The organism is Pseudomonas sp. Root71 (assembly GCF_001429045.1).
Lineage (GTDB): Bacteria > Pseudomonadota > Gammaproteobacteria > Pseudomonadales > Pseudomonadaceae > Aquipseudomonas > Aquipseudomonas monachiensis.
This window is the reverse complement of record NZ_LMHY01000029.1, coordinates 171093-286435: the sequence shown is the minus strand read 5'-3', so window position 1 is coordinate 286435 and position 115343 is coordinate 171093. Positions and strand designations below refer to the sequence as shown.

The window sequence follows — 115343 nt, the reverse complement described above, 5'->3', positions numbered from 1 at the left end:
TCACGCCCGGGCCGAAGCAGCGGGTGGTTTCTGTTATGTGAACAACGCGGCGGTGGCGGCGCAGGTCTTGCGTGCCGGGTTCTCGCGGGTAGCGGTGCTGGATACCGACATGCACCACGGCCAGGGGATTCAGGAGATTTTCTACGATCGCGAAGACGTGCTCTACGTCTCGGTGCATGGCGATCCGACCAACTTCTATCCGGGCGTCGCAGGTTTTGCCGATGAGCGTGGTGTCGGGGCGGGCGAGGGTTTCAACCTCAACCTGCCGATGGCCCATGGCGCCAGCGAGGCGGATTTTCTCGGGCAATTGGAGGTGGCGCTGAAGGCGGTGACGGACTTTGGCGCCGAGGTACTGGTGCTGTCCCTGGGCTTCGATATTTTCGAACTGGACCCGCAGAGCAAGGTGGCGGTGACCCGCGAAGGGTTCGGCGTGCTCGGTGAGCGAATTCGCAGCCTGGGGTTGCCGTGCCTGATCGTGCAGGAGGGCGGGTATCACCTGGAGAGTCTGGAGGATAATGCCAAGGCGTTTTTTGTCGGGCCTGAGGTTTGGCAGCTCTGAGTTTGACAGCGTCTGGAGGATTGCTATCGCGAGCAAGCTCGCTCCCACACTGGTCGGTGTTGAACGCAAATATGCGGTTCACCTCGGTCAACTGTGGGAGCGAGCTTGCTCGCGATGAACGATAACGCGGTCCATAAGCGCCCTACGGCACTTGCCATAGCCCTGACGTTAACGTAAAGATTGCTCCAGGGCGCCGACGCATGAAGGCGCAGGGTGGATGACCCGGAGCGCTTGATGACGCCAATAAAAACAAACTCCCCCAAACTGCATCGCGAAGCCCGGCTGGCCCGGGAAAAGCTGCACCTGGAAGGCGAAGTGCCGGATGGCGTCCTGCGTGCGGAAATCGATGCCTCGTGGCGGCGCAGCCTGAGCCATGGCGTGCATTTCAATGCCAAGCATGAGCTGGCGCTGGAATCGAGTGCCAGCCTCGACGTGCTGCTGGCCAGCAACCGCTTGCTGATCGACGCCGCGCTGCCGGCCATCGATTACCTGGCCGAGCGTCAGGGCAAGGAAGGGCTGATCATCCTCGCCAACTCCGACGCCACCATCCTCGCCGTCGAAGGCCGTGCCGACCGTCTCAAGGGCAGTGGCCTGCAGGACATCACCCTCGGCGCCTGCTGGAGCGAAGCGGTGCGCGGCACCAACGCCCTGGGCACGGCACTGGTCGAAGCCCGGCCGACCCTGATCGATTGCGGCGAACATTATCTGGACCGCCTCAGTGATTTTTCCTGCACGTCGGTGCCGATCCATTGCCCCCAGGGCGACATTCTTGGCGTCCTCGACCTGACCCGCGAAGGCCCGCTCGGCCGAGCCCACGACAGCACTGCACTGCTGGCCATGGCGGTCAGCCAGATCGAAAGCCGCATCTTCAACTCAAGCTATCCGGACGAAATCGTCCTCGCTTTCCACAGCCGCAGGCAATACCTGGAATCCCCGTGGCAAGGCCTGCTGGCCGTGAGCCTCGGCGGGCAGATCCTCGCGGTCAGCGCCCAGGCCTGCCAGTTGCTTCACGCCGAGCGCTCGGCCCTGATCGGTCGGCGCTGCGAGGAGTTTCTCGGCGTCGATGGCCTGCAGTTATTGGCGCGTCTGCATCAGGGCGGGGCCGGCAGTCTGCAGACCGCCAAGGGTGAGTTCTTCTACAAGACCCTGCGCGCGCCGCAACGCTCGATCAACGTCAGCAGCCCGCCGCGCACCGCGGCGAAAACACCCAAGGCGCCACCGGATCTGGAGGCGCTGGCCGGCAGCAATACCCGCTACGCCCGTGCCTTGCGCATGGCCCGTCAAGGTCTGGCCAATGAGTTGCCGGTCTTGTTGCTGGGCGAAACCGGCACCGGTAAAGAGGTCATTGCCCGCGCCCTGCACATGGCCGGAGCGCGCTGCGACAAACCTTTCGTGGCGGTGAACTGCGCGGCAATTCCCGAAGGCCTGATCGAGTCGGAACTGTTCGGCTACCGCGAAGGCGCGTTCACCGGTTCACGCCGGGGCGGCATGGTCGGGCGCTTGCAGCAGGCCCATGGCGGCACCTTGTTCCTCGATGAAATCGGCGACATGCCATTGGCCTTGCAGGCCCGGTTGTTGCGGGTGTTGCAGGATCGCAAGGTCGCGCCCCTGGGCGCTGGCGAAGAGCAGGACATCGACGTCGCGCTGATCTGCGCCACCCACCGCGACCTCAAGCGTCTGGTGGAAGAAAAACACTTTCGCGAGGACCTGTTCTACCGGGTCAACGGCATCAGCGTGATGCTCCCGGCCCTGCGCGAACGCGAGGATTTCGGCGCGCTGGTCACTCGCATGCTGACGACACTGGGCGCACCCGCCGTGGTCCTGCACGATGATCTCGATCGCTTGCTCAGCGGCTATCACTGGCCGGGCAACATCCGCCAACTGGAGATGGTCCTGCGCACCGCGCTGGCCATGCGCGAACCGGGTGACACCGTGCTGACCCTCGACCACTTGCCCGACAGCATGCTCGACGAGTTGACCGCCAGCGAACGGCCCCAGGCCGGCAGCATCCGGGAAAACGAACTGGAGCTGATTCGTCAGTCCCTGGACACGCACCAAGGCAACGTCTCGGCCGCCGCCGACGCCCTGGGCATCAGCCGCGCGACCCTGTATCGCAAGCTCAAACAGTTGCGTTCGTGATGCAGCGCCTGATCGTTCGGCTGATCGACAGCCAGAACCCCGAGGCGCTGCAAGCGTCACTGCGCTGGCTGTACAGCTTTGTGCGACCCCATCGCCTGGCGATTGCCGGGCTGCTGGGTTTGTCGGTCTGCGCCTCGGCGCTGGTGCTGGTGCAACCGTGGCTGACCAAATTGCTGATCGACGATGGGCTGTTGGCGCGCAACTTCCCGATGCTGGTGTTGATCGCCGGGCTGATGATCGTTGCCGGCTTGTTGGGCACGGCGCTTTCGGGCATCAACCGCTACCTGCACACGCGCCTGTCCGGGCGCATGCTATTTGCCCTGCGCGATGACCTGTACCGACACTTGCAAACCCTGTCGCCGAGCTTTTACGGCCAGCGGCGCATTGGTGACCTGATGTCGCGCCTTGATGGTGACGTCGCGGAAATCCAGCGCTTTGCCGTGGACTCGCTGTTCTCGGCCGTGTCCAGCGTGATCGGCCTGGTGGTGGCCGTGGCGATGCTGCTGACCTTGTCCTGGAAACTCTCGCTGCTGGCCCTGGTGCTGATTCCCCTTGATGTCCTTTGGCTGCGCTGGATGCGGCGCAAGGTCGAGCGCGATGTACGGCAGTTGCGCGAGCGTTCGGCGGACATGTCGTCGTTCATGGTCGAGACCCTGCCGGTGATGAAGTTCATCCAGTCCGCCGGTCAACAGCAACGCGAAGCACGGCGCCTCGAGACGCTGGGGCAAGGCTACATGAGTCAGTTGCTGCGCCTGCAAGTCACCGAGTTTTTCACCCAGGCCGTGCCCGGTACCCTGACCTCGCTGTCCCGGGCCTGCGCATTCTTGATCGGCGGTTACTGGGTGGTGCAGGGCACCTGGCAACTCGGCGCCCTGATTGCGTTTTCCACCTACCTGGGCATGGCCGTGGGGCCGGTGCAGAGTCTGCTCGGGCTTTACGTCGCGATCCAGCGGATGACCGTCAGCCTCGGCCGGGTCATGGAGTTGCGCGGCGAACAACCGACCGTGCTGACACCCGCCATGCCACGGGCGATGCCCACTGGCGGCGATCTGTGGTTCGACAGCGTGCACTTCGCCCATCCCGGCCGCCAATTGACCCTGCGTGGCATCGAAGCGCGGATTCCCTACGGTTTGAAAGTGGCCCTCAGCGGCGGCTCGGGCGTGGGTAAATCCACCCTGATCGATCTGCTGCAACGTCATCACGATCCGCAATCGGGCCGGGTACTGCTGGGCGACGTCGATCTGCGCGAACTGGACCTGTTCCAGTTGCGTCGGCGCATCGCCATCGTCAGCCAGGACATCGTGCTGTTTCGCGGCAGCCTCGCCGACAACCTGGCCTACGCGGTGCCGGATGCCAGCCGCGAGGCGATTGCCGACGTAGCGCGACTGGCGCAACTCGACAGCCTTATCGAGTCCTTGCCCGAAGGTCTCGACAGCCCCTTGGGCGAGCGGGGCCAGCAGTTGTCCGGTGGGCAGAAGCAACGCATCGCGATTGCCCGGGCGCTGTTGCAAGACCCTTTGATCCTGGTGCTCGATGAAGCCACGTCCGCGGTGGATGAGGCCACCGAGCGCGAAGTCATCGACGCCATCGACCGCTTGTTTGCCGGGCGTACGCGCATCCTGATCAGCCATCGCCCCTCAACCCTGGCCGATGCCGATCTGCGCTTCGAATTGCTCGACGGCGTGCTGACCTCGAAAACGGTGCTGCATGAAACCTGAGTTGCGCATTGGCGTGGTGGACAGCGGCCACTCGGCGGCACAACGGGTGCAAGTGATCGCCGGCCGGCGCTTTTCATTGCTTGAAGACGGCCTGGCCGAGGGCGACTTGCGCGAAGATCCGCTGGGGCATGGCAGCGCGGTGATCGAGGCGATCGGCCGGCGAGCACCCTCGGCACTGTTTTGCGTGGCGCAGGTGTTCGACCAGCGCGGTGTCACCAGCGCCTTGCAGATCGCCACGGCGATTGACTGGCTGCTGACGCAGAACGTGCGCCTGATCAATCTGAGCCTTGGCCTGCGCCAGGATCGCAGCCTGTTGCGCGCGGCCTGCGCGGCGGCGGTGGCGCGGGGCGTGTTGCTGTGTGCGTCGAGCCCGGCCCAGGGCGAAGGCGTGTTTCCGGCAAACTATCCGCAGGTGGTGCGGGTGACCGGCGATGCGCGGTGCGCCGAGCAGGAATGGTCGTGGCTCAACAGCGCCCAGGCGGATTTCGCCGCCTGTGTGCATGGCACCTACCCGGGGCAGTCCGGGGCGAGTCTCGGTTGTGCCGCCTTGAGCGGGCACATCGCCGGGTTCCTCGCCGAACAGCCTGACGCCAGCAACGCGCAAGTCATCGAGTGGTTGCGCGACCATGCCCGCTACCGTGGCCCTGAACGGCGTTTCGGACCATGACCGACATCGTCATTCTGGGCGCCGGGCCAGCCGGCGCCGCTGTCGCGCTGGGACTCCGGCGACTGGGCCATGGCGTCACGCTGATCAGCGAATGGCGCCGGTTTGCGGCGCTCGAAGGCGTGTCCGTGCGGGTGCTGGAGGCTTTGCGCGGCGCGGGCCTGCATCAGGCGTTGGCGCAGGCGACGCTGCCTTCTCAACGCCAGGTGAGCTGGAATGGCCAACACCACGCGCAGAACATCGAATACTTGCTCGACCGTCCGGTTTTTGATCGAGGCCTGCGTGAGGATTTGCACCTGGCGGGGGTCGAGCTGATCGAAGGCCGGGTGCTGACGGTTCAGTCATCGGCCAATGGTCATCGAATCGAAATCGACGGCCGCGAATCGTTGCTCGCGCCGTTTCTCGTGGAAGCCCGAGGACGTCAGGCCCCCGCTATCGGCAAGGGCATGCGTGGGCCCGAGACGGTCAGCCTGCTCAATCGCTGGCAGGGCTCGCCGGGCAGCACCGCCAGCGCCGTGGAAAGCCTAAAGGACGGCTGGGCATGGATGGCGCGGCGCGCCGACGGCCAGTGTTACTGGCAATGGACGGTGGACGTGGCCAGCGCCGGGTTGCCGGGTAAGGCCATGTTGCTCGAATACTGCCAGCAGCGGCGCCAGGGTTCGAAGCTTGCCACGGCATTTTTTGCCGGCGAAACGGAAGCTGATCTACAGCTGCACGCCCGCAGCAGCACAGCGATTCTGAGCCCGCAGGTGTGTGGCGAAAACTGGATTCGGGTCGGCGATGCGGCCATGGCGGTGGACCCGTTGTCGGGCAACGGGATCTTTCAGTCCCTGTCTTCGGCGTTGCAGGCACCGGCGGTGATCAACACGCTGCTGTGCAAACCCGAACGGGCGGCTCTGGCCCAGCGTTTTCACCAGCAGCGGGTGGAACAGTTGTTTTTGCGGTTTGCCCGGATCGGCCGGGATTTTTATGCCGATGAGCAGCGCTGGCCGGATCAGCCGTTCTGGCAGGCGCGACGGAACTGGCCGGACGCCGAGGTGGCCCATGCCGAGGCGGATTTCAATGGGTTGAGGATTGAGCGGGCGCCGGTGTTGCGTGATGGGCTGGTCGATGAGGTCGAGGTGGTGATCACCGCGGACCAGCCGTTGGGCATCTGGCATGTGCATGGGGTTGAGGTGGCGGCGTTGGTGCGGCGGTTGCGCAGTGAATCGGCTGAGCAGGTGTTGGCCGGGTTGACGGCTGAACAGGGAAGGATGGTCAGGAGTTGGTTGATGGGGCAGGGATTCAAACCGTAGGAGCTGGCGAAGCCTGCGATCTTTTGGCTGCCTCAAACGTACCGAGGATCAAAAGATCGCAGGCTTCGCCAGCTCCTACAAAAACTGTTTCACAGTTTGATCAACACCGACTTCAACTCGGTGTAATGCTCGATCGCCGCATACCCCATCTCACGCCCGACCCCGGACATCTTGTAGCCGCCGAACGGCAGCGCCGGGTCCAGGGCGCTGTGGCAGTTGACCCACACCGACCCGGACTTGATCCGTGGAATCATCCGGTGCACCGCCGCCAGGTCGTTGGACCAGATGCTCGCGCCCAATCCATACGGACTGTCGTTGGCCATGCGCAGGGCATCGGCCTCGTCATCGAACGGGATGGCCACCAGCACCGGCCCGAAGATTTCTTCCTGCACCAGTGAGTGCTTCTGATCGACGTCGACAATCACCGTCGGCTTGACGAAGAACCCCGGGCCGAACTGCTCACCACCGCAGGCGATGGTCGCGCCGCTTTCCCGGCCCTTTTCGATGTAGCCGTAGACGCGCTCCTGCTGGCGCGCCGAGATCAACGGCCCCATGTCGACGCTCGGGTCCAGGCCGTTGCCGAGTTTCATGGCGTTGGCGATGCCAGCGATGTCCGCCACCACATTGTCGAAATGCTTGCGCTGCACATACAGCCTGGAACCTGCGCAGCAGACCTGGCCCTGGTTGAAGAAGATCGCGCTGGCGGCCCCGGCCGCGGCGGTTTTCAGGTCGGCGTCGGCCATGACGATGGTCGGCGATTTGCCGCCCAGCTCCAGGGTGACCCGGGTCATGGAATCCATGGCGATCTTGCCGATCTGCTTGCCCACGGCGGTGGAGCCGGTGAAGGTCAGCTTGTCCACCAGCGGGTTGTGGGTCAGGGCCGAACCTGCGGTGATGCCGGTACCGGTGACCACGTTGAACACGCCTTCGGGATAACCGGCCTCCAGCACCAGCTCGGCGAGTTTCAGCGCGGTCAGCGGGGTTTCGTCGGCGGGCTTGAGCACCACGGTACAACCGGTGGCCAGGGCCGGACCGAGTTTCCAGCAGGCCAGCAACAGCGGGAAGTTCCAGGCGACGATGGCGCCGACCACACCCACCGCTTCGCGTCGGATAAAACTGTGGAACTGGTCGTTGGGCATCAGCGGTGCCGACACGTCAACCGTAGAACCTTCGATCTTAGTCGCCCAACCGGCCATGTAGCGCAGGAAGTCGATGGCCAGTTGCACGTCCATCACCTGGGCCACCGCCGCGCTTTTACCGTTGTTCAGGCATTCCAGTTGCGCCAGCAGCTCGGCGTCGCGCTGCATCAGGTCGGCGAGTTTCCATAACAGATTCTGCCGCTCCCGGGGGCGGGTGCGGGTCCAGGCCGAATCGTCGAACGCCTGGCGGGCGGCGAGGACCGCACGGTCGACATCTTCCGGCGTTGCCCGTGGCACCACGCACAACACCTCACCGGTGGCCGGGTTGTGCAGGGGCATGGTCTGGCCATCGGCGGCCTCGACCCAGTCACCGCCGATGAGCATGCTCGGGGCACGCTGGATGAATGCCGAAGTGGCGGGAAGCAGGTTTGGGAGCGACATGATGAAACCTCGTCTTGTTCGTGTGGCGAGGTCATTCGCAACGGTTGTGCCAGTTATGTTTATTGGGAGGCAAGAGCCGGTTTAGCGGGGCTTGCGGGTTATGGACCCAAGGTAAAAAGGGGGAGCATGCGTCGCAAATTGCGACGCAGTGAGACGCCGGTGACGCATGGTGAAGTTCAAAAGATCGCAGCCTGCGGCAGCTCCTACAGAAGGAGCAACGTTCACCTGTAGGAGCTGCCGCAGGCTGCGATCCTTTGATCTTGATCCTATGCTTGTCTCAGGTTGAAACAGTTGTCGCGAAATTGAACGTGGAACGCAGACGACACGATTGGCAAAACACCGGCTTTTATCGGCAAGTCATTGATTCATTGAAATATTCATAAGCTGGCACGCTCCGTGTATTGCTCATCGCAGACGTTTCTCTTGCCTCCGTCAGCGGTTCACCGCCGACGGCAGAAACCATAAAAACGATAAGCCACAACAATAAGAACGCACCGTGCGAGGTTCGACGTTGATGAAGAGAAAACTCCGATCAGGCATGAGCGCCAGCCTGCTGGCCGTAGCCGCTTGTGTAGCGCTGCATTCGCCTCATAGCCTGGCAGCCCGCGACGCCCAGACCATCCTCAAGGAAACCTGTCAGGGCTGTCACACCCCCGAAGCCGATAACGCCCTGAGCCGTATCAGCCACCAGCGCAAAACGCCGGAAGGCTGGTTGATGAGCATCGCCCGGATGCAGACCATGCACGGTTTGCAGATCAGCGATGAAGACCGCCGAACGCTGGTCAAATACCTGGCCGATACCCAGGGCCTTGCGCCGAGCGAAACCGACGGCGTGCGCTATGCGCTGGAGCGGCGACTCAACACCGTCGAACACTTCGACGACCAAACCAGCCAGATGTGCGGCCGCTGCCACTCCGGTGCGCGGGTCGCCCTGCAACGGCGTCCGGCCCAGGAGTGGGAACGCCTGGTGAACTTCCACCTCGGCCAATGGCCGTCGCTGGAGTACCAGGCGCTGTCCCGTGACCGCGACTGGTTCGATCTGGCCCGTAAAGAGATGGTGCCGTTGCTGGCCAAGCGTTATCCGCTGGATAACCCGGCCTGGAAAAAATGGCAGGGCGCGGCGCCGAAAAGCGAGGCGCTGGTGGGCGACTGGAGCTTCAGCGGGCACTTGCCCGGCAAGGGCGAACTGGCCGGTGTGATGAGCGTGACCGCCGACGGCAGCGACACTTTCAAGGTCAGCGTCAAAGGCCAATACGCCGACGGCACGCCGTTCAATGGCGACGGCAGCGCGATTCTCTACACCGGCTATGAATGGCGCGGCAACGTGACGATCGACGGCGTGATCATGCGCCAGGTGTTCGCCGCCCAAGGCAATGCGATGCAGGGCCGGATGTTCGAGGCCGAGCACGATGAGCGCGGTCTGGACTTCGTCGCCGCCAAACAGGGCTCCCAGCGGTTGCTGGCGGTGCAGCCGGGCTATGTGAAGGCCGGCAGCGAAACCGAAGTCACCCTGATCGGCAGCGGCCTGACCGGCAAGCCGGACTTCGGCAAAGGCGTGGAAGTGCTCGAAGTGGTCGAGCAAAGCCCCGAGCGGATCAAGGTCAAGCTCAAGGCGACGGCCAATGCCCAGCCGGGCGTGCGCGCGGTCAGTGTCGGCACGCTGAAAGGCCCGAGCCTGTCGGTGTACAGCAAGATCGCCTCGGTCAAGGTGGTGCCGGAATTCTCGGTGGCACGGATCGGCGAGGGCGGTGGTTCGACGCCGAAAGTCCAGGGCCGTTTTGACGCCGAAGCCTGGGGCAAGGGCTCCGACGGCAAGCCATATCGCATCGGCGTGTTCCCGGCGCAGTGGAAGGTCGAAGCCTTCGACGACCGCGCCAAGGAAGACGAAGACGTCAAGTTTGCCGGCACCATGCAGGCCGACACCGGCGTGTTCACCCCGGGCGATGCCGGGCCGAACCCGGCGCGCAAGATGTCCACCAACAATGCCGGCAACCTCAAGGTGATCGCCGCCGTCGACGACGCAGGGCAATCCCTGACCGGCGAAGGCCACATGATCGTCACCGTGCAACGCTGGAACAATCCACCGATTCCATGAGTTGGCTGTCCTTGGCTTAACACAGCTTCAAGGCTACAGACACTTTTTGGAATGACCGCAAGCCCCGCCAAGCGGGGCCTGCACAGGAGGTTGGTTATGGGCGCCATATTGAATCTGGTCGAACGCAACCTGCACGAAGTGCAGGTCGATGCCGACCGCATGCTGTTTCACATCCCCAGCAGTTCGCTGTTCGCCAGCGATGAACTGACGGGCACCATCATCGACACCTTGCGTGGGCCCGGTTGTTCCTCGGACGACCTGATCCAGCGCCTGGCCGCGCGTTTCAGCGGCGAGGAAATCACCGAGACCCTGCGCGAGCTGATGGCCCTGGAACTGGTCAGCGACGGTTCGCCGCTGACTCCGGACATCGCCACCAAGCGCGTCGAGCGCACGGCGATCAATACCGTGGTGCTCAACGTCAACACCGGCTGCAACCTGAGCTGCACCTACTGCTACAAGGAAGACCTCGACAAGCCGTCGGCGGGCAAGAAGATGGACGTCGAAACGGCGATCGCCTCGGTGGAAATGCTGCTGCGCGAATCCCCGGACGAAGAGCGTTTCACCGTGGTGTTCTTCGGCGGCGAACCGCTGAGCAACCGCAAGCTGATTGAGTACATGGTCGACTACTGTGAGAAGCGTTTTCGCGAGGCGGGCAAGTTCGTCGAATTCGTCATGACCACCAACGCCACGCTGCTCACCGAAGAAACCGTGGACTACCTCAACGCCCACCGTTTCGGGCTGTCGGTGAGCATCGACGGGCCGAAAACCGTGCACGACCGCAACCGCATCACCGTAGGCGGGCAGGGCACGTACGACGTGGTGCGGCGCAAGGCCGAGATGCTGCTGTCGCGCTACAACAGCCGTCCGGTCGGTGCGCGGGTGACCCTGACCACCGGCGTGACCGATGTTGAAACCATCTGGGATCACCTGTTCAACGAACTGGGTTTTGCCGAAGTCGGCTTTGCCCCGGTGACCTCCGGCGACATCAGCAGCTTCAACCTCACCAGCGATGAACTGGTGCAGGTGTTCGCCAACATGAAGGCCCTCGGTCGACGCTATCTGGAAGCGGCGCTGGAGCACCGCAACATCGGTTTCTCCAACCTGCACCAGCTCATCACCGACATCCACGAAGGCCACAAGAAAGCCCTGCCGTGCGGCGCGGGCCTGAAGATGCTGGCGGTGGATCACAAGGGCGAGCTGAACCTGTGCCACCGCTTTACCGGTTCGAGCCTGCCGACCTTCGGCAACGTCCACAGCGGTGTGAAGCAGGTGGAGTTGAACGACTTCCTGTCCCAGCGCCTGGACCGCACCAACACCGGCTGCGAGGACTGCCAGATCCGCAACCTGTGTTCCGGCGGCTGCTACCACGAGAGCTACGCCCGCTACGGCGATCCGACCCACCCGACCTATCACTACTGCGAACTGATGCGTGACTGGGTCGACTTCGGCATCGAGGTCTACACCCGGATCATGGCCAATAACCCTGCGTTCATCAGCAGTTACATCACTCCGCGCAAGGCTCACTGATATGAAACATCTCAAGGCAATCAATAACAAAGCGTTGAAGCTGGATCAGGCCGCGGACGAGAACCGCATTGAAGAAGTGGTGGCCATGAGCTCCGTGGCGGGCTGTGCCTCAACCACCGATCCGGGCTGGGAAATCGATGCGTTTGGCGGCGTGTCGTCGCTGTGCCAGCCGATGGAAGCCGACCTCTACGGTTGCTCCGACCCCTGCTGGTGGCCGGCCCAGGTGCCCGACATGATGAGCACCTACCCGGACTGGAACAAGGATGCCCAGGCGTCCAACGACAACTGGCGCAACCTCGGCACTGTCTTCCCCAAAGACAAGTGATCACAGAAGAAGGATTCCAGCATGCGTAATATCAAAGCCTGCGGCCTGGCCGCGTTCGCCGTTCTGAGCAGCTGTTCGGTCAGTGTTCTGGCCGATGAAAACACCGCACTGCAATATGGTCACGAGTACATGTTGACCACGAACTACCCGAACAACCTGCACGTGATCGACCTGGCCACCGACACCCTGTTCAAGACCTGCAAGATGCCCGATGCCTTCGGCCCCGGCACCGTGCAATTGTCGCCGGACCGCAAGACCGCCTACGTGCTGAACAATCACTATGCGGACGTCTACGGTGTCGAACTGGACAACTGCAAGCAGGTGTTCCACGCCAGCATCGCCCAGAAGCCGGGGGAAAAAGCGCGCTCGATGTTCGCCTTCACCCTCAGCCACGACGGCAAGGAGCTGTACACCGTCGCCAACCCGACGCTGATGATGAACGATCGCTACGAAGTGCAGCAGCCGCGGCTCGACGTGTACAAGACCGACGCCGGCATGGACGCCAAGCCTGTGCGCAGTTTCCCGGCGCCGCGCCAGCTGACCATCATGCAGAGCGGTGACGACGGCACGCTGTACGTGGCCGGGGCGGACGTCTACAAGGTCAATGTACAGACCGGCAAGTTCGACGTGCTGATCCCCAGCCGCCACTGGAAGCGCCCGAATTACAGCGCGCCGGACGTGCTCTACGTGTGGAACCAGCAAACGTACCGGCATGACTTCTCGCTGCTGTACACCGCGGCGAAGTTCAAGGACAAGAAACAGGACCCGGCCACCGCCGAATACCTGTACGGCCTGTTCAGTGTCGACCTGAAGACCGGCAAGACCGAAACCACCGACTTCGGGCCCTTGACCGAAATCTACTTCAGCGGCATGCGCTCGCCCAAGGACCCGAACCTGATGTTCGGCGTGCTCAACCGCCTGGCCAAGTACGACATCAAACAGAAGAAGATGCTCCAGTCCGCCACGCTCGATCACTCGTACTACTGCATTTCCTTCAACAAGGACGGCAGCAAGATCTACCTGGCGGGAACCTTCAACGACGTGGCGATCTTTGATGCCGACAGCCTCAAGCAAACGGGCAGCATCAAGCTGCCGGGCGGGGACATGGCGATTACCACGGCGCAGATTTTTGTCCGGTAATTGCCGCGCCTGAACTGACGCCTTCGCGGGCAAGCCCGCTCCCACAGTGGATATGCAGTGTGATCACTATCGTGTGAACACCCCTGAACCCTGTGGGAGCGGGCTTGCCCGCGAAGAGGCCCTCAAAAACACCGCAAAAACAGCAAAAATCAAACCCCCGGCACCGGACAACTCAAATCCCCCTCCTGACACTTCAAGTACTGCTTGAACGTCTGAACCCGTGCCTTGGTCAGCTCCGTGGTGCAGTTGCCGTAGATCAGCGGATACACACTCCCGCCTTCCACCCCGGACGCCGAGAACCTGCACTCGGCATCGCGGAACGCCACCCACGCCCGCTGCGCACCCACCAACTGCTTCTTGCCGTCCGGGTTGCTCTTGAGCCGCGAAGTGATCTGCTGGTACAGCGCATTCAATTCCTTGTCGGCGGCCGCATGCTGCTGCGCCGCGCACTGGTTCATCGTCGCCTGGTCGCTGGCGTTTTCGCAGTCCACGGCGAACGCCATGGAGGTGAACAACAGGGGCGTCAGTGCCAAGAGTAAGCGTGGGTTCATGCTGGAGTGCTCGTTGTGACCGAAAGAGAGGTGCAGTGTAGCGCCGAGAGACACAGGCAACTGCCGCGCAGGTTGTTCATGTCGCTATCCTTTTCGATGCTGTTTCGAGACGGAACGTTAGCCGTTTCGCCCTCTGACTTTGCGATTGCCCCAGAACTTATCCGCGCAAATGCGACCGAATATCTCAGGCGTGGTTGATTGCATATTCCCATTGGTACAACTTTAAAGTTGGTCTTGTGGTCTTACTGACCTACTGTTCAAGTACAGGAGGTGACTTATGAACCCAGCATCTGATCGCATCGAAAGGAAAGTCCTGCTCAAGGCCAAGCGTTCGCAGGTCTGGCGTGTGCTGGCCAATGCCGAAATGTTCGGACAGTGGTTTGGCGTGGCGCTGGAGGGCAAGCGCTTTGTGGCAGGCGAGTGGACCCAGGGGCAGATTACCTATCCCGGTTATGAGCATTTGCGCTGGAATGTACTGGTAGAGCGGGTCGAGCCGGAGCGACTGTTTTCGTTTCGCTGGCACCCGTATGCCGTGAACCCTGAAGTCGATTACTCCCAGGAACCCACCACCCTGGTGAAATTCGAACTCGAAGACATGGACGAAGGCACGTTGCTCAAGGTCTCCGAGTCCGGTTTCGATCACGTTCCCCAGACCCGTCGCGAAAAGGCTTTCCGCATGGACAGTCGCGGTTGGGAAGAGCAAATGAACAATATCGAGCAGTTTTTGATCGACAATGCCAAGTCCCACGAACAACTGAGTGGCTGAAGCTGGCTCGAAACCTGAGGCGTCCAGGGGGTTTCGGAAGGTGGTTTATAGCGAATGTCTTACACGCGATGGTAGTGATATCGCCTGTTACAAATTGGATCCGAAGCGTAATCTGGCCTTACCCACTGAAGCACAGGATGTGCTCAGGATCATGGATGATCGACCATATGCAAGGAACGCTACGACAAGGAGTCGTCATGGTCTTGGAAAAACCCGCTTCGGCGGGTTTTTTTGTGGGTGCGTGAAAACATCGTGGCGGCAGGCACCGGGTTCCCGCCGCCATTTTTTCACTGTCGGTCGAGTTTCGCCGCCGCGCGCTCGGTGATCTGCGCCCGCAGTTTCAACGAGCCGGCAGCCCGCTGGCGAGCCTCCTCCAGCACGCTGGCCGGGGCCGTCTCCGGGCTGCCCGCGGTAAATGGCGGGGCTGGGGCGTATTCCAGTTGCAATTGCACCAGCTCGGCGGTGGCCTGGTCGAACAGCTCGGCGGCCAGGGTCAGGGCGAAGTCGATACCGGCGGTGATGCCACCACCGGTCAGCAGATTGCCGTCGCGAACTACCCGGTCTTGCACCGCAATTGCACCCAGTGGCTTGAGCAGTTCGTGATACGCCCAGTGAGTGGTGGCGCGTTTGCCCTTGAGCAATCCCGCCGCGCCCAGCACCAGCGAGCCGGTGCACACCGACGTGACGTACCGGGCGTTGGCGGCCTGGGCCTTGAGAAAGTCCAGGGTCTGGTCATCTTCCATCAAGGGGCCGACGCCGCTGCCACCGGGCACGCAGATCACGTCCAGTGCCGGGCAATCGTCGAAAGTGGTGGTCGGTTTCAACAGCAGGCCGGTGCTGGCGGTGACCGGCATCAGGTCTTTCCAGATCAGATGCACTTTCACATCCGGCAGCGAGGCCAGTACGTCGTAAGGGCCGGTCAGGTCCAGTTGCTGCACCTGAGGAAACAACAGAAAACCGATCTGCAACGTCATGGTGTTTTTCTCGTGAAGTGGGTGGACGGTTTGACTTTAGGCTCGTAGGCTTTGGCGTATACGCCAATATCCCAACGAATTACGCCAAATGTCGAAAACCATCCATGTGCTCGCTTTCGCCAACGTGCAATTGCTCGACGTCACCGGGCCGTTGCAGGTCTTCGCTTCGGCCAACGACATTGCCCGCCAGCAAGGCCTGCCGCCACCCTATGCACCGACAGTAATTGTCAGCGGCGGCGGGGCGGTGATGTCGTCGGCGGGGTTGGCCCTGTTGGCCGAACCATTACCGGAAGAGGGCACCGATACCCTGATCATCGCCGGTGGCTGGGGTGTCTACGCAGCGGCCGAAGATGCGCCGTTGGTCGCCTGGGTGCGCGAACATGCCCATGGCTGCCGGCGGGTTGCCTCGGTGTGCACCGGTGCGTTCCTGCTGGCGGCCAGCGGCTGGCTCGACGGCCGGCGCGTGGTCACCCACTGGACCCGTTGCGAGCAATTGGCGCAGCAGCACCCGCAACTGCACGTCGAGCCCAACCCGATCTTCATTAACGACGGCCCGGTCTGGACCTCGGCCGGGGTGACCGCCGGCATCGACCTGGCGTTGGCCATGGTCGAACAAGATCTGGGGCGCACCATGGCCCTGGAAGTCGCCCGGCAACTGGTGGTGTTTCTCAAGCGTCCGGGTGGCCAGTCGCAATTCAGCGTGACCCTGTCACTGCAACAGGAAGGCAACCGTTTCGACGAACTTCACGCCTGGATCAGCGAAAACCTGACCCACGACCTGGGCATCCCGACCCTGGCCTTGCAGGCCGGCATGAGCGAACGCAGCTTCGTGCGCCACTACCGCGCCGACACCGGCCAGACCCCGGCCCGGGCCATCGAACTGATCCGCGTCGAAACCGCGCGGCGTTTGCTCAGCGATACCGGCGTGCCGATCAAACGGGTGGCGGTGCAATGCGGCTTCGGCAGCGAAGAAACCCTGCGCCGCAGCTTCCTGCGGGCCATGGGCGTGACGCCACAGGCTTATCGGGAGCGGTTTTCGGTTAGTGTTGGAGCAGATCCAGTAGTGCCTTGAGTGTGGCGTCTGGTGCTTCTTCGGGAATGTTGTGGCCAACGCCCGGCAAGATCCGGCGCTCATAGGGGCCGGTGAAATGCCCGATATCTTCGTCGACGTCTTGCGCTGGCCCGACACCGTCATCGGCACCGCACAGGGAAATCGTCGGTACGCTGATGCCCGGTTGTTTGCTCAGGGCCTGCTCCATCCATTCCAGCGTTGGATCGCCAAGGGCATACATATAACGGTGGCGGTAGGAGTGAATCACAACGTCGACGAAATCCGGGTTGTCGAAGGCCGGGGCGCTCAACGGATAGCGTGCAGCGCTGTCGGCCCAGGTGGGTGACCACAGTTTCCAGAGTAATTCGCACAAAGCGCGGCGATTTTCAGTCAGGCCCGCGACGCCACGAGGTGTGTGGAAATAGTACTGATACCAGTAGCGATGCTCGGACTCAGGAGCCAGAGGCAGTGTCGAATGGGGGATGTCCTGAAGGTTATAGCCATCGCCCGTAACCAGGCAGCGCACCCGTTCCGGCCACAGTGCCGCCACAATGCACGCCGCCCGACCGCCCCAATCGTAGCCACAGAGAGACGCCTGTTTAATGGAAAGGGCATCCATCAGCTCAAGCAAATCCTGGGCAAGGGCGGATTGCTGACCGGAACGCAGCGTATCAGCGTTGATGAAGCGTGTTGGGCCGTAACCCCGTAGATACGGAACGATCACGCGGTAACCGGTAGCGGCGAGAGCGGGGGCGATTGCGTCGTAGGCACGTGGCGAATAGGGAAAGCCATGAAGCAGGATGATCGGGTAGCCAGTGGCGGGGCCGTGTTCTTCGTAGGTAATGTCGAGTTGTGTCGTGCGGACGGTCTTTAGTGGATGCTCAATCATCGTACCTCCCTTGGCGCCCAAAGTTGTGTCACCCGAACAGCACCCTTTGCCAGTGTTCTTCACTGATGATCGCGATAGGAACACCGCTCTCTCTCAGTTCAACGGCTTTTTTGATCTTGGTGCCATAAGTGCTATTAAGCCATTGATCGTTTCCGATGCTGCCGACCACCAGATAGTTGATTTTTTTGCTGACCGAACCACCAATCAGACCGCCGCGTTCGACTATCAGCGATTCGCATTCTTTGCGCGGACCGTAAGCCATAACGCCGGTGAACAGGAAAACCCGATCAATCCAGTTCAGTGCGGGTGCAGGGATATCGAGTGGAAGACTGCAAGGTGTTGTGAAGATCTGGTCAGAGCCAACCGGGATACCTGAAAACTGGTGCAGCATGTCCAGTAGCTCAGCCGACTCTTCAGAGTCCAGCACGCCATCACTCAGCATGTTGGAGAGGCGTTTATAGAGGATGTTCACGACCGGATCACCCAGATGACACAAATGAACCTCGATCCAACTCTTGAGAAACTCGGCTTCCTGTTGGTTGATCCTGCCATCGGCAGCGAGTCCAGCCGCGATGCCTACCAGTGCGTCGGCTGAACGTCTATCAATGCGCGCTTCGTGGAAGAATCCACTGTTTTGAAATTCCTGATGCAAATCGACCATTGTCCATGCTCCTAGGATTCAACTTCCGCTATTTGATTGAAATACTTCGCCCGATCCGGCGTGAACGTCACCACCATCCCGGTTCGCGAGCAAGTCAGCGCCCGCTCTTCGCTCAAATCAACATCCAGATCTTCCCCACGCAACCCTTGCCACTGTGCGAGGTATTTAAGGGAGCCATATTTTTCGAGTTTCTTCAGGCTGCGGCTGACGCCGCCTTTCCAGCCCAGTACGGGCAGCTCGCCGGCGAGGCACTGTCGGGCGAGGTCGGGGAATCGGGCGGCGCGCTGGCGGCCGACTTCCCAGCATTTGATCAGGCCCTTGTCACCGGCCTCCCAGAGCTCTTCGCGGTTCAAACCGGTTCGGAGCGGGGAGTCGATGCTGCGTTGGATGCGTTGGGTCATTCTGGTTCCTTGAATTCGGGGTGTATTGGACAGCTCCGCTGTTCCCGTTCAGTAAGGATGTTAGGTGGGGAGGTAACGATACGCAACAAGGTATTTCAAAGTGTAAGAAAGTTACGAAATGGGCAGTGAGAGTGATTTTGCTAACAAGTTTCAAAGGTATGTAAGTGTTTTTGCAAGCAATGAGATATCAGAGATGGTTGCATTTATTATTTTTTCCACAGGGCTTCTAGTAGGTGCTCGCTTTTTAGGTGTGGGGTTAATTTATCTAGTAGATGAAATGTTTGGTGTTGTGCGTATTCAAGTATTTCTTTGTTAATGATTATGTTGTTGTGTAAGAAGATAAGGCTTCTTAGTTGGTTGGTTTTTATTAGTGTTGGTGTGCTGTTGTTGATTAGTTGTTTTATAGACTCACCATATCCATTGATGAATTTTTTCCATGATTTGAGTTTTTCTAACTCCGTGTGTTCGCTCCCCGTGAGCCACCAGATGAACGTAGCGACATCAAATGCCGGGTCAGAGATTCTGGTGTGCTCAAAGTCAATCAGGGTGCACGCATTAGAAGAATAAAGTGCGTTTCCTGGCCAGGCATCTCCGTGGCTAATACAACGCATCATACACTCGGTATGGGATAGGGTAGTTAGATTTATATCGTTGTGTAAGGTTTGTATGATTTCCTTTAATTGAATGGTTTTTTGGGAACGGTTGGGGCTTCCAAGCTTTGATATTAGATGCTTAACGTTACTGGTATCGTGTTTTGGGTTTCTGAATGGGGGTGGTGGAATGTGATGCAATGTGAATAGTGCTTGGCCAAACAGATAGTCGTCTGACAGAGCTCCGGCATTTTTAAGGTACGGGTTGCCAGTGCACTCACGAGTGAGAATGCCATAGTAAAACTGGTTCTCGTATAGGTAGGTTTTTTCTATCTGGGCTTTCGCAAGGATTGGATTGATGCTGTTGGGTTGGTGGGATGATATATAAGATGTGATTTTTCTTTCGAAAGAGATTCTTTGTTTTGAATGGTCTCTTTTATTGAAGATCTTGAAAATCAACGAATCGTTGTCGTTGGTTATTCTGAATATTTTGTTGACTGCGTCGTAAATGAGTTCCATGTGTTTTATGTGTAGATCGTATGCCTCGGAGATTGAACGCATTAGGCTGTCCAGGCTATTCATGTACAGGCTCCTGAAAAAAACGATAGATTACGAGGGCGTTTTGTTTTTGTGTGACTTTAGTCGGCACTATTGGCTAGATATCAAGAAGGCTTGGCGTGTGTAGTGGGAACAAAAAACATATCAGAATGTGACGGCGGTTTTAAAATAGTACCCCCAGAAAAAATCTTTTTACGCCGATCTACTTAGATCTGATATTGCTGACAGTATTCTCGGAACAGTCCTACATCGGCTTATGTGCAGCAAAAATACAAAGTGCTGCCGGCTAACGCGGTTATTGGGGGGACAATCAAATCTCACGGCTGCCAAACAACCTTCTCCCCACTCAACCTCCTATCCAGAAAGCACGCCGCACTGATCAGCGCCAGATGGGTCAATGCCTGCGGTGTGTTGCCCATGTGCCGCCCATGGCTGTCGAATTCTTCGGCATACAGCCCCAGCGGGTTGGCGTACCTGAGCAGTTGTTCGAACTCCAGGTGGGCCTTGTCGAGCTGGCCGGCGCGGGCCAGGCATTCGACGTACCAGAACGAGCACGCGGCGAAGGCGCCTTCGCTGCCGGGCAGGCCGTCGATCTGGCTGTCGTCGTTGCGGTAGCGGTAGACCATGCCGTCGCGCACCAGGCTCTTTTCGATGGCTTCCAGGGTCGCCAGCCAGCGCGGGTCGCGGGCGCTGACGAAACGCACCAGCGGCATCAGCAGCATCGAACCGTCCAGGCCGGTGCCGCCGATGTGCTGGACGAAATGCCCGCGCTCTTGATTCCAGAAGTTCTCCCAGATGTCGGCGTAGATCGCCTGGCGGGTCTGGTCCCAACGCGCGAAGGGGGCCGGCAGCGAGCGTTTTGAAGCAAGGCGGATGGCGCGGTCCAGGGCGACCCAGCACATCAGCCGTGAATGCAGGAAATGATATTGCGCGCCGCGCATCTCCCAGATGCCGACATCCTTCTGCTCCCAGGTTTCACAGACCTGATCGACCACCTCCACCGTGTGTTTCCAGCCTTCATGGGAGATGGCTTCGCCGTATTTGTTGACCAGGTAAATCGCGTCCATCAGCTCGCCAAAGATATCGAGCTGGACTTGTTCGTAAGCCTGATTGCCGATGCGCACCGGTTGTGCGCCACCATGCCCAGACAGGTGCGCCAGCTCGATCTCCGGCAGCTCCTGGCGACCGTCGATGGCGTACAGGATATTGAGTTTCATCGGCTTGCCCTGGCAGTCGCTGACCCGACCGCGCAACCAGCGCATATAGGCGTTGGCCTCTTCGACGAAGCCCAGGCGCATGAACGCATAGACGGTGAACGAGGCGTCGCGGATCCAGGTGAAGCGATAGTCCCAGTTACGTGTGCCACCCGGGCTTTCCGGCAGGCCGAAGGTGGCGGCGGCGAGAATGGCGCCGTGTTTGCGCGAGGTCAGCAGCTTCATCGCCAGGGCCGAGCGGTTGACCATTTCGCGCCAGCGGCCGCGGTAGTTGGACTGGCCGATCCAGTCGCGCCAGAACTTCAGGGTGCGCTCCAGGCACAGTTGCGCGGCACCTTCCTTGAAGCGCGGATCGTCGAGGGCGCCTAGCAGGAATTGACCAGTCTGGTCTTGTTCGAGGGTGAAATCGGCGATCGCCACGTTGGCGTCGATGCGTAATGCCTGATCCGAAGAGAGCCGCAGAGTCGGTTGGTCGGCAGCTTCAAACACCACATCCTGTTTGTTCTGGCGTGCGCGAGTGTAGGCGCGGGCGTAGTCATGGCGCACGGCGCAGCGCATGTGGAAGGTGGCGCGGCCGCTGACCACACGGATCCGCCGCATCAGCAGCGGCAGGTCATCCTCGGTGTCACCGACCGGTAGCAGGTCGGTGACTTCGACCACGGCGCGATCACTGAGCCAGCGGGTCAGCAACACATTGGTGTCGGGCAGGTAGATTTGTTCGCGGCGGGCGTCGGGCAAGTCCGGCGCCAACTGGAAAATTCCGGCTTCGGGGGTGTCCAGCAGCGAGCAGAAGATCGACGGGCTGTCGAACTCCGGCCAGCAGAAAAAATCCACGCTGCCCTTGTCGTTGACCAGCGCCGCGCTGCGCATGTCGCCGATGATGCCGTGGGCGTCGATGGGGCGTTGGCGTTCGGGGGGATCAACCATTGTCGCGAAACTCCGGGAACCGGGGGCCTAAATAGCTGACTGGTTTGGGTGGGCGAGAGTTCATTTGGCGAAGGGTGTGAGTTGTCTGTTCTGACCCCATCGCGAGCAAGCTCGCTCCCACAGTTGACTGGTGTACGCCGGCCATTGTGGGAGCGAGCTTGCTCGCGATGGGGCCTTCACATTCAACCAACAAATTGCTGCTTCCCCGGCAATCAGCCGTTATGGCAACGTGCAGTCCCCTGATGAGACCCGTCCCATGGCCAACCCCTATCGCGAGTTGTTCAAAGCCCCTGGCAGTGGCGCCTTCGTGCTGGCCGCAATGATCGCGCGCATGCCGATTTCCATGACCGGCATCGGCCTGATCACCATGCTTTCGCAGGTGCAGGGTGGCTACGCAATGGCCGGCGCGGTGGCGAGCATCGTGCTGTCGGTGTATGCCATCGGCTCGTGCCTGGCCGGGTTGGCGTTCGGCGCCGCCGGCTCCGGCTGGTTGGTGGACGCCTTCGGCGCACGCAGCGGGTTCTGGCTGGCGATTGCGGCGGGGGCGGTGGTGCTCGGTTCGGCGATTCCGAGTTATCGCCATCTGAAATGAACATCCAATGCTGGAAACAGCCCCCCTGTGGGAGCGAGCTTGCTCGCGATAGCGGAGTATCAGTCGAAATCATCAGTGCCTGACACACCGTCATCGCGAGCAAGCTCGCTCCCACAGGGTTACTCACATGGCTAATTCTTTGGGCTCCTCGTCCGTTCTCCAAACAGACAACTTTCGAGGAAAGCCCGGTGACCCCGCTGACATTGCTGTGCCTGCCCTATTCGGGCGCGAGTGCCATGGTCTATAGCCGTTGGCGGCGCAAACTGCCGCAGTGGCTCACGCTGCAACCGGTGGAACTGCCGGGGCGTGGCGCGCGGTACGGCGAGCCCTTGCACACCGACATGTGCCGCCTGGCGCTGCAATTGGCCCAGGAACAAAAAACCACGCTCAAGGCGCCATACGCATTGTTCGGCCACAGCATGGGCGCGTTGCTGGCCTGCGAGATGGCCCATGCGTTTCGCTCGCTGGGCTGCCCGGAGCCGGTAGCGCTGTTCGCCTCGGGCACCGCCGCACCGACCCTGCGCGCCGACTACGACCGGGGCTTCGCCCAGCCCAAGACCGACGCCGAACTGATCGAGCAACTGCGCACCCTCAACGGCACCAGCGAAGAGATCCTGGCCAACGAAGAGTTGATGAGCCTGACCCTGCCGGTGCTGCGTGCGGACTTCCTGCTCTGTGGGCGTTTCGCGCCAATTCAACGCCCCTTGCTCAAGTGCCCGGTGCATGTTCTCGGTGGCAAGAGCGATCGCGCCAGCGCCGAACAGTTGATCGGCTGGAGCCAGGAAACCCGTGGCAGTTTTTCGGTGGACATGCTGGCGGGCGGGCACTTCTTCATCCATGAGCAGGAAGCCAAGGTCCTGCGGGTGATCAAGGATCAGCTTGAGGTGCATCATCGGCGGCTTTCCATGGCTGCCGTGGGTTAACACCACTCTCAAATTTCACCCGATCCCTGTGGGAGCGGGCCTGCTCGCGATGACGGCGGCACATTCAGCATGGATGTGACTGACACTCCGCCATCGCGAGCAAGCTCGCTCCCACAGGTTTTTCATTGTTCTGTATTGCGCGTTTCACCTTCCGCCTGATCCGCTAATTTTTCCCGCCTGCATTCGTTTTATAGGCACGACGCGCCTTTGCGCCTGCTGCCTACTGATGCGGATGCCGATAGATGAATGCTGAAGACTCCTTGAAACTTGCTCGCCGGTTTATCGGGTTGCCCCTGGAAAAGCGTCAGATGTTCCTTGCGGCCTTGCACAAGGAGGGCGTGGATTTCGCCCGTTTCCCGATTCCCGCCGGCATCGAGGCCGAGGATCGCCAGGCGCTGTCGTACGCCCAGCAACGCATGTGGTTTCTCTGGCAACTGGATCCCCACAGCGGCGCCTACAACCTGCCGGGCGCGGTGCGGCTGAGCGGTCGCCTGAACCTGTCGGCGCTGGAACAGGCGTTCGCCAGTCTGGTGGCGCGGCATGAAACCCTGCGCACGGTGTTCGCCCGTCAGGCCGATGACAGCTTGCTGCAAGTGCCGGCCGCTGCGCCGCTGGTCATCGAGCAGGTGGATTTCAGCGAATTACCTGCCAATGAGCGCGAACGTGCCGTGGCTGAAACCGCCGAGCAGCAATCGGTACTGCCGTTCGATCTGTCGACCGGTCCGCTGCTGCGGGTGACCTTGCTCAAGCTCGCCGAACAACAGCACGTGCTGTTGCTGACCCTGCACCACATCGTCTCTGACGGCTGGTCGATGAACGTGCTGATCGACGAATTCATCCGCTGCTACGACGCCTTCGATGCGGGCGCGCAACCGCAGCTGGCAGCGTTGCCGATCCAGTACAGCGACTACGCCCTATGGCAGCGCCGCTGGCTGGAGGCGGGCGAGCAGGCGCGGCAACTGGCGTATTGGCAGGCGCAGTTGGGTGACGAACACCCGGTGCTGGAGTTGCCCCTAAACCATTCGCGCCCGGCGATGCCGAGCTATCGCGGCACCCGCTACGAATTCGCGGTCGAGGCACAACTGGCGGAGCGCCTGCGCAGCACCGCACAGAAGCACAACATCACCCTGTTCATGCTGTTGCTCGGCGCCTTCAACGCTTTGCTCCATCGCTACACCGGGCAAACCGACATCCGCGTCGGCGTGCCCATCGCCAACCGCAACCGCGCGGAAATCGAAGGCCTGATCGGCTTCTTCATCAACACCCAGGTGCTGCGCACGCAACTGGACGGCCAGACCCGGGTCGATGACCTGCTGCGCGCCATCAAGGAAACCGCCCTCGGCGCCCAGGCCCATCAGGACCTGCCATTCGAGCGTCTGGTCGAGGCGCTGAAACTGCAACGCAGCCTCAGCCACACGCCGCTGTTCCAGGTGATGTACAACCACCAGCCGCACGTGGCCGACATGGCCTCGGTCAGCACCGCGTCCGGTCTGGAGCTGGGCAGCATTGACTGGCAAAGCCGCACCACCCAGTTCGACCTGACCCTGGACACCTGGGAGAAGGGCGGCAAGCTGCACGCCGCGCTGACCTACGCCAGCGACCTGTTCGAGGCCGATACCATTGCGCGCATGGCCGGGCACTGGACGCGCCTGTTGCAGGCGATAGTCGACGACTCGACGCAAAGAGTCGGCGAGTTGCCGATGCTGACCGCGGATGAGCAGCAAGTGCTGGTGCAGGACTGGAACCGCACCGCCGAGACCTATCCGGTCGAGCAGTGCCTGCACCCGTTGATTCAGGCCCAGGCCCGACGCACCCCCGACGCGCCGGCGCTGGTGTTTGGCGAGCGTCAGCTCAGCTACGGGCAACTCGACGCTCGCAGCAATCAACTGGCGCACTGCTTGCGCGAGCAGGGTGTCGGCCCGGATGTGCTGGTGGGGATCTGCGTCGAGCGTTCGCTGGAAATGGTCATCGGCCTGCTGGCGATTCACAAGGCCGGTGGTGCCTACGTACCGCTGGACCCGGAGTACCCGGCCGAGCGCCTGGCCTACATGATCGAAGACAGTGCGATTGGTTTGCTGCTCAGCCAAAGCACCTTGATCGGCGCACTGCCCACCGAGGGCGTCAAGGTCATCGCCCTGGATCAGGAGCACAACTGGCTCGACGGATACAGCGAAACCTGTCCGCAGGTCGACGTGCATCCGTTGAACCTGGCCTACGTGATCTACACCTCCGGTTCCACCGGCAAGCCCAAAGGCGCCGGCAACAGTCACGGAGCTCTGGTCAACCGCTTGTGCTGGATGCAACAGGCTTACGGGCTGGATGGCAGCGACTCGGTGTTGCAGAAAACCCCGTTCAGTTTCGACGTGTCGGTGTGGGAGTTCTTCTGGCCGCTGATGACCGGTGCGCGGCTGGTGGTGGCGCCGCCGGGGGCACATCGCGAACCGGCGCAGTTGATCCGCCTGATCGAAGACCAGGGCATCAGTACACTGCACTTTGTGCCGTCAATGCTTCAGGCGTTCATCCACGAACCGGGCGTCGAGGCTTGCACCGGCCTCAAGCGCATCGTCTGCAGCGGTGAGGCCTTGCCGCTGGATGCGCAATTGCAGGTGTTCAAAAAGCTGCCGGGCGCCGGGTTGTACAACCTGTACGGCCCGACCGAGGCGGCCATCGACGTCACCCACTGGACCTGCATCGACGAAGGCGCCGACAGCGTGCCCATCGGCCGGCCCATCGCCAACCTGCGCACCCATGTGCTGGATGCGCAATTGCTCCCGGTTCCGGCCGGCGTGGCGGGGGAGTTGTACCTCGGCGGCGCCGGGCTGGCGCGCAGTTATCACCGGCGTCCGGCGCTCAGCGCCGAGCGTTTCGTGCCGTGCCCCTTCGATGATGGCGCGCGCTTGTACCGCACCGGCGACCGCGTGCGCCAGCGCGCCGACGGTGTGATCGAATACCTCGGACGCCTCGACCATCAAGTCAAATTGCGCGGCCTGCGCATCGAGCTGGGGGAAATCGAGACTCGCCTGATGCAGCATGCGCTGGTGCGCGAGGCCGTGGTGCTGGTGCAGGGCGGCAAGCAGCTGGTGGCGTATCTGGTGCTGGAAAATACCGACACCGACCCGCAGTGGCCGCAAACCCTCAAGGCCTGGCTGCTCGGCAGCCTGCCGGAATACATGGTGCCGACCTACCTGATGCCGCTGCATGCCTTGCCGGTGACCGCCAATGGCAAGCTCGACCGCAAGGCCTTGCCGCCACCCGACGCCGTGCCGCAACAGGCATTCGTTGCGCCGCTGGATGCGATGCAGATCGCGCTGGCGCAGATCTGGCAGGACGTATTGGGCGCAGAACCCGTGGGCCTCGAAGACAACTTCTTCGAACTTGGCGGCGACTCGATCATTTCCATCCAGGTGGTCAGCCGCGCCCGCCAGGCTGGCATTCGCCTCAGCCCGCGGGACCTGTTCCAGTACCAGACCGTGCGCAGCCTGGCATTGGTCGCGACGTTCGACAGCCGCAGCAACATCGATCAAGGCCCGGTCAGTGGCGAAGTGATCCTGACCCCGGCGCAGCATTACTTCTTCGAACAGGCCATCGCCCAGCGCCGGCACTGGAATCAGTCGCTGCTGCTGACGCCCCGGGAAGCGCTGAATCCGCAAGTGTTGGAACAGGCGTTGGTTACCGTCATCAACCACCACGACGCCTTGCGCCTGCGCTTCATCGCCGGTGACGAAGGCTGGCAGCAGCGCCATGCAGCGCCAGTCGAGTCAGGTGGGTTGTGGCAGCGTCGGGCGTCTTCGGCCGAAGCCTTGACCGCCCTATGCGATGAGGCGCAACGCAGCCTCGATCTGGCAGAAGGGCCGCTGCTGCGTGCCTTGCTGGTCAGTCTCGACGACGGAAGCCAGCGCCTGCTGCTGGTGGTTCATCACCTGGTCGTGGACGGGGTGTCGTGGCGGGTGTTGCTCGAAGACCTGCAACAGGCTTACCGGCAAGTGGCGCTGCCCGAGAAAACCAGCGCCTACCAAACCTGGGCCGCGCACCTGCAACAGCACGCCCAAGCACTCAGTGAGCAGTTGCCGTACTGGCAGGCGCAACTGGCCGATGCCAGGGACGTGCCGTGTGACAACCCCCGGGGCAGCATGCAGCAGCGCCACGGACACAAGATCGAATCGAAACTTGACGCCGAGTTAACCCAACGTCTGCTGCAACAAGCCCCGGCGGCCTATCGCACCCAGGTCAATGATCTGTTGCTCACGGCGCTGGCGCGGGTCATCTGCCGCTGGAGCGGGCAGCGCTCGACGCTGATCCAGCTGGAAGGCCACGGCCGCGAAGACCTGTCCGACGACCTCGACCTGAGCCGCACCGTCGGCTGGTTCACCAGCCTGTTTCCAGTGCGCCTGCAACCCGAGGCCGAAGTAGAAAGTTCGATCAAGTCGATCAAGGAGCAACTGCGCGCCATTCCCGGCAAAGGCCTGGGCTACGGCTTGCTGCGCTACCTCGGCGAACCGGTGCAGCGTCAGGCCCTGCAAGACTTGCCGGCGCCACGGATCACCTTCAACTACTTGGGGCAGTTCGACCGTCAGTTCGACAACGCCGCGCTGTTCGTCCCGGCCCCGGAAAGCGGCGGCCAGGCCCAGGGCGACGATGCGCCGCTGGCCAACTGGCTGACCGTGGAAGGCCAGGTCTATGGCGGGCAGCTCTCGCTGCAATGGGGCTTCAGCCGTGACCTGTTTGCCGATTCCACCGTGCAACGACTGGCCGATGCCTACACCGAAGAACTCAAGACGCTGATCGAGCATTGCTGCGCGACAACGGCAGGCCAGGTCACGCCATCGGACTTCCCGCTGGCGCGCATCACCCAGGCACAACTCGATGCCTTGCCTGTTGCGGCGCCGGTCATCGAGGACGTTTACCCGCTGACGCCAATGCAGCAGGGCATGCTGTTCCACACCCTGTACGAACCCCAGGCCGAGGCCTACATCAATCAACTGCGCCTGGATATTCAGGGCCTTGAAATCGTGGCGTTCGGCCGGGCCTGGCAGGCGGCGATCAATCGCCACGACATCCTGCGCAGCAGCTTCCACTGGTTGGGGCTCGAGTGCGCGCATCAGGTGATTCATCGCCAGATCGACCTGCAACTGCAAGTGGTCGAAGCGGCCGACATCGACCTCGATGCACTGGCCGCCGAGGAGCGCAGCCGTGGCTTCGAACTCGGCGCCGCGCCGTTGTTCCGCCTGCTGCTGGTACGTCGGGGCAGTGAAGACTGGCACCTGATATACACCAGCCATCACATCCTCATGGACGGCTGGAGCAACGCCCAGTTGCTTGGCGAAGTGATCCAGCACTATGCCGGCCAGACGTTGGCCAGGCCGTTGGGGCAATACCGCGACTACCTGCGCTGGATTCAACAGCAGCCGCTGCTGGCCGCCGAACAGTTCTGGAAACAGGCGCTGGCGCCGCTGGAAACACCGACGCTGCTGGCGCAAGCCTTGCCGGCGCCCGCCGAAGGGCGCGGCATGGACGAACATCAATTGACCCTTGAAAGCGCCACGCTACAGCACCTGAGCGATTTCGCCCGCCAGCAGAAAATCACCCTCAACACCTTGCTGCAAGGTGCCTGGGGCCTGCTGTTGCAGCGCTACACCGGCCAGTCCTGTGTGGCCTTCGGCGCGACGATTGCCGGACGCTCCGCGCCGTTGCCGGGCATCGAGCAGCAGTTGGGGCTGTTCATCAATACCCTGCCGATCATCGCCGCGCCCCAGGCCGGGCAGTCGGTGGCCCAGTGGCTCAACGACCTGCAAGCCCTGAACCTGAGCCTGCGCGAGTTCGAACACGTGCCGCTGTACGATATTCAGGGCTGGGCCGGGCAACAGGGGGCGCTGTTCGACAGCCTGCTGGTGTTCGAGAACTTCCCGGTGGCCGCAGCCCTCAAGCAAGGAGCGCCGGCGGGCCTGGCCTTCGGCGCGCTGCACAATCACGAAATCACCAGCTACCCACTGACCCTCGGCATCGAAGTCGGTGCCACGTTGCGACTGGATTTCAGTTTCGACCGCTCCCGGTTCAGTGCTGCGCAGATCAGCCAGTTGGGCGCCAGCCTGCTGCATGTGCTGGCGCAATTTGTTGCCCAGCCACAACAGGCGCTCGATGCCGTCAGCCTGCTGGATGATCAGGTCCAAGCCCGGGTAATACGCGGCTCGCGTCCACCGGTGCCACAACTGGACAGTCCGTTGCTGGCCCATCAGCGCTTCGAGCAACAAGCGGCCCGCACCCCCGATGCGCTGGCGGTGATGCTCGGTGACGAACGCCTGACCTACGCCCAACTCAATGCCCAGGCCAACCAGCTCGCCCATCGCCTGCGCGCCCAGGGTGTGGCGCCGGGGCAGCGGGTGGGGCTGTCGGTGCGGCGCAATGCGCAGATGATCGTCAGCCTGATGGCGATCCTCAAGTCCGGCGCCGGTTATGTGCCGCTGGACCCGGATTACCCGGCCGAGCGCCTGGCCTACATGATCGAAGACAGCGGCATGGACCTGCTGCTGGCGCAACCGGGTCTGCTGGCCGATGTAGCACTGCCGCAAGGGTTGCCGCGCCTGGCGCTGGAGCCGGGCGCAGCCGCCGGGTATTGCACCGACAACCCGGTCAACCTCGCCAGCGCCGAAGACCTCGCCTATCTGATCTACACCTCCGGCTCCACCGGACGGCCGAAAGGCGTGTGCCTGGCCCATGCCGCGCTGCGCGAGTTTTGCGTGATCGCGGCGGACTATTCACAACTCACCGCGCAAGACCGCGTGCTGCAATTCGCCACGTTCAGCTTCGACGGCTTTGTCGAGCAGTGCTACCCGTCATTGTGCGTGGGCGCGGCGCTGGTGATGCGCGGCGATGAGTTGTGGGACACCGACACCCTCTACCGCCAGATCATCGAACAGGGCGTGACCCTGGCGGATTTGCCGGCGGCGTACTGGTTTCTGTTGGCTCAGGAGTGGGCCGCGCAACCGCAGCGGGACAAGGGGCGCTTGCGCCAGATCCACGTCGGCGGCGAAGCCATGTCGCTGGAAGGCCTGAAGCTGTGGCACGCCGCCGGTTTGGGCGATGTGCGCCTGCTCAACACCTACGGGCCGACCGAAGCCACGGTGGTGTCCAGCACCCATGAGTGCACGCTGGTCGATACCCGCAATCTGATTGGCGTGCCCATCGGCAAGGCCCTGCCCGGTCGCGCACTGTATGTGCTGGACAGCGAAGGCCACCTGCTGCCGACCGGTTGCGTCGGCGAATTGTGCATCGGCGGCGACGACGGCCTTGCCCAGCGCTATCACCAGCGACCGGGCTTGAGCGCCGAACGTTTCATTGCCGATCCGTTTTCCACCACGCCGGGGGCGCGGCTGTATCGCAGCGGCGACCTGGCGCGCTATCGCGAGGATGGTGCGCTGGAGTACCTGGGGCGCATCGACCATCAGGTGAAAATCCGTGGTTTCCGGGTCGAACTGGGTGAGCTGGAAGCGCATCTGCAAGGCCTGCCGATGATCAGCGAAGCCGCGGTGCTGGTGCATGAAGGCGTCGGCGGCAAGCAATTGATCGGCTACGTGGTGCCGGCCGATGCCGGGCTGCTGGCGGCGGATGCGCGTCAGCTCACCGACACCGTACGCCGCGCCTTGGGCGAGCGCCTGCCGGACTACATGCTGCCGGCGCAACTGGTGTTGCTGGCTGCATTGCCGCTCAACCGCAACGGCAAACTCGATCGCGCCGCGTTGCCGGCCCCGCAGGTCTGGGAGGCCGAAGTCGGTAGTGCGCCGCAAGGCGAGCTGGAAATCGAACTGGCACAGATCTGGCGGCAGGTGTTGCAGGTCAGTCGTGTCGACCGGGAAAACAGCTTCTTCGAACTGGGCGGGCACTCGTTGCTGGCGACGCAGATCGTCTCGCAGATCCGCCAGCGCCTGGGCTTGTCGGTGAGCTTGCGCAGCCTGTTCGAGCATCCGCGCCTCGAGGGCTTCGCCGCTCAGGTGCAGGCGCTGCAACACAGCTGTGAACGCCCGGCGCTGGTGGCGGACACCAGCGGCGAACGCCGGCCGTTGTCCTTTGCCCAGCAGCGCCTGTGGTTCCTCTGGAACCTGGAGCCGGACAGTTCGATGTACAACATGCCCGGTGCCTTGCGCCTGCGGGGCGAGTTGAACCTTGACGCCCTGCGCCAGACCTTCGAAACCCTGGTGCAGCGTCACGGCGTGTTGCGCACCACGTTCTATGAAGAAGACGGCCAGACCTGGCAACGGGTGCATGCGCAACTGCCGTTGAGTTTTGTCGACAGCGACCTGCGGCATCGGCCGGCGCCGGACGTCGAAGCGCAGCAACTGGCCCGCGAGGAAGTCTCCCGGCCATTCGACCTGCGCCACGGTCCGTTGCTGCGGGTGCGGGTGCTGCGGGTCGCGGATGACGAGCATGTGCTGTTGCTGACGGTGCATCACATCGTCGCCGATGACTGGTCGTTCCGCGTGCTGATCAATGAATTCGTCACGCTCTATCCAACCCTCAACCGTGGCCAGACCCCGCAACTGCCAGCGCACAGCGTGCAGTACGCCGACTTCGCCAAATGGCAGCGCCAGTGGCTGGAGCAGGGCGGCGAATTACAGCGCCAGCTCGACTACTGGCAGCAGCGCCTTGCCGAGCCCCAGGCGATGCTGGAGTTGCCTGCCGATGGCGACCGGCGCACGACACAAGAAGGTGCCAGCGCCCATTTCACTTTCAGCGGCGAACTCAGCCAGCAGCTGCGCGACTTTGCCCAGCAGCGCGATCTGTCGCTGTTCATGCTGCTGCTGGCCGGTTTCACCCTGGTCCTGCGCCAGCGTACCGAGGTCGGTCGGGTGCGCATCGGCACCGATATCGCCAACCGAAATCAAGCCGAGCTTGAAGAAATGGTCGGCTTCTTCGTTAACCAATTAGTACTGCAAGTGGAGGTCGATGCCGAGCAGTCGGCGGCGCAGTTGCTGGAGGCCTGTCGTCGGGCGGTGCTGGAGGCTTCGGACCATCAGGACCTGCCGTTCGAGCGCCTGGTGGAAGCCATGCGCCTGCCGCGCCGGGCCGGCCGTTCGCCGCTGTTCGACATCAAGCTGATCTACCAGGAAGGCGTCGCTCGCCTGCCGTCGATGGAAGGCCTGCAGATCGAGGACTTCCCGTCCGGGCGCCAGACCGCCGAGATCGGCATGGTCGCCGCGTTCTACAACGATGCCGAACACATTCACCTGAGTTTCGAAACGCCGGTGGGCCAGTACCTGCCGAGCACGCTGGAGTCCTTGTTCGAGCAGATCCGGGCGGTACTCGAAGCGCTGATACGCGCTGACGGAGTGCAGGTCGGTGAGTTGCTGGATCTGGCCGCCGAGGTGCAACGCCGTGCCGATGCGCGCTTGAACGAGCAACGCAAGGCCTTGCTCGGCGGCGCCATGGCGATCAAGCGTCGCTCGGCGAACCGTGGCGCAGCGGCAGCGAAAACAGCGGCGGACTGATTCAGTCGGCGGCGCCCTTGAGCGCCGCCGTCAACATTTTCTGGAGGGGTTTATGACCGTTTCAACGACCAAGTCCATGCCCAGGATGGGCCGTGGTGCCCGTAAAAGCCTGTCCACCGATCCGACGCGGCTGGTGAGTTTTGCGCCGCTGTTCGAAGGCCTGAGCATGCCGCTGGTGTGCCGTCCGGCCGTGTCCGGCGTGAGCCTGGTGGAATGGGCGACCCAGAATCGCGGGCTGATCGAAAGCAAGCTGCTGGAACACGCGGTGATCCTGTTCCGTGGCTTCCAGGTGGCCGATATCGGCGAGTTCAACCGCTGCGTCGACGGGATTTCCGGCGGCGCCCTGGAGTACCTGTTCCGCGCTTCGCCACGGACCCAGATCAGCGGCCAGTTCAAGATCTACAGCTCCACCGACTACCCGGCGCCGGAAAAAATCTTCCCGCACAACGAACACTCGTACTCGCCGGTGTTCCCGCGTCACCTGTATTTCTACTGCGACACGCCGTCGACCACCGGCGGTGAAACCCCCTTTGGCGATACCCGCCGGATCCTCGCGCGGATCGACCCGGCGGTGCGCGAGGAGTTTGCCCGCAAACGCATCATGTACGTGCGCAACTACGGCGACGGCATGGGCCTGCCATGGCAAACCGTGTTCCAGAGCGAGGATCGCGGCGAAGTCGAGGCCTACTGCGCGAAAATCGGCATCCAGGCCGAGTGGAAACCGGGCAACCGCCTGCGCACCCGGCAGAACGGCCCGGCCATCGTGCGCCATCCACTGAGCGGCGAGCGCATCTGGTTCAACCACGGCACCTTCTTCAACGCACTGACACTGCCGGACAGCATCCGCGACAACCTGCTGCGTGAATTCGGCCCGCAGGACCTGCCGCAAAACACCTTCTTCGGCGACGGCTCGCCGATTCCCGACGATGTGATTCGCCACCTGCAAGGCATCTACCGCGAGGTGATGGTCGAGTTCGCCTGGGAGAAGGGCGACGTGGTCCTGCTCGACAACATCCTCAGCGTACATGCGCGCAACGAATTCACCGGCTACAGAAAAATCCTCACGGCCATGGCCATCGCGCAGAAAAGCGCCGACCTGGATCAGGAATAAGGACACCCGACATGAACACCACCGCCCTCGAACCTTCGGTAGACGTATTCCAGACTTCGGCCCAGCAGGCCTTTTATTTGCGTGCCCAGGAGCTGGGCGCACGGCCGCTGTTCGCCACCTTGACGCTGCCGGTCACCAGGCCAGTGGACGCCCAGGCGTTGCGCAGGGCACTGGAAACCCTCGGTCAGCGCCATGAAATCCTGCGCACGCTGTACCGCCGCCTGCCGGGCATGAAGTGGCCGGTGCAAAGCCTGTGCGATGGCTTGCCGCTCACACTGCTGGGCAACCAGCCTTCGGTGACCGAGGCCTTGAGCCGCAGCCGTGAAGTCATGGTTGAAGATTCGAATCAGGCGCTGGTGGTGGCGCAAGTTGAAGGTGGAGCAGGGCAGCCGTTCATCACTCTGCTGGCCCCGGCATGCAGCTTCGACGAGGCATCGCTGCGGGTGCTGGCCAGTGAACTGGGCAGCCTGTTGCGCGGTGAAACCCTGGGCGACGACGAGGACGCGCTGCAATACCTGGACTACAGCGCATGGCAGGAGGAACTGCGCGAGGAAGACATCGGTCACCAGGGCGCGGCGTTCTGGCGCAACCTGCAGCAGCAGGTCGCCGTGGCCCATCGCTTGCCGTTCGAAAAAGCCGTCGATGTCACGCTGGTTCGTCATCAGGCAACGTTGATTGACGGCCCATGGTTGGCTGGCGTGCAACGAGCCGCTGTCGAAACGGGCGTTGAGGCAGAGCAATTGGCACTGTTGCTGTGGACCGCCTTCGTTGCGCGCATCGGCCAACAGGAAAAACTGCTGATGGGCTGGCAGGTGGAGGGTCGCAACGAACAAACCATCGCCACCCTCGGACGCTTCGCCCGGCGTTTGCCCGTGGCTTTCGAGCACCGCAGCCAGCAGACCCTGGCGCAAGCGCTGGTGGCGTTTGCCGCCAGCGTCGAACAGTCGCTGTCGTGGCTCGATTGCCTCAATGAATTCGAACTGAGCGCCGAAGGTTCCGCGCCGCTGCGTTACGGCTTCGTCTATCAGGCTGCCATTGAGAGCGCTATCGAGGTGGATGACGGTAACCCTGAAGTCCTGCGCCTGCGTGTGCAGGGCGATCAATTGCAGTTGTCGTGTCTTGACGGTGCGCTGCCCGAATCGATGCTGGTCGAATGGCTGGAGCAGTTTGTCGAGTTCAGCCACCAATTGCTGGCATCGCCCGAGCTGACCCTGGCTCAGGCAAGCCTGGTCAACGACGCACAACTGAGCCGCCTGATCGAAGGCTTCAACCCGAACGCCTCCGAACAGGCATTGCCGTGCCGCTTCCTGCAAGAACTGTTCAGCGAGCAGGCGCGCCTGCATCCGCAGCGCATTGCGGTGAGCGTCAACGGTGAGCGCCTGAGCTATGCCGAGCTGGATGCGCGCTCCAACCAGGTGGCCAATACCCTGCGCACCCAAGGCGTGGCGCCGGACCAGATAGTGGCAGTCTACGGCCAACGTTCGCTGGAAATGGTCATCGCCCTGTTGGGCACGCTCAAGGCCGGCGCTGCGTACTTGCCGCTGGACCCGAACTACCCGATCGAGCGGCTGGCGTTCATGCTCGCCGATACCGGCGCGCGCCAGGTGCTGGCCTGCCAGCCATTGCCCGAAGCGTTGCGCAGCGAGCGGACAATCTCCCTGATGCCGGGGGCCGAAGTCTGGTCCGTTGCGTCAACCCGGCCTGAGCCACAGGGCGACAGCGCCAACCTGGCCTACGTCATCTACACCTCCGGTTCCACCGGCAAACCCAAGGGCGTGATGATCAGCCATGCCAACGCCGTGGCCTCGACCCTGGCGCGCAACGCTTTCTACCGCCAGCCGCTGCGGGCATTCCTGATGCTCTCGTCGTTCTCCTTCGACAGCTCGGTGGCCGGGGTTTTCTGGGCGCTGGGGCAGGGTGCGACCCTGTGCCTGCCGGACGAAGACAGCTACAAGGATCCGGCGCAATTGGCCGAGTTGATCCAGCGCGAAGAGATTTCCCACTACCTGACCCTGCCGTCCTACCACGCGCAAATTCTCGAACACCTCGACCACCAGGCGCTGGCCTGTGTGATCGTCGCCGGCGAAGCCTGCGGCAACGCACTGGTGCAGCGACATCGCGAGGCATTGCCGGGGGTGGCGCTGGTCAACGAATACGGCCCGACCGAAGGCACTGTGTGGTGTTCGGCCTGGGAACTGCCCCTTGACCAGGACGATGACAGCATCCCTATCGGCCAGCCGATTGCCGGCATGCGCCTCCACGTGCTCGGCCCGGACCTGCAACCGGTGGCCGTGGGCGTCGAAGGCGAGTTGTATGTCGGCGGGGCCGGCATTGCCCGGGGTTATCTGCAACGGGCCACGCTGACGGCCGAGCGTTTTGTCCCCGACCTGTTCACGAAGGCGGCGGGCCAGCGCCTGTATCGCACCGGCGACCTGGTGCGCTATCGCGCCGATGGCGTGCTGGAGTATCTGGGCCGAGCCGATCACCAAGTGAAAATCCGCGGCTTCCGCATAGAACTGGGGGAAATCGAGTCGGCCATGCGCAACGCGCCGGGCATCGAAGACGCCGCCGTGATTGCCCGGGAAACCCCGACCGGCCCGCAACTGCTGGGCTTCGTGGTGTCCCCGGCCGACACCGCCGACATTCGCCTCAACGAATTGCGCAGCCATCTGGCCGAAGTGCTGCCCGGGCACCTGCAACCGGCGCGCTTGCAGGTGCTGGAGCGTTTCCCGCTGATGCCCAACGGCAAACTCAATCGCCAGGCCTTGCTCGATCTCGATGTGCGCCGCAGCGTCTTCGTCGCGCCGCGCAACGACCTCGAAATAACCCTGGCGGCGATCTGGGCCGAAGCGTTGCACGTCGAGCGCGTCGGCGTGCACGACAACTTCTTCGAGCTCGGCGGGCACTCGCTGCTGGCCACGCGCATTCGTGCGCGGATTCAAGAAGAGCTGAACCTGGCGATCCCGCTCAAGCTGTTTTTCGACGGTGACACCCTGGAACGACTGGCGACGCAGATCGAGCAGTTCCGTGAGCACAGTGAACATAAAGAAAACGATGTAGACGCCCTTGAAGCGTTGTTCGACGAAGTGGACGAGGAACACGCGCGATGAGTGCTGCACCGGACAGAATGATGACCCTGGCCCAGCGTTTCTGCGGCTTGAGCGCGGACGCCCGGCGTGCGTTGCAACAGAAGATGCACGCCCAGGGGCTGACCCTGGAACTGTTGCCGATCCCGCCACGGGACCGCGGCGTCGACACGTTGCCGGCGTCCTACGCGCAGCAGCGCTTGTGGTTCCTCTGGCAGATGCAGCCCCAGGCTACGGCCTACAACCTGACCGGTGCCTTCCGCCTGAGCGGCGAGCTCAACCCTGAGGCGCTGGCACAGACCCTGAGCGCGCTGGTACAGCGTCACGAAGTGCTGCGCACCACCTTCGTCTTCGATGATCAGCAAGTGCTGCAAAAGATTCACCCACGGATGGATGCGCCGCTGGTTGAAGTCAGCGCTGGCGACGAGGTCGAACTGCAACGGCAGATCGCCCTGAACGCCGAGCAGCCGTTCGACCTGCAGCACGGCCCGTTGATGCGCTGCCGCTTGATCCGCCTCTATGCGCAGCAACATGTGCTGGTGCTGACCTTCCACCACATCGTCACCGACGGCGGCTCTCTGCCGATCCTGTTGCAGGAGTTCACCCAACTTTATGCGCAACTGAGTGCCGGGCAGCCTGCGCAGCTGCCGGAGCTGGGCATCCAGTACGCCGACTTCGCCCGCTGGCAGCGCCTGTGGCTGGAGGCCGGCGAGGCCGAGCGCCAACTCGATTACTGGCGTGGGCAGTTGGGCCGTGAACATCCGCCACTGAACCTGCCGACCGACCGTCGTCGCCCGGCGATCCCGAACCAGCAGGGCGCGAGCGTCGAGCTGGACATCTCCACTGCGTTGACCACTCAACTGCGTGATCTTGCCCGCCGCGAAGGCTGCACCCTGTTCATGCTGCTGATGGCGGCATTGCAGACGTTGCTGCATCGCTACAACGGCGAGCAGGACATCCGTGTCGGCGTGCCGATTGCCAACCGCACCCGCCAGGACGTGGAAAACCTGCTGGGCTTTTTCGTCAACACCCAGGTGCTGCGCAGCCAGCCACGGGCCGACCAGCCGTTTGGGCAATTGCTGGCGGAGATCAAGGCTGCGGCCCTCGGCGCCCAGGCCCATCAGGACCTGCCGTTCGAGCAATTGGTCGATGGCCTGGGGGTGGAGCGCAGCTTGAGCCATACGCCGCTGTTCCAGGTGATGTTCAACCACCAGCGCGACAGTGGTGGCCCGCAACGCTGGGTTCTACCGGGGCTGAGGGTCGAACCGCTGATCTGGGATGAAGAGACCACCAAGTTCGACCTGATGCTCGACACCGTCGAGGGCGACGAGGGTATCCACGCGTCGTTCGTCTACGCCACCGAACTGTTCGACGCCTCGACCATCGAGCGTCTCGGCCGGCACTGGCTGAACCTGTTGCAGGCGATTTGCACTGACAGCACGGTTGCCCTGGCGGACCTGCGAATGCTCGACGCCGCCGAGCAGCAGGCCACCTTGCTCGACTGGAATCGCAGTTCGGTGTTGAACGGCGATCAGGCGAACCTGTTGTGCGCCCATCAACTTATCGAAGCCCAGGCCGCCGCGCACCCGAACAACATCGCCGTGACCTGCGACGGCGTCACCCTCACATACGCCGAACTGAACCGCCGCGCCAACCGCATCGCCCATCGCCTGCGCGAGCGCGGCGTCGGCCCGGACGTGTTGGTGGGCATCGCCCTGGAGCGTTCGCTGGAGATGATCGTCAGCCTGCTGGCGATCCTCAAGGCCGGTGGCGCCTATGTGCCGCTGGACCCGCAATACCCGCAGGATCGCCTGGCCTATATGCTCGCCGACAGCGGCACGCGCCTGTTGCTGACCGATTCCGCACTGTTGCCGCGCCTGCCATTGAACGAACAGATCGAAGTGATCTGCATCGATCACGCCAGCGACTGGCTGTCCGAGGCCAGTGCCGACAACCTGCCGAACCTGACTGCGCCAGCGAATCTGGCCTACGTCATCTACACCTCCGGCTCCACCGGCAAACCGAAAGGCACACTGCTGCCCCACAGCAACCTGACGCGCCTGTTCAGTGCCACCGAACATTGGTTCGGTTTCAACGCCGACGATGTCTGGAGCCTGTTCCACTCCTATGCGTTCGACTTTTCCGTGTGGGAAATATTTGGCGCGCTGTTCTACGGCGGCAAGCTGGTGGTGGTGCCCCATGCGGTCAGCCGCTCCCCGGAGGACTTCGCCCGCTTACTGCGTGACGAGCGCGTCACCGTGCTCAACCAGACGCCTTCGGCATTCTGGCAGTTGCTGCCGTTCGCCTGCGCCAATTCACAAGCCATGGCCCTGCGGTATGTGGTGTTCGGCGGCGAGGCGCTGGACGTGGCCAGCCTGCGTCCGTGGTACGACGCCTTCGACGACCGGCAGCCGTTGCTGATCAATATGTACGGCATCACCGAAACCACGGTGCACGTGAGCTACCGGCCGCTGTCCCGCGCCGACCTCGATGGCGCCAACAGCTCGCCGCTGGGGGAGCCGATCGCCGATCTGCGTTGGTACGTGCTCGACCCGCGCCTGAACCCGGTGGCCAAGGGTTGCGTGGGAGAGTTGTACGTCGGCGGTGCCGGCCTTGCTCGCGGCTATCACCAGCGTGCCGACCTGACCGCCACGCGGTTTGTCCCGGACCTGTTCGCCGCCGAATCGGGCGCGCGTCTGTATCGCACCGGCGATCTGGCGCGGTACTGCGCCGATGGCAGCATCGAATACGCCGGGCGTATCGACCATCAAGTGAAGATCCGTGGCTTCCGCATCGAACTGGGGGAAATCCAGGATCGCCTGCAAAACCATCCGGCCATCGAACAGGCGCTGGTGCTGGCGCCCGAGGTCAATGGCAGCCCGCAACTGGTGGCGTGGTTCACCACGATCGGCGACGACAGCGATTTGCGCCAGTCCCTGCGCGAACATTTGCAGGCCGGCTTGCCGGATTACATGGTGCCGGCGCACCTGATCAAACTCGATCAGTGGCCGCTGACCAGCAACGGCAAGCTTGATCGCAACGCGCTACCCAAGCCCGACGCCGCGCTGGCGCAACAGGCCTACACGGCACCGCTGGACGAGATGCAGGCTGCATTGGCAGCAATTTGGCAAGACGTGCTCAAACTCGAGCGCGTAGGCATCGACGACAACTTCTTCGAACTGGGCGGCGACTCGATCATCTCGATCCAGGTGGTCAGCCGCGCGCGTCAGGCCGGGATTCGCATCACCCCCCGGGACCTGTTCCAGCACCAGACCGTGCAGAGCCTGGCGAAGGTCGCGGTACGCAGCGCCGGGTTGCTCATCGACCAGGGGCCGGTGCATGGCGAGGTGCTGCTGACGCCGATCCAGCATTGGTTCTTCGAGCAGGACATCGAGGCCCGTCATCACTGGAACCAGTCGCTGCTGCTGGAACTGCGCGAGCCGCTGGACAGCGTCAGCCTGCAACAGGCCTTGGCCGCACTGGTAGAGCATCACGATGCATTGCGCCTGCGTTTGCGTAATGTCGACGGCACCTGGCAACAGGCCCAGGCCGAGCAGTGGAACAGCGCCGAGGTGCTATGGCAGCGCCAGGCAGCCGATGCCGATGAGTTGTTGGAACTGTGCAACGCCGCGCAAGCCAGCCTGAACCTGCAGGACGGCCCGCTGTTGCGCGCCTTGCTGGTGGACATGGGCGCGGCGGGGCAGCGCCTGTTGCTGGTGGTGCATCACCTGGCGGTGGACGGCGTGTCCTGGCGATTGCTGCTGGAAGATTTGCAAACCGCGTATCAACAAGCGCAGCAAGCTCAACCCGTGCGTCTGCCCACGAAAACCAGCGCCTATCAGGCCTGGGCCGCGCGCCTGCAATCCCATGCGCAAAGTGCCGGGTTGGCCAGCCAGGCCAGTTACTGGCAAGACCAGTTCCACGACGTGCAAGTTGAACTGCCCGCCGACAACCCCCAAGGCAGCCTGGCCAGCCAGCATGCCGTCAGCGTGGAAACCGTGCTCGACAGCACTTTGACCCGCCAACTGCTGCAGGACGCACCGGCGGCTTACCGCACCCAGGTCAACGACCTGTTGCTGACGGCGCTGGCGCGGGTGCTGGATCAATGGACCGGTCAAACTTCGACCCTGGTGAAGCTGGAAGGTCACGGTCGTGAAGACCTGTTCGACGACATCGACCTGACCCGCACCCTGGGCTGGTTTACCTCGATTTTCCCGGTGAAACTCACCCCGGCCACTGATCTGGCGGCCAGCATCAAAGCGGTCAAGGAACAACTGCGCGCCGTGCCCGACAAAGGCATCGGCTTCGGCATCCTGCGCTATCTGGCCGACGCCGGCCTTGAGGATCTGCCTTCGCCACAGGTTACCTTCAACTACATGGGCCAGTTCGACGCCAGCTTCGACCAACAGGCACCATGGCGCCCGGCCCGGGAAAGCGGTGGCGCCGAGCAGGGCGCATCGGCCGAGCTGGACCGGGGCCTGAGCATCAACGGTCAGGTCTACGCCGGGCAACTGCGCCTGAGCTGGACCTTCAGCGGTGAAGTGTTCAAACCACAGACCGTGCAGCGTCTGGCCGATGCCTACGCCCTGGAACTGCAACAGCTGATCGAACATTGCCTGAGCGGTACCGGCGGGTTGACCCCGAGCGACGTGCCGCTGGTGCGTGTCGATCAGGCGCAGCTGGATGCCTTGCCGCTGGCGGCCAGCCAGATCGAAGACATCCTGCCGCTGTCGCCGATGCAGCAAGGCATGTTGTTCCACAGCCTGTTCGCCCCGGATGCCGGGGCCTACGTCCCGCAGATGCGCGTGGATGTGCAGGGCCTTGACGTCGAGGCATTTCGCGATGCCTGGCAACAGACGCTGCAGCGCCATGAAGTGCTGCGCGCCGCGTTCTTCAGCGAAAGCAACGGCTCGCGGCCGCTGCAAGTGATCCTGGCCGACGCCACGCTGCCGCTGACTGTGCTCGATTGGCGCGATCAAACCACGGTGACCGAAGCGCTGGATCGCCTGGCCGAGGACGACCGTTTGCGCGGTTTCGACCTGACGGTGGCGCCGTTGCTGCGCCTGACGTTGGTGCAGACCGTCGATGACCGCCATCACCTGATCTTCACCAATCACCACATCCTGCTGGACGGCTGGAGCACTTCGCAGTTGTTCGGCGAAGTGCTGCAGCGGTATTCAGGAGTCATGCCCGCGCCAAGCGTCGGTCGTTACCGCGATTACATGACCTGGCTGGGGACTCGCGACCGCGCCGCGTGCGAAGCGTTCTGGCTGGAGCAATTGCAGTCGTTCACCGAGCCGACGCGACTGGCCGGCGCCTTACCGGGGCCGGTTGCAGGGCAGGGCGATGCTCATCGCACCCTGCACCTGAGCCTGGACCGTGCGGCCACCGAGCGCCTGAGCGGGTTCGCCCGTCAGGCCCGCGTCACGCCCAACACCCTGCTGCAAGCGGCGTGGCTGTTGCTGTTGCAGCGCTACACCGGGCAGCAGACCGTGGCGTTCGGCGCCACGGTGTCGGGGCGTCCGAGCGAGTTGCAGGGGATCGAGCAGCAGATCGGTCTGTTCATCAACACCTTGCCGGTGATCGCCACGCCGCACCCCGAACGCACGGTCAGCCAATGGATCGATGAAGTTCAGGCGCTCAACCTCAGGTTGCGCGAGGTCGAATACACGCCGCTGGCGGATGTGCAGCGTTGGGCCGGGCACTCTGGCGAAGCGTTGTTCGACACGCTGCTGGTGTTCGAAAACTACCCGGTGGCGCAAGCGCTGGAAGAGGGTAACGCCAGCACGTTGAAGTTCTCCGGTATCAGTAACCACGACCAGACCAGCTTCCCCCTGACCATCGCCGCCGAGCTGGGTGAATGCCTGGATTTGCGTTTCAACTACGACACGGCACTGTTCAGCGCCGAAGCCATCGAAGGCTTGAGCGCACGTCTGCTGGCGTTGCTCGATGCCATGGTGAGTACGCCGCAGCAGCCCTTGGGGCGCCTGAGCCTGCTCGATGCCGCACAAACGGCGCAGCAGGTCGAAGGTTTCAACCGCACCGCGCAGGCCTGGCCGGATGTGCGCCCGGTCTACCAGTGCTTCGAAGCCCAGGTACTGCAAACCCCCGAGGCCCCGGCCCTGGTGTTTGCCGGCCAGACCCTCAGCTATCGCGAACTCAACCAACAGGCCAACCGGCTGGCGCACTACCTGCGCAGCCAGGGCGTTGGCGCCGAAGTGTTGGTGGGCATTGCCGCCGAGCGTTCGCTGGAACTGGTGATCGGTCTGCTGGCGATCATGAAGGCCGGTGGCGCCTACGTGCCGCTGGACCCGGACTACCCGCGCGAACGCCTGGAACACATGTTCAACGACAGCGGCGTACACCTGCTGTTGACCCAGCGGCATCTGCTGCAGCAGTTGCCGATTCCGCCCGCCACCACGGCGATTTGTCTCGATGACATGGCCGGTTTGCTGGACGGCCTGAGCGACGAAAACCTGCCCTGCGTGGTCGAGCTGCAGTCGCTGGCCTACATGATCTACACCTCCGGCTCCACGGGCAAACCCAAGGGCGCGGCCAACCGTCACGATGCCTTGTACAACCGCCTGGCGTGGATGCAGGGCGCGTACCCATTGGACGGGCGCGACACCGTATTGCAGAAAACCCCGTTCAGTTTTGACGTATCGGTCTGGGAGTTCTTCTGGCCATTGATGACCGGTGCACGCCTGGCCATGGCCGAACCGGGCGCCCATCGCGATCCGGCGCAACTGGTCGACCTGATCGAGCAGTACCAGGTCAGCACCCTGCATTTCGTGCCGTCGATGTTGCAGGCGTTTGTCCAGGGCGAAGGCTTCGAGCGTTGCGCCAGCCTGCGGCAGATCCTGTGCAGCGGCGAAGCCTTGTCGGCGGACTTGCAGCACAACCTGTTCCGCGTGCTGCCCAACGTCGGCCTGTACAACCTCTACGGCCCGACCGAAGCGGCCATCGACGTGACCCACTGGACCTGTGTCGATGACGGCGGCTTCAGCGTGCCGATCGGTTATCCGATCGCCAACCTGGTGACCTACATCCTCGACGACAGCCTGCAACCGCAAGTGCAGGGTTGCGTCGGTGAGCTGTACCTGGGCGGCGTCGGCCTGGCTCGTGGTTACCACAACCGTCCCGACCTGACCGCCGAGCGCTTTGTCGCCAGCCCGTTCGGTGATCAGGGCGAGCGCCTGTACCGCACCGGCGACCTGGCGCGTTACCGCGAGGACGGCGTGATCGAATACGTCGGGCGCATCGACCATCAAGTGAAGATCCGTGGCTTGCGCATTGAGCTGGGGGAAATCGAAGCCTGCCTGCTGGAGCATCCATCGGTGCGCGAAGCGGTGGTGATCGCCCTCGACGTCGGCAAATCCAAACAACTGGTGGCTTACGTCGTGGGTGATGCCGCTGTCGATCCACTCAAGCAACACCTGCGCAACGCGCTGCCCGAACACATGCAGCCGAGCCACGTGCTGCTGCTCGATCAGTTGCCGGTAACACCCAACGGCAAGCTGGATCGCCGCGCATTGCCGCAGCCGGACCAGCAAGTGCGTGAATACATCGCGCCGCGCAATGCCGTGGAAACAACGCTGCAAACAGTGTGGCAGGCGTTGTTCGAAGTACCGCAGATCGGTATGCAGGACAACTTCTTCGAACTGGGCGGCGATTCCATCGTCTCGATCCAGGCCGTCAGCCGCGCACGCAAGGCCGGGTTGAGCATTTCCCCCAAGGACGTGTTCAGCCATCCGACCATCGCCGAACTGGCCATGGTCGCTCAACCGCTCACGGCGAATCAGGCCGTGCCGACGCAGGTTGCACCGGCAGCAAAAGTCGAACTGAGTGAAGCGCAATATCAGGCGCTGGAACTGACGGAGGACGAAGTCGAGGACGTCTATCCGCTGTCGCCGATGCAGCAGGGCATGCTGTTCCACTCGGTGCAGGACGGCGACTCGGGGCTGTACGTCAACCAGATCGAAGTGGGCGTGCGCGGGGTTGATGGCGCGCGCTTCCATGCAGCCTGGGCCGATGCCGCCCGGCGTCACGGGATTCTACGTACCGCATTCCTCTGGGAAGGCGACAAGGAACCGCTGCAAGTGGTGCGGCGTGACGCGCCGTCATTGCTCACTGAATTGGACTGGCGCGGGCTGGACAATCAGCCCGGGCGTGTGCGCCAACTGGCGCTTGAGGAACGCGAACGCGGCCTCTCGCTGAACCGTGCGCCGTTGTTGCGCCTGTTGCTGGTGCGTCTGGAAGACGACCGCTATCGCCTGATCTGGACCTACCACCACATCCTCATGGATGGCTGGAGCGTGTCGCGCCTGATCGGTGAAGTGCTGCGTCATTACAGCGGTGAGGAGCACGAGCCGGTGGCGGCCTATCGCGACTACATCGACTGGCTCGGCCAGCAAGTCGCCGAGGCCAGCGAAGCGTTCTGGAAAGACAAACTCAGTAATCTCGAAGGCGCCACCCACCTAGCCCGCGCCTTGCCGGTCAAAGCGCCGCAAGCCGGTTACCACGCGATCTATACGCACCTGAGCGCCGGGCAGACCGCACGTTTGCAGGCCTTTGCCCAGCAACAGCAAGTGACCCTCAACACCCTGGTGCAAGCCGCGTGGCTGCTGCTGTTGCAGCGCTACACCGGCCAGCGCACGGTGACCTTCGGCGCCACCGTGTCCGGCCGACCGGAAACCCTCAACGGCTCGGAGAACATGCTCGGACTGTTCATCAACACCTTGCCGGTGGTCAACACGGTGCCGACCGAAACCAGCGTCGGCGACTGGCTGCGCGAACTCCAGGCCTACAACCTCGACATCCGCGACTTCCAGCAAACCCCGCTCAGCGATATCCAGCGCTGGGCCGGGCAGGGTGGGCAGTCGTTGTTCGACAGCATCATCGTGTTCGAAAACCAGCCGGTGGACCGCACCCTGCGCGAGTGGAACGGCGATGCCCTGCGCTTCGACGACGTCTCCGATTTCGGCCTGACCAGCTTCGCCATGGACCTGATGGTCAGCCTCGACGAAGGGCTGCGCATCGAGTACATGCACCAGCGCGATCAGTTCGACCTGGCCACCGTCGAAGTCCTGCGCAGCCACATGGAAAGCCTGATGCAGCGCCTGTGCGACGACGCCGGGCGCGCGGTCGGTGAACTGGGCCTGCTGACCCTGGACGAAGGCCGGGCGCTGGACGGCGAACTGCCGGTGGTGGCCGAGGGGGACGAGACGCCGGTGCACGAACTGATCCGCCAGCGTGCGCGACTGCAACCGGAGCACACGGCGCTGGTACTCAGTTATGCCGAGCGCGACGCCGAGCACTTGAGCTACGCCGAACTGGACCGTCGCTCCGATGCCCTGGCGGTGCATCTGCTGGAACAGGGCGTGCAGGCCGAAGACGTGATCGGCGTGTTCATGGAGCGCTCGCTGGAGTTGGTGGTGTCGTTGCTGGCGGTGATGAAGTGCGGCGCCGCTTACGTGCCGCTTGACCCGCAATACCCGCAGGAACGCCTGCGCTACATGATGGCCGACAGCGACATGCGCCTGCTGCTGACCCAGGAGCGGCTGCGTGATAGCGCGCAACTCAATCCGGGCACGGCAATGGTCGCCGTGGATCGCCTGAACCTCGACGTCGAGGTGCCGGCACCGCAACGCGCGGTGCACGCCGAGCAACTGGCCTACCTGATCTACACCTCGGGTTCCACCGGCAAGCCGAAAAGTGTCGCTGTGGCCCACGGGCCGCTGAGCATGCACGTGCAAGCCATCGCCGAGCTGTACGAGATGGACCCGGACAATCGCGAACTGCATTTCATGTCGTTCGCCTTCGACGGTGCCCATGAACGCTGGATCACCGCGCTGATCAGCGGCTCGACCCTGGTGATCCGCGACAACACCTTGTGGACCGCCGAACAGACCCTGGCGGTGCTGCACCGCCAACGCATCAGCGTCGCCTGCTTCCCGCCGGCGTACCTGCTGCAACTGGCCGAACATGCCGAATTGCAGGGTGGCGATCCACCGTCGGTGCGCATCTATTGCTTCGGTGGCGATGCGGTGCCGGACGCCACATTTGAACGGGTCAAGCACACACTCAGGCCGCAATTCCTGGTCAACGGCTACGGCCCGACGGAGACCGTGGTCACGCCGCTGCTGTGGAAAATCGCCGCCGACGGCCACTGCCAGGCGATGTATGCGCCGATTGGCCAACGCGTCGGCGCCCGCAGCCTGCACGTGCTGGACATGGACCTCAACCCGCTGCCGGTGGGCATGGTCGGCGAGTTGTACATCGGCGGACGGGGCGTCGCGCGCGGCTACCATCGTCACCCGTGGCAGTCTGCCGAGCGCTTCGTCGCCGACCCGTTCAGCACCGAGGGCGGGCGCCTGTACCGCACCGGCGACCTGGTGCGCCGTCGCGAGGATGGCGTGTTCGATTACGTCGGGCGCATCGACCATCAGGTCAAGGTGCGCGGCTTCCGCATCGAACTGGGCGAAATCGAAGCCCGATTGCGCGAGCAGGCCGGGGTCAACGATGCGCTGGTGGTGGTGCGGGACAACAGCCAGGGGCCGCAATTGGTGGGTTATGTGGTGGCGGCGCAAGACGATGGCCTCGGCCCGCGTTGCCAGGCGGCATTGCGCGAGAGCCTGCCCGACTACATGGTGCCGACGCAGGTCGTGGTGCTGCCGCGCTTCCCGCTGACCCCCAACGGCAAGCTCGACCGCAAGGCCTTGCCGGACCCGGCCTTCAGCGGTCGCGACTACGTGGCGCCACGCACGCCGCTGGAATGGGCGCTGGCGGACATCTGGCAGCAGGTGCTGGGCATCGAGAAGGTCGGCATCACCGACAACTTCTTCGAACTGGGCGGCGATTCGCTGCGCACCCTCAAGGTGATCTCGAAAGTCCGCGCCCTGAATGAGCCTGGCTTCCAGCTCAAGCTACGGGACATGATGGCCAAGCCGACGATTGCCGGGTTGTCCGGTGTCGATGAACAGCCGCTGCGACAGCGTCCGCAACCGCTGTTGCTGCTCAACCGGGTGGTAGGCGATCAGCCGCCGCTGTTCTGCCTGCACGCCGGTTTCGGCACGGTGTTCGACTACGAGCCACTGGCCCGGCGCCTGGAGGGCGAGCGCACGGTGTACGGCGTGCAATGCCGGATGCTGCTGGACCGGCAGTGGCACGACACCTCGCTATCGCAGATGGCCGCCGACTACGTCGAGGCGATCCGCGCCCGGCAACCCCAGGGCCCGTACCACGTGCTGGGCTGGTCGCTGGGCGGGGCGCTGGCGTTGATGGTGAGTGACCTGTTCGAACAGCAGGGCCAGCGTGTGGCATTCATCGGTCTGGTGGACAGCTTTGTACCGACCCAGGCCAATACCGTCGCCAGCCCGGATGAGTGGCGCACGGATCTGGCCGAGTTCCTCGGTGCAACCTTGGGCATGGATGGCGAGGTGATCGCCCGGGCACTGAGTGTCGAGAGAGCGGGGGACCACGACGCCGTGGCGCGGATCATTCGCGCGGTGATCGACAGCGAAAGCGATCAGGCCAGCGGTTATGCGCTGCTTGGCGCCGACGAGTTGGCCCAGACGTTCATGGTCAGCACGCGCTTGAAGGCGCTGTCGCGGCAGGTCGAAACCTTGCCGATTCCTCAGGCCGAACTGCATTGCTGGTGGGCCGATGGCAACCCGACGGCCGAACGCGCGACCCTGGAGCGTCAGCAACCACGGCTGCGCAAGGTGCAAAGGGTAACGGCCGATCACTTCGATATCCTGCAGCAGGATGAGTGCCTGGACACCGTGGTGGCGGCGCTGAGTCGGGAGGTGGTACCGCAGTTCTAGGGCTTGCCCGCGACAAAAACAGGCTCGCCCTAATGAACGGTCCTCACGGTTCGTTTATTGGGCGAGCTTTTTATTTTTGGAGACTACCGCCCATGGCACTGCACCCGGACATCGAGGGATTTCTAGAGCTGGCCGAGTTCGGCCGCCTCAGCGGCAAAAGCCAACCCATGCATGAGCTGAGCCCCGGAGAAGCGCGGCAGCAGTTCGAACAGACTTCGCAATTGCTCGATGCGGCCCCGACGGGCACGTTGACGGTGACGGCGGTCAGCATAGCGGCGCGGGACGGGCATTTGCTCAACGCGCGGCTGTACGCCAAACCACAACCGGGCAGTGAGTCGCGCCCGGTGTTGTTGTACTTGCATGGCGGCGGCTACGTGGTGGGCAGCCTCGATTCCCACGACACCCTGTGCCGGCGCCTTGCGTTGGCGGGGGAGTTTGTCGTGTTGTCGGCGGACTATCGCCTGGCGCCGGAACACCGTTTTCCCACCGCTTACAACGATGCCGAAGACATCACCCGTTGGCTGGCCATCACCGGAGCCAAGGCGTTGGGGCTGGACGCGAGGCGCATTGCGCTGGCGGGGGACAGCGTCGGCGGCAGCCTGGTGGCGTCGCTGTGTATCGCCATTGCCCGGGACCCATTGGGCTGGCCGCTGGTGCCGCGCCTGCAAGTGTTGCTGTACCCGGTGATCGACGCGGTAAAAAAGCGCCCGTCTCTTACGCGGTTCGCCGAAGGCTATCTGCTGGAAGCCACCACGCTGGAATGGTTTTACCAGCAGTACCAACGCAGCGAGGCCGACCGCGCCGACTGGCGTTTTTCACCGCTGTACGCCGAGCGTTTGCAAAGGCTGACGCCGACGGTGCTGTGGCTGGCCGAGTACGACCCGTTGCTCGACGAAGGCCTGGCCTGGGCCGAGAAACTGCGTGCCGCGGGGCAACCCTTGGTGCTGGAGGTAAAGGCCGGCATGACCCACGACTTTGCGCGCATGGGCGAGATGGTCCAGGAAGTGCCGGGGATGCTGGCGCAACTGGCGGCGCAGATCAGCGAGAGCCTGGCCTGATTCACTGTGAGGGGAGTACGGATGCCGATCAGTTAAATGCAATCCCTGTGGGAGCGAGCTTGCTCGCGATAGCGGTGTATCTAACACATCAATGTTGAATTTGCCGCCGCCATCGCGAGCAAGCTCGCTCCCACAGGCCATCGGTGATCTGGAAATTGTGGTCAGGGCGGATCAAGCCGATCCAGCGCCCGATTCACCGCCAGTTCCCCCAACATGATCACCTGCGCAATCCCCAGCAGCGCATTGCGGCTTGTCCCCTCCAGATGATCCACCAGATCGTTGGCCATGACATTGGCCGACGCCAGCGATTCGCAGGCATGCACCAGCAGGGTTTCGGTACTGAGTTCGGGGTTCACGATGAACATGGTGCTGGGTGTGCGCGGGGTGGCCATGATGTTGGCGCCCGGCTCGGAGTCCGGCGGATTCGGAGTAACTTTGAACATGATTTGGGTCCTGTAAGTATGAGCTACCACCGCTTCTCTACTAATAAGAAGGGTGGTAGCTGTGCGCAGGTTAGTAGACCGGGGACCCAAGGAGCCGGCGCGCCCGAGGGCGCCCTGCACACAGCCACCATAAAGTGCAGGGATGGGATACCTGACTGTTTGATGGGCTATGCGCCTTGAGTAACCACGGGCTACTAAACCCGATCACTGACAATCAGTGACGGGCTCAAGTTACCGACGACCCCCAAGGCGCACAAGCCGGCGGATTCTGGCGTACCTGTAGGCAACGACGCAAGGCGTTGTGGCTTTCACGAAGTAACCTGTAGGCCGCTTAAACAGGCGCTATCGAGTGGTTTTTAACCTGCTGTCATGCCTTGTCAGAGAGCGTTGGAATCCTCGGAGTCGGCAGGAAGAATCCTACGAGAGTTTGCGGTTGGCCCTCGGAAGTACAGCCCTTACGATCTGACGCGACGCAATGGTCGGCTAACCCACATTCATCATTGCCAATGACGGCAGCGGCTCTGGAGGTCATTATGCGAGCCCTCATCGAGTCAAAACGCAATGTCAATGGACGAATGGGTGATATGTAAAATCTCTGGGCTCGCACCGCAAATCCGCGAGCTGGAAGCGCAGGCCGTTGCAGAAGGCTTCAGGTTCCTCACCCGATTGATTGCGGAATGGGAAAGCGGCGCCAATCGATTCGATGAGCAGGGTGAGTGCCTGTTGGGGGTGTTTTACAACGGGCGGCTGATAGCCGTTGGAGGTCTTTCATCCGATCCATTTTCCGAACCCGGCGTAGGGAGATTACGGCGGGTGTACGTCGCCCGTGCATCAAGGGGCCAGAACGTGGGTAAAGCGCTGGTGCAGCAGCTTCTGGATTTGGCGTCCGGGCATTTTCGCAGTGTGCGACTGTCCACGGACACCCCCGAGGGCGCTGCCTTTTACCTGCGCTGCGGGTTCCAGCCGATCCAGGATGATTATGCGACACATGTGAAGCCCACTTCATAACTCGGCAGTGGCTATGTATGATCGGCCTCGGCCCGATGCTGCCCGCCGCTCGCTCCCGTTGGGAAAGGTGAAAGCATCTCCTTCTTGTACGAACCCTGTCGCCTCTCTTGACGGTCGAGGTTTGGCAATGCGAGCACCAAGGCATCTCGGCTACAGGAGCAGTCATGTTTTCAATCGAGCAAGCCAAGCAAATGGCCAAACAGTTGCGCGCCTCGCTGGAGGAGCGCAATCAGGCGGTGACCCATTCCACCGCGCTGGAACTGGTCGCGCAACAACTGGGCTACAAGGACTGGAACACCGCGTCGGCGATGCTTTCCCAGGCAAGTACGCCGTCCACGCCTGCTGTGACTTTCGACAAACCCATTCCAATTCTGCGCAGTTTCGACGAAGCCAAGGCGCGCGAGTTCTATCTGGATTTCCTCGGGTTCAGCGTCGAGTTCGAGCATCGTTTCGAGGCTGATCTGCCGCTGTACCTGGGCATCAGTCGCGACGGCCTGCAACTGCACCTTTCCGAGCATCACGGTGATGCCAGCCCGGGCTCGACGGTGTTCGTGCCCATGCAAAACATCGAACTGCTCAGGGACGAATTGCAGGGCAAGCGCTACGGGTATGGACGCCCTGATATTGTCCAGCAGGGCTGGGGCAAAGAGCTGCAAGTCTACGACCCGTTCGGCAACCGGATTCGCTTCTGCCAATATTGATCAGGCGCTGCGGGCCGGGGTGACCCGGTCCGCTTTCAACCACCCGGTAATAAGGATGAACACGGTATGACCACGCAGGACACTTCGCTTCAAGACCTCGCCGCGCCTGAAGGCGTTTGTTATGGCTGCGGCAGCCAGAACCCGCACGGGCTGCACATCAAGAGCTTCTGGCATGAAGACGGGGTGCATGTCATGGCGCAGCATATGCCGGATGAAAAGTACTGCGGTTGGCCGGGGCTGGTTTACGGCGGTTTGATCGCGATGCTGGTCGATTGCCACTCCAACTGGGCGGCGATGGCTTATCACTACCGGGCAGAGCAACGCGAGGTGGGCAGCTTGCCCCACATCACTTGCGTCACCGGTAACCTGGGCATCAAGTACATAAAGCCCACCCCGATGGGTGTCCCCCTGACACTGCGTGCCAGAGTCGAGGGGGAGGTCGGGCGCAAAAGCCGGGTCATCTGCGAGATCTTCGCCGGGGATGTCCTGACCGCTGTCGGGGACTCCACGTTTGTCCGCGTCGATACCGAGCAACTCAGGACCGCCGCGCACGAGCGCAAGGTCGACTCCTGAAGCCGGCGCAACAAACACGCATTACCTTTGCGGTTCGTCAGCGAATCAGCACCGGGCCGCAAGCGGCCCGGGTGGGGTGTGGCTGTTGAGGCTGCCGGCAATCAATACTGCGCGCGCAAGCTCAGGGTCAGGGTGCGCGGGTCGCCGTAGAAGTTGGTGCCCCAGGAGGCGTCGACGCGGTCGTAGTACTTGCGGTCGAACAGGTTGTTGGCGGTCAGTGTCGACGACAGGTGTTCGTTGAACTTGTAGCCGACCTGGGCCGAGGTCACGGCATAGCCGCCTTGTTTGAACTTCACGTCACGCTGGTAGTAGGTGTCGCTGACCACACGCACGCCACCGGCGACGCTGAAGTCCTTGAGCGCACCGTCGGTGAACTCGTACTTGGTCCACAGGTTGTAGTTGTGCTTGGGTGTGATGGTGCTGAAGGTCTTGCCTTTGTTGGCCTGATCGCCGTCCAGGAACTTGGTGGAGGTGAAGGCGTAACCGGTGACGATGCTCCAGTTGTCGGTCAGGTTGCCGCTCAACTCGGTTTCCCAGCCCTGGCTGCGGGCCTTGCCTTCGGTCATGTAGGCACCGGAGTTGTTGTCGTATTCGGCGCGGTTTTCATCGTAGATGCGAAAGGCGGCGATGCTGGCGTTCAGGCGACCGTCGTAGAACTCGCGCTTGAGGCCGATTTCGTACTGCTTGCCTTCGCGCGGGCCGACCGGCTCGCCGTTTGTGCCGATTTCGCTCTGCGGTTTGAACACGCCGGTGTAGCTGAAGTAGGTCGACAGTTCAGGGGTGATCTTGCCGATGATGGCGCCGTACGGCACGACCTTGCGGTTGATGCTGGTGTGGGCTTCGCCGAAGTTGTTGAAGAAGGCGTTGGCGTTCTTCGCATCGCTTTCGTACCAGGTGACGCGGCTGCCGCCGATGACATCGAGCCAGTCGGTGACGTTGATCTTGGCGCGGGTGTAGACGCCGTACTGATCGGACTTGGACCAGTTGCCGTTGACGTGGGCATAGTCGTTGCGGGGAATGTCGATGCTGTCCGGATTGAACACGTTGATCGGGAAGTACTCGCCGCCGCCGTAGGTGAAGTCCTTGTCCAGGTGCTGGTATTCGGCGCCCACGGTGAACTCGTGGCGGCGATCGGCGAACTCGAACGGCGTGGTGACGAAGCTGTCGACGCCGACGGTCTTGATGTGGGTGTAGTAGTCGTAGGCCACGGCCCAGCTGTCACCGGTGGCCGGGTCGACCGCGCCGTCGGCCCAGGTGAAGTTACGCTCCGGGGTTTCGGCGTCGCGGTAGGTCAGGGTGGTCTTGAACTGACCGCCGTTGTCCAGTTCGTGGTCGAGTTCGGCGAAGGACTCCCAGACTTTTTCGTTGAGGGTGTTCCACTTGGCATCGACGAAGGTCGAGCGCGGCACGTCGAGCAATGAGCCGTCGGCGTAGGCCGGCAGGCCGAAGGCCGGGGTAGAGTTGTTCTTCTGGTAAGCGCCACCGACCGACAGGGTGGTGGCCGGGTCGAGGTCGAATTCCAGGCGACCGTAGACCATCGGGCGTTCGTTCTGCGCGTAGTCGACGAAGGACTGGTTGTTCTCGTAGGCGGTGATGAAACGACCGCGCACGGTGCCCTGTTCGTTCAACGGGCCGGTGACGTCCACCGAAGAACGGTAGCGATCGTAGGAGCCGGCGGCCAGTTCGCCACCGAGGGCGAATTTGCTCAGGGCGCGCTTGCGCACCACGTTGATCGTACCGCCGGGTTCGCCCGCGCCCTGGTACAGGCCCGACGGGCCGCGCAGCACTTCGATGCGGTCGTACATCGCCAGGTCGAAGCTGGTGGCCATGTCGCCCTGGCCGGTGGGCTGCGAGACGCCGTCGACCTGCACCTGGTCGACGAGGAAGCCCCGCATATAGACGTCGTTGAGGCTGGAGCCGGAGTTGTAGGTCTTGATGGTCACGCCGGTGACCTGGCGCATGGCGTCCTGCAAGCTGTTGAGGTTCTGGTCGTCCATGCGCTGGCGCGTGACGACGGACACCGACTGCGGGATGTCCTTGAGCTTGATGTTGCCTTTGCCGATGGTCACTTCATCGCTGGTGTAGGAGTGCGAGCCTTCGGTGGTCGGCCCCAGCGCCACGCCGGTGATGGACGTCGCACCCAGTTGCAGTGCACTGGAGTCACCGGCCGATGGCACCAGCGATACGGTGTTGCCATTCAACTGAAAATTGATGCCGCTCCCCAGCAGCAAGGTTTTCAGTGCCTGTTCCGGTTCCATGTTGCCGGACACCGCCGTGGACTTGATGCCGTTGACCATGTCCTGGCTGTAGAGAATCTGCAGATTGGTCTGCTGGCCCAGTTGGCGCAATGCGCTGGCCAGCGACTGAGCCGGTACATTGACGTTCACCGGGGCTGCCTCGACCTGGGACGTACCCAGCAGCAACAGGGTCAGCAACGCGCCCGGCACGACCGTTCGGAGTTTCTTTTGCCGTTCGATGGCTAAGGCCAAGGGGGCGCGGGACAGAGTAAGGCTTTGCATTGCTCGAATCGCTCCAGAAGGGTGTGTGCAGTTTTTTAGTTAATGATAATTATTATTAGACGGACCACGTTGCATAAACCGGAAAACAAACTCTAAAAAACAATGATTTGCGTGGGGCAACGGCACTCAGGCGGTTGCGCGCTCGGTGACGACCCGCCCCGATTCCATGCGCACCAGTTGATCGGCCATGTCGAAATAGCGGTCGTCGTGGGAGATGACGATGATGGTCTTGCCCAGGCGTTTGAGGTCGGGCAGCAGCTCGGTGTAGAAGATGCGGCGGAAGGTCGGGTCCTGGTCGGCGGCCCATTCGTCGAACACCAGCACCGGGCGTTCTTCCAGCCAGGCATTGACCAGCGCCAGGCGCTTGCGCTGGCCGGTGGACAGGTCGGTGGTGGTGAAGCTGCCGTCCCTGACGCTGACCTTGTGCGCGATCTCCAGCCGTTGCAGGTATTGGTTGGCATCTTCGGGGATGTGCTGGTCGCCCTGGACCACGTCATCGAACAGGTAGTAATCGGCAAAGATCGTGGTGAACAATTGGCGGTAGTCGTCGCGATTGTGCGCGTCGATGCCTTGGCCGTTGAGCAGGATCGAACCCTGTTGCGGCGCGTAGAGGCCCAGCAGCAACTTGATCAGGGTGGTCTTGCCGCAGCCGTTTTCACCGACGATGAAAATGATCTCGCCTTGCTCGATGGTCAGGTTCACCGGGCCCAGGCGAAACGCGTCACTGCCCGGTGCGGCGGGGAAGGCGTAGCTGACGTGGTCCAGTTGCAGGCGGTTGACCACGGTCGGCGGGGTGCCTTTGTCGTTGAGCAGCAGGTGCGGCTCGGGGGAGGAAAACTGGCTCGACAGTTCGGCAATGCGGCGAAAGGCAATGCGTGCCCGGCTGACGATCGGCAAGGTGCTGACCAGATGCTCGATCGGGCCTTTCATGTACAGCAGCACCAGCACGAAGCCGCTCATCACCGCCTGGTCGGCGCTGGGCCAGAACGATTGCAGGGCCAGTGCCAGGCCGATCACCACGAAGAACAGCATCGAGCCCAGGGTCTTGGCGATCACGAAGGTGTTGATCGAACGCACCTGGGTGTTACAGATGAAATCGGCGGTGCCCTGGATGCCCTTGACGAACATGCGCTGACGGCGCGGGCGGTGGATGCGCAACTCCTTGGCGCCGCCGGCAATGGCGTTGTAGTGCTTTTGCAGATCGTCCTCGGCGTCGCGGGCGGCCATGAAACCCTGGATGCCCTTGCCCTGGGCGAAGAACTGGATGCCGGTGCCGATGGCAATCGCCAGCACCATCATCAGGAACATCGGCCACGACAGCATCGCCAGGTAACCCATGCAGCCAAGGGTCACGGTCAGGGAAATCGCCAGCGGCGCGAAGGCGAAGGCGAAATCGCTGATGGTGTCGACGTCGTGGGTCAGCACCGGGATCAAGCGGTGGCTGCGGTAGCGCTCGATCTGCTCGATGGGCGCTGAAAGCACCTTTTCCCCAAGTTCTTTGCGCAGCCGGGCAATGATGTGCTGGCCGACGTAGTTGGTGCCGATGTCCGAACAGATCGAGCTGCCCAGGGCCAGCAGGCACAGGCCGCCGAACAGCGCGACCACGCCTTGGGTCAGGCCATCGGCCGAGTGCAGCGCGTTGTTGATCGTGGCCAGCAACACCGTGACGCTCAGGCCACCCACCATGCCCAGGAGGATCGACAGACTGACGACGAGCCGGAACGGTTTGAGGAGGGTGAACAATTCATGAATTGCACCGCGCGTTGGCTGGGTCATGAGCAGAGGGTTCCTTGGGTCTTGAGGCAGATACCCAGTAGAACGTCTGATGGAGGGCTTAATTTAAAGGGTGGACGATGCAAAACCTGTGGGAGCGAGCTTGCTCGCGAAAGCGGTGGATCAGAAAACTTGATGTTGACTGACACGACGCCTTCGCGAGCAAGTCGGATCGCCGCACCGCCGCTCCCACAAGGGTTGGTGGGGATTAGAGCGTGCGCACTACACGGAAACCGATCCAGTCGCCACGGGTTTGCGGGTCGATGTCATTGCGGTTGCCCGAGCGGGAAAACACAGGCGCCTCGCCCCAGTCGTTGCCACGGATGCGCAGGGTGTCGCAGTTCGGTTCGGTCCAGGCGCTGCCATCGGTGGGCGCACCGACATAGTCCGGGTGATAGCAATCGGCGATCCACTCGTAGACATTGCCGTGCATGTCGTACAGGCCGAAGGCATTCGCCGGATAGCTGCCCACGGGTGAGGAATAGCTGTAGCCATCGGTGGGGCCGTAGGTGTTGGCGTGTGTGGCGATGCTGTACTCGGTGCCGGGGTCGAACGGGAAGGGGAACGCTCCCTTTGACCCGGCACGGGCGGCGTACTCGCGCTGGGCCTCGCTGACGATGTGGTAGTGTTGGCCGGTCTTCATTGACAGCCAGGCGACGTAGGCACTGACCTCGGCGAAGTTCATGCACACCGCCGGCTGACGCGGGCCCTGTGGATAACGTGGCTTGCCGTTGATGCACTCGCGGCCGGGGCGGGTGTCGCCATCGGGCAGGGTGATCCCGGTTTCCTTCATGTATTGGGCCCATTCGCCGGCGGTGATCTGGTAGCGGCTCATGGCAAAGGGTTTGTCGAACGTCACCTCATGCATCGGGCCTTCATCAGGTTCGCGGCCGACTTCGTCGTCCGGGGTGCCCATGGTGAAGGTGCCGGCGGGCAACACCACCATTTCCGGGCAGTTACGGCAATCCTTGAAGACCTTGCCGGGCAAGGGCGCGGTGTAGGCCTGGGCGAGGCCGGGCAAGGCGCTGCCGAGCACGGCCAACAGCGTCAGGGTGCCGAGTTTTTTCAGGGTGCTTTTCATAATGGCTCTCGCTCAGTCAGACCTGGTTGGCCAGCAGTTCCATCAGGCGGTCGATGTGCGCTTGGGTATTGAGTAGCCCCGGTGACACACGAATGATCGGCCCGACATCACGGTCCACGGCATCGCACACCACACGCTGATCCATCAGGTAATTGGCAACTGCTTCGCAGTCCCGGTTCTTGATGCGGAAGAAGGTGAAACCGGCGGAATACTCCGGCGACAGTGGCGTGACCAGCTCCACCGACGGGTGTGCCTGCAAGCGTTTTTTCAGGTAGCTGTTGATGGCATGAATGCGCGTCGCGACCTCGGCCTTGCCCAGTTCCAGGTGCAATTTGAAGGCCTCGGTCAGCGCCCAGCGGTGTTCGAACGAGTGGTAGCCGCCGTAGGTCATCACCGTGGAGAACTGGGTGGCTTCGGAGAAGGTCGGGATGGTCGGGGTCACGTCCTTGAGCTCGTCGGAGCGGGCGCAGATGATCCCGGTGCCCCGTGGGCCGAACATCCATTTGTGGGTGCCGGCAATGAAGAAATCGCAGTGCATGTCCGGGAAATCGACGTTCTCTACGCCGAAGCCGTGGACGCCATCGATCACGTAGAGGATGCGGTCCTTGTCGGCGCGGCCACGGTTTTTCTCTTCAACCAGTTTGCCGATCTCGCCGATGGGCAATTTCACGCCGCTGCCGGAATGCACCCAGGTCATGCCCAGGACGCGGGTTTCGGGGCGGATGTTGCGTTCAATCGCGGCCAGCACTTCGGCGGTCGAGACCTTGTACGGGTCTTCGAACAACTTGATCTTGCGAACCTGGGTGCCGTCCTTCCGGGTGCGGTATTCGAACACGCTGTTGGCGGCGTAGTGCTCGTGTTCGCTGGTGAGGATCTCCTGGTCCGGGCGCACGTGGATGCCGGCATAGATCATCGCCAGGCCTTCGGTGGTGCTGCCGGTCAGGGCGATCTGTGACGGCTTGGCCTTCAGGTACCGGCCGGCCCACACGCGCACCTCTTCTTCGCGGCGTTCGGTTTCGCCGCGATGCCAATCCATGGCCAGGCCCGGGTTGCGATCGAGGTTGGCGCGGTGCATCTCGATGGCTTCACGCACAGGCAGCGGATGCGAGGTCACCAGGAAGTTGGCGAAGTGCAGGTAATTCGGGTCTTGGGTGAAGAGTTGGCGCAACTGGTCCCATTTGTCCTTGGGCAGTGGCGCGGAGCTGGCGGCCCGTGCCGGCAGGCTCACAGCGCAGGCCAAGGGAAGGCCGGCCGCGAGGATGCCGGCCTGCTTTAAGAATGAACGACGGTTGGTCATGGATTCGGTTCGCTTTGGCAATAGATGAAAATCAGTTCTGGACCACAGGCTGGGAGGACTTCTGCACCTGGTCCCAGACCCGCAGGAAGTTGCCGCCCCAAAGCTTGGCGATGTCGGCTTCGCTGTAGCCGCGGCTGATCAGTTCGGCGGTCACGTTGCGGGCCTCGCTGACGTCTTTCCAGCCATCGAGGCCGCCGCCGTCGTTGAAGTCGGAACTGATGCCGACGTGGTCGATGCCGATTTTTTTCACTGTGTAGTCGATCGCATCGCCGTAGTCCTTGAGGGTGGCCTTGGGTTCTTCGTCGAGGATTGAATAGAGCTGGCTGGCGTACTCGCCGAAGCGCTGCTCGGGCCAGACGGTGATCACCGGGTCGCCGGGCATCAGGGCCATCTCCAGGCCTTGCAGCGGTTGCAGGTCGAAGCGGGCGCGCAGGGCGTTGAGCTTGTCCTGGGTGGCCTGGCTCAGCGGGCGGATGTAGGTCGGGAAGCCGACAATCTGCACCACGCCGCCGCTGTTCTTGATCAGCTGCATTTCCGGGTCGCTGAGGTTGCGCGGGATGTCCACCAGGGCACGCGGCGCCGAGTGGGAGGCGACCATCGGCGTGCGGCTCAGTTGCGCCACTTGCTCCAGGGCCTTGGTCGACATCTGCGACACATCGATGATCACGCCCAGGTCGTTGAGGCGATGCACCGCTTGCTTGCCGATGTCCGACAGCCCGCCCAGGGCATCCCGCGAATCGTTGAAGAACGGCAGCGGCCGCGACGAGTCGGCCCAGGCGTTGTTGCCTACGTAGCTGAAGCCGAACATGCGCATGCCGCGCGCTGCCCACTTGTCCAGGGCGTTGAGGTCGTTGCCCAGCGGGTAGGCATTGAGCATGCTGATGAACACCGCGAACTTGCCTTCGCCGTGCAGGCGACGGAAGTCGTCGGGGGTGTAGGCGATGGCCACCTGGTTGGGGAAGTCGCGCACCATGGCGCTGATGATCTTGTAGCGGGTTTCCTGCTCGTGTCGGGCCTCGTCGACGAAGCCGGCGGTAGGGCGATGGGGGGCGTTGGGGCCGTTCCAGATTTCCGGCCAGCCGAAGATCGTCAGCGCCGCCCCGGACAGACGCCCGCGCCCGGTCTTGACCAGGTCGAACTGGCCTTCGCCGTCCTTGTCGACTTCGTTGCCGGCGGTGCCGAAGTCCATGGGCACGGTGATATGGCTGTCGAACGAGAGGATGCGTTCCTGCAACTGATCGGCCTGTTTCATCACCTTGACCGGGTAGCCGGGGTTGTCCCTGAACCCGTAGTCCCAAGCCGCGAAACCTGCCCCCGCGCTGATCGCCAGGGCCAGCGGCAGGCCGATGAAAAGAGCCTTTTTCGAACGTGGTTTGGTCATTGCCGTCTCAGTCAGATTCGCCGCCCCGGTGCAGGCGCAGGGGCCTTTGCTATCTGGGGGGAACGAGTGGCTGGCCATGGAATTTAGGTTGATCCCAAAAGATCGCAGCCTGCGGCAGCTCCTACATTGGATCGGCATAAACCTGTAGGAGCTGCCGAAGGCTGCGATCTTTCAAAGCACCGTAAATTCGTCGGTGCAACAAACGTTCTAGCTTGGATAAAGCCTGCTCCATGGCTGACACAGGTAGGGCAATGACGATTTCTCGACGATGGTTCCTCGCGGGCCTGGCGCTGACCGGTGCCGCCGTGCCTGCGGCGTATTACGGGCATCGCGAACTGACCAGGCCGGACCCGAGCATCACTCCCGGCGAAGCCTCGTTCGATGTGGCGGATGTCCCCGGCCAACGCTTGGCGGATACCTTGCGCGGGGTCTGGCAGATTCGTTTCGAAGGTCGTGACGCCGGTATCGAAGGCTTGCCCCTCGAAGGCCTGGAGGTGTTCCTCGACATCGGGCACAAGGGTCGCGGTTTCAGTGGTTATCTCGACACCGCCGAGCGTTTGCGCTCCAGCGAAGAGCCCCGTTACCGAGTGTTGGGCGATCTGTCCGGGGCCAACCCGAAGCAGCTGGCCTGGCGTCTGCTGGGCGCCAGTGGCTGTTGCGAATACGAATTCGAGATGACCCTGGACGAGGTCTGGGCCGGTTTCGGCAACGCCGGCAGCGGCAGCCTCAGTGGGCGGGTGCTGGATCTGAAGCGGCCGCTGATGCTGACGGCCCAGGACAATCGATTCATTGCCGTCAAACGGGTATTCCCTGAAGCCCGCGAGCGTGCCGGCCTCAACAAGGCACTGCTGGCCTGGCTGGTATCACCGGAGCATCGGCTGTTCCACCAACTCTGGCATGCCTCCCGGGACAAGTGGCACAAGCTGTCCGAAGACCAGCGCGGCGCCTTGCGCGGGCTCGGCTGGCAGCCCGGCCCTCGGGACCAGGAGCGCGATGCCCGTGGCGAGCGCAAGGATCGCAACGGTTCGGGCGTGGACTTTTTCTTCATGCACCGGCACATGCTCGGCACGGCGCGGTCGATGCAGGACCTGCCGTCCTGGACGCATTTCCCGTTGCCGCAGCCGGAACTGGCGCGGGACCGGCCTGGCTTTGCGCGTTACTTCGACAACCACGACGGCACTGCGCTGCCGCCGACCTGGCTGGCCGAGGACGATGACGAGTACACGCAATGGGTCAGCGACATCAAGACTGGCGAGACGTACCACAGCAATTTCCAGGTCTGGGAATCCCGCTACCGCGACCCGCGTTACCTGTCGACGCTGACCCTCGGCCAGTTCGGCTCGGAGGTCGAACTGGGCCTGCACGACTGGCTGCACATGCGCTGGGCTTCGGTGCCCCGTGATCCGTCGAACGGTCAGCCGGTGCCGTTCGCCCGGGATCCTTCGGACTTTTCCGCACGCTGGTTTGCAGCGGAAAACGATTTTCTCGGCGACCCGTTTTCTTCCCATGTGAGCCCGGTGTTCTGGTATTTCCACGGCTGGATCGACGACCGCCTGGAAGACTGGTTCCGCGCCCACGAGCGTTTTCATCCGGGGCAGGTCAGTCGGTTGCTGGTTAACGGTGTGCAATGGTTTGCGCCGGGACGCTGGGTCGAGATCGATGACCCCTGGCTCGGGCCAACCACCCATGGCTGCAGCACCACGCCGGGGTTGCAGGTGGGTAAGTCAGTGGAAATGGACCCGGAAACCATGAAGCTGGCGCTGCGCATCACCTTTGGCGAGGACGAGAAGAAACTGAAGGGGCTGTTCCGCAAAGTGCCGCAGCGACCGTGGTATGCGCGCAATTTGAAGGCCAAGGCATAAAGCCAAAGATCGCAGCCTGCGGCAGCTCCTACAGCTTATGCGGCGTACCTGTAGGAGCTGCCGCAGGCTGCGATCTTTTGATTCTCATATTGTCCACCCCCCACCCAACGCCTTGTATAGCGCAATACTCGCCTGCATCCGCGACAACCGCAGTTGCACATTCAAATCCTGCGCCGCATACAGCGTGCGCTGGGTCTCCAGCACCGTCAGCAAGTCCTCGGCCCCGGCCTGATAACGGCTTTGCGCGATGTTGAAGGCGGTCTGCGCCTGGCTCAGTTCTTCACTCTGCCACCCGCGCTGTTGATCCAGCCCGCGGATGCTGTTGAGGGCTTTTTCGACGTCGGCGAAGCCGTTGATGATCGCCCCGCGATAGGTCTCCAGCAGTTCTTCCTGGCGCGCCGTGGCCTTGTCGCGTTGGGCGCCGAGGCGGCCGTTGTTGAACACCGGCGCGAGCAGCCCGGCGGTGAGGTTGTAGAAGGGACTGCGCAGGATATCGTCGGCCCGGTCGGCACCGGAGCCGATTTCGGCGGTGAGGGTCACGGTCGGCAGCATCGCGGCCCGGGCGACGGTGACGTCGGCCTGGGCGGCGGCCAGTTGCGCCTCGGCCCGGGCAATGTCCGGGCGGCGACTGAGCAACTGGCTGGGTACCCCGGCGTCAATCGCCGGCCAGGTCAGTTGATCGAAGCGTTCCTGACCCAACGACAGCGCCTGAACCGGGCGGCCGAGCAGGGCGGCGAGGTTGATTCGTGCATCCTCGGCCTGTTGCTGCACCAGCGGCAGCTGGCGTTGCTGCGCTGCCACCAGGCTTTTTTGCTGCGCCAGTTCCAGGGCCGTGGCCGAACCCGAATCGAAACGAGTCTGCACCAGTTTCAGCACGCTTTTGGCGTTGGCCAGATTCAACTCGGCGATGCGGCGCTGCTCCTGCAGCGACAAGGCTTGCGCGTAGCCGTTGGCCACACCGCTGAGCAGCGTCAGTTCCACCGTGGCCTGATCGAACTCGCTGGCTTGCAGACTGAATTGCGCACTGTCGCGAGTGGCACGCTGGCCCCCCCAGAAATCGATTTCGTAGCTGGCAGTCAGGTTCGCCGTGAAATAGTCGACGGCGTCGTTATCGCTGTCGGCATCAAGCTGACTGTAGCCGCTGCCGCGCAGCAGTTTCTGGCGATTGGCGTTGACCCCGGCCTTGAGCTCGGGCAGTTGCGAGCCGCCGGCAATCACCGTGTCGGCCTGGGCCTGGCGTACTCTGGCGATGGCCGCGGCCAGGTCGTAGCTGCCGAGCCGCGCCTGTTCGATCAGGCGTCCCAGTTGCGGGCTGCCGAAGCGGTTCCACCATTGCTGGTTGTCATGGACAGCGCCTGCGGTGTGTGGCGATTGCCAGGCGGCTGGCGGCTGGATGCCGCTGTCAGGGCGCTGGGGCGGGGTGCCGCAGGCACTGAGCAACAGGCACAGGGTTATCACACTGAGTGGCGGCTTCATCAATCGATCATTCACTGGTAAGGGCCGTGACCGGGTCGAGTCGGGCAGCCTTGCGGGCCGGCATATAGCCGAAAACGACACCGGTGACCAGGGCGCAGCCGAAGGCGCCCAGCACCGCTATCAGGGAGAACGCGACAGCGACTTCGCTGAAAATCAGCACGCCACCGACGATCAGCGCCAGGGCAATCCCGGTGAGGCCGCCCACCACCGAGAGCATCACCGCTTCGGTGAGGAACTGGCGCAGGATGTCGCGCTGGCGGGCACCGGTGGCCATGCGGATACCGATCTCGCGAGTCCGTTCGCGCACGGTCATGAGCATGATGTTCATCACGCCGATCCCGCCCACCAGCAGCGAGATCGCCGCAATCGAACCAAGCATCATCGACAGGGTGTTTTGCGTGCGCGCCTCGGCCTGGATCATCGCCGCGTTGTTGGTCAGTTCGAAGTCGTGCTTGCCGTCGTGCAGGCGCAGCATCAGTTGCTCGATGGCTTTTTCGGTCTCCTTGACCTTGCGCGCATCGGCGGCGGCGATGGCGATGTACTCGGGATTGTGGGTGCCGAACAGGCGCACGCTGGCGGCGGAGTAGGGGATGGCGATGCGGTCGTCGCTGTCGGTGTCACCGGAGCTGGCACCTTTTTCCGCGAGCACGCCGACCACCTGGAAGGGGACGTTTTCGATGAGGATGTACTGACCGATCGGGTTGGTCACGTCCTTGAGCAATTTGCTCCGCACCTTGTGCCCGATCACCGCGACCGCCGCGGCGTTCTGTTCATCGGCGTGGGTGAAGTAGCTGCCTTCGACCACCGGCCAGTTGAAAATCGCCGGGAAGTTGGTGTCGTTGCCGCCGACGTAGCTCAAGTGGTCGAGGTTACCAAAACGCACCCCGGCCTCTTGGCCGTTGACCGGCATGATCCGCATCACCTGGGGCAGGCTGGCAATCGCGGCGACCTCATCGAGGGTGACGATGCCCATGGGCGTGCGCGGGTTGGGCGCCGAGCCGCTGAGATAAATGATGTTGGAACCGAACGCGCCCATCTGCGCCATCACCTGGCGCTTGCTGCCTTCGCCCACGGCCAGCATCACCACCACCGAGGCCACACCGATGATGATCCCGAGCAGGGTCAGGGCGGTGCGGAACTTGTTGATCCACATCACTCGCCACGCCGCGTGCACGGCATCGACCAATTCGCCTTTCCAGGCGCCGGTGGCTTCGGCGCCTTCGCTCAGGCGTCTGCGCAAATCGACGGCTTGCAGGGCGCCGGGGTTGGCCGGGTTTTGCGCGGCGGGATTGTCCCGGGCGCTGTCGCTGATGATCTCGCCGTCGCGAATTTCGATGATGCGTTTGGCCCGGGCCGCCACTTCCCGGTCGTGGGTGATGAGGATCACCACATGGCCCTGGCTCGCCAGTTCGTCGAGCAGGGCCATGACTTCGGCGCCGCTGTGGCTGTCGAGGGCGCCGGTGGGTTCGTCGGCCAGGATGATGTGGCCGCCATTCATCAGCGCGCGGGCAATCGACACCCGTTGCTGCTGCCCGCCGGAGAGCTGGTGCGGGCGGTTGCCGGTGCGCGACGCCAGGCCGAGACGGTCGAGCAGGGCGGCGGCGCGGGCGTGGCGTTCTGCGGCGGGCAAGCCTGCGTAGATCGCCGGCATCTCGACGTTTTCCTGGGCCGAACCGGAGGGAATCAGGTGGTAGCCCTGGAACACAAACCCGAAGGCTTCACGCCGCAGCCAGGCCAGTTCGTCGCTGTCCAGGGCGGCGACGTTTTCCCCGGCGAAGCGGTATTCGCCCGAGGTCGGGCGGTCGAGGCAGCCGAGGATGTTCATCAGCGTCGACTTGCCGGAACCGGAAGCGCCGACAATCGCCACGAACTCCCCGGCATGGATCGACAGGTCGATGCCGCGCAGCACGTGGACTTCAGGCGCGTCGCCGCCGCCGTAGGCTTTGCGGATGTCCGAAAGGTCGATCAGGGGCGTGTGCATTCAGCCGCCACTCCCGTCGACGGGACCGATCAGCAGGTGATCGCCCTCCTGCAGGCCGTCGAGGATCTGTACCCGCAGGCGGTCGCTGATGCCGGTGCGCACGTTGCGCTGTTCGATGCTGCCATTGCTGGCGACTACTTGCGCGGTCTGCCGGTCTGATTGCGTGCCGGCCTGCAGGGCTGCGATGGGCGCGGTGAGTACGTTCTGCGCCTGATTGGCGACGAAAAATACCTGGGTGGTCATTTCCGCCATCAAGGCGTTGTCGGCGTTGTCGACGTCCAGCAACACGGTGTACAGCACCACGCGGGCACTCCCGCTTTTGCTGGTGCTGGCGGGGCTGCCGCCGCCCTGGCTGGTCTGGTCCAGGGGCTTGGGCGGGACGGGCAGGATTTGCCGCACGGTGCTGGTCCAGCGCCGGGCGCCGCCGCTCAGGGTGGTGAACCAGGCGTGCATGCCGGGTTTGACGTGGCCGATGTCGGCCTCCGAGACCTCGGCCCACACGGTCATCGGCGACAGCTTGGCGATGCGCAGGATCAGCGGCGTTTGTTGCTGGGCGTTGAGGGTCTGGCCTTCCCGGGCATCCAGCGCCACTACGGTACCGGCCATTGGCGCATAAATCCGCGTGTAGCCGAGCTCCGCCTGGTCGCTGCGCAGGCTGGCTTCGGCCTGGCGGATCTGCGCCTGGAACATGTCGACCCGTGCCTGGGTGGCGCGCAGTTCGGCCTGGGCGGTCTGCACGTCTTCTTCACGGGTGGCGCCGCCGGCGGCGAGGTTCTGTTGACGCTGGTATTTCTGCCGGGCCAGGTCGTGTTGCGCCCGCTGTTCCTGCAGCTGCGCCTTGAGGTTTTCGACGGAGAAGCGCCCGGCATCGAGTTTGGCCTGTTGCGTGGAGGGGTCGATTTCCACCAGCAACTGGCCTTCCTTGACCACATCGCCGACTTCCACATGGATCTTCTGGATCTGCCCGGATGCCTGGGCGCCGACGTCGACATAGCGCCGCGGTTGCAGGGTGCCCAGTGCCGTTACGCTGCTTTCAATGTCGGCGCGGCTGACCTGGACGGTGACCAGCCCGTCGCGGCCCGGGGGGATGAACTGCCAGGCGGCGACGGCAGCCACGGGGATCAGACAAAGTGCTGCAAGCAGGGCGCGTCGGGTCTGTCGGGGACGTTTCATGCGGGGTTCCGGCCTGGGAAAATCGGCCCGTCGTTCAGCCGCGGGACGATAGCTGAACGCTGCCGGCAGGGCCGGACAGGGACGGGGAGCTGTCCTGTAAACGATGAACCCGACGGGAAATTTAACCGGCGACACAAGGTGTAACACCTGTAGGAGCTGCCGAAGGCTGCGATCTTTTGATTTTCGACGTAGCTGAAAACGCTAAAGATCGCAGCCTGCGGCAGCTCCTACCCTCAGAGCGGTGCACAGCCGCTAGACCATGACTATTTATCGGGCAAGTCGAAGCAGTACTTTAAATCTATATGAGAATTACTATAAATTACGCGACTCGAACTGCCACTATCGTGCCACTGTGTGATTCAGCAGTCGCCGAAAGAGCTCAAGGACAGAAACCGCACCCCCGTGCGGACGGGAGTCATGTTGGAAAACTACTATCGCGAACTGGTGTGTTTCCTGAACGCCAGGCTGGGCAACCGTCAGGTGGCCGAAGATGTGGTGCATGACGCTTATCTGCGGGTCCTGGAGCGTTCCAGTGATACGCCGATCGAGCAGCCCCGGGCATTCCTTTATCGCACCGCCCTGAACCTGGTCATCGACGACCATCGACGCAACACCCTGCGACAGGCCGAACCCCTGGACGTACTCGACAACGAAGAGCGCTATTTCACCCCTTCGCCGCTAAACGTGCTCGATCATGGCCAGCGCCTGGAAATGCTCCAGAGTGCCCTGGCGGAGTTGCCGAGGTTGTGCCGCGAGAGTTTCCTGCTGCGCAAGATCGAAGGCCTGTCCCATCCGCAGATTGCCGAGCAACTGGGCATTTCCCGGGCAATGGTCGAGAAGCACATCGTCAACGCCATGAAGCATTGCCGTATACGGATGCGACAGTGGGACGCCCAGTGATCCCGCGCGGTTAAATTTTTTTTCACGGTCCTCGTTCCTACTCAACAGACGACCTGTTGTGCGGCCCTTGGCGGGTCAGGTCACTTAGGTTCAATGCCCCGTCTTTGAGGGGAACATCCAGAGGACACTGGACATGACACAGGCAATTGCTTCGCCCCTCGTTCACGACCTGATCGGCGTCGGTTTCGGCCCGTCGAACCTGGCACTGGCCATCGCGCTGCAAGAGCGCGGGGCGAGCCAGGGCAACCTGGATGTGCTGTTCCTCGACAAGCAGGCCGACTACCGTTGGCACGGCAACACCCTGGTGACCCAGAGCGAGTTGCAGATTTCCTTTCTCAAGGACCTGGTGACCCTGCGCAATCCGACCAGCCCTTACTCGTTCGTCAATTACCTCAAGGCCCACGGGCGCCTGGTGGACTTCATCAACCTGGGCACCTTCTATCCGTGCCGCATGGAGTACAACGACTACCTGCGCTGGGTTGCCGGGCAGTTCATCGCGCAAAGCCGCTACGGCGAAGAAGTGCTGACCATCGAGCCGGTGCTGCACAACCATCAGGTCGAGGCGTTGCGGGTGATTTCCCGCGATGCGAGCGGGCATCAACAGGTGCGCACCACCCGTTCGGTGGTGGTCAGCACCGGTGGCACGCCACGCATTCCCGAGGTGTTCAAGGCACTCAAGGATGACGGCCGGGTGTTCCATCACTCCCAGTATCTGGCGCAGATGGCCAGGCAGCCGTGCGTGGACAACCGGCCGATGAGCATCGCGATCATCGGTGGCGGGCAAAGCGCGGCAGAGGCCTTCATCGATTTGAACGACAGCTTCCCGTCGGTGCAAGTGGACATGATCCTGCGCGGCTCGGCACTCAAGCCGGCTGACGACAGCCCCTTCGTCAATGAAGTGTTCTCACCGGAGTTCACCGACCTGGTGTTCCAGCAGCCCGACAGCGAGCGCGAACGACTGGTCAACGAGTACCACAACACCAACTACTCGGTAGTGGACATCGACCTGATCGAGCGCATCTACGGCATCTTCTATCGGCAGAAAGTCTCGGGCATCGCCCGTCATGCGTTCCACACCCTGACCACTATCGAAAAGGCCACCGCTAACGAGCGGGGCATTGAACTGGTGTTGCGCAACAACGCCACCGGCGAAGTCTCGGTGCGTCACTACGACGCCGTGGTGCTGGCCACCGGTTACGAGCGGCAGATGCACCGCAAGCTGCTGGCACCGCTGCAAGAGTACCTGGGGGATTTCGAGGTCGATCGCAACTACAAGCTGATCACCGATGAACGCTGCAAGGCCGGCCTCTACATGCAGGGGTTTTGCCAGGCCAGCCATGGGTTGAGCGACACCTTGCTGTCGATCCTGCCGATTCGTGCCGATGAAATTGCCGGCTCGTTGTATGAGCATGGCAAGCATCGCGGGCATGGGCGGGCGGTGGTGGATTTGTTGTTGGCGACGGCCAGCTGAGTTCTACGGCGACTGACAGGCCGCCATCGCGAGCAAGCTCGCTCCCACAATGGACCTGTGTTCACAGGACTACTGTGGGAGCGAGCTTGCTCGCGATGGGGCCATTGAAATCACCAAAATCACTCAATCCTGAACCCTTCCTGAAGAACCCCGCGATACCCCCGGCCAAGACTTTGTAACGGGTTTACTCCCCAAACATCGGGGCGTAAGCTTCGCGCGTTTTCATCCATTACGGAGACCCACAGTGGGTACTTGTTCGAGTGACAGTTGTCGGCCGGTCTCGGTAACCGGCATTTTCTCGGCAAGATAACGCGCAATCTCCTGTGCCGTTGTCTCGCCGACAAGCGAGCAGCGGCATCCCGATCATGGCCAGTCCCGGCCGTGTCCCGACGTCCCTCTCATCGACGCTGAACAGTGCGTGGTTTCGACTTTTTTGTCGTGGCCGCCGCTCTATCGACACGCCTGTCATTCGTGACCGGCGTGCCAGGCCTTGCTTTGCCGGTTGTTCCGGCGGCAGCGGCGTGGACTTGCCTGCTCGACGGTTTCCCGGCTGACCAAAGGGGCTCCAGCCATGAAACTTACCCTCAAGGAATTCTTCGCAGGTTTCCTGCGTACCCGCCACATCGCCCGGCACTTCCGTCGCCTGGCGTTGCTGGAAACCTTCACCGACACCACGGTCAGCCGTGAAGTCCCGCCCACCCTGGCGCAAACCCTGGTGGCCGCTGCCGGCAGCGACACCGGTCAATTGCTCAACACCCTGGGCAGTCACACCGACGGCTTGAGTGAACTCGAAGCCGATGTCCTGCGCGAGCAATTCGGCCTCAATGAAGTCGAGCACGAACAGCCGCTGCCGTGGTGGACGCACCTGTGGCATTGCTACAAGAATCCGTTCAACCTGCTGCTGACGCTGCTGGCGCTCATCTCCTGGCTGACCGAAGACCTGAAAGCCGCCGTCGTGATTTTCTCCATGGTAGTGCTCTCGACCTTGCTGCGTTTCTGGCAGGAAACCAAATCCAACCAGGCTGCCGATGCCCTCAAGGCCATGGTCAGCAACACCGCTACGGTGATGCGCCGGGACCTTGAGGACCGTGGCGCGCAGCGCATCGAATTGCCGATCAGGCAACTGGTGCCGGGCGACCTGATCGTGCTGTCGGCCGGTGACATGATTCCCGCCGATTGCCGGGTGCTCAGCGCCAAGGACCTGTTCGTCAGCCAGGCGGCCATGACCGGTGAATCGATGCCGGTGGAAAAATTTTCCCGCCAGCAGGATCGCGACACGCGCAATCCGCTGGACCTGGACAACATCCTGTTCATGGGCACCAACGTGGTGTCCGGCACGGCCATGGCGGTGATACTCACCACCGGCAACAGCACCTATTTCGGTGCCTTGGCCCAGCGCGTCGGCGCCACTGACAGGGCGCCGACTTCGTTCCAGACCGGGGTCAACAAAGTCAGCTGGCTGCTGATCCGCTTCATGTTCGTGATGGCGCCGCTGGTGTTGTTCATCAACGGTTTCACCAAGGGCGACTGGACCGAAGCGCTGCTGTTCGCGCTGTCGATTGCCGTGGGCCTGACCCCGGAAATGCTGCCGATGATCGTCACCTCGACCCTGGCCAAGGGCGCGGTGTTCCTGTCGCGCAAGAAAGTCATCGTCAAACGCCTCGACGCCATTCAGAACTTTGGCGCCATGGACGTGCTGTGCACCGACAAGACCGGCACCCTGACCCAGGACAAGATCTTCCTGGCGCACAACGTCGACGTCTGGGGCAACGCCTGCGATGACGTGCTGGAAATGGCCTACCTCAACAGTTACTACCAGACCGGCCTGAAAAACCTGCTGGATGTGGCGGTGCTCGAACACGTCGAGATCCACCGTGAGCTGAAAGTCGGCACGGCGTTTCGCAAGGTCGACGAGATCCCATTCGACTTCACCCGCCGGCGCATGTCGGTGGTGGTCGCCGAGCGCGATCAGCCGCACTTGCTGATCTGCAAGGGGGCTGTGGAAGAGGTGCTGGCGGTGTGCTCGCGTGTGCGCCATGGCGAAGTCGATGAAGCCTTGACCGAAGAACTGCTGGCGCGAATCCGTCAGGTCACGGCCACCTTCAACGCCGAAGGCTTGCGGGTGGTGGCGGTGGCGGCACGGCCAATGGTCGAAAGGCGCGACACCTACAGCCTGGCCGATGAACAGGCACTGACGCTGATCGGTTACGTGGCGTTTCTCGATCCGCCGAAAGAAAGCACCGCGCCCGCCCTCAAGGCTCTGGCCGCCCATGGCGTGGCGGTGAAAGTGCTGACCGGCGACAACGAACTGGTGACGGCGAAGATCTGCCGCGAAGTCGGCCTGGAACAGCAAGGCCTGCTGATGGGCAACGACATCGAACGCATGAGCGATGCCGAGCTGGCGAAGGCGGTGGAGACCACCAACGTCTTCGCCAGGCTGACGCCGTCCCATAAGGAGCGCATCGTCCGGCTACTCAAGGGCAACGGCCATGTGGTCGGTTTCATGGGCGACGGCATCAATGACGCCCCGGCCCTGCGCACCGCCGACATCGGTATTTCCGTGGACAGCGCGGTGGACATCGCCAAGGAAGCGGCCGACATCATCCTGCTGGAAAAAAGCCTGATGGTGCTGGAGGAGGGCGTGCTGGAAGGGCGCCGGACCTTCGCCAACATGCTCAAGTACATCAAGATGACCGCCAGTTCGAACTTCGGCAACGTGTTCTCGGTGCTGGTGGCCAGTGCGTTCATCCCGTTCCTGCCGATGCTGCCGATGCACCTGCTGGTGCAGAACCTGCTCTATGACATTTCGCAGATCGCCATCCCGTTCGATAACGTCGATGAGGAAATGCTCAAGCAACCGCAGCGCTGGCAGCCGGCGGATGTCGGGCGCTTCATGCTGTTTTTCGGACCGATCAGCTCGATCTTCGACATCACCACGTTCGCCTTGATGTGGTACGTGTTCGATGCCAACACCCCAGATCACCAGACCCTGTTCCAGTCCGGCTGGTTCGTGGTCGGGCTGCTGACCCAGACCCTGATCGTGCACATGATCCGCACGCCGAAGATCCCGTTCCTGCAAAGCCGCGCGGCCATGCCCTTGCTGGTGATGACCGGATTGATCATGGCCGTGGGGATTTTCCTGCCGATGGGACCGCTGGCCCATTACTTCAAATTGCAGGCGTTGCCGTCGCTGTACTTCGTGTTCCTGCCGGTGATCCTGCTGGCGTACATGGCGCTGACCCAGGCGGTGAAGGGGTTCTACATCCGCCGGTTTGGCTGGCAATAAGGCCGCGAGGCTGGCCCGTCAACGCAACCCCTGTGGGAGCGAGCTTGCTCGCGATGACTGAGTGTCAGTCGATATCCATGTCAACTGATACACCGCTATCGCGAGCAAGCTCGCTCCCACAGGGGATCGTGTGTTTTTCAAGGGATTCATCATGCAAGCACTCAACAACCTCAACCTGAGCTTCCTGCTCGACACCCTGGTCAGCCTCGGCGCGGCCTTCATCCTCGGCGGCCTGATCGGTTTCGAACGCCAGTACCGGCAGCGCACCGCCGGCCTGCGCACCAATGTGCTGGTGGCGGTGGGCGCGGCAATTTTCGTCGACATGGCCACCCGGCTAGGCGGTGCCGAAGGCGCCGTGCGGGTCGTAGCCTACGTGGTTTCCGGCATCGGCTTTCTCGGTGCCGGGGTGATCATGCGCGAAGAGGGCAATGTGCGCGGCCTCAATACCGCCGCCACGCTCTGGACCTCGGCGGCGGTCGGTGCCTGCGCCGGCGCCGACCTGCTGGCCGAGGCGCTGCTTGGCACCTTGTTCGTGCTGGCGGCAAACACGCTGCTGCGGCCGATCGTCAACAACATCAACCGTCAGCCGCTGGATGTGATTTCGGCGGAAGTCACCAACATCGTCTATGTCATTGCCCGGCGTACGCAGCAGAAAACCGTGCTGGCCTTGCTCGAAGCCGAGCTTGCGCGCTGCAACTATCCGGCCAGCGATGTCGACGTGCATGCCTTCGGTACGGATGAAATTGAAATCGAAGCCACCCTGGCGACCACCTCGGTCGATGGTGATGAACTGGATGAGCTGGTGGCACGGATTTCGGCCTCGTCCCTGGTGGTGCAGGCGTTCTGGAGTCCGAGTACCACGGAGTAAAGGTCAGGGGGTGCGATTGCGTTTCTCTGGCAGAGTCAGATTAACCGGAACTTATTTAGGAAAATTCCTACATAAACCTAGGAAGGTCTTCCGTAGGCTTTGCGACCTCTTGAAACCGACATCCTTTTGGAGGTCACCATGCCGAACAAATCCTTGCGCATCCTGATCGCCGATGCGCAGCACTTCAACCGTCTGCGGATCGAGCGGCTGCTCAATCAGCTCGGCTACTTTCGCGTGGCACCGGTGCAGAGTCTCGAAGAGCTCCTTCCTCTGGTGGAGTACGGTTGCGAACCTCTGGACCTGGTGCTCATCAATGGAGCGATGGCCAGTGAAGGGCTGGACTTGTTGAATTTCTTTGTCGACAACCCGCAGGTAAATCACGCGTTTATCTTCAATGAACGGCAGGCGTCGTTGCCGTCAGGCGTGGGCAACGTCCAGGTCAGCCAGGCCGCCCTGCCTGACCTGGCGTGCATTACGCAGTTGATGAGCGTCGTCAATCGTCGGCTACCGTTCGTCGGAACTGTCATTTCTGTCAGGTAGTTCTTTCCAGCCTTCCATGCAAAAGTCTATGCGCAGCATTGTGCCCAACCGCTGCGGCGCCTGGAGGGCATTTTTTGCCCGATCGTGTTGTTTTGCACGGGAGTTGTCATGAAGTCAGCACTGATTGTGGAAGATCATCCGGTGGTTCGCTCCATGATCAAACTCGTACTCAAGGGGGAAGGGTTCAAGCAAGTATATGAAGCCTCCCGTGGCGATGAGGTCCTGGCGTTGGTCCGGGAGCATCAGCCGGATGTCGTGCTGCTTGATCTGGGCCTTCCTGGTGTGGCGGGGCTTGAGGTGATGGACCGAATCAAGGCCGAAAACACGCGATGTCGCGTGGTGGTGTTCACTTCACTGGAGGCCCAGTTCTATCAGGACCGCTGCATGCGTGCCGGGGCTGTTGCCTATGTTTCCAAGAGCAAGGACCTGGATGACTTGAAGGCGGCGGTGAATTCCGTGATGGCCGGCTACACCTATTTCGCCCAGATCCCCTCGAGCTCCGTGTCGATGGGGGAGTTGCAACGCAGCGAAAAGCAGTTGATCGAAAAGCTCTCCAATCGTGAGTTGACCATTTTGCAGTACCTGGCCCGGGGTTCGAAAAACCTGGAAATCGCCGAGATCATGCACCTGAGCTACAAGACCGTCAGTACCTACAAGACCCGACTCACCCTCAAGCTCAATATGAACTCGTCGGTGCACTTGAGGGATTTCGCCCTGCGCAATCATCTGATCTGAATGAACGCACTCCGAGGACTGGCAGGTGGGGTGTTGATTGGCCTTCTTCTTTGGGCATCGACGGCCTGTGCGCAACAGTCGTTGACCCTGTTGGGGCGCTCGAGTGTCGAAGGCCTGAGCGTCAGATTGTCGCAAACCGAGTTGCGCTGGCTGCAGCAAAAGGGCCGATTGGTGCTGGCCGTCTCGGCGCCGGACTATCCCCCCTTCGAGTTCAACACGGCGGGCAAGGTGTTCGAAGGCGTGACCGCCGATTACGCCGGGTTGCTCGAACAATTGTTGAACGTCGTCATCGAGGTCCGGCGTTATCCGTCGCGCGCCGACGCGGTGCAGGCGATCAAGGAGGGGCGGGCAGACCTGTTGGGAACGGCCAATCGGTTTGAAGCCGAAGATCCACAGCTGCAGATGTCCAGTGCCTATGCGGTCGATCAACCGGTGCTGGTCACCCGCACCGATTTCCCTCCGGTGCTCGACCCGACACTGGCCGGCAAGCGGCTGGTGATGCTGTATCACTACCTGCCCGAATACAGCGTGCAACAGTTCTATTCCAGGGCGCAGGTCCAGTTGTTTCCCTCGACACTGGCGGCGATGGGCGCCGTGGCGTACGGTCAGGCCGATGTCTACCTGGGGGATGCGATCAATGCCCATTACCTGATCAGCAAGAATTATCTGGATAATGTGCGACTGACGGACTTCTCGCCCATGGAGTCCGGGCGTTTTGCCTTTGCGATGAACCGCGACAACGATTCGCTGTTGCGCATCGTCAACAAGGCGCTTGCGGCCATCAGCACCAATGAGCAAATGAACATCCTGCGCCGTTGGGGGGCAAACGAGGTGTCTATCCCCGGCACCCAGTCCTTGCAATTGAGCGTGGCCGAACAGCGCTGGCTTGAGCGCCACCCGCGGGTGAAGGTCGCGATCAACGAAAATATCCCGCCCATTTCATTTATCGACAGCGAAGGCAGGTTTCGCGGGATTGGCATCGATGTGCTGGCGAAAATCAGTTTGCGCACCGGCTTGCAATTTGACATCCAGGGCATGAAGTCGGTGGCCCAGATGATGACCGCCATCAAGAGCGGGCAAATCGATGTGCTGGCCGGTATCGGCCTCAGTTCCCAGCGTGAAGATGAGTTGCTGTTCACCCGCGCGTTCCTGAGCAGCCCTTCGGTGCTGGTGACCCGCGTTGACACGGAAAGCCCCAGGACGCTGGATGATATGGCAGGGCGACCCCTGGCACTGACCCAGGGCAACATTGTTGGCGAGTACCTTCGCCAGCATTACCCGTTGATCCAGCTGGTGGATGCGCCCCTGTCGACGGACGCCATGGAAATGGTCGACCAAGGCAAGTCCCAGGGCGGCATCAACTCCTTGATCAGCGCCCGTTACCTGATTTCCCGGCAGTATCGCGATCGCCTGCAAGTGACCAGCACCGTGGGCACCGACCCTGCACGAAGCACCCTGGCGACCAGTCGCGGGGCCACCGAGCTGCATTCGATCCTGGACAAGGCGCTGTTGAGCATCCCTCCCGAAGAAATTGACGAGCTGACCCAGCCCTGGCGCTATGACGCGATGGTCGAGCAGAGTTACTGGCTGCGACACCGGCAGGCGATCGTGCAGGCATTTGCGGTGGCGGGTGTCTTGCTGTTGCTCGCGTTGGCGGGGATTGTCTGGCAGCGTCGGCAGATTCGCCAGCGTCAGCAATTGCTCGGGCAATTGCAGGAAGCCAAGGACGCGGCGGACGACGCCAACCGGGCCAAGACCACGTTCCTGGCCACCATGAGCCATGAAATCCGCACGCCGATGAACGCGCTGATCGGCATGCTCGAACTGGCGCTGAAGCGGGCCGATGAAGGGGAGACCGACCGCGCCGCCATTGAGGTGGCGTCCAACGCCGGGCAACAATTGCTGAATTTGATCGGTGACATTCTGGACGTTGCCCGGATCGAATCCGGGCATTTGTCGCTGGCGCCGGAGCGGGTCAATCTGCAGTTGCTGGTGACTTCGGTCTGCCGGGTTTTCGAAGGGCTGGCGGTGCAGAAGAGTCTGCAGTGGCGGGTCGAGCTCGACGAACACAGTGACCGTGACGTGATGCTCGACCCCACGCGCTTCAAACAGGTGTTGTCCAACCTGCTGAGCAACGCGATCAAGTTCACCCGGGAGGGCCAGGTAAGCCTGACGCTGCGAGTGCGACCTCAAGCCCCGGCGCACCTCGCCGTCAGCGTACGCATCGAAGACAGCGGCATCGGCATCAGCGCTTTCGACCAGCAACGTCTGTTCAGCCCGTTCGTGCAGGCAGACAACAACCAGCAGAGCGCCCGGCAAGGTTCCGGCCTGGGGCTGGTGATCAGTCGGACTCTGTGCGAAATGATGGGCGGCCGGTTGCAACTCGACAGTGAGCTCGGGCGCGGGACTCGGGTGGACATCAGCCTGGTGCTGCCTGTCCTGCAAGCGTTACCCGCGGGGGGCAAGCCCCTGGATTCGGCGCAGCTGACGACCCGGCCTTTGTCGATTCTGGTGGTCGACGATTATCCGGCCAATCGCCTGTTGCTCTCGCGGCAGCTGAGCTATCTCGGCCATCGCGTAGTGCTGGCCGAAGACGGGGCGCAGGGGCTTGAACAGTGGCGCGGGCAAGGGTTCGATCTGGTCATCACCGACTGCAACATGCCGCGGCTCAGTGGTTACGAATTGGCGGGTGCGATACGTGAGCAAGAGCGGGTGCAGGGGCTGTCATCAACATTGATTCTGGGCTTTACCGCCAATGCACAGGCCGAGGAGAAGGCCCGATGCCAGGCGGCGGGCATGGACGATTGCCTGTTCAAGCCCATTCGCCTGGTGGATTTGCAGGCGTGGCTGGCCCAGCGGTTTTCCAGCGTACCCTCAACGGCTACCGACGACCATGGCGTCTGCGAGTTTGACTTGAGCGGGCTGGAACGCTATGCGGATGCGGACCGTGAGCTGATCGATCAACTGTTGCACGACCTGGCGCTATCCAACCGCGAGGACCGCGTGCATTTGCTCGCCTTGCACACCGGCGGCAATCGCCCGGGCTTGCAGGAATTGGCACACCGGATCAAGGGTGGAGCGCTGATGGTGCGAGCCCACGCCCTGGTCGAGTGTTGCGAACAACTGGAGCAGGCGTGCAACGACGGCCGCGCGGCAATGATCGACGACGCCGTCGACCGGTTGCAGCAGGCCATGGCCCGCCTGGACCGGCGTCTGGAGCAGGATTGAGGCTCAATCCCAGTCCGGTGCGATGCCTTTCGGGCTGGTCAAGCGGTGGCCGCGATCCAGCGATGCGATCAGGGCCATGTCGGCCTCGCTCAAGGTCAGTTCGCGAGCCTTCAAGTTGCTTTCAAGGTTGGCCCGGCGCGTGGACGACGGGATCACCGCGTAACCCGATTGCATGGCCCAGGCCAGGGTGACCTGCGCCGGAGTCGCGTGCAGGCGTTCGGCGATCTGCTGGATGAGCGGGTTCTTGAGGACTTCACCGTAAGCCAGGGTCATGTACGAGGTGATGCCGATGCCCTGGCTGCGTGCGAACTCGACGACCGCAAGGTTTTGCAGGTAGGGGTGCAGTTCGATCTGGTGGGTGGCGATGTGCTCGGCACCGATGGCCGCGACTGCCTGTTTCATCAGGTCGATGGTGAAGTTGGACACACCGATCTGCCGGGTCAGGCCCAGGCGTTTGGCCTCGAGCAGGGCGCCCATGAATTCTGCGACCGGCACCTGATCGTCCGGCGACGGCCAGTGGATCAGGGTCAGGTCCAGGTAGTCGGTCTGCAGTTTGCGCAGGCTTTCTTTCAGGCTGTCGATCAGGCGATCACCGGCCAGGTTGGCGACCCAGATCTTGCTGGTGATGAACAGCTCTTCCCGGGCGATAGCGCTGGCGGCGATAGCCTCGCCGACTTCAGCTTCGTTCTCGTAGATTTGTGCGGTATCGATCACCCGGTAGCCGAGCGCCAGGGCGGTGCTCACCGAATCGATGACCACCTGGCCTTGCAAGCGAAAGGTACCCAGGCCGAAGGCGGGAATGGACATTGATGACTCCAGGGGTTGCAGTGGGAATGGGCGGCAGTATCCGCGCCTGCATCCGTGAGAAAAACCGCTGGAGCGGCAAAGCAATGTTTACCGCAAGTCATGAATTGGGGGCAGGAAGATGTGTTGATGGTGTCTGGTCCGACGCCATCGCGAGCAAGCTCGCTCCCACATTGGATCTATTTGCACCACAAATCCCCTGTGGGAGCGAGCTTGCTCGCGATAGCCATCACTCGGTCCAAAGCCTTACCCCCGACCCTAAGCAATATCACTACGACTGAACTCCTCCCCGAGAAAATCGATCAACGTGCGCACCGAGGGCAGCAATCCCCGGCGCGAGGGGAAGATCGCATGGATGACACCGCTCTTCGGTGCCCAGCCGGGCACCAGTTCCACCAGTTGCCCGGCGGCGATTTCATCGCGCACCACCACACTGGGCAGGTGCACGATGCCGATCCCGGCGAGTGCCGCGTGGCGCAAGGCCAACAGGTCATCGGTGACCATGCGCGGGGCATGCCGGATCATCGCGGTACTGCCGTCGGCCCCGAACAGTTCCCACTGATATTCGCGCTGCGCCGCGCCCCAGTGCAGGCTCGGCAAGCCGCTGAGGTCGGCCGGGGAAGCCGGCGTCGACAGGCGCGATAAAAAGGCCGGGCTGCCGACCACGCTCTGGGTGCTGTTGCCCAGCACTTTCATCACCATGTCGGTGTTTTCCAGCGGCGGAAAGCGTACCCGCAGGGCAATGTCGAAGCCTTCGTGAATCAGGTCGACGCGGCGATTGGTGCTCTCGATGAACAATTCCACCAAGGGGTACTTGAGCATATAGCGGGTCAGCATCGGCCCGACCCAGGAATTGAGCAGCGCCGTCGGGCAACTGACACGCACCAGGCCCTGGGGCTCTGAGCGATTGCGCTCGATCAGTTCGGCAGCGCTTTCCGCCTCCACCCGCATGGCCAGGCAGCGCTGGTAATAGGCCTGGCCGATTTCCGTCAACGAGCAATGCCGGCTGGTGCGGTGCAGCAGGCGCACGCCGAGGCGTTCTTCAAGCTCGGCGATACGTCGACTGAGCTTGGACTTGGGCATGTCCAGTGCCCGGCCGGCCGCGGCAAAACCGTGATGCTCCACCACCTGGGTGAAGTAGTAGAGGGTGTTGAGGTCTTCCACCATCGTTCTCCAAATAGAACGCTAAAGCTGATTTTTGCAGTCTAGCGCAGCAAAGGTCATGGTTTTAAGCTTTGTCCATGGCTTCACTCACCTCATCAGGAGACACCATGAAAAACATCATCGGTATCTACACCAGTCCACGGACCCATTGGGTGGGCGACGGTTTTCCGGTTCGCACGCTGTTTTCCTACGACAACCTGGGCAAACACATCAGCCCGTTCCTGCTGCTGGATCACGCCGGCCCTGCTGAATTCACCCCGACCAGCGAGCGACGTGGCGTTGGTCAGCATCCTCACCGTGGCTTCGAAACCGTGACTATCGTTTACAAGGGCGAACTGGAGCACCGGGACTCCACCGGCAGTGGCGGCAAGATCGGCCCCGGCGATGTGCAATGGATGACCGCGGCCTCGGGGATCCTGCATGAAGAGTTTCACTCCGAAGGTTTCGCCAAAAGCGGTGGCACCCTGGAGATGGTGCAACTGTGGGTCAACCTGCCGGCCAGGGACAAAATGGCCGACCCCGGCTACCAGACGATTCTCGACCGTGACATCCCGGCCATCGCCTTGAAGGACAACGCCGGCAGCCTGCGCCTGATCGCCGGTGCGTTCGACGGCCACAAGGGCGCGGCGCGCACCTTCACCCCGGTCGACGTGTGGGACATTCGTTTGAATGCTGGCAAATTGCTCACCCTTGACCTGCACGAAGGGCGCAACACCGCACTGGTGGTGCTGCGCGGCACGGTTCAGGTCAACGGCCTGGAATCGGTGCGCCAGGGGCAACTGGCCCTGTTCGACCGCAAGGGCGACCGGATGACCCTCGAAGCCAGCGAAGACGCGATGGTGCTGTTGCTCAGCGGCGAGCCGATCGACGAGCCGATCGTCGGTCATGGGCCGTTCGTGATGAACACCGAGCAAGAAATCCACCAGGCCTTTGCCGACTTCCAGTCCGGTCGCTTCGGCCGGATGCACGCTTAATTCGCAGCGCTTTAACACCCGACTCTACCCAGGATGAGTGGGCCGGTTTTCAGGCCAGGGATGGCTGTTGCCCAAAAAAAAGAGGAAACGCACATGAACACTGTCTACGCGGCCAACTTCAACGGCCAGAAACCGACCATCGACCCCAACGACAGCGCGATGCTGTTGATCGATCACCAGAGCGGACTGTTCCAGATCGTCAAGGACATGGACGTGCCCCAACTGCGCGCCAACGCCATTGCCCTGGCCAAGGCCGCGACCCTGCTGAAGATGCCGGTGATCACCACCGCTTCTGTTCCCCAGGGGCCTAACGGGCCGTTGATCCCGGAAATTCACGAGGCCGCACCCCATGCGCAGTACGTGGCGCGCAAAGGTGAAATCAACGCCTGGGACAACCCGGAGTTTCACGCGGCGGTCAAAGCCACCGGCAGGAAAACCCTGGTGATCGCCGGCACCCTGACCAGCGTGTGCCTGGCGTTCCCGTCCATCGCCGCCGTGCATGAAGGCTACAAGGTGTTTGCCGTGGTCGACGCCTCCGGCAACCACTCGAAACTCGCCACTGATCTGACCGTTGCCCGCCTGGCCCAGGCCGGGGTGGTGCCGATCGACATCATGGCGACGCTCTCTGAGCTGCAAGGCTCGTGGAACCGTCCGGATGCCGAGCAGTGGGCCGCTGTCTACGCCCAGGCCATGCCGCATTATCAATTGCTGATCGAGAGTTACCTCAAGGCCCAGCAAGTGGCGAACGAACACGAGGCGCTGGACTCCCAGCGCTGACCGGTGACCCCACGCCGATTTCCACTCGGCATCGATAACACGCGAGGACTACTGCAATGACCACTTCCTACAAGCGTCTGGACAAGGACAACGCCGCGGTTCTGATGGTTGATCATCAGGCGGGCCTGCTGTCACTGGTGCGCGACATCGACCCGGATCGATTCAAGAACAACGTGCTGGCCCTGGCCGACCTGGCCAAGTACTTCAAGCTGCCGACCATCCTCACCACCAGTTTCGAAACGGGCCCTAACGGACCGCTGGTGCCCGAACTCAAGGCCCTTTTTCCGGACGCGCCATACATCGCTCGCCCGGGCCAGATCAACGCCTGGGACAACGAAGATTTCGTCAAGGCGATCAAGGCCACCGGCAAGAAGCAACTGATCATCGCCGGTGTGGTGACAGAAGTGTGCGTGGCCTTCCCGGCGCTTTCGGCCCTGGCCGAAGGCTTTGAGGTGTTCGTGGTCACCGACGCGTCCGGCACCTTCAACGAACTGACCCGCGAATCGGCGTGGAACCGTATGACCGCTCAGGGCGCGCAACTGATGACCTGGTTCGGCCTGGCCTGTGAACTGCACCGCGACTGGCGCAACGATGTCGAAGGGTTGGGCACATTGTTCTCCAACCATATTCCGGATTACCGCAACCTGATGACCAGTTACAGCGCGCTGGCAAACAGCAAGTAATCCAGCCAACACGCTTTCCCCTGTGGGAGCGAGCCTGCTCGCGATGACGGTAGAACAGGCACTGATGTAGTGACTGTCAGTCCGCCATCGCGAGCAAGCTCGCTCCCACAGGTTTTTTGGGTGTCCAGCCAGACGTGTTCAACCAGCCAAATCAATTCCACCTACACTGACGCCAATCCATGCGATCTTCGCGTTATTGGCCCTGGCTGGAGTTGTTAGATGCTGTCATTGCTCACCGAACACCCGCTGATTTGCGCGATGGCGCTGATCCTGATCGATCTTGGGTTGTGGTACTTGCTCAGTGCCTTTGGCAGCGCCTGGCGGCTGTTGGTGCGGGTGGTGATTTTCTCGTTGTTCAGCCTCTTGCTGTTCAACGAAGGCCTGAACCCGATGGAGCCGCCGCCCTGGCCTGACAACGTACCCTTGCATCTGGCGGCCACCGGCTTGCAGATCGGCTGGTGGTTGTTCGGTGCGCGGACCCTGACCGTGCTGATCGGCGCGGTGATGATGCAGCGGGTCGGGCATACCGGGCGATTACTTCAGGATCTGCTCGGTGCGGTGATTTTCCTGATCGCGGTGATTGCCGCCCTGGCCTATGTGCTGGATCTGCCGGTCAAGGGCGTGCTGGCGACGTCCGGTGCGTTGGCGATCATCGTCGGCCTGGCCTTGCAAAGTACCCTCAGCGACGTGTTTTCCGGGATCGTCCTGAACACCACCAAGCCCTATCAACTGGATGACTACATCTCCATCGATGGCATGGAAGGCCGGGTCACCGACATCGACTGGCGCGCCACGCGCCTGCAGACCGCCCAGGGTTGCATGGCGGTGATACCCAACTCCCTGGCCGCCAAGGCCAAGATCATCAATTTCAGTCGGCCGAGCGATATGTTCGGCATCTCCGTTTCGCTGGAAGTGAGCCCCCACGCGCGGCCGAACACGGTGATCGAAGCCCTGGAACGGGCCATGCAGGGTTGCCGCTTTCTGTTGGAGACACCGTCGCCGAGTGTCGGCATGAAAACTGCCGGTAACACCGGCGTGGTCTATGAAATCAGCGGGTTTGTCGCGCAGATGGACCAGAAGCGTTCGGTGCGCAATCAACTGTTCGACCTGGCCTACCGGCACTTGCAGGCGTCCGGCGTCAACCTGCTGTCGAGCGTGGAGCCCAATCCGCCGGGCAACCTGTCGCGACCCCGGGCATTGCTCGACAGCTCGCCGATTTTCTCTACCCTGCGCCAGGAAGAGAAAGACACCTTCAGCCAGAACATGACCTTGCAATCGTTCCGCGCCGGGGAAACGATCCTGGAGGCGGGGGAGGTCAGTGATCACCTGTTCATCATCGAGTCCGGGGTAGTGACGGTGACGCTGACCCGGCACGGCGTACCTTTCGAGTCCGGGCGCATGGGGCCGGGGGAAGTGATAGGCGAGGCCGGGATCCTGGACGACAGCTCGGTGCCTGCACGGTTTACCGCCAAGACCTTCTGTGGCCTGTACCGCATCGAAAAGTCCTACCTCAAGCCATGCCTGGATGCCCGTCAAGACATCAACGATGCAATGAAAACCTTGCTCGATTACCGGCTGCACAAGGCGAAAACCCTGACTCAGGACCTGCCGGTGGCGCAGGTGAAGAAGGGCTTTTTGCAGTGGTTGCGCAATCGCGGGTAGGTCACGGCGACTTTTTACTCCTATGCCGGGTGGTCAAAACTACGTGAGTTGGTGAAAAAAATGCTGAATCATTAATTACTGCTTATGCAGAAAATTCATAATTTTCGGTTTTATATTATTTTAAAGACTAAAAAACTGTCATTTATACCAGTTCTTACGGTTTGTGTTTGCGCGTAACGTTTTACCTGAATTAAATTTTTAATTGAGTGGGTAAAGCAAATGCACAATCAAGAAGTTTTGTCGGTTATACATCAGTTTTATACTCTTGAGCGTCCTGTGTGGATGATGAACTCGGGTCTGGATAAAGGGGTTAATCACGATAGAAAAACTCTGAATATTGTTATTTCAGCAGGCGCAACTATACGTTTTCGGCAGAAAACTCCGATGAGCAATCCTTCCGCTAGTTTAAATTTATTAAATGATGATAGTAAAAATGAAAAGCATGCAGAAATAACAGCTCAGTGGCAATCGCTTGTAGCAAGTGTGCCTTCAGTTCCATTTGTGACTACGCGCTATACGGACAAGCCAGGAGAGTTGACTGAGGTTGAAATTGAAGTTAGTGGGGGATGGAAGTTTTTACCGGTTTATACAGAGGCCATACCGGACAGTTCTTTTCTTTCATTGTGGGATCAGTCAGAGGCTGAATTTGCATTGTTTAGTTCTGTCTATATGAATATTTTGATTCCAGCAAAAGACAAGGATGCAGTGAAAGCGTTGAGTCAGAATGTTGGTTTGCAGCACTTGGTGAACTATTATAATGGTCTTTTTGAATATTATAATCACTTGGAAGGGCTTTCATTTACACCGGATACACCAGAAAATAAGAATATTCCTAATCGTTTTTTTATGAAAGCAGACAAATCTGCCAGCCCCTTCGCCTATTATTCTGGCGGATGGACGGCGGTTGCTGCGGACTCAGTTGCTGATTTTTCTTTGGATACCAAGCCGACCAATTGGGGAGCCTTGCACGAGATAGGGCATGGTTATCAAGGCGCGTTTATGTCTAACAGTTCCTTGGTAATGGGGGAGGTTTGGAATAATGTTTTTGCAGCAAGTTATCAGCACAAGTTTATGGGGGAGGATGTTTATCGAGATGGTTGGTTGTATGACGGTGGGGAACAGAATCTTTATTCAAGGGCGATGACAGAGTTCGACAGTGAAAGACCTCTTGATATATATATGGCATTGTTTTTTTTGATGCTGGTATTTCACCGTGCAGGTGAGCAATGCCTTGTTCAGTTTCATAAGCGTTATCGGAAGCTGTGCAACAGCGTCGGATTTTCACTTGCGGATAACCCCATGATGGATCATTTGAGCCGTACTGCCATTGATGTCGCTGATTCGGATGTGTCTGCGTTCATGGAGCATGCGAACATCGAACTGAGCCAGCGGCAAATTGATGAAAACTCATATAGCGGGGCTACTCCAGTCTATCCGCTTTATGCACTTGTGCCTGCAAGCATGATAGAGCCTCTTCAGCAACTGTTGGCGGTGAGGAGCCCTCTGCATTTGGTCAGTGCGGCACAGCTGGCGGCGGTAACTGATTTGACGGGAAGTGTGACCTTGAAGTTTGATTCGGATGTGTTCGGAGAAGTGGTCGGGCAGATGCTTGTTCTAAAGAGTGGTAGTGGTAAATCTCGGTGTGTAAAAATTGATCAACTGAGCGTGTCTGTACTCGATTTGCCAGTAGGGGTATATGCCTTGCAGTTGCCTTTCGCAGCAAACGGAGAATATCAGCCAACCAGTCGATATGTAATCGTCAAACAAGGGTCGACTAGCTACGATTGCATTTATTTCCGTAAGCATGCCAGCTCTCTTGCCGATCAAAAAATCATGCTTGGCGGATTCTATGGTGATTTTTGCACTATTTCTGTGGCAGTTTCGCTCGGAAAATTGATGGTGGATGTAATTCTGGAGGTACCGCATGAATATGCCGGAGCAAAGTTATATGGGCAGGTGACAGTACGTAATATGCAAGGTTTGGTGGTTTTTGATCGGCAAATGATGGGGGATAAAACAGAGTTGTTTTCTCAGGAGATACCCATCGAGCCAGGATTTTCCATTGAGATTTTTCATGAAGAACCTTCACGTATGAAATCTACTGGTAGTGATGCATCGAAGGTTATTGATGATGCAAAAAAAACCAATCATTTGAGAGTGACTGAGCAAGGACTTGTGAATGTTGAGCTGACCACTAATGCAGGTGCCAATCTGCAAGCAGAAATGGAAAAAAAATCTACACTTTTTGAACAGTCTCCTCATTTGGTGTTACGTGAGGCGTCTCCATTGAAAAAGGATTTTGAGCTGGCCATTAATTCGTTTTCCGGACCTGTGCGTGACGAGTTGTTGATGCGTTACAAAAAAATAGAGTTTGTTCGTCCTCCAGTTAGCGATGGTGTTGGTGGTGCGAGAATTACTTGGCTTCTCAAAGGATACTACGATCAAGTTGTCGGGTATGTGAAGTTTGACTTTGATGATAACGTCGTTAGGTTTGAATTCTTTAAGGTTGTCCCTCACATGTATGTTGCTTCGGTGTACCTGGCTGTTGCCCTGAAGTCAGCCGATGGTGGAGTTCGTTATCTTCGTGAACTGCGTGGCGATGTTTTGGCGGAGGCGGAGTCGGTAGTGCTGCCCTTGAACATAGACGATACCGTCAGTGTCATGCACAAAGAACCCTCGCGTAGCGTTATGGAGGCGGACGCCAACGGCCGATGGATTAATACGGGGCTTGTACAACATGTGACCAATAGAGGGCTACGTAGATTGGAACTGGCCAGTTATTGGCCAGCGGCAACGACGGATTCTGAGCCTGGCGGTGCTTGAAGCCTTCACCTCCAACCATAGTATCTCCCACAGTAGATTTGTGAATGATGCAGATCTAGTGTGGGAGTAACTTTCTTCACCATGCCACTCGCGCTGCAAATCTGCAGCCAACCGTGGTGTTCGGAGTAGAGGTTGTGGACTTGCCGGCTCAAATAGCACTTTCTTTCAAGAAAGCACAGCCAATGGCCTCCTCGACTTTTGAAAGATTGGCTATTTGTGCAGACCGGTCGTGGCACTAACGTAGTGACACACCCATTTGCCCTGGAACACACCATGAAAACCCGGATCGATTTCTACACCGCTTCCCCTGATGCCCTCAAAGCGATGATCGCCCTGGAAACAGCAGTGTCGAAATTGCCACTGGAAAAAAACCTGATCGAACTGGTCAAGCTGCGTACCTCGCAAATCAACGGCTGCGCCTTTTGCCTGGACATGCACAGCGCCGATGCGCGCAAGGGTGGTGAGTCCGAGCGTCGCCTGGCGACACTGTCGGCCTGGCGCGAAACGCCGTTCTTCACCGAGCGTGAACGCGCCGCACTGGCCTGGACCGAATCCCTGACCCTGATCAGCCAGACCCACGCCCCGGACGAAGACTATGAACTGGCTAGCGCCCAGTTCGATGCCAAGGAATTGGTCGACCTGACCGTCGCCATCACCACCATCAACGCCTGGAACCGCCTGGCCATCGGCTTTCGCAAAATGCCCCAGGCCTGACCCGCAAAAACATCAATGAGCATCGGCACTCGGCGCGGCCGGTGGTTGCACCTTGCGCATCAGGGGCACCATCGCCGTGGCGATAATGAAGCAGACCATGATCATCAGGAACGCATCGCCATAGGTTTGCGTCTGGGCTTCGCGGTATGTCAGCAACCATAGCTGATGCAGGCTGGCAGTGACCCCTGCGTCACCGCTCTGGCCAAAGGCGGCAAAATTGTTGCCGACCTGGGACAGCCATTGGTTGAGTGCCTCGTTGGTGCTGTTGAGGTTCTCCGCCAACCGGGTGAAGTGCAGATTGGTGCGGTCGTTGAGGATGGTTGCGCACGCGGCGATGCCGATAGCCCCGCCCAGGTTGCGCATCAGGTTGAACAACCCCGACGCATGCTTTAGCCGCGCCGGTGCCAGGCCGCCAAGGGTCAAAGTCACCGCCGGTGGTACCGCCAATTGCTGGGCAATCCCGCGCAGGGCTTGCGGCAGCATCAATTCCTTGGCCCCCCAGTCATGGGTGATCGGGCTGAAATCCCACATCGATAACGCGAACAGCCCAAGGCCGGTCATCATGATCCAGCGCAGGTCGATGCGATTGGCCAGAAAGGCGTACAGCGGAATCGCCATGATCTGGAACACCCCGGTGGAGAAAACCGCCAGACCAATGTCCAGCGCTCCGTAGCCACGCACCCGGCCGAGGAACAGCGGCGTCAGGTAAATGGTGGCGAACAGGCCGATGCCGGTGACGAACGAGAAGAAACAGCCGAGGGCAAAGTTGCGATCCTTCAAGGCGCGCAGATCGACAATCGGATTGGCCACGTGCAAGGTCCGGCCGATGAATGCCAGTCCGGCCAGGCCGCTGATCCATGCGGTGGTCAGGATCGTGCGGTCGCTGAACCAGTTCCAGCGCGGGCCTTCTTCGAGGGTGTATTCCAGGCAGCCGAGGAACAGCGCCAGAAACACCATGCTCAAGTAATCCGCGCCTTTGAGCAGCGACAGTTCCGGCTGGTCGATTTTCACCAGCATCGGCACGGCCACGGCGACAAAGATGCCGGGGAGCAGGTTTATGTAGAACAGCCAGTGCCAGGAGGATATGTCGGTGATCCAGCCACCGATCACCGGCCCCAGGGTCGGTGCCAGGGACGCCACTGCGCCGATGGTCGCGGCGGCGATCACCCGTTGCTTGCCGGTGAAGAACACGAAGGCCGTGGTGAACACCAGTGGAATCATCGAGCCGCCCAGAAACCCTTGCAGGGCACGGAAGGCAATCATGCTCTGGATGTTCCAGGCCACGCCGCACAACAGGCTGGCCAGGGTAAAGCCCACCGCCGAGGCGCAGAACAGCCAGCGCGTCGAGAACACCCGGGACAGCCAGCCCGACAGCGGGATCACGATGATTTCGGCGATCAGGTAACTGGTTTGCACCCACGCGGTTTCGTCGGTGCCGGCGGAGAGCCCGCCGCCGATGTCACGCAACGAAGCCGAGACGATCTGGATATCCAGCAGCGCAATGAACATGCCGATGCACATGCTGGCAAAGGCGAAGACCTTGGTCGCCGTCGCCATGCTCGCGGCATTGAACGGTTGCGCCGGGGCGGCAAGGGCGCGACTCATGGCGCGCTGGCCACGGCTGGCGCCTCAGGCTCCTTGCGCGTGTCCACTTCAGCGGTCACCGACAACCCCGGACGCAGGTGGCCGAGCACACTGTCGGCCGGGTCGAGGTGAATCCGCACCGGCACCCGCTGCACGATCTTGGTGAAGTTGCCGGTGGCGTTTTCCGGCGGCAACACACTGAATTGCGAACCGCTGGCGGGGGCGAGGCTGTCCAGGTGACCATGGAATTCCTGCCCCGAGAGCACGTCGGCACGGATCACTACCCGTTGCCCCGGCACCATGTGTGCCAGTTGGTCTTCCTTGAAGTTGGCATCGACCCACAGGCCGCTGGTCGGCACCACCGAGAGCAATTGCGAGCCGGCCTGGGCATAGGCGCCGACCCGGGCCCGGCGATTGCCGATCACACCGTCGACTGGTGCCTTCAGTTCGGTGTAGCCGACATTCAATTGCGCCAGGTCGCGTTCCGCCTTGGCCTGGATCAAGGCGGCCCGGGCTTGTTGTTTCTGGGTGTCGATCACATTCAACTGGCGCTGCGCGGCCAGCAATTCAGCCTGGGCGCGGTTGCTTTGGGCCTGGGCCGTCTTGAACGTGGCGTTGGCCCGCTGGGCGCTTTCCACCGAGACGGCGTTGGTGGTCACCAGTTTTTTGTAGCGGCTATCGTCGTCCCGGGAGCGGGCGGTTTCGGCACCGGCGGCGTCGATGCCGGCACGGGCCTGGCCGATGACGGCCTGTTGCAGTTGTTCGGTGGCGTCGAGGTTGGCCAGCAAGGCCTCCTGGGCGGCCACTGCGCCTTCGGCCTTGGCCAGGTTGGCGCGGTAGTCGCGCGAATCGAGACGGATCAGCACATCGCCGGCCTTGACCTTCTGGTTGTCGGTCACCAGCACTTCGTCGATGTAACCCGCCACCTTTGGCCCGATCACCGTAACGTCGCCGCCGATGTAGGCGTCGTCGGTTTCCTCGATAAAGCGCCCGGCAGTCCACCAATGCGCGCCGTACATACCGGCCAGGACCAGTGCTGCGATGCCAACGGTTGGCAACAGCAGGCGTTTGAGCAGGGGAGGTTTTGCGGCAGGCACCGAGGCAGCCAGGTCGGGTTCAACGGTGGACATGCTGGTCATGGAGGGATACCTGTCAGGGTGGCGGTTAATTATGACGGATATAATATGACGTATGTAATATTTTGCTGCAAATGGTTTTTGCTGCCGGTTGTCAGGTGGAGTTCTGATCAGGAAGACTCATTCATGGCCACTGTCGAGATGCCGAGGATTCTTTTGCTGTTGTAGGCAGAGTCTTAGGGCGTTGTGGCCTGCCGCATTATTCGGAAACACCCTACACGCTTATTAGAAGCGTCCTATATCAACCATTGTCAGCTTCTTGAAAGCTTCCCGGCGCTCGAGCGAGGGAGGCAACGAAGCCTCCCCGTCCGCTTCAACAGCCCAGGGAGGCCTGATTTTGTCCAACGCACCGCGTACCTTTTTCGACCACAGCCGCCACACACTCTGGGTCCGGGAGCTGGACGCCCCCCTCGACGTCCTGGCCTTCCACGGCGAAGAACACCTCAGCCAGCCGTTCAGCTACTACATCGAGTTCACCTCCAGCCAGCTCGACATCGACGCCGAGCTCATGCTTGGCCAACAAGCTAGCTTCAGCCTGCACGCGCTACCGGAAAAGCTCTCGTCGCTGATCTTCGAACCGTCCGAGGTCAAGCCGCTGCGCAGCTTGCACGGGGTGATCGGTGGCTTCAAACGCCTGTCCGGTTCCGTCGACGAGGCACGCTACGAAGTCACCCTGCAACCGCGTCTGGCGCTGCTCGCGCGGGGCCGGCAATACCGGATCTACCAGCACCGGTCGGTGCCGGAAATCGTCGAGCACATCCTGCGCAGTCGCCACGATTTCAGGGGCCAGGACTTCCTCTTCCACCTGCACCGCGAATACCCCCGGCGCGAGCAGGTGATGCAATACGGCGAAAGCGACCTGGCCTTCATCGCCCGGTTGCTGGCCGAAGTCGGCATCTGGTACCGCTTCACCAGCGACGAACGCCTGAGTATCGACGTCGTCGAATTCCACGACTCCCCGCGCGCCTACCAGTTCGACGTCGAACTGCCGCTGCGTCCGCTCTGCGGGTTGAGCAGCAGCGGTGAGGACAGCGTCTGGGCCTTGCAGTCGGAACACCAGGTGGTGGAGCAGCACGTGAACATCCGCGCCTACCACCACCGTGACGCCCGCGCGTACCTCGACGGCGACATCGACCAGACGCGCGGCGCCAAGGGCACCTACGGCGAGGCCTATCACTACGCCGANCGCCTACCACCACCGTGACGCCCGCGCGTACCTCGACGGCGACATCGACCAGACGCGCGGCGCCAAGGGCACCTACGGCGAGGCCTATCACTACGCCGAACCCTACACCGCGCTCGGCGACCGCCATGCCTTCCCCGAAGACGTGCAGTGCGAAAGCGGCTACTTCTATGCGCGCCTGCGCCACGAGCGTTACCTCAACCGCCGCACCCGCCTTTGCGGCATGAGCAGCAGCGCCCGCCTGGCGCCAGGCCAGGTACTGGAAGTCACCGACGGCGCGCCCCAGGCCTTCGCGCCGCGGGCGGTGATCATCGCGCTCAAGGCCGGCGCCGCCCGCGACCGCAGCTTCGAGTGCAGCTTCCAGGCCATCCCCTATGCGCAGACGGTGTGCTTTCGCCCTGATGTGCCGCCAAAACCCTTGATCGCCGGCACCGTGCCGGCCCGGGTGACCAGCGCGCAGGCAAACAACCCCTACGCCGATACCGACGCCGAAGGCCGCTACCGGGTGCAATTCCTGTTCGACCGCGACACCTGGGACGCCGGTCGCGAAAGCACCTGGCTGCGCCTGGCCCGGGCATACGCCGGCGACACCCACGGCCTGCACCTGCCGCTGATCGCCGGCACCGAAGTGGCGGTGGCCTTCGAACAGGGCGACCCGGACCGGCCCTACATCGCCCACGCCTTGCACGACAGCCAGCACCCCGACCACGTCACGATGTACAACGAAAAGCGCAACGTGCTGCGCACCCCGGCCAACAACAAGCTGCGGCTGGACGATACCCGCGGCCAGGAGCACATCAAGCTCAGCACCGAACACAGCGGCAAGAGCCAGCTCAACCTCGGGCACGTGGTGGATGCCGAGCGGCAGAAGCGCGGCGAGGGTTTTGAGTTGCGCACCGATGCCTGGGGGGCGATTCGGGCGGGCAAGGGGTTGTTTATCAGCTCCGATGAACAGAGCAAAGCCCAAGGGCAGGTGCTGGAGATGGGGGCCGCATCCAGCCTGATCGAGGGGGCGAAAGGGCAGATAGCCTACTGGCAAGATATCGCCCTGGCCCACCACAGCCGCCAGCCCACTCTCGACGGCTTGCAGCAGTTGCAAACCGCCGCGAAAGACCTGGCCGACGCGGCCATCTTGCTCAGCGCACCCAAGGGCATCGGTGCGGTGACCCCGGCCAGCCTGCTACTGAAAAGCGGCGACGCGCTCCACCTGCAAAGTGACGACGACATCAATCTGGCCGCCGTCCAGCGACTTTTAGCCCACGCCATTCAAGGCATCTCCCTGCTGGCCCAGCAGGGAGGCCTGCGCGTGGTCTCCGTCAAGGGGCCGCTGGAAATCGAGTCCCACGACGATCTACTGAATCTGATTGCCCAACTGGACGTCACGATGCAGTCGGTGCAGGGGCATCTGCTGTTCACGGCCAAAAAAGGCATCACGCTGGCCAGTGGAGAAAATTTCATCCGCATCGATCCGAACGACGGCATCACTCAGGAAAGTTCCAGCAAGCTGACGTCTCGGGGGCAGCATATCTGGGAGGGACCTGGCGGCCAGAGTTTTCCGTTGATGGTGTTGCCGAAGTCGGTGTGTGAAGAGTGCCTGAAAATTGCTCAAGCCGAGGCGGCGGGCGCAGTGATGCGCACGACCAGTGGGGGACGATAAATGCAAGAAACTTATGAACAGTGGCTCGACCAGTTGGAAGGCCTGTGCCGTGCAGCGGACCTCGATCATGTTGATTTAATCGTCGACCAAGCGGGCTCCGATGTTTCCCTGCTACCAGCACTCGAAGCCATCGAGCCAGCCATTCCCTGGTTTTCATTTTTCAGCACAACGCCGGAGGAGACGTTGTTGCCTCAGGCGCCGATCCTGATGCGCATCAGTCTGGACGATTGGCACCACAAAGCCTGGCTGGAAGAAATCATCGAGCAGATGGGGCACATGCCGAGACTCATGTTGTTGATTTCCCCCATCCCGTTCGATGTTCTGACCAAGACCCTGCAAGGACTTTCACAGCTTGAATGGGGAGGAGAGTCTGGCTTGCTGCGTTTCTACGATCCGCGTGTGCTACCGCAATTGTTGGCAAGCGTCCTGGATCCGGAACAGAAACAACGGTTTCTGAGCCTGGCGCTGTTCTGGAGTTGGCTGGATCGGGATCAACGGATTGCCTGGCAACCGGGCACCTATGGCTCGGATCAGGTACTTGGAGAAGCAAACACTCCGGTTGAGTTGACGGATGCGCAGTTTGATCGGTTGGGCTGCATCAGTGATGCGCAAAAGTTGCTCGGGTTTGCAGTGAAAGCGTTTTCACAACTATCCAGTGAGGAGTGTTTTTCTCGCTGTTACCACGTTGTGCTTCAAGCAAGTTGCGAAAATTATTTCGGGGGTTTGAATGCTTGTGCGGTGGACAAATTTGCTGTGTTGTCTGGTGCGAGTGGAGAGGAGCAAGAGTGACTAAATTTATAGCGAAATTAATATTGGTGGGGCTGCTTGTCTCATCTCTTATGGGGTGCGGAACAAATGCGGCACGGATTGAAAACTTGGGTTTTGCCAGCGATGCAGATTATTACAGGGGGGTAGTAACAGATGTTCAGGTACTAACATTTAATGCGGATCTTGCATCCGTGCTTTGTTATATAACAATTATTTGTCCGGTTGTCGTGCTGGCCAGTATTCCAGTCGATCTGGCGGTCGATACGCTGAGCATTCCCCATGACTACGCGCGTGCAGATAGAACAGAAGAAATGACTGATATCCAGGCGAGAATGGAGCCGAATCATGGGTATATTAAGTTTGACTTTGGTGGTTCAAAAAGCTTCCGAACTTCTGCGCAATCAATTAGGTATGGGGTGGAGTATAAGAATGACACTAAAAAAGACCTGAGGTTATATGTTGATGGTGCTCCCCTTGTTGACTCTTCGATGACGGCTTATATACCGGCCTTCAAAGGATACTTGCCTGATTTAATGTGGATGTATTATGGAGAGCGTTATGATGATGTAAAGGTTAGGTTTGTTTTTCCAGATAAGCTTTCTGCGTCTTCTGTCAACAGCTCAAAAGTAAACGATTGGCTGCATTCAAATAACAATACTTTTGTTTTCTATGATGGTAGGCATGGGGTAGAAGACAAGGAAAGTAAAGTTTCAATTTCGCCAACTATAAAATATCCGGATGTAAAGTTTTCGGTTGAGCCACGCTGGCGTCCAAGCTCACATACTTATTAAGTGGGCGGGTTATCTGTGGTTTAAGGGGTGTCTGTATCTATGCGTAGCCAATGTGTTTGTTGCAGGTATATGTAGCTTTAAGCGAAAAAATTTTCATTCCGGGTGTTTGTCGTACGCGACTTAATAAACAGGGAGCGTTTAATGGGTAACGAGAAAGGGAAGGCTGGGCGGCAATGGGCTGTCGGTAGTTTGCTGTTGTTGCTGGGCGGGTGCTCTCCGGGGGCTCCGAAGTTCCTGGCCGGAGATTTGAACGGGGTTAATCACACGTCGGCGGCTATTAATTACTTCATGGTGAATGGCTATGGAGGAGGGAATGCCAGTCCTAATGGATACGGGGGTGGAGTGTGTTGTGTGATGTTGCCCAGCCAATGGTCGCCGGGTTTGAAGTTCAAAGTGGAGTGGGAAGCCGATCCGAATCCAAACGCAAAAATAAAACGCAAAACATCGGGTTATGGATTCGATCCAGATGCATACGATCAGCATAAAGCCAAGTACCAGCAACACACTGCCATTGTGGAACTTCCGCCTTATGAAGACGAACTGTGTGCGTTGGAAGTGCATTTTCTGCCGTGTCATCAAGTCAAGGTGTCCACTTCCTGTTGGGCTTATCCCTCACCCAATAGTCCGATCAAAGAGCCAATAAAAATGAAGGAGCCTGCCGTATGTCCGAAGTAAAGACCCGTGATGCCGTAGGTAGTGAACGAAAGTTGCCTGCCGCAGGCATTTTTCGTGCGCAGCTTAATAAACAGGGAGGCGTTTAATGAGTAATGAGAAAGGGAAGGTCGGGCGGCAATGGGCTGTCGGTAGTTTGCTGTTGTTACTGGCCGGGTGTTCTCCGGGGACGCCGAAGTTCCTGGCCGGGGATTTGAACGGGGTTAATCACACGTCGGCGGCGATCAATCATTTTTCCGTAAATGGTTATGGTGGAAGAAACATCTCTCCGTTTGGTTATGGAGGGGGAGTGTGTTGTGTGATGTTGCCCAGCCAATGGTCACCGGGTTTGAAGTTCAAAGTGGAGTGGGAAACTGATTCTGATCCTTATGCTAAATCCCCTCCATTGGGAACCGATGAGTTTCGGGCCTTTATGGTCAAGCATAAAGCCAAGTACCAGCAACACACTGCGATTGTGGAACTTCCGCCCTATGAAGACGAACTGTGTGCGTTGGAAGTGCACTTTCTACCTTGTCATCAGGTCAAGGTGTCCACTTCCTGCTGGCGCTACCCGTCACCCAACAGTCCGATCAAGGAACCTCTGAACATGCAGGAGCCAGCCGTATGTCCGAAGTAAAGAATCGTGATTCCGTGTATGTCCCGTCCCTGTTTCCCAAGGAAGGGCGGTTGCCCAGCGATCCAGCAGTTGTGAGGGACAATTACGATCGGCAAACGGCCGAAGTGGAGTTGTACCGTCAGCAGTTGAATGCCCAACGCGGGTTTCGCGGCGCTTCCACCTGCGCGCGTGCCCTGCACATCAGCCTGTTTTTCGATGGCACCAACAACAACGAGCCCTACGATACCCGCGAGGCCAAACCGCCCCACCCGACCAATATCGCGCGGCTGTTTCACGCCAGTCTGGATCAACCGGAAAACGGTTATTTTGGTTACTACATCCCCGGCGTGGGCACCCCCTTTCCCGAGATTGGCGAACTGGACTTCAGTATCATGGGTATGGCGTTTGCCAACCGGGGCGAGGACCGGATCAACTGGGGACTGCTGAGAATCGCCGACGCGTTGTCTTTTGCGTTAGATAACAAGAAGGGCTTGGCGCTCCCGGTCGCCCAGACCAAGCTCAAAGCCATGGCCACCACCTGGCCCATGACCGCCTTGGGCAAAAGCAGCCGCCGCCAGGCCATGGTTTCGCTGCTGGAGCCGTTGCGGGTCAAGGTGTCGACGGCGCAACCCACGGTGCTGGCGATCAAGTTGTTCGTTTATGGCTTTTCCCGGGGGGCCGCCGAGGCGCGCACCTTCATCACCTGGTTGAGCGAGTTGTTTGACACGCCGCAAGGCGCCGAGCTTCCAGAACAAAAGCTCCTTGGCCTGCCATTGAGTATCGAATTCCTTGGTTTGCTGGATACCGTGGCCTCGGTGGGCAGCGCCCGTGCCGCGCCCTTCGCCGAAGGGCATATGGACTGGGCCGATGGCACTCAATCACTGCCCGATGTCGGGCGTTTCCCCGAATGGATCAAGGACTGCCGGCACTTCGTCGCCGCCCATGAGAAGCGTCTGTGTTTCCCGTCTCAAGAAAAGGTAGTGAACGAAAGTTGCCTGTCGCAGGCATTTTTCGTGCGCAACTTAATAAACAGGGAGGAGTTTAATGAGTAATGAGAAAGGGAAGGCTGGGCGGCAGTGGGCTGTCGGTAGTTTGCTGTTGTTGCTGACCGGGTGCTCTCCGGGGACGCCAAAATATTTGGGCGGTAATTTGAATGCGGTTAACCATACGTCCGCAGCCATCAATAGTTTTTCGGTAAATGGTTATGGGGGGGGCAATGCCAGTCCTAATGGATACGGGGGGGGAGTGTGTTGTGTGATGTTGCCCAGCCAATGGTCGCCGGATTTGAAGTTCAAAGTGGAGTGGGAAACTGATCCAGCCCCCTATGAAAAAATTAAACGTAAACCCGATGGGTTTAATTTTGATGAATCTGCATTGGCTAAACATGAAGCCAATTACGGAAGACACACTGCCATCGTGGAGCTTCCACCATATGAAGCAGAGAATTTGTGTTCGTTAAAAATTCATTTTTTACCTTGTAATCAGGTTAAAGCTACCACTGCCTGCATGGCTTATGGTCAACCTGCCTATCCGATCAAGGAACCTCTGAACATGCAGGAACCAGCCGTATGTCCGAAATAAAGAATCGTGATTCTGTATATGTCCCGGCCCTATTTCCCAAGGAGCGGCGTTTACCCAGCGATCCTGAAGCGGTAAGGGAGAATTACCAACGGCAAACGGCTGAAGTGGAGTTGTATCGCCAGGAGTTAAATGCCCAGCGCGGATTTCGTGGGGCTTCCACGTGCGCGCGCGCGTTGCACATCAGCTTGTTTTTCGATGGCACTAATAACAACGAGCACAACGACACTCGTGTGGCCGAGCCGCCACACCCGACCAATATTGCACGGCTTTTTCACGCCAGCATTCTTCAGCCGGAAAGCGGTTATTTCCGCTATTACATTCCTGGCGTGGGCACCCCCTTTCCCGAGATTGGCGAACTGGATTTCAGTACCATGGGTATGGCGTTCGCCAACCGGGGCGAGGACCGGATCAATTGGGGATTGCTTCAGATCGCAAACGCGTTGTCCGTTGCACTGACTAAAGATGATTTATCGCTGACCACGATGCAGACCAAGCTCAAAGCCATGGCCACCACCTGGCCCATGACCGCATTGGGCAAAAGCAGCCGCCGCCAGGCCATGGCTTCGCTGCTGGAGCCGTTGCGGGCCAAGGTCGCGACGGCGCAACCCAAAGTGCTGGCGATCAAATTGTTCGTCTATGGCTTTTCTCGCGGCGCCGCCGAGGCGCGTACTTTCGTCACCTGGTTGAGCGAGCTGTTCGATACCCCGCAAGGCGTCGAACTCCCGGAGCAAAAGCTGTTGGGCCTGCCGTTGAGCATCGAATTCCTCGGCCTGCTGGACACTGTGGCCTCGGTGGGCAGCGCCCGTGCCGCGCCCTTTGCCGAAGGGCATATGGACTGGGCTGATGGCACACAGTCACTGCCGGATGTCGCGCGTTTCCCTGAGTGGATCAAGGACTGCCGGCACTTCGTCGCCGCCCACGAGCAGCGGTTGTGTTTCCCGCTGGACTCGATCCGTTATGCCGACGGCCGTTACCCGCCCTATGCCACTGAAGTGGTTTACCCCGGCATGCATTCGGACGTTGGCGGTGGATACCCACCTGGGGATCAGGGCAAGGCCCGCGGTGGGGCGGGCGAGTTGTTGTCGCAGATTGTTCTGCATGACTTGTATGCAGCGGCCTTCTCGGCGGGCGCGCCATTGACTGTGTCCGAAGCAATAGTCCCGGATGACCTTCGACAAATTCAACCGACACGAGCCATGTCGACGGCAACCGAAAAAGAGTTTGCACTGGACGATTCGCTCATCAACCGCTTCAACGCCTGGCGCACCACCCTGGGCTTGGCCGAAGACCCTGCCTCAACTCCAACCACCAGCGAACCCCTACGCCTTGGCCACAACCTGGAAGACACCATGGCCGCGCAACTGGCCTGGCTCACTGGTTGGCGAATCGAGCGATTCGCCCGGGGCAGTTATGCCAATCAGCCTTTTTACGGCCAGGCCGTGCAAACCAACGCGACCCTGCAAGCCGAGCAGAAAGCCCAGCGTCAGATGGATACGAAGAAGGCCAAAGGGGCCCGCGCGGGCGTTCGAGGCCAACCCGTCGAAACGCAAAATCTGGCCGCCCTTGCCGGCCCACCGCCTTACGAACCAGTGCTGGACCAGCAGCAAATCCGCGAGGCCGCCGTCGAGTTCGAACACGACTATCAGCAGTGGCGCCGAGATCAGACCAGCTTTGGGGGATTGGTATTCGATGGCGTGCTGAGGGACACGGTGTATCTGCTCAGCGAGGATGACGAGCAGCGCGAGTACGCGCAGATCAAGGCGGCCGGAGAGTTGCGCGCCAAGGAACTGTTCATCGAACGTAGGGACAATCGGTTTGAAGTGAGTGACTCAGCGTCGATCGCTGCGGTAGTCGCCATGTTCGACGATCAGGTACACGACTCCCGCGCCTGGTTCCTGCATGACTTCATGAATTCGCGGGAGATGTTTGGTGATTACTTCCGTTATCGCGCGGTGTATTTCGGCGATGAATCCAACAAGCGCTGGACGCCGGTCGTGGTGGCGGGACGCGTGGTGGGCATTGCCCTGGTGTTGGGCGGGGCGTACAGCATTCGTCGTTACGGCGGCAAAGCCTTTGCCGGGACGATGGTCGCGGCATCAGTGGGTTATCAGGTGATCAACGCCGCCACGGGCGAAGTGGAACCCTTCCTGCCGGGCGCGGAGCAGATCCTGAAATCGACGTTGGCCATCGGCCAGGTCGTGGCGCAGCAAAAGCAGGCCATTGTCAAAGCCGAAGACGCGCTGCGCATGGAGAAGATGCTCGACTACCTGACCCGCAGTGGCGGGTTGGTCGAGCGGGTGAAGGAGGTGGTGTCTTGATGCCCTTGGTGCGTAGGGGCGATCCGCTGCGCCCTTATGGCGGCGAGGTGCTGGAAGGTCACTTCGAAGCCTTCGGCATGCCGGTGGCTTGCATGGGTGACAAGGTGCGCTGCGACAAACACGGCACGACGCGTATCAGCGAGGGTGCCTCGGGGTTCACCATGGAAGGCAAATTGTTGGCGCTGGATGGCTACCGCTGTGACTGTGGTTGCCGGTTGGTCAGCACCCTGGCGGTTTCCTCCATGGGGGTGGTGCCATGAATCGGCCGCCGGAGTACCCCGAGGTAGTGGCGCCAAGTGTTCCACAGTGGCGGCGCTGGTGGCTGGTTTTACTGTGGCTATGGGGCCTGCAGGCGGCCGCCTTGCTCACGCTGTGGCCTGAGGATCAGCCACGGCTGGAGCTGTGGTTATGGAGTGCCGTGCTGCCGTTGTGTTGGGCGTTGGCATTGGCCCTGCGCGTGTTGGCATGGCAAATCGGCCTGTTTGGCAACGGCGTGTATCACCGTAGCGTGGACGCCGCGGTTCAGCGCTGGTGGCGGCGCCGCAGTCTGGGTTTGCCGGTGCAGCAGGTGTGGTTGATTGGTCCAGCGGGCGATGTCCAGGACAATTACCAAGGGTTGATGGCAGGCACCTCTTTGCCGAAGCCATCGAAACTGCGGGAGGCCTCACAGGTACGGTTTTGTTGCCCGCTTTCGCTGACCAAGACCACCCTGCGCGCACCGGCCCTGGCTCGGTATCTGGCTCGGATGACCCTTGAACTCCCGGAATTGAAAGAACGTTGGCCGGCATTGCGAGGTGTTGCCTGGATGGGGGATGAGAGCAGCCAGACCGCCTTCACAACGGCACTGGGCAAGGGGGGAGTGGTGCTGCCCGAAGCACGCTTGCCTTTGGACGATCTGACCGATCTGGACGCTCTGATCGATGCCTTTTTCCACGATTGTCGTGACAAGGATGATTGGGTGCTGTGCGCTGGCGTGATCTCGGTCGAAAGTGCTGAAGGCACAGAACTGCCCGGCGAGGCGGGCTTTCTCTGGCTGGTGAGTTCGCAGGGGCGCCAGGTGTTGCACCGGGGAGAGTACTTGAATGAGACGCACCAGACAGCTGTAGGCCTCTGTACACAAATGCAGCGATATGCCGGGATCGACTCGGCCCCCCCAACCTGCCTTGCAATGGATAAGGAAAGCCAGGAAGCCTTCGTGGAAGGCGGGTGGTCGGCTGGCGAACATCAATTGGCAAGACACTGGGGGGGACTGGCGCATATCGCACCATTCATTGGTATGTCCCTGGCGCTGTTACAGGCGGGGAAGGCCGGACAACCTTGCGGTTGGCTGAGTCAGGATGGAAACAAGCGATTGGCTATTGGAATGGCGGTGCCTCATGGCAATGAATAACGCAAAGTACAAGGGTTCTTTGATTCGCGTGGGATTGGGTTATCTGCTGATCCTGGCATTACTGGTGATACTGGGTTGTCTGCTGTATGCCTTGAGCGGCACTCACTTCGGCTGGCCGCAACTGTCGCTCAAAGACTTGGCGCTGCGCGGTTTCGGCATCTGGTTTGCCATCGGCTGGACCTGCCCGACCATTCTGCTGGCCTGGGATCGGCTGGCAGGGACTCGGTCGAATCGGATAATCGGAATGGTCGCTGAAACACCGGTTTCACCCTTGAGCAAACCGAGCGATTCCCCCGACATTTCCTGGTTCCCCGAATTAAAGGAGCACCTGCGCGAGAACTACAGTTTTCTCAAACGGCCAAAGGTTCGCTTTCTGTTGGTCGTCGGCGAACCCGAGCAGGTCGAAGCCATCGCCCCCAAACTGGCAGTACAAAAATGGCTGGAAGGTCACGACACCATCCTGCTTTGGGGCGGTAGCCTGCAAAGCAAATTCGATGATTCACGCCTCGAAGCGTGGCGCAACCTGACCCGCTGGCGCCCCCTTGACGGCGTCATCTGGGCCCTCGACAAACCACAAAGCGCCGACCCCCGCGCCATGGACCATGGCATACGCCACCTGCAAACCCTGGCCCACAAGCTGCGCTGGCAGTTACCGCTGCACCTGTGGCAGGTCTGCGACAGTCAGTGGGACCAGAAAACACGCCAGACCCAGGCGGTGGGTTGTCTGTTGCCGACACGGTTGACGCCGGTGGCCGTGGAGAATGCTCTGCAAGACCTGTTGGAACCCCTGCGCGACTCCGGATGGGCGCAGATGCATGGAGCCATTCATCATGACTTCCTGCTGCGCCTGTCCCGCGATTTGCAGGTCGAGGGCATTGCCCGTTGGCGGCAGGCGCTGACGCCGTTGTTCCGGGTGTTTGCCCGTGGCGTGCCGTTGCGCGGGTTGTGGTTCAGCCTGCCGGTGCCGGGTGGCGAAGAAAAAAAGGGAAATACTGAGCACTTTTGGCACGCCACACCGCCCTGGGAGGGCGTGCTCGGTGACAAGACTGTTCACCGTCGCCGTTTGGGCTGGGGCGCCACGCGGATCAGTTATTCACTAGCAATGGGGCTGGCGCTGATCTGGGGCGCCGGCCTGCTGCTGTCCTTCGCCAGCAACCGCGTGCACATTGCCCAGATGCAGAGCACGTTGGTCTCTCTCGAACAGTCGCAGAGCCCCGACGAACAACTGCTGGCGTTCAACGAGTTAACCCGTGAACTGGGGCGCCTGGATTACCGCGCCGCGCACGGCACGCCCTGGTACCTGCGCTTCGGCCTCAACCAGAACGACCCATTGCTGGAGACGCTGTGGCCGCGCTACGTCGACGCCAACCAGCGGTTGCTGCGCGACCCGGCCGTGGCCAGGCTGCGGCAGCAACTCAAGGCGCTGATCCAGTTGCCGCCGGACAGCCCCGAACGCGCCAGGCGTGCCCCGCAAGCCTACGCGCAGCTCAAGGCCTACCTGATGATGGCGCGCCCGGAGAAAGCCGACGCGGCTTTCCTCGCCAAGGTGCTGGTCGAAACCCAGGCGCAGCGCGCCGACATGACGCCGGGGCTCTGGCAGGGCCTGTCACCCGGCCTCTGGCAGTTTTATGCCGAGCAACTGGCGGCCCATCCGGCCTGGCGTATCGAGGCTGACCCGACGCTGGTGGCCCAGGCCCGTCAGGTACTGCTCGGCCAGCTTGGCCAGCGCAATGCCGAAGCCAGCCTGTACCGCCAGGTGCTCGATGCGGCGGCCAATCACTACCCGGCCCTGGGCTTGCAGCAGATGGTCGGTGACACTGACGCCCGCGCGCTGTTCGCCACCACGGCCAGCGTGCCCGGGGTGTTCACCCGCCAGGCCTGGGAGGGTCAGGTCCGCCAAGCCATCGACGAGGTGGCCGAGGCCCGCCGCGAGGAGATTGACTGGGTGCTCAGCGACAATCCCGCCAGCCTCGCCGCCGACTTGAGCCCGGAGCAACTCAAGGAACGCCTGACCGAGCGCTACTTTCAGGACTACGCCAGCGCCTGGCTGGACTTCCTCAATCGCCTGGACTGGCAACCGGCAGGCAGCCTGGATCAGGTGATCGACCAGTTGACCCTGATGAGCGACGTGCGCCAGTCGCCGCTGATCGCGCTGATGAATACCCTGGCGTATCAGGGCCAGGCCGGCACTCGCGGCCCGGCCCTGGGTGCGTCGTTGATCCACTCCGCGCAGAAGCTGATGACCCAGGACAAGGTGCCGCTGATCGACCAACAAGTCCGCGGCGCGAGCGGTCCGCTGGACGCCACCTTCGGTCCGCTGCTGGCGCTGTTGGGCAAGGAGGCCGAAGGCAAGAACGACAACGACCGGCTGAGCCTGCAGGCCTTCCTCACCCAAGTCACCCGGGTACGCCTGAAGCTGCAACAGGTAAGTAGCGCCGCCGATCCGCAGGAGATGACCCAGGCCCTGGCGCAAACCGTGTTCCAGGGCAAAAGCGTCGACCTCACCGACACCCGCGCCTACGGCAGCCTGATCGCCGCCAGCCTGGGGGCGGAGTGGGGCGGGGTCGGCCAGACCCTGTTCGTGCAGCCGCTGGAACAGGCCTGGCAAAGGGTGCTGCAGCCGTCGGCGGCAAGCCTCAATCGCCAGTGGCAACGGGCGATCGTCAGCGACTGGCACGGCGCGTTTGCCGGGCGTTACCCGTTCGTGGCGACCACCAGCGATGCGTCATTGCCGATGCTTGGGCAAATGATCCGTGCCGACTCCGGGCGCATCGAGCAGTTCCTGCAACAGCAACTGGGCGGTGTGTTGCGCAAGGAAGGCCAGCGCTGGGTGGCCGACTCGCGGCACAGCCAGGGCCTGCGCATCAACCCGCGGTTTCTCGCGGCGCTCAATCAGCTCAGCCACCTGGCCGATGTGCTGTTCACCGACGGCGGTCTCGGCCTGGGCTTCGAGCTACGGGCCAAGCCGGTGCGCGACGTGGTGCAGACCACCTTCATCCTCAACGGCGAAAAACACCACTACTTCAACCAGAAGGAAAGCTGGCAACGCTTCAGCTGGCCAGGCTACAGCGACCGTCCGGGGGTGAGCCTGACCTGGACCAGCGTGCAGGCCGGCGAGCGTCTGTTTGGTGATTACCAGGGTACTTGGGGCTTGATCCGCCTGCTCGAACAGGCTCGGGTCACCACGCTGGACGACGGCGACAGCCACTACCGCATGGTGCTCAAGGCCCCGGACGGCCTGGGCCTGACCTGGCACCTGCGCACCGAACTGGGCGCGGGACCGCTGGCGCTGCTCAAGCTGCGCGGCTTCAAGCTGCCGACGCAGATTTTTCTTGCCGAGGGTGAAAAGGTGCCGCGCTGATTTCGACCCCTGGCAACATATTTGTTGGTGAAGCGTGCGATGGAGTGGGTCAGGTAGTTGATTTTTACTGCCGGTGGTCAGGTAGCAAACAATCGGCTCGCGGAAATGTAAAAAAGGCCGGTGATCTGCGCGATCACCGGCCTTTTTTACAGCTGTTGCTTAGACGCGTTCAAAAATCGCCGCAATCCCCTGGCCACCACCGATGCACATGGTCACCAGCGCGTAACGGCCGCCGGTGCGGTGCAGTTCGTGGATGGCCTTGGTGGCGATGATCGCGCCGGTTGCGCCTACCGGGTGGCCCAGGGCGATGCCCGAACCGTTCGGGTTGACCTTGGCCGGATCAAGATCGAGTTCCTGGCTGACGGCGCAGGCCTGGGCGGCGAAGGCGATGTTGGCTTCGATCACGTCCAGGTCGGCGACGGTCAGGCCAGCGCGCTTGAGCGCCAGGCGGGTGGCCGGGATCGGGCCCAGGCCCATGAACTCAGGTTCGACGCCGGCGTGGGCGTAGCTGACCAGGCGGGCGAGGGGTTTCAGGTTGTTGGCCTGGACCGCGTTGCCGCTGGCCATGACCAGTGCGGCGGCGCCGTCGTTGAGGCCCGAGGCGTTGCCGGCGGTGACCGAGCCGTCCTTCTTGAACGCAGGCTTCATCGCCGCCAGCTGTTCCAGGGACGTGGCGCGCGGATGCTCGTCGACGCTGAACAGTTTGACGCCTTTGCGATCCTGGATTTCCACGGTCGCGATCTGCTCGCTGAAGTAGCCGTTGGCAATCGCGTGGGCCGCGCGTTTCTGGTCTTCGAATGCCAGGGCGTCCTGCATTTCGCGGGTGATGCCGTTGCGTGCGGCGACGTACTCGGCGGTGATGCCCATGTGGATGCCATGGAAGGGGTCATGCAGGATGCCGAGCATGTAGTCGATGACCTGGGCGTTGCCCATGCGCGAACCCCAACGGGCGGATGGCATCAGGTACGGGCCGCGGCTCATGGATTCGGCACCGGCACCGACGACGATGTCGGCATCGCCGAGCATCAGGGTCTGGGCGGCGTTGATGATCGCTTGCAGGCCCGAACCGCACAGGCGGTTGACGTTGTAGGCCGGGGTTTCCTTCGGAATGCCGGCGTTCATCGCCGCGACGCGGGAGATGTAGGCATCGCGGGTTTCGGTCGGGATCACGTTGCCCATCACCAGATGGCCAACGAGCGCCGGGTCCACGGCGGCTCGCTCCAGGGCGGCCTTTACGGCCGTGGTCGCGAGGTCGGCCGGTGGCACGTCCTTGAGCGAACCGCCGAATGTACCGATGGCGGTACGGGCGGCGCTGACGACGTAGATTTCTGGAGTGTTCATGGCTGGTTTCCTTTCGGTGGATTCTTATCTGTACTGCGATTGAGCAGGGCGTTCAAGGCGGTTTTCGCCTCGTCGGTGTTCAGGCGCTGGATGAACAGCGTGTTTTCTTCGCGCAGGGTGGCTTCCAGTTCGGCCAGGGAAGCCTGTTTCATCAGCTGCCGGGACTGGCGCAAGGCTTGCTGGGGCATGGCCAGGAAGCGCTGGGCGATTTTTGTCGCCGCCGCCAGGCATTGTTCGCCGTCATCGAAGGCTTCGTTGGCCAGGCCCCAGGCCACCGCTTCGTTGCCGTCCAGGCCGTTGCCCAACAGCAGCAGGCTCGCGGCGCGGGCGTGGCCGAGGCGGCGGGGCAGCAACAGGCTGGCGCCGAATTCGGGGCACAGGCCGATGTTGACGAACGGCATGCGCAGCTTGGCGTTGCGGGTGACCAGTACCTGATCGCAATGCAGCAGCAAGGTGGTGCCGATGCCGATGGCCGCCCCGCAGACTGCCGCGATCAGCGGTTTTTGCAGGCGCGTAACGACCTTCATCAAATAGAACGCCGGGGCGTCCAGATGAGTGGGCGGATTTTGCAGGAAATCCACCAGGTCGTTGCCGCTGGTGAAGCACGCCGGGCCACCGGTGAGGATGATCACGCCGGTCTGCGGGTCTTCGTCGGCGGCCAGCAACAGCTCGGCCAGTTGCGTGTACATAGCGTTGTTCAGTGCGTTGAGCTTGTCCGGACGGTCGATGGTCAGCGTCAACACGCCGTCGCGTTGCTCGTGTTTGATCAGGTCGGTCATCGCAGGCTCTGCAGGGTCGGTTCAGGGCTGCCACTTTAAGCGCCGGACAAACTCCGGATCTATGGCAAAACGGGTCAACTGCACTGCCGCTTTTTGCCATGCCGGTGCGCCAAAAAGCGACACACACCCATTCGGGGTATGGCCGCGCCCGGCGAATCGACCAATAGTGAGGGCATCCGCTCATCCAGAGCCGAACTCGCTATAAGGTGCATTTGCTATGGGCAAGACGCTGCTTAAGGTGATTTCCAGTCTGTTTGTTGTACCGCTGACCTTTCATGCCTACGCCGCCGAGGTGGACGGCAGTAATACGCTGCGGCTGTACAACTGGGCGGACTACATCGGTGAAAAAACCATCGCCGATTTCGAAAAGGCCAGCGGTATCAAGGTGGTCTACGACACCTTCGATTCTTATGAAACGGTACAGGCCAAGCTGCTCACCGGCCACTCCGGTTATGACCTGATCGTGTTGAACGCCTCCCTGGCGCCACCGCTGATCAAGGCCAAGGTGTTCCAGCCGCTGGACAAGAAGCTGCTGCCGGGCTGGACCAACCTGGACCCGAAAGTCTTGGAGGATCTGCAAGGGTATGACCCGGGCACCGCCTACTCGGCGCCTTATACCTGGGGCAGCAACGGCGTCACCTACAACGTCGACAAGATCAAGGAACGCATGCCGGACGCGCCGATCGGCTCGCTGGCGATGATCTTCGACCCCAAGATCGTCTCGCGCTTCGCCGATTGCGGCGTGACCCTGCTCGATGCCCCGACCGAAGTCATCCCCATGGCCCTGAAGTACCTGGGACGCGACCCGAGAAGCGCCGCACCGGAGGATCTGAAAGCCGCCCAGGACTTGCTGCTGTCGGTACGGCCGTACATCCGCAAGTTCGACTCGGTCAATTACCTGACCAGCCTGCCCAACGGCGACGTGTGCATGGCCATGACCTGGTCCGGCGACTACGCCACCGCCATGGCCCGCGCCGCGGAAGCCAAGAAGAAGATCGACCTGGCCTACTTCATCCCCAAGGAAGGCTCGCTGATCTGGTTCGACAACCTGTACATCCCCGCCGACGCGCCCCACGTCGTCAATGCCCACAAGTTTCTCGAGTACCTGATGCAGCCGCAGGTGATGGCGGACGTGAGCGATTTCATCAACTACGCCAACAGTAACGCCGCCGCCACGCCGTTGTTGAACGCCGATGTGCGCAACAACCCGGCGATCTATCCCGATGCGCAAACTCGCGAGCGGCTGTTTCCGCAGAAGACCCAGGACGCCAAGGACATGCGGGCGATTACCCGGGTCTGGAGCACGGTGAAAAGCGGCATCTGATGGGTTCGATCGTTAGTCATTTCGATTAGAGGTTTATTTATGGCAACGCCTACACGCAGCGTTTTTTCCCCAGCGGACGAGTCCCGGCTGGTCAAGGCCGACAAGGCTCACCATATGCACGGCTATCACGTGTTCGACGAACACGCCGAGCAGGGTTCCTTGAACATCGTCGCAGGCGATGGCGCCTATATCTACGACACCCAAGGCAACCGCTTTCTCGATGCGGTGGGCGGCATGTGGTGCACCAACATCGGTTTGGGCCGTGAAGAAATGGCCGAGGCCATCGCTGACCAGGTCCGTCAGTTGGCCTATTCGAATCCGTTTTCCGACATGTCGAACAACGTGGCGATTCAGCTGTGCGAAAAACTCGCAAGCCTGGCCCCCGGCGACCTCGACCATGTGTTCCTCACCACCGGCGGCTCCACCGCCGTGGACACTGCCTACCGGCTGATCCAGTACTACCAGAACTGCCGTGGCAAACCCGAGAAGAAGCACGTCATCGCACGGTTCAACGCCTATCACGGCTCCACCACCCTGACCATGTCGATCGGCAACAAGGCGGCCGACCGGGTGCCGGAGTTCGATTACGCCAACCCGCTGATCCACCACGTCTCCAACCCCAACCCGTACCGCGCCCCTGATGGAATGGACGAGGCGCAGTTCCTCGAGTTCCTGGTCAAGGAATTCGAAGACAAGATCCTCTCGATTGGCGCGGACAAGGTCGCCGGGTTTTTCGCCGAGCCGATCATGGGCTCGGGCGGGGTGATCATTCCGCCCCAGGGCTATCTCAAGCGCATGTGGGACGTCTGCCAGCGCTACGACATTTTGTTCATCGCCGACGAAGTGGTGACCTCGTTCGGGCGCCTGGGCAAGTTCTTTGCCTCTTATGATGTGTTCGACGTGCAGCCCGACATCATCACCACCGCCAAGGGCCTGACCTCGGCCTACCTGCCACTGGGTGCGTGCATCTTTTCCGAACGCATCTGGAAAGTCATCGCCGAACCGGGCAAGGGCCGCTGCTTCACCCACGGTTTCACCTACAGCGGGCATCCGGTGTGCTGCACGGCGGCGCTGAAGAACATCGAGATCATCGAGCGGGAAAACCTGCTGGCCCATGTCGATACGGTGGGCGCTTATCTGGAGGAGCGCCTGGCAACCCTGCGAGGCTTGCCGCTGGTGGGGGATGTGCGCTGCCAGAAACTCATGGCCTGCGTGGAGTTCGTCGCCGATAAACGCACCAAGGCGCTGTTCCCCGACGAGATCAACATTGGCGAGAAAATCCATGTGCGGGCCCAGGCCCGGGGCTTGCTGGTGCGGCCGATCATGCACCTCAACGTGATGTCGCCACCATTGATCCTGACGTTTGCCCAGGTCGATGAAATCGTCGAGACCCTGCGCGAATGCATTCTGGAGGTGGCCGCCGAGCTTGAAGCGAGCGGACAGTACGCGGGCCAATGATTTCGTCAGTCAGGCTGTTACCAAGGGCTTGTCCAGCCGCTAGACTGCGGGGCATGAGCAAACCAGACGACGATACGCTGATCGCGGTGCCCTTCGGGGCATTGCACAAATGGCATGGGGGAATGCGCGAGGCATTCGCCCATGTCGATGAGCCCGACGCCCTGCAACACCTGGCGTCAGCGTTGGCGCAACTGGTGTCCGTCGAGTCGATGATGATCAGCCTGGAGCGCAAGGACCGCGCGCCCCAGTTGCTGCATCAGCGCGGGATCGCCCAGGAGTATCAGGTGTCGATCCTGGAACGCTATTTTGCCGGGGGTTATTTGCTCGACCCGTTCTGCCTGGCGGTGGAGCAGGGCTTGGCGCAAGGCTTCTACCACCTGGAAGAAATTGCGCCGGACAACTTCTTCGACAGTGACTACTACAAGTCTTACTACCTGAAGGCGGGCTGTTCGGAAGACAGCTACTACATCGTCGATACCGGCAATGACACGAAGATTTCCGTCAGCCTCTATCAGGGTTTCGGTGGTGAATGCCTGAGCGCCGAACAGCTGAATCTGCTGCGCGCCGTGGAACCGCTGGTGCGCGAATTCATCAGCGAATTCAGTCAACGGGGCATGCTACGCAGTCGCGAGATCCAGTGCGATAAAGACCAGGGCCTGCGCGATGATCTCAAGCACCGGGTGCAGTCGGCGTTCGAGCATTTCGGTAGCGACTTGCTCACTGAACGTGAGCGGCAAGTGGCGCATATGGTGTTGCGCGGGCATTCGGTGAAATCCACGGCCAGCCAGATGAACATCTCACCGGAAACCGTGCGCATGCACCGCAAGAACCTGTACCTGAAACTGGAAGTGGGATCGCAGTCGGAGTTGTTTGCGCTGTTTATCGAGTGGTTGCGCAGGCATTAACAAGCAAAAGATCGCAGCCTGCGGCAGCTCCTACACCGATCCGGTACAACCGCCATTTCGCGAATGCACCCAATCCCTGTAGGAGCTGCCGCAGGCTGCGATCTTTTGACTTTAAGGATTAGTCCTCACGCTTGACCACCAAAGTCAAAATGTCATAACTGGCTACCAACTCACCCAACTGGTTGGTCACTTCCACATCCCAAGCCACCACCCCTTGCGGAACGCCTTGCGGGCTCTTCTTGCCCTGGTCGATCTTGCGTTTGCAGGTCAGGCGCGCCTGGATGGTGTCGCCGATGCCGACCGGGTTGATGAAGCGCAGGGTGTCGAGGCCGTAGTTGGCCAGCACCGGGCCGACGCCAGGGGAGACGAACAGGCCGGCCGCCGCCGACAGTACGAAGTAGCCGTGGGCGATGCGCTTGCCGAACTGCGATTCCTTGGCGGCGATGTCGTCGAAGTGCATGTAGAAGTGGTCGCCCGACAGGCAGCCGAAATTCACCAGGTCCGCTTCGGTGACGGTGCGGCGGTGAGTCAGCAGCGATTCGCCGATCTGCAGGTCCTGGAAGTGGCGACGGAACGGATGTACCTCGGTCTCGATGACCTTGGCCCCGCGCACGTACTCACCGGTGACCGCCGCCAGCATGGTTGGCGAACCTTGCACCGCCGCGCGTTGCAGGTAGTGTTTCACCGCGCGCAGGCCGCCGAGTTCTTCACCACCGCCGGCACGCCCCGGGCCGCCGTGCTTGAGTTGTGGCAGCGGCGAGCCGTGGCCGGTGGATTCGCCGGCACAATGGCGATCCAGTACCAGCAAACGACCGTGCCAGGCCGCCGCGACCGGGATGGCCTTGGCGGCGATTTGCGGATCCTTGGTCACCAGGCTGGCCACCAGGCTGCCTTTGCCGCGCGCGGCCAGGGCCAGTGCTTCGTCCAGATCGTCGTAGGCCATCAGGGTGCTGACCGGGCCGAACGCTTCGATGTCGTGGGCACCGCCCTCGGCATGGGGGTCGCGGGCCTGCAACAGGGTCGGAGCAAAGAACGCGCCTTTGTCGACATTTTCACCACGGGGTTCGAAACCATCGCGGGCACCGAACAGCATGTCACTGCTCTGCAACAGCGCTTCCAGGCGTTCGGCCACGTCTTTGTGCTGGTCGTGGGAAGCCAGTGCGCCCATGCGCACGCCTTCCACCGACGGATCACCGACCACCACTTTGGCCAGGCGATCACGCAAGCGGGTAGCAACTGCATCGATGTGTTTGGCCGGCACGATGGCGCGGCGGATGGCGGTGCATTTCTGCCCGGCCTTGGTGGTCATTTCCCGGGCGACTTCCTTGATGAACAGCTCGAACTCTTCATCATCCGGGGTCACGTCCGGGGCGAGAATGGCGCAGTTCAGTGAGTCGGCTTCGGCGTTGAACGGCACCGAATTGCGGATCAGGTTCGGGTTGACCCGCAGCTTGGCCGCGGTGTCGGCGGAACCGGTGAAGGTCACCACGTCCTGGCCTTGCAGGCGGTCAAGCAGGTCGCCGGTGCTGCCGATGATCAGTTGCAGGCTGCCCGCCGGCAGCAGGCCGGATTCGTCCATCAGGCGCACCACGGCTTCGGTCAGGTAGCTGGTGGCGCTGGCCGGTTTGACGATGCACGGCATGCCGGCGAGGAAGCTCGGGGCGAACTTTTCCAGCATGCCCCAGATCGGGAAGTTGAACGCGTTGATGTGCACCGCCAGACCGCCGCGAGGCACCAGAATATGAGTGCCGGCGAAGGTGCCCATTTTGCTCAGCTGCATGGCCGGGCCTTCGTGGACAATATTGCCCGACGGCAGCTCCCGCGAACCGAGGCTGGCATAGGTAAACAGCGTGCTGTTGCCGCCCTCGATGTCGATCCAGCTGTCGGCGCGGGTCGCGCCGCTGTGGTGGGAAATCGCGTAGAGCTGTTCTTTGCGCTCGCTCAGGTACAAGGCCAAAGCCTTGAGACGCTGGGCGCGTTGCTGGAAGTCCAGCGCCATCAAGCCGCTGATGCCCTGGCGACGGCCATGTTCGATGGCCTCGGCGAAGTCCGGGCGCTCCTCATGGGTGCGGGCGATTTCATGGCCGTCAATGGCACTGCGCAGCACTTGTGCGCCCTGTTGGCCGATCCAGCGACCGGCGATGAAACTCTGCAGGGTAGGGGCATGCAGGGTAGGGGCGTGAGACATCACGATTGCTCCTGGTTATGAAGGGGTGTGGCGCGGTCGCGACCGCGCCATTCGGGAATTACCAAAGCGCCAGGGTGTAGCCGACGATCAGCCGGTTTTCATCCAGGTCGGTCGTCAAGCCATTGCCGGAACGGAAGGTCACGTTGCGCCAGCGCAGGCTGACGTTCTTGAACACACCGCTCTGGATGACGTAGTTGATATCGGTGTCGCGCTCCCATTCGCTGCCGTTGTCGACCCTGCCCGCGTTGACATGGCTGCCGTCGGTGTAGCGGGTCATGAAGGTCAGGCCGGGAATGCCTTGCGCCGCGAAGTCATAGTCGTAACGCAGCTGCCAGGAATCCTCGTCGGCGCGGGTAAAGGTGTTGAAGGTCACCAGGTTGACCACGTACGGATCGCCGCCGTTGAGGAACGGAAAGGCGCTGTCGCCGGACAATTGCTGGTAGGCGGCACTGACCTTGTGGGCTCCGTGGGACAGCGTGAACATGCCGTTGAAGTTGCGGTTGTCGATGCGCCCGGCCCGTTCGGCGCCGTCGCCCCGGCTGTCGAAATAACGCAGGTCGCTGCGCAGGTTGAAGCCGTTGCCCAGCGGTTGCGTATGCACCAGTCCGGCGAATTGCTGGCGATAGATCTGGTCGAGCTTGCCGTAGTAGTAGCTCAGGTTCAGTTGCGGACTGAACGCGTAGCTGCCGCCGCCGAAGTCGAAGCTATCGCTGGTGGCGGCGGCGTAGCCGATGTCATCGTTGCTGGAGGAGTCGCGCAGGTTGGCCTTGGTCAGGCGTCCGGCATTTACCGTCAGGCCGTCGATTTCCTGGCTGGTCAGCAAGCCACCTTCAAAGGTCGAGCTCAACAAGCGTGTGTCGTTGTAGGTCACCACTGGCAACAAGGGTTGCAGGGTGCCGAGCTTCAGCACGCTTTTGGAGACCCGCAATTTGCCGGTCAGGCCCAGTTCGCTGTAATTGTCGTCGGGCTCATGGCTCTGCGGGCCGAACGGCAGCAGGCCGGTACCACGGCGGTCGGGACTGGAGTCGAGCTTGAGCCCCAGCTCCCCCAGTGCGTCGAGACCGAAACCGAAGGTGCCGTCGGTGAACCCGGACTCAATGCGCGCAGTGAATCCCTGGGCCCATTCTTCGGCCTTGGATTGCGGCGCGTTGTCCTGACGGAAGTCACGGTTGATGTATTGGTTGCGCATATCAATACGGGCCTTGCTGTCGCCGATGAAGTCGGCCATGGCGCTGGGGGCGATCATGGGCAGAGTCAATGCGGCGGCCAGTGAAAACAGTGATGGGTAAGACGTGGTACGTGCGGGTGTCATTATTTTTATTCCCTGCCAACTGTTCGGTCGTCGTTTAGTGTTTGCTGGCGCCGGTGGCACCGATGCCGGTCATCGAGCGGATGAACTGCGCCAGATAACGGCCACGCTCAAGGGCTGCACGGGGCGAGGTGTCGGTGACGGAAAACAGCCATGCACTGAAGAACGCCAGGCTCATGGAAAACAGTGCCGGGTTGGAGTACGGGAACAGCGCCTTGTCGTGATGCATCACGTTGACCCACACCGCGGGGCTCAGCACCAGCAACACAATCGCCGAAACCAGTCCGGACAGACTGCCGAGGACCGCGCCGCGGGTGGTCAGGCCTTTCCAGTACATCGAGAGGAACAGCACCGGGAAATTCACCGACGCGGCGATGGCCAGCACCAGGCCCGAGAGGAAGGCGATGTTCTGCGATTCGAACAGCAGGCCGAGGATGATCGCCAGCACACCGATGCACAGGGTGGCGATTCGCGACACGCGCATCTCTTGCTGCTCGCTCGCCTGGCCCTTGCGCATCACGCAGGCATACAGGTCGTGGGACACGGCCGAGGCGCCGGACAGCGCCAGCCCGGCAACCACCGCCAGGATGGTGGCGAAGGCGACGGCCGAGATGAAGCCGAGGAACAGGTTGCCGCCTACTGCCTGGGCCAGGTGCACGGCGATCATGTTGCCGCCGCCGATGATCGCGCCGCTGGCGTCACGGAACGCCGGATCGGTGCCGACCATGACGATGGCGCCGAAGCCGACGATGATCAGCAGCAAGTAGAAGTAGCCGATGAAACCGGTGGCGTAGAACACGCTTTTACGCGCTTCCCTGGCATCGCTGACGGTGAAGAAGCGCATCAGGATGTGCGGCAGGCCGGCGGTGCCGAACATCATGCCCAGCCCCAGGGAAATCGCGTCGATCGGGTTGGACAGCAAACCGCCGGGGGCCATGATCGCGTTGCCCTTGGCATGCACGGCGGTGGCACCGGCAAACATCGCCTCAGTGCTGAAACCGAAGTGCTTGAGCACCATGAACGCCATGAAGCTGGTGCCGAACAACAGCATCACCGCCTTGATGATCTGCACCCAGGTGGTGGCGAGCATGCCGCCGAAGGTCACGTAGAACACCATCAACACGCCGACCAGCATCACCGCATAGAGGTAGTCGATGCCGAACAGCAACTCGATCAGCTTGCCGGCGCCGACCATTTGCGCCACAAGGTACATCAGGGCCACGGTCAGGGTGCCGAAGGCCGAGGTCAGGCGCACCGGGGTCTGTTCCAGGCGATAGGAAACCACGTCGGCAAAGGTGTACTTGCCCAGGTTACGCAGGCGTTCGGCAATCAGGAACAGGATGATCGGCCAGCCGGCCAGCACGCCCAGGGCGTAGAGCAAACCATCGTAGCCATTGAGGAACATCAT

Annotated in this window: 74 protein-coding genes and 2 pseudogenes (2 of these 76 cut by a window edge); 50 read left to right on the top strand and 26 right to left on the bottom strand. The window is 61.5% G+C overall.

The genetic code is table 11. The annotated features are described in order from the left end of the window. The 5 genes from ASD95_RS25125 to qhpG all read left to right on the top strand — a co-directional run. Window positions 1-559 carry the 3' portion of a histone deacetylase family protein gene (locus ASD95_RS25125; RefSeq protein ID WP_056722691.1) on the top strand. The gene continues 467 nt to the left of window position 1, outside the view, so 559 of the gene's 1026 nt are visible here — the last part of the coding sequence; its start codon lies off the left edge, out of view; its stop codon occupies window positions 557-559. A gap of 234 nt (window positions 560-793) precedes the next feature. Further along, complete coding sequence (locus ASD95_RS25120) at window positions 794-2698, top strand: sigma-54-dependent Fis family transcriptional regulator (protein ID WP_056722689.1); 1905 nt, start codon at window positions 794-796, stop codon at window positions 2696-2698. Next, complete coding sequence (locus tag ASD95_RS25115) at window positions 2698-4416, top strand: ABC transporter ATP-binding protein (RefSeq protein ID WP_056722688.1); 1719 nt, start codon at window positions 2698-2700, stop codon at window positions 4414-4416. Before ASD95_RS25120 ends, ASD95_RS25115 begins: the two co-directional genes overlap by 1 nt. Then, window positions 4406-5083, top strand: coding sequence for a subtilisin-like serine protease QhpE (qhpE, locus tag ASD95_RS25110; RefSeq protein WP_056722686.1), 678 nt, complete (start codon window positions 4406-4408; stop codon window positions 5081-5083). The genes ASD95_RS25115 and qhpE overlap by 11 nt, the downstream gene beginning before the upstream one ends. Further along, window positions 5080-6375 (top strand): flavin-dependent monooxygenase QhpG, encoded by a 1296-nt coding sequence (gene qhpG, locus ASD95_RS25105; RefSeq protein WP_056722684.1) that lies wholly within the window; start codon window positions 5080-5082, stop codon window positions 6373-6375. The genes qhpE and qhpG overlap by 4 nt, the downstream gene beginning before the upstream one ends. An 89-nt stretch (window positions 6376-6464) precedes the next feature. On the opposite strand, the gene ASD95_RS25100 is transcribed toward qhpG, so the two are convergent. Beyond that, a complete protein-coding gene (locus ASD95_RS25100; RefSeq protein ID WP_056722682.1) occupies window positions 6465-7955 on the bottom strand; it encodes an aldehyde dehydrogenase family protein in 1491 nt (496 codons plus the stop codon). 514 nt (window positions 7956-8469) lie between these two features. Here ASD95_RS25100 and peaA point away from each other — a divergent pair. The 4 genes from peaA to peaD all read left to right on the top strand — a co-directional run bounded on the left by peaA (window position 8470) and on the right by peaD (window position 13042). After that, window positions 8470-10050 carry a quinohemoprotein amine dehydrogenase subunit alpha gene (gene peaA, locus ASD95_RS25095; RefSeq protein WP_056722680.1) on the top strand — a complete coding sequence of 527 codons (1581 nt, stop codon included), beginning with the start codon at window positions 8470-8472 and terminating at the stop codon, window positions 10048-10050. A gap of 96 nt (window positions 10051-10146) precedes the next feature. After that, window positions 10147-11577 carry a quinohemoprotein amine dehydrogenase maturation protein gene (gene peaB / locus ASD95_RS25090; protein WP_056722678.1) on the top strand — a complete coding sequence of 477 codons (1431 nt, stop codon included), beginning with the start codon at window positions 10147-10149 and terminating at the stop codon, window positions 11575-11577. 1 nt (window position 11578) lies between these two features. Beyond that, window positions 11579-11902: a quinohemoprotein amine dehydrogenase subunit gamma gene (gene qhpC / locus ASD95_RS25085; RefSeq protein WP_008016081.1), complete on the top strand. Its 324-nt coding sequence runs from the start codon at window positions 11579-11581 to the stop codon at window positions 11900-11902. Window positions 11903-11923: 21 nt separating this feature from the next. Beyond that, complete coding sequence (gene peaD, locus ASD95_RS25080; protein ID WP_056722676.1) at window positions 11924-13042, top strand: quinohemoprotein amine dehydrogenase subunit beta; 1119 nt, start codon at window positions 11924-11926, stop codon at window positions 13040-13042. A gap of 149 nt (window positions 13043-13191) precedes the next feature. Here peaD and ASD95_RS25075 read toward each other — a convergent pair whose 3' ends face one another. Continuing rightward, window positions 13192-13593: a lysozyme inhibitor LprI family protein gene (locus ASD95_RS25075; RefSeq protein WP_056722674.1), complete on the bottom strand. Its 402-nt coding sequence runs from the start codon at window positions 13591-13593 to the stop codon at window positions 13192-13194. A gap of 277 nt (window positions 13594-13870) precedes the next feature. On the opposite strand from ASD95_RS25075, the gene ASD95_RS25070 reads away from it, so the two are divergent. After that, window positions 13871-14359 carry an SRPBCC family protein gene (locus tag ASD95_RS25070; protein ID WP_056722672.1) on the top strand — a complete coding sequence of 163 codons (489 nt, stop codon included), beginning with the start codon at window positions 13871-13873 and terminating at the stop codon, window positions 14357-14359. Window positions 14360-14646: 287 nt separating this feature from the next. Here ASD95_RS25070 and inhA read toward each other — a convergent pair whose 3' ends face one another. Beyond that, on the bottom strand, window positions 14647-15333 hold the full coding sequence (inhA, locus tag ASD95_RS25065) for an isonitrile hydratase (RefSeq protein WP_056722670.1): 687 nt from the start codon (window positions 15331-15333) through the stop codon (window positions 14647-14649). An 88-nt stretch (window positions 15334-15421) separates the two neighbouring features. On the opposite strand from inhA, the gene ASD95_RS25060 reads away from it, so the two are divergent. Beyond that, window positions 15422-16405, top strand: coding sequence for a GlxA family transcriptional regulator (locus ASD95_RS25060; protein WP_056722668.1), 984 nt, complete (start codon window positions 15422-15424; stop codon window positions 16403-16405). Here the strand turns inward: ASD95_RS25060 and ASD95_RS25055 are convergent. The 5 genes from ASD95_RS25055 to ASD95_RS25035 all read right to left on the bottom strand — a co-directional run bounded on the left by ASD95_RS25055 (window position 16374) and on the right by ASD95_RS25035 (window position 21624). Further along, entirely contained in the window at window positions 16374-17273 is a 900-nt protein-coding gene (locus tag ASD95_RS25055; RefSeq protein WP_056722666.1) for an alpha/beta fold hydrolase, read from the bottom strand. The two genes, ASD95_RS25060 and ASD95_RS25055, sit on opposite strands and share 32 nt — an antisense overlap. 28 nt (window positions 17274-17301) lie before the next feature. Then, the gene (locus tag ASD95_RS25050; RefSeq protein WP_056722664.1) at window positions 17302-17934 is read right to left on the bottom strand and encodes a BRCT domain-containing protein; all 633 of its coding nucleotides are present in this window, start codon (window positions 17932-17934) and stop codon (window positions 17302-17304) included. Between the two features lie 11 nt (window positions 17935-17945). After that, complete coding sequence (locus ASD95_RS25045) at window positions 17946-18335, bottom strand: hypothetical protein (protein WP_056722662.1); 390 nt, start codon at window positions 18333-18335, stop codon at window positions 17946-17948. Window positions 18336-18541: 206 nt separating this feature from the next. Beyond that, the gene (locus tag ASD95_RS25040; protein ID WP_056722660.1) at window positions 18542-19507 is read right to left on the bottom strand and encodes an aminoglycoside phosphotransferase family protein; all 966 of its coding nucleotides are present in this window, start codon (window positions 19505-19507) and stop codon (window positions 18542-18544) included. A 293-nt stretch (window positions 19508-19800) separates the two neighbouring features. Next, on the bottom strand, window positions 19801-21624 hold the full coding sequence (locus ASD95_RS25035; protein ID WP_056722658.1) for a glycoside hydrolase family 15 protein: 1824 nt from the start codon (window positions 21622-21624) through the stop codon (window positions 19801-19803). A gap of 256 nt (window positions 21625-21880) precedes the next feature. Between ASD95_RS25035 and ASD95_RS29295 the strand changes: the two are divergent. The 7 genes and pseudogenes from ASD95_RS29295 to ASD95_RS25000 form a co-directional block, all read left to right on the top strand. Continuing rightward, window positions 21881-22039 (top strand): annotated as a pseudogene (locus ASD95_RS29295) (MFS transporter); the annotation flags it as partial. Between the two features lie 365 nt (window positions 22040-22404). Next, a complete protein-coding gene (locus tag ASD95_RS25025; RefSeq protein WP_056722655.1) occupies window positions 22405-23139 on the top strand; it encodes a thioesterase II family protein in 735 nt (244 codons plus the stop codon). Window positions 23140-23381: 242 nt separating this feature from the next. Next, window positions 23382-32618 (top strand): non-ribosomal peptide synthetase, encoded by a 9237-nt coding sequence (locus tag ASD95_RS25020; RefSeq protein ID WP_056722653.1) that lies wholly within the window; start codon window positions 23382-23384, stop codon window positions 32616-32618. A gap of 52 nt (window positions 32619-32670) precedes the next feature. Beyond that, window positions 32671-33729, top strand: a complete 1059-nt coding sequence (locus ASD95_RS25015) for a TauD/TfdA family dioxygenase (RefSeq protein ID WP_056722651.1) — start codon at window positions 32671-32673, stop codon at window positions 33727-33729. Window positions 33730-33740: 11 nt separating this feature from the next. Further along, on the top strand, window positions 33741-36839 hold the full coding sequence (locus tag ASD95_RS25010; protein WP_056722649.1) for a non-ribosomal peptide synthetase: 3099 nt from the start codon (window positions 33741-33743) through the stop codon (window positions 36837-36839). Further along, on the top strand, window positions 36836-48640 hold the full coding sequence (locus tag ASD95_RS25005; protein ID WP_056722647.1) for a non-ribosomal peptide synthetase: 11805 nt from the start codon (window positions 36836-36838) through the stop codon (window positions 48638-48640). The genes ASD95_RS25010 and ASD95_RS25005 overlap by 4 nt, the downstream gene beginning before the upstream one ends. Window positions 48641-48732: 92 nt before the next feature. Beyond that, the gene (locus tag ASD95_RS25000) at window positions 48733-49698 is read left to right on the top strand and encodes an alpha/beta hydrolase (RefSeq protein WP_056722645.1); all 966 of its coding nucleotides are present in this window, start codon (window positions 48733-48735) and stop codon (window positions 49696-49698) included. A gap of 161 nt (window positions 49699-49859) precedes the next feature. On the opposite strand, the gene ASD95_RS24995 is transcribed toward ASD95_RS25000, so the two are convergent. Next, on the bottom strand, window positions 49860-50141 hold the full coding sequence (locus ASD95_RS24995; protein ID WP_056722643.1) for a DUF6124 family protein: 282 nt from the start codon (window positions 50139-50141) through the stop codon (window positions 49860-49862). Window positions 50142-50702: 561 nt separating this feature from the next. Between ASD95_RS24995 and ASD95_RS24990 the strand changes: the two genes are divergently transcribed. From ASD95_RS24990 to ASD95_RS24980, 3 genes are all read left to right on the top strand, one after another. Then, window positions 50703-51149 carry a GNAT family N-acetyltransferase gene (locus ASD95_RS24990; protein WP_056722641.1) on the top strand — a complete coding sequence of 149 codons (447 nt, stop codon included), beginning with the start codon at window positions 50703-50705 and terminating at the stop codon, window positions 51147-51149. A 164-nt stretch (window positions 51150-51313) separates the two neighbouring features. Further along, window positions 51314-51850 (top strand): glyoxalase superfamily protein, encoded by a 537-nt coding sequence (locus ASD95_RS24985; protein ID WP_008049764.1) that lies wholly within the window; start codon window positions 51314-51316, stop codon window positions 51848-51850. Between the two features lie 66 nt (window positions 51851-51916). Beyond that, window positions 51917-52423, top strand: a complete 507-nt coding sequence (locus ASD95_RS24980; protein ID WP_056722639.1) for a PaaI family thioesterase — start codon at window positions 51917-51919, stop codon at window positions 52421-52423. A 101-nt stretch (window positions 52424-52524) separates the two neighbouring features. Here ASD95_RS24980 and ASD95_RS24975 read toward each other — a convergent pair whose 3' ends face one another. The 5 genes from ASD95_RS24975 to pvdM all read right to left on the bottom strand — a co-directional run bounded on the left by ASD95_RS24975 (window position 52525) and on the right by pvdM (window position 60474). Then, on the bottom strand, window positions 52525-54942 hold the full coding sequence (locus ASD95_RS24975) for a TonB-dependent siderophore receptor (RefSeq protein WP_056722637.1): 2418 nt from the start codon (window positions 54940-54942) through the stop codon (window positions 52525-52527). A gap of 126 nt (window positions 54943-55068) precedes the next feature. Then, on the bottom strand, window positions 55069-56718 hold the full coding sequence (locus tag ASD95_RS24970) for a cyclic peptide export ABC transporter (protein WP_056722636.1): 1650 nt from the start codon (window positions 56716-56718) through the stop codon (window positions 55069-55071). 205 nt (window positions 56719-56923) lie between these two features. Next, entirely contained in the window at window positions 56924-57796 is an 873-nt protein-coding gene (gene pvdO, locus ASD95_RS24965) for a dihydropyoverdine dehydrogenase (RefSeq protein ID WP_056722634.1), read from the bottom strand. 16 nt (window positions 57797-57812) lie between these two features. Further along, complete coding sequence (gene pvdN / locus ASD95_RS24960; protein ID WP_056722632.1) at window positions 57813-59093, bottom strand: pyoverdine-tailoring periplasmic protein PvdN; 1281 nt, start codon at window positions 59091-59093, stop codon at window positions 57813-57815. 31 nt (window positions 59094-59124) lie between these two features. Then, entirely contained in the window at window positions 59125-60474 is a 1350-nt protein-coding gene (gene pvdM / locus ASD95_RS24955; protein WP_056722631.1) for a pyoverdine-tailoring dipeptidase-like protein PvdM, read from the bottom strand. Window positions 60475-60725: 251 nt separating this feature from the next. Between pvdM and pvdP the strand changes: the two genes are divergently transcribed. Beyond that, window positions 60726-62336, top strand: a complete 1611-nt coding sequence (gene pvdP, locus ASD95_RS24950) for a pyoverdine maturation tyrosinase PvdP (RefSeq protein ID WP_056722629.1) — start codon at window positions 60726-60728, stop codon at window positions 62334-62336. Window positions 62337-62420: 84 nt separating this feature from the next. On the opposite strand, the gene ASD95_RS24945 is transcribed toward pvdP, so the two are convergent. From ASD95_RS24945 to ASD95_RS24935, 3 genes are read right to left on the bottom strand one after another with little or no spacing between them, the layout of a single operon-like run. Continuing rightward, complete coding sequence (locus ASD95_RS24945; protein ID WP_056722625.1) at window positions 62421-63812, bottom strand: efflux transporter outer membrane subunit; 1392 nt, start codon at window positions 63810-63812, stop codon at window positions 62421-62423. Between the two features lie 7 nt (window positions 63813-63819). Beyond that, window positions 63820-65793, bottom strand: a complete 1974-nt coding sequence (locus ASD95_RS24940) for a MacB family efflux pump subunit (protein WP_056722623.1) — start codon at window positions 65791-65793, stop codon at window positions 63820-63822. Continuing rightward, entirely contained in the window at window positions 65794-66966 is a 1173-nt protein-coding gene (locus tag ASD95_RS24935) for an efflux RND transporter periplasmic adaptor subunit (RefSeq protein ID WP_056722621.1), read from the bottom strand. Window positions 66967-67383: 417 nt separating this feature from the next. Between ASD95_RS24935 and ASD95_RS24930 the strand changes: the two genes are divergently transcribed. The 7 genes from ASD95_RS24930 (at window position 67384) to ASD95_RS24900 (ending at window position 77994) form a co-directional block, all read left to right on the top strand. After that, window positions 67384-67866, top strand: a complete 483-nt coding sequence (locus ASD95_RS24930; protein ID WP_056722619.1) for a sigma-70 family RNA polymerase sigma factor — start codon at window positions 67384-67386, stop codon at window positions 67864-67866. Window positions 67867-67999: 133 nt separating this feature from the next. After that, on the top strand, window positions 68000-69337 hold the full coding sequence (locus tag ASD95_RS24925) for a lysine N(6)-hydroxylase/L-ornithine N(5)-oxygenase family protein (RefSeq protein ID WP_056722617.1): 1338 nt from the start codon (window positions 68000-68002) through the stop codon (window positions 69335-69337). A 571-nt stretch (window positions 69338-69908) separates the two neighbouring features. Next, window positions 69909-72623 (top strand): magnesium-translocating P-type ATPase, encoded by a 2715-nt coding sequence (mgtA, locus tag ASD95_RS24920; RefSeq protein ID WP_056722615.1) that lies wholly within the window; start codon window positions 69909-69911, stop codon window positions 72621-72623. Between the two features lie 151 nt (window positions 72624-72774). Continuing rightward, window positions 72775-73491 carry an MgtC/SapB family protein gene (locus ASD95_RS24915; protein WP_056722613.1) on the top strand — a complete coding sequence of 239 codons (717 nt, stop codon included), beginning with the start codon at window positions 72775-72777 and terminating at the stop codon, window positions 73489-73491. 138 nt (window positions 73492-73629) lie between these two features. Continuing rightward, entirely contained in the window at window positions 73630-74031 is a 402-nt protein-coding gene (locus ASD95_RS24910; protein WP_056722610.1) for a chemotaxis protein CheY, read from the top strand. Between the two features lie 108 nt (window positions 74032-74139). Continuing rightward, window positions 74140-74766 carry a response regulator transcription factor gene (locus tag ASD95_RS24905; protein ID WP_056722608.1) on the top strand — a complete coding sequence of 209 codons (627 nt, stop codon included), beginning with the start codon at window positions 74140-74142 and terminating at the stop codon, window positions 74764-74766. Further along, window positions 74767-77994, top strand: a complete 3228-nt coding sequence (locus tag ASD95_RS24900) for a transporter substrate-binding domain-containing protein (RefSeq protein ID WP_056722606.1) — start codon at window positions 74767-74769, stop codon at window positions 77992-77994. 3 nt (window positions 77995-77997) lie between these two features. Here ASD95_RS24900 and dkgB read toward each other — a convergent pair whose 3' ends face one another. Both dkgB and ASD95_RS24890 read right to left on the bottom strand, forming a co-directional pair. Beyond that, window positions 77998-78801 carry a 2,5-didehydrogluconate reductase DkgB gene (gene dkgB / locus ASD95_RS24895; protein WP_056722603.1) on the bottom strand — a complete coding sequence of 268 codons (804 nt, stop codon included), beginning with the start codon at window positions 78799-78801 and terminating at the stop codon, window positions 77998-78000. A gap of 255 nt (window positions 78802-79056) precedes the next feature. Beyond that, the gene (locus ASD95_RS24890) at window positions 79057-79965 is read right to left on the bottom strand and encodes a LysR family transcriptional regulator (RefSeq protein ID WP_056722601.1); all 909 of its coding nucleotides are present in this window, start codon (window positions 79963-79965) and stop codon (window positions 79057-79059) included. Between the two features lie 104 nt (window positions 79966-80069). Here ASD95_RS24890 and ASD95_RS24885 point away from each other — a divergent pair, with 104 nt between their 5' ends. The 6 genes from ASD95_RS24885 to ASD95_RS24860 all read left to right on the top strand — a co-directional run bounded on the left by ASD95_RS24885 (window position 80070) and on the right by ASD95_RS24860 (window position 87595). Beyond that, window positions 80070-80936 (top strand): pirin family protein, encoded by an 867-nt coding sequence (locus ASD95_RS24885; protein ID WP_056722599.1) that lies wholly within the window; start codon window positions 80070-80072, stop codon window positions 80934-80936. Between the two features lie 93 nt (window positions 80937-81029). Beyond that, the gene (locus tag ASD95_RS24880) at window positions 81030-81713 is read left to right on the top strand and encodes an isochorismatase family protein (RefSeq protein WP_056722596.1); all 684 of its coding nucleotides are present in this window, start codon (window positions 81030-81032) and stop codon (window positions 81711-81713) included. Between the two features lie 56 nt (window positions 81714-81769). Next, window positions 81770-82396 (top strand): isochorismate family cysteine hydrolase YcaC, encoded by a 627-nt coding sequence (ycaC, locus tag ASD95_RS24875; protein ID WP_056722594.1) that lies wholly within the window; start codon window positions 81770-81772, stop codon window positions 82394-82396. A 219-nt stretch (window positions 82397-82615) separates the two neighbouring features. Further along, window positions 82616-84058, top strand: coding sequence for a mechanosensitive ion channel family protein (locus ASD95_RS24870; protein ID WP_056722591.1), 1443 nt, complete (start codon window positions 82616-82618; stop codon window positions 84056-84058). A gap of 219 nt (window positions 84059-84277) precedes the next feature. Further along, window positions 84278-86881: a putative mucin/carbohydrate-binding domain-containing protein gene (locus ASD95_RS24865; protein ID WP_082562903.1), complete on the top strand. Its 2604-nt coding sequence runs from the start codon at window positions 84278-84280 to the stop codon at window positions 86879-86881. Window positions 86882-87154: 273 nt separating this feature from the next. Then, entirely contained in the window at window positions 87155-87595 is a 441-nt protein-coding gene (locus ASD95_RS24860; RefSeq protein WP_056722587.1) for a carboxymuconolactone decarboxylase family protein, read from the top strand. A 12-nt stretch (window positions 87596-87607) separates the two neighbouring features. Here ASD95_RS24860 and ASD95_RS24855 read toward each other — a convergent pair whose 3' ends face one another. Both ASD95_RS24855 and ASD95_RS24850 read right to left on the bottom strand, forming a co-directional pair. Then, complete coding sequence (locus ASD95_RS24855; RefSeq protein ID WP_056722586.1) at window positions 87608-89200, bottom strand: DHA2 family efflux MFS transporter permease subunit; 1593 nt, start codon at window positions 89198-89200, stop codon at window positions 87608-87610. Continuing rightward, complete coding sequence (locus ASD95_RS24850) at window positions 89197-90318, bottom strand: HlyD family secretion protein (protein ID WP_056722583.1); 1122 nt, start codon at window positions 90316-90318, stop codon at window positions 89197-89199. Before ASD95_RS24850 ends, ASD95_RS24855 begins: the two co-directional genes overlap by 4 nt. Before the next feature lie 256 nt (window positions 90319-90574). Between ASD95_RS24850 and ASD95_RS30015 the strand changes: the two are divergent. The 12 genes and pseudogenes from ASD95_RS30015 to ASD95_RS24805 all read left to right on the top strand — a co-directional run. Then, window positions 90575-91500: pseudogene (locus tag ASD95_RS30015) on the top strand (type VI secretion system Vgr family protein); the annotation flags it as partial. 1 nt (window position 91501) lies between these two features. Continuing rightward, a partial coding sequence (locus tag ASD95_RS24845) for a type VI secretion system Vgr family protein (RefSeq protein ID WP_236709762.1) occupies window positions 91502-93155 on the top strand: 1654 nt, incomplete at its 5' end. Further along, complete coding sequence (locus tag ASD95_RS24840; RefSeq protein ID WP_082562902.1) at window positions 93156-93944, top strand: DUF4123 domain-containing protein; 789 nt, start codon at window positions 93156-93158, stop codon at window positions 93942-93944. After that, window positions 93941-94714, top strand: coding sequence for a YceK/YidQ family lipoprotein (locus tag ASD95_RS28925; protein ID WP_082562901.1), 774 nt, complete (start codon window positions 93941-93943; stop codon window positions 94712-94714). The genes ASD95_RS24840 and ASD95_RS28925 overlap by 4 nt, the downstream gene beginning before the upstream one ends. A 141-nt stretch (window positions 94715-94855) precedes the next feature. Further along, complete coding sequence (locus ASD95_RS24835; RefSeq protein WP_056722578.1) at window positions 94856-95389, top strand: DUF3304 domain-containing protein; 534 nt, start codon at window positions 94856-94858, stop codon at window positions 95387-95389. An 85-nt stretch (window positions 95390-95474) separates the two neighbouring features. Continuing rightward, a complete protein-coding gene (locus ASD95_RS24830) occupies window positions 95475-96002 on the top strand; it encodes a DUF3304 domain-containing protein (protein WP_056722576.1) in 528 nt (175 codons plus the stop codon). Beyond that, window positions 95990-97033 (top strand): DUF2235 domain-containing protein, encoded by a 1044-nt coding sequence (locus ASD95_RS24825; RefSeq protein ID WP_082562900.1) that lies wholly within the window; start codon window positions 95990-95992, stop codon window positions 97031-97033. The genes ASD95_RS24830 and ASD95_RS24825 overlap by 13 nt, the downstream gene beginning before the upstream one ends. Next, window positions 97026-97562, top strand: a complete 537-nt coding sequence (locus ASD95_RS28920) for a DUF3304 domain-containing protein (RefSeq protein ID WP_082562899.1) — start codon at window positions 97026-97028, stop codon at window positions 97560-97562. The genes ASD95_RS24825 and ASD95_RS28920 overlap by 8 nt, the downstream gene beginning before the upstream one ends. Next, window positions 97550-99880, top strand: a complete 2331-nt coding sequence (locus ASD95_RS24820; protein WP_056722574.1) for a T6SS phospholipase effector Tle1-like catalytic domain-containing protein — start codon at window positions 97550-97552, stop codon at window positions 99878-99880. The genes ASD95_RS28920 and ASD95_RS24820 overlap by 13 nt, the downstream gene beginning before the upstream one ends. Beyond that, window positions 99877-100140: a PAAR domain-containing protein gene (locus tag ASD95_RS24815; RefSeq protein WP_056722572.1), complete on the top strand. Its 264-nt coding sequence runs from the start codon at window positions 99877-99879 to the stop codon at window positions 100138-100140. Before ASD95_RS24820 ends, ASD95_RS24815 begins: the two co-directional genes overlap by 4 nt. Window positions 100141-100280: 140 nt before the next feature. Beyond that, on the top strand, window positions 100281-101270 hold the full coding sequence (locus tag ASD95_RS24810) for a hypothetical protein (RefSeq protein WP_056722751.1): 990 nt from the start codon (window positions 100281-100283) through the stop codon (window positions 101268-101270). Then, window positions 101263-104631 (top strand): ImcF-related family protein, encoded by a 3369-nt coding sequence (locus ASD95_RS24805; protein ID WP_056722748.1) that lies wholly within the window; start codon window positions 101263-101265, stop codon window positions 104629-104631. The genes ASD95_RS24810 and ASD95_RS24805 overlap by 8 nt, the downstream gene beginning before the upstream one ends. A gap of 159 nt (window positions 104632-104790) precedes the next feature. Here the strand turns inward: ASD95_RS24805 and ASD95_RS24800 are convergent, their stop codons facing one another. Both ASD95_RS24800 and ASD95_RS24795 read right to left on the bottom strand, forming a co-directional pair. Continuing rightward, window positions 104791-105972 (bottom strand): acetyl-CoA C-acyltransferase family protein, encoded by a 1182-nt coding sequence (locus tag ASD95_RS24800; RefSeq protein WP_056722571.1) that lies wholly within the window; start codon window positions 105970-105972, stop codon window positions 104791-104793. Further along, window positions 105969-106751 (bottom strand): enoyl-CoA hydratase-related protein, encoded by a 783-nt coding sequence (locus ASD95_RS24795; RefSeq protein ID WP_056722569.1) that lies wholly within the window; start codon window positions 106749-106751, stop codon window positions 105969-105971. The genes ASD95_RS24800 and ASD95_RS24795 overlap by 4 nt, the downstream gene beginning before the upstream one ends. 217 nt (window positions 106752-106968) lie before the next feature. On the opposite strand from ASD95_RS24795, the gene ASD95_RS24790 reads away from it, so the two are divergent. Genes ASD95_RS24790 through ASD95_RS24780 form a run of 3 tightly spaced genes read left to right on the top strand, consistent with a single transcriptional unit; the run spans window position 106969 to window position 110438 of the window. Next, window positions 106969-108075 (top strand): polyamine ABC transporter substrate-binding protein, encoded by a 1107-nt coding sequence (locus ASD95_RS24790; protein WP_056722567.1) that lies wholly within the window; start codon window positions 106969-106971, stop codon window positions 108073-108075. Window positions 108076-108114: 39 nt separating this feature from the next. Further along, window positions 108115-109533 (top strand): aminotransferase, encoded by a 1419-nt coding sequence (locus tag ASD95_RS24785; RefSeq protein WP_056722565.1) that lies wholly within the window; start codon window positions 108115-108117, stop codon window positions 109531-109533. Next, window positions 109530-110438, top strand: coding sequence for a LuxR C-terminal-related transcriptional regulator (locus ASD95_RS24780; RefSeq protein WP_056722563.1), 909 nt, complete (start codon window positions 109530-109532; stop codon window positions 110436-110438). The genes ASD95_RS24785 and ASD95_RS24780 overlap by 4 nt, the downstream gene beginning before the upstream one ends. 118 nt (window positions 110439-110556) lie before the next feature. Here the strand turns inward: ASD95_RS24780 and paaZ are convergent, their stop codons facing one another. The 3 genes in view from paaZ to ASD95_RS24765 are tightly spaced (at most 58 nt apart) and all read right to left on the bottom strand, a layout consistent with a single transcriptional unit that may run on beyond the window. Next, entirely contained in the window at window positions 110557-112626 is a 2070-nt protein-coding gene (paaZ, locus tag ASD95_RS24775) for a phenylacetic acid degradation bifunctional protein PaaZ (RefSeq protein ID WP_056722561.1), read from the bottom strand. 58 nt (window positions 112627-112684) lie between these two features. After that, window positions 112685-113938: an OprD family porin gene (locus ASD95_RS24770; protein ID WP_056722559.1), complete on the bottom strand. Its 1254-nt coding sequence runs from the start codon at window positions 113936-113938 to the stop codon at window positions 112685-112687. A 34-nt stretch (window positions 113939-113972) separates the two neighbouring features. After that, window positions 113973-115343: the 3' portion of a cation acetate symporter gene (locus ASD95_RS24765; protein WP_056722557.1), read on the bottom strand. 276 nt of this gene lie beyond the right edge of the window; only the last 1371 of its 1647 coding nucleotides appear in the window; the start codon falls outside the window, past its right edge — the gene reads right to left on this strand; the stop codon is at window positions 113973-113975.

What these genes read in the sequence shown, in the direction of transcription:
- ASD95_RS25120 (WP_056722689.1), top strand. Translation starts at nt 794, where the DNA reads ATGACGCCAATAAAAACAAACTCCCCCAAACTGCATCGCGAAGCCCGG.
- ASD95_RS25115 (WP_056722688.1), top strand. Translation starts at nt 2,698, where the DNA reads ATGCAGCGCCTGATCGTTCGGCTGATCGACAGCCAGAACCCCGAGGCG.
- qhpE (WP_056722686.1), top strand. Translation starts at nt 4,406, where the DNA reads ATGAAACCTGAGTTGCGCATTGGCGTGGTGGACAGCGGCCACTCGGCG.
- qhpG (WP_056722684.1), top strand. Translation starts at nt 5,080, where the DNA reads ATGACCGACATCGTCATTCTGGGCGCCGGGCCAGCCGGCGCCGCTGTC.
- ASD95_RS25100 (WP_056722682.1), bottom strand. Translation starts at nt 7,955, where the DNA reads ATGTCGCTCCCAAACCTGCTTCCCGCCACTTCGGCATTCATCCAGCGT.
- peaA (WP_056722680.1), top strand. Translation starts at nt 8,470, where the DNA reads ATGAAGAGAAAACTCCGATCAGGCATGAGCGCCAGCCTGCTGGCCGTA.
- peaB (WP_056722678.1), top strand. Translation starts at nt 10,147, where the DNA reads ATGGGCGCCATATTGAATCTGGTCGAACGCAACCTGCACGAAGTGCAG.
- qhpC (WP_008016081.1), top strand. Translation starts at nt 11,579, where the DNA reads ATGAAACATCTCAAGGCAATCAATAACAAAGCGTTGAAGCTGGATCAG.
- peaD (WP_056722676.1), top strand. Translation starts at nt 11,924, where the DNA reads ATGCGTAATATCAAAGCCTGCGGCCTGGCCGCGTTCGCCGTTCTGAGC.
- ASD95_RS25075 (WP_056722674.1), bottom strand. Translation starts at nt 13,593, where the DNA reads ATGAACCCACGCTTACTCTTGGCACTGACGCCCCTGTTGTTCACCTCC.
- ASD95_RS25070 (WP_056722672.1), top strand. Translation starts at nt 13,871, where the DNA reads ATGAACCCAGCATCTGATCGCATCGAAAGGAAAGTCCTGCTCAAGGCC.
- inhA (WP_056722670.1), bottom strand. Translation starts at nt 15,333, where the DNA reads ATGACGTTGCAGATCGGTTTTCTGTTGTTTCCTCAGGTGCAGCAACTG.
- ASD95_RS25060 (WP_056722668.1), top strand. Translation starts at nt 15,422, where the DNA reads ATGTCGAAAACCATCCATGTGCTCGCTTTCGCCAACGTGCAATTGCTC.
- ASD95_RS25055 (WP_056722666.1), bottom strand. Translation starts at nt 17,273, where the DNA reads ATGATTGAGCATCCACTAAAGACCGTCCGCACGACACAACTCGACATT.
- ASD95_RS25050 (WP_056722664.1), bottom strand. Translation starts at nt 17,934, where the DNA reads ATGGTCGATTTGCATCAGGAATTTCAAAACAGTGGATTCTTCCACGAA.
- ASD95_RS25045 (WP_056722662.1), bottom strand. Translation starts at nt 18,335, where the DNA reads ATGACCCAACGCATCCAACGCAGCATCGACTCCCCGCTCCGAACCGGT.
- ASD95_RS25040 (WP_056722660.1), bottom strand. Translation starts at nt 19,507, where the DNA reads ATGAATAGCCTGGACAGCCTAATGCGTTCAATCTCCGAGGCATACGAT.
- ASD95_RS25035 (WP_056722658.1), bottom strand. Translation starts at nt 21,624, where the DNA reads ATGGTTGATCCCCCCGAACGCCAACGCCCCATCGACGCCCACGGCATC.
- ASD95_RS25020 (WP_056722653.1), top strand. Translation starts at nt 23,382, where the DNA reads ATGAATGCTGAAGACTCCTTGAAACTTGCTCGCCGGTTTATCGGGTTG.
- ASD95_RS25015 (WP_056722651.1), top strand. Translation starts at nt 32,671, where the DNA reads ATGACCGTTTCAACGACCAAGTCCATGCCCAGGATGGGCCGTGGTGCC.
- ASD95_RS25010 (WP_056722649.1), top strand. Translation starts at nt 33,741, where the DNA reads ATGAACACCACCGCCCTCGAACCTTCGGTAGACGTATTCCAGACTTCG.
- ASD95_RS25005 (WP_056722647.1), top strand. Translation starts at nt 36,836, where the DNA reads ATGAGTGCTGCACCGGACAGAATGATGACCCTGGCCCAGCGTTTCTGC.
- ASD95_RS25000 (WP_056722645.1), top strand. Translation starts at nt 48,733, where the DNA reads ATGGCACTGCACCCGGACATCGAGGGATTTCTAGAGCTGGCCGAGTTC.
- ASD95_RS24995 (WP_056722643.1), bottom strand. Translation starts at nt 50,141, where the DNA reads ATGTTCAAAGTTACTCCGAATCCGCCGGACTCCGAGCCGGGCGCCAAC.
- ASD95_RS24990 (WP_056722641.1), top strand. Translation starts at nt 50,703, where the DNA reads ATGTCAATGGACGAATGGGTGATATGTAAAATCTCTGGGCTCGCACCG.
- ASD95_RS24985 (WP_008049764.1), top strand. Translation starts at nt 51,314, where the DNA reads ATGTTTTCAATCGAGCAAGCCAAGCAAATGGCCAAACAGTTGCGCGCC.
- ASD95_RS24980 (WP_056722639.1), top strand. Translation starts at nt 51,917, where the DNA reads ATGACCACGCAGGACACTTCGCTTCAAGACCTCGCCGCGCCTGAAGGC.
- ASD95_RS24975 (WP_056722637.1), bottom strand. Translation starts at nt 54,942, where the DNA reads ATGCAAAGCCTTACTCTGTCCCGCGCCCCCTTGGCCTTAGCCATCGAA.
- ASD95_RS24970 (WP_056722636.1), bottom strand. Translation starts at nt 56,718, where the DNA reads ATGACCCAGCCAACGCGCGGTGCAATTCATGAATTGTTCACCCTCCTC.
- pvdO (WP_056722634.1), bottom strand. Translation starts at nt 57,796, where the DNA reads ATGAAAAGCACCCTGAAAAAACTCGGCACCCTGACGCTGTTGGCCGTG.
- pvdN (WP_056722632.1), bottom strand. Translation starts at nt 59,093, where the DNA reads ATGACCAACCGTCGTTCATTCTTAAAGCAGGCCGGCATCCTCGCGGCC.
- pvdM (WP_056722631.1), bottom strand. Translation starts at nt 60,474, where the DNA reads ATGACCAAACCACGTTCGAAAAAGGCTCTTTTCATCGGCCTGCCGCTG.
- pvdP (WP_056722629.1), top strand. Translation starts at nt 60,726, where the DNA reads ATGACGATTTCTCGACGATGGTTCCTCGCGGGCCTGGCGCTGACCGGT.
- ASD95_RS24945 (WP_056722625.1), bottom strand. Translation starts at nt 63,812, where the DNA reads ATGAAGCCGCCACTCAGTGTGATAACCCTGTGCCTGTTGCTCAGTGCC.
- ASD95_RS24940 (WP_056722623.1), bottom strand. Translation starts at nt 65,793, where the DNA reads ATGCACACGCCCCTGATCGACCTTTCGGACATCCGCAAAGCCTACGGC.
- ASD95_RS24935 (WP_056722621.1), bottom strand. Translation starts at nt 66,966, where the DNA reads ATGAAACGTCCCCGACAGACCCGACGCGCCCTGCTTGCAGCACTTTGT.
- ASD95_RS24930 (WP_056722619.1), top strand. Translation starts at nt 67,384, where the DNA reads ATGTTGGAAAACTACTATCGCGAACTGGTGTGTTTCCTGAACGCCAGG.
- ASD95_RS24925 (WP_056722617.1), top strand. Translation starts at nt 68,000, where the DNA reads ATGACACAGGCAATTGCTTCGCCCCTCGTTCACGACCTGATCGGCGTC.
- mgtA (WP_056722615.1), top strand. Translation starts at nt 69,909, where the DNA reads ATGAAACTTACCCTCAAGGAATTCTTCGCAGGTTTCCTGCGTACCCGC.
- ASD95_RS24915 (WP_056722613.1), top strand. Translation starts at nt 72,775, where the DNA reads ATGCAAGCACTCAACAACCTCAACCTGAGCTTCCTGCTCGACACCCTG.
- ASD95_RS24910 (WP_056722610.1), top strand. Translation starts at nt 73,630, where the DNA reads ATGCCGAACAAATCCTTGCGCATCCTGATCGCCGATGCGCAGCACTTC.
- ASD95_RS24905 (WP_056722608.1), top strand. Translation starts at nt 74,140, where the DNA reads ATGAAGTCAGCACTGATTGTGGAAGATCATCCGGTGGTTCGCTCCATG.
- ASD95_RS24900 (WP_056722606.1), top strand. Translation starts at nt 74,767, where the DNA reads ATGAACGCACTCCGAGGACTGGCAGGTGGGGTGTTGATTGGCCTTCTT.
- dkgB (WP_056722603.1), bottom strand. Translation starts at nt 78,801, where the DNA reads ATGTCCATTCCCGCCTTCGGCCTGGGTACCTTTCGCTTGCAAGGCCAG.
- ASD95_RS24890 (WP_056722601.1), bottom strand. Translation starts at nt 79,965, where the DNA reads ATGGTGGAAGACCTCAACACCCTCTACTACTTCACCCAGGTGGTGGAG.
- ASD95_RS24885 (WP_056722599.1), top strand. Translation starts at nt 80,070, where the DNA reads ATGAAAAACATCATCGGTATCTACACCAGTCCACGGACCCATTGGGTG.
- ASD95_RS24880 (WP_056722596.1), top strand. Translation starts at nt 81,030, where the DNA reads ATGAACACTGTCTACGCGGCCAACTTCAACGGCCAGAAACCGACCATC.
- ycaC (WP_056722594.1), top strand. Translation starts at nt 81,770, where the DNA reads ATGACCACTTCCTACAAGCGTCTGGACAAGGACAACGCCGCGGTTCTG.
- ASD95_RS24870 (WP_056722591.1), top strand. Translation starts at nt 82,616, where the DNA reads ATGCTGTCATTGCTCACCGAACACCCGCTGATTTGCGCGATGGCGCTG.
- ASD95_RS24865 (WP_082562903.1), top strand. Translation starts at nt 84,278, where the DNA reads ATGCACAATCAAGAAGTTTTGTCGGTTATACATCAGTTTTATACTCTT.
- ASD95_RS24860 (WP_056722587.1), top strand. Translation starts at nt 87,155, where the DNA reads ATGAAAACCCGGATCGATTTCTACACCGCTTCCCCTGATGCCCTCAAA.
- ASD95_RS24855 (WP_056722586.1), bottom strand. Translation starts at nt 89,200, where the DNA reads ATGAGTCGCGCCCTTGCCGCCCCGGCGCAACCGTTCAATGCCGCGAGC.
- ASD95_RS24850 (WP_056722583.1), bottom strand. Translation starts at nt 90,318, where the DNA reads ATGACCAGCATGTCCACCGTTGAACCCGACCTGGCTGCCTCGGTGCCT.
- ASD95_RS24840 (WP_082562902.1), top strand. Translation starts at nt 93,156, where the DNA reads ATGCAAGAAACTTATGAACAGTGGCTCGACCAGTTGGAAGGCCTGTGC.
- ASD95_RS24835 (WP_056722578.1), top strand. Translation starts at nt 94,856, where the DNA reads ATGGGTAACGAGAAAGGGAAGGCTGGGCGGCAATGGGCTGTCGGTAGT.
- ASD95_RS24830 (WP_056722576.1), top strand. Translation starts at nt 95,475, where the DNA reads ATGAGTAATGAGAAAGGGAAGGTCGGGCGGCAATGGGCTGTCGGTAGT.
- ASD95_RS24825 (WP_082562900.1), top strand. Translation starts at nt 95,990, where the DNA reads ATGTCCGAAGTAAAGAATCGTGATTCCGTGTATGTCCCGTCCCTGTTT.
- ASD95_RS28920 (WP_082562899.1), top strand. Translation starts at nt 97,026, where the DNA reads ATGAGTAATGAGAAAGGGAAGGCTGGGCGGCAGTGGGCTGTCGGTAGT.
- ASD95_RS24820 (WP_056722574.1), top strand. Translation starts at nt 97,550, where the DNA reads ATGTCCGAAATAAAGAATCGTGATTCTGTATATGTCCCGGCCCTATTT.
- ASD95_RS24805 (WP_056722748.1), top strand. Translation starts at nt 101,263, where the DNA reads ATGAATAACGCAAAGTACAAGGGTTCTTTGATTCGCGTGGGATTGGGT.
- ASD95_RS24800 (WP_056722571.1), bottom strand. Translation starts at nt 105,972, where the DNA reads ATGAACACTCCAGAAATCTACGTCGTCAGCGCCGCCCGTACCGCCATC.
- ASD95_RS24795 (WP_056722569.1), bottom strand. Translation starts at nt 106,751, where the DNA reads ATGACCGACCTGATCAAACACGAGCAACGCGACGGCGTGTTGACGCTG.
- ASD95_RS24790 (WP_056722567.1), top strand. Translation starts at nt 106,969, where the DNA reads ATGGGCAAGACGCTGCTTAAGGTGATTTCCAGTCTGTTTGTTGTACCG.
- ASD95_RS24785 (WP_056722565.1), top strand. Translation starts at nt 108,115, where the DNA reads ATGGCAACGCCTACACGCAGCGTTTTTTCCCCAGCGGACGAGTCCCGG.
- ASD95_RS24780 (WP_056722563.1), top strand. Translation starts at nt 109,530, where the DNA reads ATGATTTCGTCAGTCAGGCTGTTACCAAGGGCTTGTCCAGCCGCTAGA.
- paaZ (WP_056722561.1), bottom strand. Translation starts at nt 112,626, where the DNA reads ATGTCTCACGCCCCTACCCTGCATGCCCCTACCCTGCAGAGTTTCATC.
- ASD95_RS24770 (WP_056722559.1), bottom strand. Translation starts at nt 113,938, where the DNA reads ATGACACCCGCACGTACCACGTCTTACCCATCACTGTTTTCACTGGCC.